This window comes from Croceibacterium segetis, assembly GCF_011320115.1.
GTDB lineage: Bacteria > Pseudomonadota > Alphaproteobacteria > Sphingomonadales > Sphingomonadaceae > Croceibacterium_B > Croceibacterium_B segetis.
Genome location: NZ_JAANOZ010000004.1, coordinates 52,613 through 162,486 on the forward strand (window position 1 = coordinate 52,613; position 109,874 = coordinate 162,486).

The following is a 109,874-nucleotide window of genomic DNA, read 5'->3' on the forward strand; positions in this document are numbered from 1 at the left end:
CCAACAACTCGGTCGTCACGCCCGATCCGACGGTGATCGCTGCCAAGGACGAAACCGGCTTGCGCTGGTCCTACGATCCCGACGGCTGCTGCGCGATCCGCAAGGTCGAGCCGCTGGCTCGCGCCAAGACCGGTCTCGACAGCTGGATCTCGGGCCGCAAGGCGTTTCAGTCGGTTACCCGGCAGAACCTGCCGCGCTTCGAGATCGAGGACGGCCGGCTGAAGATCAACCCGCTCGGTGACTGGAACAAGGACGACCTCGAAGCCTATTTCGCGGAATACGACCTGCCGCGTCACCCGCTCGAGGAGCAGGGCTTCCTCTCGGTCGGCTGCCAGCCGTGCACCAGCCCGGTGCTGCCCGGCGAAGACCCGCGCGCGGGCCGTTGGCGCGGGTGGGACAAGACCGAGTGCGGCATCCACCTGCCGGGCGTGCCCGACAGCGACGAAGGCGAGCTGCCTCCGGGGTACGAACCGGCGTTCTGAGGCGGAACCAAGCCCCGTCGCAGACGCTCTCGCTTGGTAGGCAGGGCCGCTCAATGAAACCGATGACCGAAAAGCACCTGGCGATCCTGCGCCGGCATATGGTCGAGATCGTCGAGATGCATTTCGACCTCGCGAGCGACGAGATCGGTACCGCGATGCTTGATCCCGCGCTGCGGCGGGCGCTCCTGGAGGTGCCGCGGCACCTTTTCGTGCCTTCTTCGCTCGCCGCACACGCTTACCAGGACGGGCCGCTGCCGATCGGCTTCGACAAGACGATCTCGCAGCCGTTCATTGCGACGCTGATGCTGCAGCTCGCGGGGATCGAGCCGGACACGCGCGTGCTCGAGGTCGGCACCGGGCTCGGTTACCAGGCGGCGCTGATGGCCGAAATGGGCGCCGAGGTATTCACCGTGGAGGTGGTCGAGGAGTTCGCCGAAGCCGCACAGGCGCGCTTCAGGGCGCTCGGCTACGAGGTGAAGGTCAAGGTCGGCGACGGCTCGCGCGGCTGGCCCGAGCACGAGCCGTACGACCGGATCATCGTCACCGCCGCCGCGCCGGAGCCGCCGGAGGAGCTGCTCGACGAACTGGCCAGGAACGGACGGATGGTGATCCCGCTCGGCGGCCAGGAAGTGCAGGTCCTCAGCGTGGTCGACAAGAATGCCAATGGCGGAACGAGCGCGCGCCCGGTCATGCCGGTGCGGTTCACCCAGCTCGAACTCGTTGCCTGAAGGTGGGGCGGCCGGGGCTCCGTCCGCCCCTGAGATGTCTTACTGGCCGCCGGGCGCCCCGCCGCCTTGCTGGAAGCGCTGCATCATCTGCGCGCGGAATGCATCGCGCTCGGCCTTGGTCAACTTGCCGTCATGGTCGGCGTCCTGCATTCCGAAGCGGCGCACCTGCCCTGCGACGTAATCGTCCTTGCTCATCGGGCCGGGCTCGCCGCCGCCGAAGCGTCGGCCACCATTCGGCTGTTCGTCGGTCGACAGCGAACCGTCGTGGTTGGCGTCGAGCTGCGCAAAACGGTCGGCAGCGTTCTTCTCGACGTCCGCCTGCGTGACGGTGGCATCGCCATAGGGGTCCGGCGGCGGGCCGCCCTGCGCGAGCGCCGGCACCGAAATGGCCGCGGCAAAGGCCGCCGCCGTGATCGTCAAGGTTTTCATGTCGGTCGTTCTCTCCGTTCGCGGCGGATCGCCGCTCATCCATGCCCCGAACGCCAAGAATAACACGCCTTACGCACTGCGGAGCCGGGTTCCGTGTCGCAATTTGTCGTAATGCGAGGAGCTAGAGCCAGCCCTGCTGGCGATACCACGCGGCCGTGGCTTTCAGGCCCTCCAGCGTCGCTACCTCCGGCTGCCACAGCTTCTGCGGCGGCCGCTTGCCGGGCCGGCACACCCAATCGGGATGGGCCATGTAGCCGACTCGGTCGGGCGTCAGCCTGGCCCTGCGGCCCCGGACAGCCTTGTCGAGCCGTGCCAGCCGCTCGAGCATCGGCTTCGAGAGGTGCGGCACCCACGGGCGGCGGCCGACGGCCCAACCGATCGCGCGAGCCAGCTCACGGTGGCTCCAGCCTTCGGGCTTGCCGTCGTCGGGTTCGAACGTGTGCTGCGTCGCCCGTTCGCCTGAAGGCGCGAGGGCGAGCAGCAACCGGGCGAGGTCGGCAACGTGTATGATCGACATGCGCCCCGGCGGCGGCATCGGCACCACGCCCCAGCGCGCGGCGCGGAAGATTTCGAACATCTCGCGGTCGCGCGGGCCGTAGATCGCCGGCGGGCGGACGATCGTCCAGTCGAGCCCGCTGGCCTTGACCAACTTCTCGGCATGCGCCTTCGAGGCGCCGTACTTCGACAGTTTCGGCTCGCGGGCGGCGAGCGAGGAGACGAACACGAAGCGCGGAACGCCCGAGGCCACGGTGGCTTCAATCAGCGCCAGGGTGCCTTCGACATTGCCAAGGTGGAAGCCCATCGGATCGTGCGTGTTGACCACTCCGGCGACATGGATCACCGCTTCGGCATTCTTCACCAGCGTCGCCAGCGCCCTGCGGTCGTGGAGGTCGCCTGCGACCCACTCGATGCCATCAGTCTTTTCCTGCGGACGGCGGGTGAGCGCGCGGACCTCCAATCCATTCGCGCTCGCCTGTTCGAGCAGAGCGCGACCCACGAAACCGGTCGCGCCGGTCACCGCCAGAGTCACAGTAACACCAGCTGATCGCGATGGATTACCGCCGCGCGCGGGGCGTAGCCGAGCAGAGCTTCGAGCTCGTCGCTGCGGCGGCCGAGGATGCTAGCCACCTCGGCGGCAGTGTATTCGACCAAGCCTTGGGCAATAGGCTTGCCCTCCCCATCCCGCACAGCGACGGGGTCGCCGCGCGCGAAATCCCCTTCGACGGCCGTGATTCCGGTCGCAAGAAGGCTGCCGCCGCGGCCGAGGGCCGCCGCACAGCCAGCGTCGACGGTCACCGAACCGCGCATCCGCTGACGTCCGCCAAGCCACGCCTTGCGCGCGGCATCGCGGCGCTTGGGCAGGAACAGCGTGCCGATGCCCTCGCCTGCCAGCGCGCGTGCCAGCGGTGCCTCGTGGGTGCCGTTGACGATCGCGAGCGCGATCCCCGCCCGCTCGGCGATCTCGGCGGCCTGCAGCTTCGAGGTCATCCCGCCCGAGCCGAGGCCCGAGCCCGAAGCTTTGCTGGCCATCGCGTGGATGCCGGCCGTGACGCCTTCGACGCGCGGCAGCAATTGCGCGCCGGTGACGGTCGGGTCGCGGTCGTAGAGGCCATCGACGTCGGACAGCAGCACCACGGCGTCGGCGGCCGCCGCCTGGGCCACGCGCGCGGCAAGGCGGTCGTTATCGCCGAAGCGAATTTCCTCGGTGGCGACCGAATCGTTCTCGTTGATCACCGGCACCGCACCGGCCTTGAGCAGCCGGGCGAGCGTCGCCGCGGCGTTGAGGTAGCGGCGGCGGTCCTCGAGGTCTTCGATGGTGACGAGCAGCTGGGCGGCGGCGATGCCGTGGGCCGCGAGCCGCTCCGCCCACAGCGAGGCGAGCGCGATCTGCCCGACCGCGGCCGCGGCTTGCGCATCGGCGAGGCTGCCGCGCCCGCCTTTCGCCAGCCCCAGCCGCGCGGCGCCGAGCGCGATCGCGCCGGAACTCACCACGATCACCTCTTGCCCGCGGCCGCGCGCTTCGGCCAGCTCGCGAACGAGGCTGTCGAGCCAGGTCCCGCGCACCGCCCCGTCGCGGCCGACGAGCAGCGACGAGCCCACCTTGACGACAAGGCGCGGCGCCAGCTTGGGCGAGGTCAGATCGGCAAGGCGGTCAATCGGCATGGCGGCGGGGCTTAGCGGACTGCCCGCGCTTTAGGAATACGGCCTTGAGGCAGGGCGAGTCAGACAGGCGACCAGGGCTCTTCGGGTTCGCCCTCGTCGACCGCGTCATAGGCCTGCCCGGACGTGGCCGTCTCGGGAAGGTAGGCGAGCACCGCGTCGAGGAGCGCTTCGACCCCGGCGCCGGTAGCGCCCGAGATCGGAAATACCTTGTCAGCTCCCGCTGCCTTCAGTTCGGCGGTGAACCCCGCGACGAGCTCCGCATCGGCAAGGTCAATCTTGTTGAGTGCGATCAGCGTCGGTTTTGAAGTCAGCACGTCTCCATAGGCCTCGAGCTCGGCCTCGATCACGCGCATCCCTGCGGCGGGATCGCTACCGGTAATATCGATCAGGTGGATCAACACCCGGCAGCGTTCGATATGGCCGAGGAAACGGTCGCCGATGCCGGCCCCCTCGGCGGCGCCTTCGATCAGGCCGGGGATGTCGGCGAGGACGAACTCGCGGCCCTTGTGACGCACCACGCCGAGCTTGGGAATCAGCGTGGTGAAGGCGTATTCGCCGACTTTGGCCTGCGCATTCGAAACCTGGTTGATGAAGGTGCTCTTGCCGGCGTTCGGTAGTCCCACCAGCCCGGCATCGGCAAGCAGCTTGAGCCGCAGCCAGACGGCCAGTTCCTGTGCCGGCATGCCCGGCTGGTGCTGGCGCGGCGCGCGATTGGTGGAAGTCTTGTAACTGGCGTTGCCGCGCCCGCCCATGCCGCCTTCGAGCAGCACGACGCGCTGGCCGACCTCGGTGAGATCGGCGAGCACCGTCTCGCGGTCTTCGTCGAGCACTTGCGTGCCAACCGGGACCTTGATCACCAGCGGCGGCGCGCCGGCGCCGGTGCGGTTCTTGCCCATCCCGTGGCCACCGCGCTTGGCCTTGAAGTGCTGCGTATAGCGAAAGTCGATCAGCGTATTGAGGCCCGCCACCGCTTCGAACACGATGTCCCCGCCGCGTCCGCCGTCGCCGCCGTCGGGGCCGCCGTACTCGATGTACTTCTCGCGCCGGAAACCCACCGCTCCCGGGCCACCCGCGCCCGAGCGGACGTAAATCTTGGCTTGGTCTAAGAAGTGCATGGTGGGGCTCAGATAGGAGTGCGCGGAAGGAAGCGCCAGTCAATCGCCGCGCGTTGCGCGGGCTGGCCCTTCGCTATCGCTCGGGAATTTCGACCGAAAACAGTTCCCCGGATTGTTTTCCGAGGTCGAAACTGGTGGAGCCGAGGGGGATCGAACCCCTGACCTCGTCATTGCGAACGACGCGCTCTCCCAGCTGAGCTACGGCCCCGTTCCAGTTTGTCTCGCGAGGGGTCCCCCGCGAAGAGCGCGCTCCCTAGCGAAAAGGGCTCGCGCTTGGAAGCGCTAAATGGGCGCCGCCGGTCGCCCTTCAATCCGCTAGCGCTTGGCGCCCGTCTGGTCGTTGGGCACCGGCTGCACGACCGGCGTCGAGCCGACCGCTGCGGGCACGTTGATCACCGGTATTTTCGCCCCGGTATCCGGATCGACGACCTCGCCGGCCAGAGCGGCCGCAGGGGTGCCGTTGAGCGCGGTGCCGATGCTCGGCTGCCTGTTCTGATGAACGGCGACGTAGCCCGGCTGCGAGGCGCCGTATTGCGCGCCCCACTTGGCGTCCCAGGCCGCGGATTCGACCCGGTAGCGATCATAGGCGTTGAAGAAGTCGAGATAGACCGCCTCGAACCGCGGCAGGGCGGCGGCGGCAAAGACCGAAAGGTCTTTCGGCTGTTCCTGCAGGTACTCGTTCGACACGGCCAGTGCGACGTTGCACATATTGGGGATCGCCGCCGGCGTGGCGAAGTAGTTGTAGACCTGCGTCATGTGCACTTCGCGCGCCTTGCGTCCGGCGGCGACCGAGCCTTCGGAAGTACGGTATTTCTTGTCGAGCGCGGTATTCACGGCGCTGAGCTTCTTGGCGTTCTTCTTGAGGAAGGCGCCGTAGCCGGTGAGGATCGCCTCGTGCTCGGCGGCCAGGCAATTGAGCGCCGCGACGTTCCACACCGAGCGCAGGTTCCAAATTGTCTCGTTGTCGTCGAGCCCGGTGTTGATCGTCTGGCGCACGCCGTCCGGTCCGAGCGGCGGAATCGTCATGACGTAGGTCGAGCCAGCCGGTGGGATCGGGCGGTAGGGAACGGCCTCGACCACCGGCGGGGGCGGCGGTGGGGGCGGAGGTGGCGGCGGAGGAGGAGGCGTAGCGCAGGCGGCCAGCAGGGCGAACCCCGCGGCGGCCAGCGCGTTGCTTACCGGAATTCGGCGAATGGTCAGCATGAAGTCGAATGCCCTCTCCTGAGCGTCCGCGAACGATGCCCCTGGCCACCTTTCGCGGACGTGAAGGCGCCAACTTAGACGGGCCTTCCGGCAAAGAAAACGCCCGGGGTGCGGTTGTGCACCCCGGGCGCGGCAAGTCGACTCGGCGCTGCGCTCAGCTGCGGTTGTTGCCCATGAAGCGCAGCAGGAACAGGAACATGTTGATGAAGTCCAGGTACAGCTGCAACGCTCCGAGGATGACCGCCTTGCCGGCCAGCTCGGTGCCGCGCAAATGACTATACTGCGCCTTCAATCGCTGCGTGTCGTAGGCCGTCAGCCCGGCGAAGATCAGCACGCCGAGAGCGCTGATCGCCCACATCAGGCCGGTCGACTGCACGAACATGTTGATCAAGCTCGCTATGATCAGCCCGACCACGCCCATGATCAGGAACGTGCCCATCGCGGACAGATCCTTGTTGGTGGTGTAGCCGTACAGGCTCAGGCCGGCGAACGCGCCGGCGGTGGCGAAAAACGTCGCTGCGATCGAAGTGCCGGTGTAGACAAGGAAGATCGTCGACAGCGACAGGCCCATTACCACGGCAAATGCCCAATAGAGCATTTGCAGCGTGGCCTTGCGGAAACGGTTGGCGCCGAAGCTCATCGCGAAGACGAAGCCGAGCGGTGCGAGCATGATGACCCACGCGAGCGGTCCGCCGGTAACGAACACTTGCGCAGCAGGCGAGTTGACACCGCCGCTCGAGAACAGCAGCGCGACGATGCCGGTCAGCAGCACGCCCGAGGTCATGTAGTTGTAGATCGACAGCATGTGCTTGCGTAGCCCCGCGTCGAAGACTTCGCGGGTGCGCGGGACGGATGCGCCGGAAAAGCCTTCGGGGGTACCGAAGCCCGGCCGGGTCCGCTGCGGATCATTCCAATTCGCCATTACAAACTCCATTCCGGCGCCGAGCAACGACAAGCCGGTACCGGCAATATCGCGACCGCGCGCCTAAACTTCAAGGAAAACCCTCCGCCAGGGTCAGCGCTGTCCCCGGGCTTCCGCGGCCAGCTCCGCCCCCCTATCGCGCGCCGCGCGCAGGGTTTCGGTGACGAGAGCGACGAGCGCGCCGTCGGCATCGAGGACATTGAGGCCCTCGCGGGTCATTCCGCCGGGGCTGGCGACGCGGTCGGCCAATTTTCCGGGGCTTTCAGTGGAGGCGGCAGCCAGCGCCGCCGCGCCTTCGACCATGGCCAGCGCCATGCGCTCCGCCTGCTCGCGTGGGAGACCGAGATCGGCCGCGGCGGAAGCGAGCGCGTCGATGAAGCGATAGACGAATCCCGGGCCCGAGCCGGTGAGCGCGGTGACCAGGTCGAACTCAGCCTCGCCGACCCATTCCGGCGTCCCGAGCGGGCGCATCAGCGCGAGCAGGACCTCACGTCCGCCCTCGTCGAGTCCGCGCTCGGCCAAGGCGATCGGCGCCTTGCCGAGCGCCACCGCGAGGTTGGGCATTACGCGGACGTGTGCAGCGGCCGCAGGAAAGCGTTCGGCGAGCGTCGCCAGTTCCACGCCGGCGAGCAGCGAAAGGATCGTCGTGCGCGGACCGGCCAGCCGGGCGACCTCGGGCGCCACAGCCCCGAGCATCTGCGGTTTCACGCCAAGCAGGATGGCGTCGAAATCCCCCGTTGGGGGCACCGCGTGGTGTCGCACGATGCCGTCCGGCAGCGCGCGGTCGCTCGGTTCGACGACCGTGAAGCGCGCGGGATCGAGCCCGCCCGCCAGCCAGCCTTCGAGCATCGCCCCGGCCATGTTGCCGCAGCCGACGAGAAGGATCGTGTGGAACGCCATGCCGACTGTCTGCCGGACGGTAGAGGCGCTGTCTATGCCTCGCCCGCGGCGTCGACGAGCGCAGCGTCGAGCGCCTCGCGCGGGCTCTTGTCGCCCCACAGAACGAACTGGAACGCCGGGTAGAAGCGGTCGCACTCCGAAACCGCCGCTTCGACCGCGATTTGCGCCATCGACAGGCTCAGCAACCCGTCCTCGCCGAGCATCAGCCCGTGGCGATAAAGCAGCACCCCGCCGCGCGACCAGATGTCGAAATGGCCGAGCCAGAGCTGTTCGTTGATCAGGCCGAGCAGCTCGAAGGCGTCGGCGCGCTTGGGATCGGGCACGCGGATTTCGGGCAGGCACAGCAATTGCAGCACCCGGTCTTCCGCTCGCCAGATGCAGCGCATCTGGTACTTGGTCCAGCTGCCCTGGATTTCGCCGCTGATCTCGTCGTCGCTGACGTACTCGCAGGGCCAGCCATGCGCTTCGAACAATTGCGCGAGCATTTCCACCGGCGCGGCGTCGTCGTCGTTGGTCATTGGCTCACGACCGGTATTCATGCGCGCCATCCCATCTGCTTCGGTCCCGCGCATCCCATGCTCCGGCGCGCCGCCCGCAATCAATTGATAACCATGCCGTCACCGGTGAAAACCCCGACTTGGCTGTTCACAAGGTGTGCAAAAGCGGCCCGCCCGCAGTGCAAAAGTGGCGGAAAACAGCCGCTCGCGCGTCACTTGAGAGGGGCCACTTCCTGGCCCTCGTCGCTAGTGAACTCGAACGCGCCGATCCCCTTCTTCTTGAGCGCGGAGACCGCCTTGTCGGCCTCCTCTTCGGTCTTGTACGGACCGGTGAGGAGGCGGCGAGTCTGCCCCCACTTGGCGGTGTAGGCCGCGCGCTTGGCCAGCAGGGCGCCCCCTTCGCGCTGCAGCCGCCGCCAGTCGAAAGCGAGCGCCTTGACGTCGCGCCCGGTCGCTACTTGCACCCAGAAGCGCTGGGGATTGGCCGGGGGCTTGGGCTTCGCCTTGGCCTTGGCTTCCTCGGCCCTGGCCGCCGCGCGAACCGGCTTGATCTTCGAAATGTCGATCGCCCCGACCGCCGGCTTCGCGGTCGCCGCATCGGGTTTCGCGAAGTCGGCGAAAGCCTGAGCGAGGCTGACGACTTCCTTCTGTTCCGGCACCCCGGCCGCCGCCGGCTGCGGAGAAGCCTGCTCGACCGGAGGCGCAAGCGGGGCCGACGAGGCCTGCGGATCGATGCTGGCGACCAGCACCGGTTTGCTCTCGGCAAGCTGGGTCGCAGAAGGTTGCACAGCGGCGGCGACCCGCTGCACCGGGGGGGATGGCTGCGACACCGGCGGCGGCGCCGGTTGCACGGGTGGAGCGAGTTGGGCCTGGGCCTGCGCGAGGGGCGCGTAGCTGACGCTGATGTCGCCCCCCTTCGCCTTGGGTCTAGTCTTGGACGCCCGCGCGGCCGGCTTGCGGTCCGCGCTCGCGCCGCGATCGCTCCGGCCCAGAGGCGCGCCGGTTGGGGTCAGCCGGGCATCGGGCGCGTTCGAGGCGACTTGGGGCGGCGTCGCCGAGCCGGAAAAGGCGGCGATCCGCGGATCGTCGCGGCCGATCTCGGAGGCCGGGGGAAATTGCCCGAGATTGGCGGCGGCCGCCTGCTGCGCGCGCGTCAGCCTGGGCATGTAGCGCAAGTAGGGCGCAAGTCGGCCGGAAATGGTCGCCGGCAGCATCGTCTGCGCGATCGAGACCGCCTCCTCGCCCTTGCCGAGGATTGCCAGCGCGAACGCGCGCGTGCGGTAAGCGGCGAGATCGCGCCGTTGCAGCAGCGGGAGCAGCGTCGCGTCGGAGGCGCGCTGGTCGCCCGCGATCGCCTGGCTTAGCGCGAGCCGGCGGGAGATCTCGGGATCGTTCCGCTGCGCCAGCGCCTGACGATAGAATTGCTGGGCGGCGAGGTTGTTGCCGACAAGGTCCATCGCCAGCCCGCGGTCCCCGGCAAAACGTCCCATTGGGGTGCCCGCCGCTTCGGCTTCGGCGAACAGACGAACGGCCGCGGCCGGGTCGTCCTGTCGCAGCGAAGTCGACGCCAGGCCTGCCTTGACCTCGCCGTTCTGCGGCTGGAGCGCGGCAGCCCGGCGGAAGAAGCCGAGCGCCGCTTGCGTATCGTCGAGCCCGAGCGATGCCCATCCGGCACGCAACAACGCCGGGACGTTGCCCGGAGTGTGCGACAGGTCCTTGAGTGCCGCGTTCAGCTCGCCCAGCGAAGCTGGCGGTGCCGGCTGCACGACAGGCTGGGAATAGCTGTTCTGCCCCAGCGCCGGCGCGCTTGCGGCAACGAGAGCGCAAGCGACGAGAACGGCACTCCGGCGCCGGAACATCGGGTCCGATAAACTGGCCATGCTCAACCCGCTAGTCACGCCCGCCTGAACCGCGTGCGAACGGGGCCCTACTGATTGTTCTGGCGCCCAAGGAAGCGCGGAATGCGCAGCGACGACGAGCCTTCGCTCTCCTCGTCTTCCTCATCGGGCGAGTCCGTGCCGGCGCGCGACAGGTTGGCCATTCGCTCGAACAGGGTGCTGCCGCCGGTCTTCGGCGGTGGCGGCGCATCGCCGTCCTGCTCATCCGATCCACCGCCCAGCAGACGACGACGACGGCCGCCCGCCGGTTGCGACTGGTCCGCTTCGGCGAGTCTGTCCGCATCGAGCAGGAGCTCGTCCTGCGGACCCTGCGGCTCCGGCTCCTCGGCGGCTTCGGTGGTCAGCTCGAGAGCGTCCTCGCTCTCAGGCTCGGCCGCGTAGCCGCCCTCCTCCCCCCATTCGTCATCGGCGCCGGCCGACACGCCTTCGACGTCGCGCGTAATCCGCGTTCCCGCCAGCGAGGCGAAGCCACCGCCGGCCGTCTCGTCCTCGGCCTCTTCTTCCTCTTCCTCGCCGTAGTCTTCCTCTTCGGCCGCTTCCTCGTCCTCTTCCTCGGCGTAGAGGCCGGCGTTCGGCTCGTAAGCGCCGGCTTCCGGCAACTGCGGGGTGTACGGCTCGGGCATTCGCAACGCGTCGCCCTCGTCCTCGGCCGTGGCTGCCGGCGCCTCGAGCTGCTCGCCGTAGCCGCCGCCGATCTCGTCCTCGCCCCAGCTGTCGTCGGCCATGGAAAGCTCGGCTGCCTGATCGGCCGCCGCCGCGTCCACGGCCAGCTCTTCCTCGGTCGGCAGCGGCAGGACAGGTTTCTTCGGCCCGCGGGCGCCCGACAGGTTGAGCGGTTGGTTGGCGCGCTCGAGCTGCTCGGCGCTCTGCTCGATTCCGGTGGCGACCACCGAGACCCGGATCTTGCCTTCGAGGTCGGGATTGAACGCCGAGCCCCAGATGATGTTGGCTTCGGGGTCGACCAGCTCGCGAATGTGGTTCGCGGCCTCGTCGATCTCGAGCAGCTTCATGTCCTCGCCGCCGATGATCGAGATGATCACGCCCTTGGCGCCCTGCATCGACACGCCGTCGAGCAGCGGGTTGGCGATCGCCCGTTCGGCGGCTTCGAGCGCGCGGTTCTCGCCCTGCCCCTCGCCTGTGCCCATCATCGCCTTGCCCATCTCTCCCATCACCGAGCGGACGTCGGCGAAGTCGAGATTGATCAGGCCGGGCATGACCATCAGGTCGGTGATCGAGCGCACTCCCTGCTGGAGGACCTCGTCGGCCATCTGGAACGCCTCCTTGAAGGTCGTGTCCGCCTTGGCGACCAGGAACAGGTTCTGGTTGGGGATGACGATCAGCGTGTCGACGTGCTTCTGCAGCTCGTCGATGCCGGCATCTGCCGAACGCATCCGCCGGGTGCCTTCGAACAGGAACGGCTTGGTCACCACTCCGACGGTCAGCACGCCCTTCCGGCGGGCCGCCTCGGCAATGACCGGGGCTGCGCCCGTACCGGTGCCGCCGCCCATGCCGGCGGCGATGAAGACCATGTTGACGCCTTCGAGGGCACGCTCGATTTCCTCGACCGTCTCTTCAGCTGCGGCGCGACCGACTTCGGGCCGCGAGCCGGCGCCGAGGCCCTGCGTGATATCCGGGCCAAGCTGGATGCGATGCTCGGCCACCGAGTTGTTGAGCGACTGGGCATCGGTGTTGGCGACGATGAAGTCGACGCCTTCGATCTCCGCCTCGATCATGTTGGCGATGGCGTTGCCGCCGGCACCGCCGACGCCGATCACGGTGATCCGCGGGCGCAGCTCTTCCACAGAGGGCGGGCCGATGTTGATGCTCATGTCGGTATTCTCCCGGGAAGGAGTGTGAAGAACTTGTCTTAACGCTTCTGCCACAAAGCGAATCGCCCGTGCAAAAGGTAAATGGCCTTATCCACAAGCGCCGACGCCGCGGTTCGGCCCCTAGAAATACTCTTTCATCGCGTGCCACAGCCGCTGGGCCATCGCAGTGGCTCCGTAGCGGCGGGTAATCTGGTGCCGGTGGCCGATCACGCGAATGTCGACGGGGTCCTCCGCCGCATAGAGCACGAGACCCGCGAGCGTGGCGAATCCGGGCACCGCGTGCGCCTCGGGCAGCCCCTTCAACTGCGGGGGACGGCCGATCCGCACCGGTTTGCCGAGCGCCGCCTGGGCGTAGTCGGCCAGGCCGGCCATTTCGGCGCCGCCGCCGGTAAACACGACCTGGCGGCTGCGCGCGCCGGCCTTGCTCGCAAAGCCCCCCGTGAACCCTTGGGCTTCAAGCGCGCGGCCAACGTCGCTGACCAGCCGGTCGAGTTCGCCGGTGATCACCGCGATCAGTTCGGAGCGCGGGATGCGATTCTGCTCGTCGGCGCCGCGCGCGGTGGGGCCGGCGCGGTCATCCCCGGGCGCGTTTACCGCGACGAGCTCGCGGTGATCGGCGGGGCTCGCGATCGCCGAGCCGTGGACGCACTTGAGGCGCTCGGCCTGGAAGCGGCGAATCCCGAAGGCGCTTGCGATCGCGTCGGTGATGTCGGCCGAGCCCATGGGAATCGCCGTGAGCCCCACGAGCATCCCCGCGGCGAACACCGCGACGTTGGTCACCTCGGCGCCGAACTCGACCAGCGCGACGCCCAAGTCGCGCTCTTCGGCAGTAAGACAAGCGTACCCCGCGGCCAGCGGCGACGCGACAATGCCCTCGACCTCGAGGTGCGCGTTCTCGACAGCCTCGCGCAAGTTGCGCATCGGCGCGCCGTCGGCGAGCATGGTGTGGACGTCGACCCCGAGCCGTTCGGCATGCAGCCCCTTGGGATTGGCGATACCCTCCGCCCCGTCGAGGAAATAGCACGCCGGCTGGGCATGCAAGACCATGCGCCCGTCGGGCTCGAGCGCATCGCGCGCCGCCGCGAGCAGCAGGTCGATGTCCTCTTCCTCGATCCGCCGCCCGCCGATCTCGATTTCTATCTGGCTGATCCGGCTGGCGAGCCCCGCGCCGGAAGCCCCGAGCCAGACGCTCTGCACCGTCAGCCCGGCGAGCTTCTCGGCCCGTTCGAGCGCGTCACGCACGGCGTAAGTCGCCGCGGCCATGTCGGTTACATAGCCGCGCTTGATCCCCTGAGCGGCGCGGTGGCCCGAACCGAGCACGGTCATCTCGCCGCTTTCGGAAATCCCGGCAATCATCGCCGAAATGCGGAAGCTGCCGATGTTCACGGCGGCGAAAACGCGCGCAATGTTCGCCATCAGGTCGTCCCCCCCTCGGCCACGGGCGGCTTGTTCTCGGCGGCACACTCGGGGCAGCGCATATAGATTCGCTCCGGCGTGCGCATGTCGAACGCCACCACCTTGCCGCCGATCAGCCGGTTGACCCCGTCGAGCCGGGCGAACTCGATCAATGCCTTGGCGCCCTCCTCGTCTCCCTGCGGCAGCGCCAGCACCTGACCGGTCTTGAAGGTCAGGTTCCAGCGCCGGTTGCCGATCCATTCCGCCGCGACGACTTGCGGACGAAGAGCGGGCGCGGCTTCGAGCAGCGCCGAAAGCGCCTCCACTTGCGATTGCGCGCCGGGGCCCGAAATCATCAGCATGCCCTTGGCCCTGGCCTCGGAAATGGGCTCAAGCTCGTGGCCAGTGGCGTCGATCAGCGCCAGCCGCCCTGGCTTGCGCAGCACCGCGTGCGGCGTTCGCTCGACGATGTCGACGACGATGCGGTCGGGCAGCTGGCGCGAGACGCGGGCGTCCTCGACCCAGCTCAGCGTCATGACCTTGGCGCGCAGCGCGGCGAGATCGACCTGGGTCATCGCCCGGCTGCGTTCACCCAGCACCTGGTCGTAGACCTTGAGCTCGTTGAGCCGCCTGGTCCCGCGCACATCGACGTTGGCGACCTTGAAGCCCGCGTTCGCGGCGCCATCGGCAACCTTCTGGTTGATCAGCAGCGTCAGGCCCGCGGCGCTGGCGACGAGCCAGGCGAGCGCCGCCGCGGCGAGGAGGATGGCGACCAGGAACGTCTTGTGCAGCTGCTCCTCGGTGAAGGGCAGCCGCCGCAGCAGCCCTCCGGCAGCCGACTGGGTCTTCTGCCGCGCCTGCCGTACCTGGCGCTTGGTGTCGTGGGCGCGGGCCTGGCGGCGGACCCCGGTGGCCTTGCGGCGGATCGTCTGCGCCATCAGCCGGCCTCCGCCGTTGCGGGCAGCTTGCCGAAGTGATGCAGGGCATCCTCGATGATGATCTCGACCAGTTCGCCGTACTCGATCCCGCAGTGCCGCGCCTGCTCGGGCACGAGGCTCAGCGGGGTCATCCCCGGCTGGGTGTTGGTCTCGAGCAGGAACAGGCCGTCTTCGCCGCGTTCGTCGTCCCAGCGGAAGTCCGAGCGGCTGCACCCGCGGCAGCCGAGCAGCCGGTGGGCCTGAAGCGCGTATTCGAGGCACAGGCGGGTGATTTCCGCAGGAATCTGCGCCGGGCAAACGTGCTCGGTCATCCCGTCGGTGTACTTGGCGTCGAAATCGTAGAACCCGCTCTTCGGCACCAGCTCGGTGACCATCAGCGCGCGGTCGCCCAGCACTGCGGCAGTGAGTTCGCGCCCGCGGATGTAGGGCTCGCACATCAGGCTTTCGAACTGCTGCCACGGGCCCTTGGCGTCGCGGCTGATCGGGTTGCCGTAGTTGCCCTCGGCGGTAACGATCGCCACTCCGACCGAGGAGCCCTCGTTGACCGGCTTGAGCACATAGGGCCGCGCCAGGGGGTCGCCGTCGTAGAGTTCCTCGCTGCGAACGATACGCCCGCCGGGCATCGGGATGCCGTGCGGCACCAGCGCGTGCTTGGTCAGCTCCTTGTCGATCGCGATGACCGAGGTGGCGAGGCCCGAGTGCGTGTAAGGCACGCCGATCAGGTCCATCATGCCCTGGACGGTGCCGTCTTCGCCGGGCACGCCGTGGAGCGCATTGAACACCACATCGGGTTTGCTCTCGTGCAGCCGCAGCGCGACCTCGCGATCCATGTCGATCCGCGTCACGCGATGGCCGCGTTCCTCGAGCGCCTTGGCGACGCCCTCGCCGCTCATCAGCGACACCGGCCGCTCGCTCGCCCAGCCGCCCATCAGGACCGCGACGTGGAGTTTGGGGAGGCGGCTCATGGGCGCCCCACCCGCTGGATTTCCCATTCGAGGCTCACGCCCTGGCTCTCGGCCACGCGGCGGCGGACTTCTTCGCCGAGGCCTTCGATGTCGGCGCTGCTCGCCTCGCCGGTGTTGATGAGGAAATTGGCATGCTTCTCGCTCACTTGCGCGCCGCCCACCGTCAGGCCGCGGCAGCCGGCGGCATCGACCAGGCGCCAGGCCTTGTCCCCGGGCGGGTTCTTGAAGGTCGAGCCGCCGGTCTTGGTCCTGAGCGGCTGCGATTCCTCGCGCGCTGCGGCGATGCGGTCCATTTCCGCGCCGATCGCCTTGGGATCGCCCGGCGTGCCGCGAAAACGCGCGGAAACGACGATGGCGCCGTCCGGCAGTGCCGAATGACGGTAGGAATAACGCAGCTCGCTCGCCGCCAGGCGCACGAGCTGGCCCTCGGGCATGACGACGTCGCAATCGACGAGGATGTCGGCCACCTCGCGCCCGTAAGCGCCGCCGTTCATCCGCACGAAGCCACCGACGGTGCCGGGAATGCCGCGCAGGAACTCGAGCCCGGCGATGCCGGCGTCGCGCGCCGTCGAGCTGACGAGAATGCCGCTTGCCCCGCCGCCGCAGCGCAGCTCGTGGCCGGGTAGCGCCTCGACCTGCGAAAAGGCCTTGCCGAGCCGCACGACGACGCCCGGCACCCCGCCATCCCGCACGATCAGGTTCGAGCCGAGGCCGAGCGCCATCACCGGCGTGCCCTCCTCGAGTCCGCCGAGGAAGGTCAGCAGGTCGTCGAGGTCTTCGGGCTCGAACAACCAGTCGGCCGCGCCGCCGCTCTTGAACCAGACCAGCTTGGCCAGCGGAGCGTTGCGGGTAAGCTTTCCGCGTACCTTGCCGCCGGCGAACCCGGCAGGCGCGACGGCGTCTTCCGACTGCGGAGCGCGGGTCCAGCCGCGCAGGTGCTCGTTCGGCTGGCGGCTCATGCGGCCAGATCCCGCTTGCCGGCGATCGCGGCGGCGAGTCCCGCGGCCCACTTGGTGATGTCGCCCGCGCCGAGGCAGACGACGAAGTCGCCCGGCTTGACCACTTGCGCCAGCTCCGCGGCCAGTTCCTCGGGCCCGGCGATCTCGCTCGCCGAACGGTGCCCGCTGGCGCGCATGCCTTCGACCAGGTGCGCGGAATCGACCCCTTCGATCGGCTGCTCGCCGGCGGGATAGACCGGCGCGGCGTAAACCACATCGGCGTCGTTGAAGGCGGTCTGGAACTCGCGCATCAGATCGCGCAACCGGGTGAAACGGTGCGGCTGGACGACCGCGATCACCTTGCCCCGCGAAGCTTCGCGCGCCGCGGCCAGCACCGCGCGGATTTCCACCGGGTGATGTGCGTAATCGTCGATGATCGTCGCCCCGGCCACTTCGCCGACGCGGGTGAAGCGCCGCCGCACGCCGCCGAACTGGGCGAAGCCGGTACGGATCGTGTCGTCGTCGCAGCCCATCTCCAGCGCCACGCCGATCGCGGCGAGCGCGTTCTGGACGTTGTGCCGCCCGGGCATCGGAATGAATACGTTGCTTATCCGCCGTTCCTTGCCGTCGCGGTCGCGCAGCACGGCGTCGAACAGGTTGCCGCCCTCATGGCTGCGGATGTTCTCGCCGCGCAAGTCGGCTTGGGCGGAAAGGCCGTACGTCAACACGCGCCGGTCGCGGACCTTGCCGATCACCGCCTGCACTTCGGGGTGGTCGATGCACAGCACCGCGAGGCCGTAGAACGGCACGTTCTCGATGAATTCGACGAACGCCTTCTTCACCGCGTCGAACGAACCGTAGTGGTCGAGATGCTCGGGATCGATGTTGGTCACCACCGCGATCGTGCCGTCGAGCCGCAGGAAGCTGCCGTCGCTCTCGTCGGCCTCCACCACCATCCATTCGCTGTCGCCCAAGCGCGCGTTCGAGCCGTAGCTTTCGATGATTCCGCCGTTGATCACCGTCGGGTCGATCCCGCCGGCGTCGAGCAAGGCGGCGACCATGCTGGTGGTGGTGGTCTTGCCGTGAGTGCCGGCGACCGCGACGGTCTTCTTGAGCCGCATGAGCTCGGCGAGCATCTCCGCGCGGCGGACCACCGGAATGCGCCGTTCCAGCGCGGCGGCGACTTCGGGGTTGTCGCGCTTGACCGCGGTCGAGGTCACCACCACGGCCGCATCGCCGAGATTGGCGGCGCTGTGGCCGATGAACACTTCGATCCCGCGTTTGCGCAGCCGTTCGACCGAAGCGCTCTCGCTCAGGTCCGACCCCTGTACGGTGTAGCCAAGGTTGCACATCACCTCGGCGATCCCGGACATGCCGATGCCGCCGATGCCGACGAAGTGAATCGTCCCGATGTCGGTGCCGACGCCCTGCATCAGCGCTCTCCGGCGGCGCGCTGGAGGTGCTGCGCCAGCGGCCCGAAAAGCGTGTCTTCGATATCGCGGTGCGCGGCCGTCGCACGGGCCGCGGATTTGCCCAGCGACTTGCGGTCGACACGGATCACGTCCTGGATCGCGGCGCCGCCGAAGCTCTCGACGAGGTCGGCAAGGTCGCGCGCCGCATTCGGGCGGCCGCAGTTCCACGCCGCGTGGGCTGCGGTGGCGAGCGTCTCGGGATGCTGCGCCATCGCCTGGATCTGCTTGGCCAGCTCCTTGGCGGTGAACTTGTACTGACGGATCGAGCGCGCGCCGCCGGCCTTGACCATCTCGCGCGCGTTGGCCGCCTGGTGATCGTCGGTGGCGATCGGCAGCGGCACGAGGATCGCCGGGCGGCCGACGTCGGTCAGCTCGGCGATGGTCGAAGCCCCGGCGCGGCCGATGAACAAGTGCGCATCGGCGAGGCGCGCCGACATGTCCTCGAAGTAGGTCCCGAGCTCGGCCGGAATGTTATGGCTGGCGTAGCGCGCGCGGACCGCATCGAGGTCCTCGGCGCGGCACTGCTGGGTCACCTGCAGGCGGCTGCGCAGCGCCGGCTGGAGCATTGCAAGGCCATCGGGAACGATCTCCGACAGCACGCGCGCGCCCTGGCTGCCGCCAGTGACCAGAACGCGCAGCAGGCCGTCCTGGGTGAACGCCGGAAACGGCTCGTCGCGCAGCGCCAGCACTTCCGGGCGCACCGGGTTGCCGACGAGGTGGACCTTCTCAAGGTATTTGGCCTTCAGCCGGTCGACATCCGGATAAGCGGTGGCGATGGCGTTGACCCGCCCCGCGAGCAGCCGATTGACCCGGCCGAGCACGGCGTTCTGTTCGTGCACGACCGAGGCGATGCCGGCCGATTTCGCCGCGAGCAAAGCCGGAAGGGCGGGATAGCCGCCAAACCCGACAACCGCGCTCGGCTCGAAGCTTTCGAACAGCCGCAGCGCCATGCGCCGGCCTTCCAGCACGGCGGCGATGCCCTTGGGCCAGCTGAGCGGGTTCTTGCCGAAGCGGCCGGCGGGCAGCACGTGCGCGGGCAGGAACTCGGGCTTCCCGGGGATTTCGGCGCCGCGCCGGTCGGTTATCAGCGCGACGTGATGCCCGCGCCGCTCGAGTTCGTGGGCGAGCGCGAAGGCGGGCGTCAGGTGGCCGCCAGTGCCGCCCGCGGCGAGTACGTAATGGCGCGTCACCGCAGCTTCTCCCGCCGCTCGAGCGCGCCGGCGAGGCCGAGGCCCTCGCGGCTGAGAAATGGATTGCGCCGGGTCAGCGCCAGCAACAGGCCCACGGTCAGGCACTGCGCGATGGTCGACGAGCCGCCGTAGCTGACCAGCGGCAGGGTCATTCCCTTCGAGGGGAACAGCTGCAGGTTGACGAGCACGTTGATGAACGCCTGCCCGCCGAACAGCGCGGCGAGGCCCGAGCAGGCGAGAACCGTGAACAGGTTCTCCTCCTCGACCAGGCGGATGATCACCTTGAGCACGATGGCCAGGTAAAGCAGCACGACCAGCGCGCAGACCAGCAGGCCGAATTCCTCGCCGATGACCGAGAAGATGTAGTCGGTGTGCGCCTCGGGCAGTTGCATCTTGCGCTGGCCGAGCCACAGGCCGGTGCCGGTCCACCCCCCGGCGAGAAGCGTACGGCTGGCAAGGTCGACCTGGTCGAACGCGGTGCCGCCGCCGAGGAAGCTGTCGATCCGGTGGCGAGCGTTCTCGTAGAAGAAATAGGCGAGCACCAGCGCGCCGACTCCCGCGCCACCGGCCATCATGATCTTCTTCATCGGCATGCCGGCGAGCATCGCCACGACGAGCCAGGCGCCGACGAACAGGATGGCGTCGCCGAGGTCGGGCTGGGCCATCAGCAGCACCGCGACGAGGGCCGTCAGCGCGCCGCTGATCGGGATCACCGGCAGGGTGGAATCGCGCAGCTTCCACGAGAGGATCCACGCCATCAGGATCGCGAAGGCGGGCTTGAGGAATTCGCTCGGCTGGAACCGCATGCCGATGCTGATCCAGCGCTTGGCGCCGTTGACCTCGCTGCCGACAATCGGGACCAGGACGAGGAACACCAGCATCGTCGCGCCGAGCACGATGCCGCCGCGGCGGGCGGTGTCGCGCGGGACCATCGAAATGCCGAGCATCGTGCACACGCCGACGAACTGCCAGCGCAAGTGCGCCCAGAGGAAGTAGAGATCGTCGAGCTTGCCGGCCGCGCCCGACAGCCGCCGGGCGCTCGCCGGTGAGGCGGCGGCGACGGCGATCGCGCCGAGCGCCATCAGCGCCAGCACCAGCGCCAGCAGCACATGATCGATCTCGCGCCACCAGACCCGCAGCTGCGCCTTGCGGGTCTGCTTGAAGCGCGGCGCGACCGGCGCGCGTTCGCCGGGGCGCGGGATATAGGGGCGCGCGGCGGTCATGCCGCAGGCTCGCGCTCGGCGACCTTGGCGCCGGTCAGGCTGGCGACAATGTCGCGAAAGCTGTCGCCGCGCGCCTCGTAATCCTTGAACTGGTCGAAGCTGGCGCACGCAGGCGACAGGAGGATCGTGTCTCCAGGCTTGGCGGCCGCCATCGCCCGCTGAACGGCTTCGCAGAGCATCTCGCAGCGCTCGACGTGCATCGCCGGTTCGAGGATGTCGGCGAAGTGCGGCCCCGCCTCGCCGATGGTGTAGGCGGCGGCGACATGGCCGAAGTGCGGCGCGCAATCGTCGAGATCGTCGCCTTTAGGCAGGCCGCCGACGATCCAGTGGACCCGCGGATAAGCCGCCAGCGCCGGAGCGGTCGAGGCCGGGTTGGTCGCCTTGCTGTCGTTGACGAAAGTGATCCCGCCGAAAGTGCCCAGCACTTCCATCCGGTGCGGCAGGCCGCGGAAGGTGGTCAGGCCGGCTTCGATCGCGTCGCCAGAGAGCCCCAGCTCGGCGGCAATGGCCGAAGCGATGGCGGCGTTCTGCAGGTTGTGCGGACCCTTGAGCCCGAGCCATCCCGCCTGCCGGTCGCGCAGCGCCGCCGGTTCGGCGCAAGTCGCGCGTCCGGCCGCGCGCAAAAGCGCCTGCTCGGCGTAGATCGCCTGGGTCGGTTCGTCGTCGCAACCGAACACGGCGAAATGCCTTTCGTCCTGCATCGCGAACAGGTGCGCCTTCGAGGCAGCGTAGGCGTCAAAGCTGGGATAGCGGTCGAGGTGGTCGGGCGTGACGTTGGTCAGCGCCGCCGCCTCGCAATCGAGGCTGTAGGTGAGGTCGAGCTGGTAACTTGAGAGCTCGAGAACGTAGATGCCGCCTTCCGGCAACGGGTCCTGGCCGAGGATCGGCAGGCCGATGTTCCCACCCATGGCGCTCGGGACGCCCGCCGTCTCCAACAGGTGGTGCACCAGCGCGGTGGTGGTCGACTTGCCGTTGGTGCCGGTAATGCCGACGACCTTGTGCCGCGGCAGGCTCGGCCGGGCGAGCGCGAACAGCTCGATGTCGCCGATCAGCGGCACGCCGGCCTCGCGAGCCCGGGCGGCGATCGGATGGGTGTTGAGCGGCACGCCGGGCGAGAGGACCACGCCGTCGAACCCGGCGAGGTCGATCTCGAGCGGATCGGCGATGGTTGCGATACCGGCCACTTCCTCGCGCGGGCCCGGGCGGCGATCCCAGGCGGTCACCTCCGCTCCGCTGGCGTGCAGCGCCTGGACCGTCGCCATCCCCGAGCGGGCGAGGCCGAGCACGGCGTAACGCTTCCCGGCGAAGGCGGGCGAGACGATCATCGGACCTTGAGCGTCGCGAGCCCGAGCAGCGCGAGCACGATCGAGACGATCCAGAAACGGATCACCACGGTCGATTCGGACCAGCCGAGCTGCTCGAAATGATGGTGGATAGGCGCCATGCGGAAGATCCGCCGCCCGGTTCGCTTGAACCAGAACACCTGGATCATCACGCTGGCGGTCTCCATGACGAACAGCCCGCCGACGATCAGCAGAACGATTTCATGGTGGCTGGCGACGGCGATCGCGCCGAGCGCGCCGCCGAGGGCGAGGCTGCCGGTATCGCCCATGAACACCGCCGCCGGGGGCGCGTTGAACCACAGGAAGGCGAGCCCCGCGCCCATGATCCCGGTGCACATGATCGCCAGTTCGCCTGCGCCGGGAACGTGCGGGATGCCGAGGTAATGCGAATAGTCGACGCGGCCGACGAGGTAGCAGATGATCGCGAACGTCCCGGCAGCGATCACCACCGGCATCGTCGCCAGCCCGTCGAGGCCGTCGGTCAGGTTCACCGCGTTGCCCGCGCCGACCATCACCGTTGCGGCGAAAAGGTAATAGAACGGCCCCAGCGGGATCACCCGGTCGGAGAAGAACGGCACGTAGAGATTGGTGCTGACCTGGCCGACGATGAGGTAGGCGGCGATCCCGGCGACGAGGAACTCGGCGAGCAGCCGCACGCGCCCGGAAACGCCCTTGTGGCTGCGCTTGGCGACTTTGTCGAAATCGTCGAGGAAGCCGATCAGCCCGAAGCCGCCGGTGACCGCGAGGCAGGCCCAGACGAACGGGCTCCTCAGGTCCATCCAGAGCAGCATCGAGATCAGCAGCGAGGTAAGGATCATCAGCCCGCCCATCGTCGGCGTGCCGACCTTGGCCTGGTGCGATTGCGGTCCGTCGCTGCGGATCGGCTGGCCCTTGCCCTGCCGCACGCGCAGCATCGAGATGAATTTCGGCCCGATCATCAGCCCGAGCGCGAGCGCCGTGAGCAACGTCGCCCCGGAGCGGAAGGTCTGGTAGCGGACGAGGTTGAACAGTCCCTCGAAGTCAAGCCATTGCGCCAGCAGGTACAGCATTCTCGAACGTCTAGCCTTCCCTGGCGGCGAAATGGGCAACCACCCGCGCCAGTCCGACGGAATTCGAACCTTTGACCAAGACGGCGTCGCCGCCGGCCAGGCCGAATTCCTCGAGCGCGGCGATGGCCTCACCCGGTCCTTCGCAATGGGCAAAGCGGAAGGGCTTGCCAAGCGGATTGTGCCCTCCTTTCCCCAGTTCGCGCGCGAGTGCGACCATCTCGGGACCCACCAGAATGGCGAAATCGACTTGCGCTTCGGCCAGCGGCTCGGCGAGCTGAGCGTGGAACGCGGGCGCGAAGTCGCCCAATTCCTTCATGCTGCCGAGCACGGCGATGCGGCGCGTAGCAGGGGTATGGCCGAGTTGCGCCAGTGTCGCCCGCATCGAGGCGGGGTTGGCGTTGTAACTCTCGTCGATCAGCAGCGCATGGCCGCCGGGGACGGCGATGCGGTGACGTGCGCCGCGGCCCTTGAGGCCGCCCATCTCGGCGAGCGCGAGCCCGGCGGCGCCCAAGTCGCCGCCCGCGGCGTAAACCGCGCCCATCACGGCTAGCGAGTTGGAAATCCAGTGCTCGCCCGGCTCGGCGACGGTGTAGCACAGCCGCCGGTCACCGAGCGCCGCCGTTACCAGCGAGCCGCCGTTGGCCGAAGGCACCGCGTCGAGCAGCCGCACGTCGGCTTCACGCGCCTTGCCGAAGGAGAGCACTTTCGCGCCGGCCTTCACCGCCGCATCGCGCAGACGCGCGAAATGGACGCTGTCGATCGGGATTACCGCGGTGCCCCCGGGCACCAGCCCGCCGAAAATCTCCGCCTTGGCGTCGGCGATCGCCTCCTCGCTGCCGAGGTTCTCGATGTGCGCCGGAGCGATGGTGGTGATGACGGCGACGTGCGGGCGGACCTGTTCGGTCAACGCCGCGATCTCGCCGGCGTGGTTCATGCCCATCTCGAACACGCCGTAGGCGCTCGCGCCCGGCATCCGAGCGAGGCTGAGCGGCACGCCGACATGGTTGTTGTAGCTCTTGACCGAGCGGTGTGCCGCGCCGTGGCTGGCGCGGTCGAGCGCGGTGAAGATCGCTTCCTTGACCCCGGTCTTGCCGACCGAGCCGGTGACCCCGATCACCGTGCCTCCGGCCCGCTCGCGGGCGAAAGCACCCAGGGCCTCGAGCGCCCTGGTGGTATCCTCGACCAGCACGTGCGGCCCATCGATCGGCCGTTCGACGAGCGCCGCGGCGGCGCCGTTGGCGAAAGCCTTGTCGAGAAACTCGTGCCCGTCGGAGCTCTCGCCCTTCAGCGCGACGAACAGGTCGCCGGGCCGCACTTCGCGCGAATCCGTCTCGACGCCGGCGACCTGGAACGGTCCGCTGGCGGTTCCGCCGGTCGCATCGGCAATTTCGGCGGCGGTCCACAAGGCCAATCGGTATCGGTCGGCGAGCTTGGTCGGCCACGCCAGGACCCGTTCGAGCGCATTCATTCCCTCAAGCTCCTTCCGCGGCGGCGCATTCGCGCGCGACCGTTACGTCGTCGAACGGCAGCACGCGCATGGCGTCTCCCGAACCGACGATCTGCCCCTGTTCGTGTCCCTTGCCGGCGATCAACACGATGTCGCTCGGCCCCGCTTCGGCAATGGCCGCAGCAATCGCCGCGCGCCGGTCGCCAATCTCGCGCGCTTTCTGCCCCGCCCCGGCGAGCACCGCGGCGCGGATGGCCGCCGGGTCTTCGCCGCGGGGATTATCGTCTGTGACGATCACCAAGTCCGCAAGTTCCGCCGCCACCGCGCCCATCGGCTCACGCTTGCCCTGGTCGCGGTCGCCGCCGGCGCCGAAAACGATGATCAACCGCCCCTCGAGATGCGGCCGCAGCGCCTCGATCGCCGCGCCGAGTGCGTCGGGCGTATGGGCGTAGTCGACATAGACCGGCGCGCCGGCGAGCGTGATCGTCGCGCGCTCGAGCCGCCCGCGCACCGGCTGCAGCCGTCCGAGCGCGTCGACGATGCGCGCCGGGTCGCCGCCGGTCGCCAGCACCAGCCCGGCCGCGGTCAAGGCGTTGGCGGCCTGGTAGGCGCCTATCAGCGGCAGCATCACGACCTCGTTGCGGCCGGCAATCTCTATCTCGAGTTCCTGTCCGAGCTGGCCCGGTTCGGCTCCGAGCAGGCGGATGTCGTCGCCATGCTCGCCGACGGTGACGAGGCGCAGGCCACGCTCGCGAACGCGCTTGAGAACCCGGCCCGACCATTCGTCATCGGCCCAGATCACCGCGGCCCCGCCATCCGAGACGACTTCGGAGAACAGCCGCATCTTGGCGGCAAAGTAGTCCTCCATGTCGGCGTGGTAGTCGAGGTGGTCGCGCGACAGGTTGGTGAACGCCCCGGCCGACACCGGCAGCCCTTCGTTGCGGTACTGGCTGAGCCCGTGACTGGAAGCCTCGTAGGCGACGTGGGTCACGCCCTCGCGCGCGAGACCGGCCACATTCGACAGGAAAGTGACGATGTCGGGCGTGGTCAGCCCGGTCGAGACGCTTTCGTCGGGCGTGGTCACGCCGAGCGTGCCGATCGACGCCGCGCGCTCGCCGCACATCCGCCAGATCTGCCTGGTCATCTCGACGGTCGAGGTCTTGCCGTTGGTGCCGGTGACCGCGACGATCGTGTCGGGCACCGGGCGGAAGAACTGCGCGGCGAGGCGGGCGAAGGCGCGCCGCGGGACCGGATCGGCGATATGTGCCGCGCGCTCGACTTTCGCTTCGGGCCGCGCGACCACCGCGATCGCTCCGGCGCTGACCGCCGCGGGGATGAACTCCTCGCCATTGACCACCGCACCCTGGAAGGCGCCGAATACCGTGCCGGGGGCGACTTTGCGGTGATCGATCGCGAAGCCGGTCACCTGGGCGTCCGACGCGGTTCCGGCATCGAGCCCCGCCGCGGCGGCGAGCGGGCCGAGCTTCATTCGTTGCCCCCGCCGTCACCGACGAGAGGCTTGAGGTCCGACAGGTCGATGTCGCGGTTGTCGTCCGGCAGCACACCGAGCATCGGGCCGATCCGCGGGATCAGCCGGCCGACGATCGGCACCGCGTTCCACGCGGCCGTGCGCTGGAACGAGCTGGCGGCGACCGCCTTGGGCTCGTCGAGCATGGCGACGACGACATAGCGCGGGTGATCCATCGGGAAGGCCGAGGCGAAAGTCGCGACCACCGAATGCTTGTTGTAACCGCCCGCGGCCGCCTTCTCGGCGCTGCCGGTCTTGCCGCCGACGCGGAAGCCCGGGGCGTTGGCCTTGCGGCCGGTGCCGTAGACGGTGATCATCCGCAGGAGCTGGTTCATCCGCGCGCTGGTGCTGGCCTTGAACACTCGCCGCCCGCGGGCTTCCTCGCCCGGCTTGACCTTGAGCAGCGTTGCCGGGCGCCAGATGCCGCCGTTGACCAGCGCGGCATAGGCGGCGGCGAGATGCAGCGGGGTGACCGCGACGCCGTGACCGAAGCCGACGGTCATCGTCCGCAGCCGGGGCCAGGGGGGCTTGTGCCAGATCGGAAAGCCGCGCGCCGGCAGTTCGATGTAGGGCCGCTCGCTCATGCCGAGGTCGGACAGCGCGCGCGACAGGCGGTCGCCGCCGAGCTGTGCGGCAATCTGCGCGCTGACGATGTTCGACGAATGGATCAGCGTCTCGGGAATGTTGAGCGAAGCACCGAGGTTCTCGTCGTCGTGGATGGTGAAGCCGTCGACGTGCAGCGGCGCGGCGGGATAGCGCGTGGCCAGGTTGGTGATCACGCCGGCGTCGATCGCCGCCGCGACCGTCAGCGGCTTGAAGGTCGAGCCGAGCTCGTAGACCTCGTTGGTCACCCGGTTGAACATCCGCTGCTGGCCTTCGGCGTCGATCTTGTTGGGATCGAACGAGGGCAGCGAAGCAAGCGCGAGAACTTCGCCGGTGTCGACGTCGAGCACGATACCGGCGGCGCCCACCGCTTCGACCGCGCGCATTCCGCTGGCCAGCTCGTCTTCGAGCGCGCCTTGCACGCGGACGTCGATCGACAGCGGCACCGGCCGGCCACGCTCGGTCGGGTCGAGCAGGCGCTTGTCGAGGAAGGACTCCATGCCCACGCGGCCGTGCCCGTCCGAAGCGACGTAGCCGAGCACGTGCGCGGCGAGGTTGCCCTGCGGATACTGGCGATCGCTCTCGCCGGGGGTCTCGAGGGCGAGCTCGCCGATGGCGTTCACCGCGTTGACCTCATTGGGCAGGACGCGACGGCGCAGGTAACCCGGCTTGCCGGCGGCTAGGAAGCGGGCGGTCGCGGCGAGGTCCATGTCGGGGAAGATCGCCTTGAGCCGCGCGGCGACGACGGCCGGCGGGTTGACCAGCGGCGGGCCGCCGTCCTCGAGCGCCTGCGGGTTGTACCACAGGGCATAGGCCGGGAACGCCCGCGCCAGCGGCACGCCGTTGCGGTCGGTGATCTCGCCGCGCGGCGGCAGCAGCGCCTGGGCCATCGAATGCTCGGTCGGAGCCGGCTGGACCACGCCGAGCCAGGCGATGCGAATCAGCGCGACGAAGGCGACCAGCGCGAAGCCGCCGGCGAGCAGTAGCATGCGCAGCTGCGCCGTGAGCAGCTCGCGGTGGCGGATGTCGACGAGGCGGATGCGCGAGCGGGCGAAACCGGCATCGAACGTCATCGCGTTCATTCGCCGACGTCTCCGATCGCCGCCGCCAGTGGAATGCGCAGCGCGCCGCCTTCGTGGCTGGCGACGAGCGCGACACGGCGCGGCTCGGGCTCGAGCAGCCGGTCGTCGATCGGCTTGCCGGTCAGCGGTGAAAGGAACTTGGGATAGGCCGGCGCGTCCTCGCCCGTGGCGAGGCTGGCGACGCGGATCGGCTCCGGCGCACCGGCGGCGCGCGGCGTGCCGAACTGCGCCAGCTGGCGCTCGTTCTCGACGAACTGCTTGGCGGTGGGCGCCGAATAGCCGAACTCGACGCGGTTCCAGCTGGCCAGCTGCTGCTGGCTCGCGCGGGTCTCGAACTCGGTCGCCAGCAGGGTCTTCTGGTTCTCCAGCGCGACGATCTTGCGCTCGGCGCTGACGACCTCGCTGCGCACCGCGTGGACCTTCAGGTGCAAGCCGAGATAGAGCACCGTGCACAGCGCCAACACGGCGATCCAACCCATCCGGCGCAGGCGGCTTTGCTGGGTCATGCGGCCTCCCTCGCCGGTGCGGCGGTGCGGACGGCGGAGCGAAGCGTGGCGGAACGCGCCCGCGGATTGCGCGAGATTTCCGTCTCCGTCGGGCGAATGGCGCGGGAAACCCGGGCGAAGACCGGAGGGGTGCCGGCCTTCGCCTCGGGCATATGGCGCGAGGCACCCGCCTGGGCTCCCGCAGCCTCGCGCAGGAAACGCTTCACGATACGATCTTCGAGCGAATGGAAGGTGACGACCGCCAGCCGTCCGCCCTCGCGCAGCAGCTCTTCGGCGGCGCTGAGGCCGGTCTCGAGCTCGTCGAGCTCGGCGTTGACGTGGATCCGCACCGCCTGGAACGCGCGCGTCGCCGGGTCCTTCGGCGCGCCGGGGCGATAACCGAGAGCTTTCCTGACCACGCGCGCAAGATCGCCGGTGGTCGCGAGCGGACGGGCGGCCACGATCGCACGGGCGACGCGGCGGCTCTGGCGCTCCTCACCGTAGCGGTAGATGACATCGGCGATGTCTTCCTCGCGCGCCGCGTTGAGGAACTCGGCCGCGCTTTCGCCCTCGCGGCTCATGCGCATGTCGAGGGGGCCTTCGGCCGAGAAGGCGAACCCGCGTCCGGCCTGGTCGAGCTGCATCGAGGACACGCCGATATCCATCGCCACTCCATCGACGCGCGCGATCCCGGCATGCGCGAGCGCGGCGACCATTTCGGAGAAGCGCCGCTGGTGGAGCACGAGCCGCGGCGGAGTTTCGCCGGTCTCGGGGAACTTCGCGCCGGCGGCGATAGCGTCGGGATCGCGATCGAATGCGTGCACGGTGGCGCCGCGATCGAGGAACGCCCGGGTGTAGCCGCCGGCGCCGAAGGTCGCATCGACCACAACGTCGCCGGGCCGCGGATCGAGCGCGGCGACGACTTCGTCGAGCAGGACGGGGACATGGGGAGCCGTCACTTGCGCTTCCCCCTGGCAGCATCGCCGGCGAGGTTGCGGCAGGCGGCCTGCGGGCCTTCCCAGCCCTCGCCCATCGCGTAGAGCTCGGCCGGGCTCCACAGCGTGAAGAACTCGCCGGCGCCGTGGAAGAAGACCTCGTCCCGCAAATTCCCCAGTTCGGCGAGGTGGTCCGGCAGCACGAAGCGGCCGCTGGCGTCGAACGGCACCTGTTCGAAGCCCCACAGCTGCATCGAGCGCAAGTCGCGGTCGAAATCGCGGCCGAGGCGCGTAGCACGCTCTTCCTCGCGATCGAGATAGTTCTCGAAACTGTCGGTGCGCGAGAGGCCGAAGCCGGTGAGGCATTTCCAGCGGTCGTGCTTGGCGAGGCACAGCACGCGCTCGTTGCCGCTCGAATCGGTGACCGCCTTGCGGAAGGCGGCGGGCAGCGCGAGGCGGTTCTTCTCAGCCTTTAGCGAGAAGCCCTGTCCGCTGTATCCGTTCAACCTCTCCGCCACTTCCCCCGGCACCCCACCCTCAAGAGTTCATTCCCCGATCGGCAAATCTTCCCCGCTCGCGGCCGCGCGCCAACGCGGCCCGATCGCCCCGACTCAGGGCGCGCTCCGGGCTAATTGTCCGATGGACTCGCTATCTATCGCGGGTCAGGCGGGGATGGAAGGGGAAATTAGGGGATTTAGTACGAATTTCGCCGACAGGCTGTGGATATACGACCGGTTGTTGAGGATCAGCCGGAGCGGAATGGCCCGGCTTTATCCGTATGAATGGCGCGGAGGGCTCGGTTGACGGCGCTCCCGCACTTTCCCCGAAATCGACCGCTATTGCTTGGGTGGCGGCGGAATTCGACTTGGATCGACGACCGTCGGCCGTTGCGCTTGCCGCTGCGGCGCGGCGACATCGGGCGCGACGCCGGCGTCGGCCAGCGGGTCGTTGACCGGTTGCGCATCGCTGGCCGCCTTCGTCGTTGCGGCTTCGGGCACCGCACCCGCGTCGGTCTGCCTGGCGCGGTCCATGATCACCGTCGCGAGGCCGACCAGGAGCGCCATCGCCGCCAGTCCCGAGAGCCCGATCTGCAGCCGCTGGATCGATTGCGCGCGGGTGCCCGCGAGCGAAGCGTAGATCACTTCCTGGTCTTTGGGTTCGCTGGCCATGACGGCGAGTGTAGCGCCGGCGGATTAACGCAGCCAGTCGAAAACCGGCAGGCCTTTCGCTTCGAGCCACTCGGCGTTGTACAGCGTCGAGAGGTAGCGGAAGCCGGTGTCGCACAGGATTGTCGCCACCCGGCTGCCCTTGCCGAGCTGCTTGCCCAGCGCCACCGCGCCCGCGACGTTGATCCCGCTCGACAGCCCGAGGCACAGGCCTTCGTCCCTGAGCAGACGGGCGACCCATTCGAGCCCTTCCTCGTCGGAGATGCGGAACTGGGTATCGACCGGCGCGCCTTCGAGGTTGGCGGTGATCCGTCCCTGGCCGATGCCCTCGGCGACGGAGTTGCCCTCGGCCTTGAGCTCGCCGTGGGCATAGTATTCGTAAAGCGCCGCGCCGTGCGGATCGGTCAGCGCGATGCACACGTCGTCGTTGAATTCCTTGAGGCCGAGGCCGACGCCGGCGAGCGTGCCGCCGGTGCCGACCGCGCAAGTGAAGCCGTCGACACGGCCCTCCATCTGCTCCCAGATCTCCGGCGCGGTGCTCTCGATGTGGGCGCGGCGGTTGGCGATGTTGTCGAACTGGTTGGCCCAGATCGCGTTGTCGGCCTCTTCGGCGAGGCGCCGGCTGGTGTGCACGAAATGCCCGGGGTTGGAGAACTTGGTCGGCGGCACCAGGACCAGCTCGGCGCCGAGCGCGCGCAGCGTGTCCATTTTCTCCTTCGACTGGTTGTCGGGCATGACGATGATCGTCTTGTAGCCGCGCGCGTTGGCCACCAGCGCCAGGCCGATGCCCGTGTTGCCGGCCGTGCCTTCGACCACCGTGCCGCCGGGCTTGAGCTCGCCGCGCGCCTCGGCATCGCGGACGATCCACAGCGCCGCGCGGTCCTTGACCGAGGCGCCGGGGTTCATGAACTCGCACTTGCCCCAGATCTCGCACCCCGCCGCCTCGCTCGGGCCCTTGAGCAGGACCAGCGGGGTGTTGCCGATGAGGGCGAGCGTGTCGGGAAGCGCCGTGGGTGCCGTCATGCCAGACCGGTTAATCGGCGCGACGCCGCGTCGCAATGCAATTGCGCTTGTTGCAGGCGAAATCAGTCTTCGGCGGCGATGCGCACCTTGAGCCCGTCGAGATCGGGCGTGAACGGAATCTGGCAGCCGAGGCGCGAGTATTCGTCGCGGTCGCCGCTCGAATCGAGCAGGTCGTCCTCGTCCTCGCTGATCGGGGGGAGCTTGCCGAAGAATTCCGGATCGACATGGACGTGGCAGGTCGCGCAGCTGCAGCAGCCGCCGCACAGCGCGAGCAGCTCGTCGAAGCCGTTGTCGCGGATCGCTTCCATCACGGTGAGGCCGTCGATCGTGTCGATCTGGGAGGTTTCGCCGGACCGGGTGGTGACGATCAGCTTGGGCATCGCGAGCAACTCTCCTATGGGCTCCGGGCGCGGCTGCTAGGCAATCGCGGAGAAGTTGGCAAGCGAGGCGGCATGGGCCTGACAGTTGAACAGTTGAACGGCGGACTGGAAGCCATCGCGGAGCGCGACCAGGCGATCGCCCGCGCGCTCAGGCTGGCCGGCTACCCCGAGCCGCGCATCCGCGACCGCGGCTATCGCACCTTGCTGCGCACGATCGTCGGCCAGCAGGTCAGCGTCGCCGCGGCCTCGAGCACGTGGCGCAAGCTCGAGGCCGCGCTGGGCGAGGACATGCCGCCCGAGACGCTGCTCGCCGCCGACTTCGACACGCTGCGCGCCTGCGGCCTGTCGCGCCAGAAACAGGGCTATGCTCGCTCGTTGTGCGAGCTGGTCGTCAGCGGCGAGCTCGATCTCGAGAACCTGCCCGAAGACGACGAGGAAGCGATCGCCCAGCTCGTCCTGATCAAGGGCATCGGCCGCTGGTCAGCGGAGATCTACCTGCTGTTCGCCGAAGGCCGGCCCGACATCTGGCCGGCCGGCGACCTGGCAGTGCAGGCCGGGATCGGCCGGATCCTGGGCCTGCCCGAGCGGCCGAGCGAGAAAGAGGTCCGCGCGCTCGCCGAGCCGTGGCGGCCCCACCGCGGCGCGATCGCGATCCTCACCTGGCATTGCTACAACAACGCGGCGCTCTAAATCCTGCTTGTGCCACGCGCGTGGCTAGGCGTATTGCTCGCATAACACAGCTACAGGAGTCGCCATGACCACCGCCGCCCAAGCCGTCGAGTCCGTTCCCCTGATCACCCGCGAAGCGCTGTTCGGCAACCCGGTCCGCAGCGGCGGCACGATCAGCCCCGACGGGAAGTGGCTCGGCTGGATGGCGCCGCACGAAGGGGTGATGAACGTGTTCGTCGCCCCGTTCGGCAAGCCGGGCGAGGCGCGGCGGATGACCAGCGCCGTCGAGCGGCCGATCCCGCAGTACTTCTGGTCGCAGGACTCGCGCTATGTCCTCTACGTGCAGGACAAGGGCGGCGACGAGAACTACCTGCTCTATGCCGTCGACGTCGCCAGCGGCGCGGAGCGCTGCCTCACCCCGTTCGAGAACACCCGAGTCAAGTTCGCCGGCTCGTCGACCAAGCTGCGCAACGAGGTGCTGGTGGCGCTCAACAATCGCGACGTCACCTACCACGACGTCCACCGGCTGAATCTCGACAGCGGCGAGCTCACGCTGGTGCTGCAGAACGACAAGTATGCCGGCTTCGCCACCGATGACGACTTGCGCGTGCGCTGGGCTCTCGCGCCCAACGACGCCGGCGGCATGGACCTGTTCGAGGTCGACGGCTCGACCGTCGCCGAAACGCCGAAGGTCAGCACGACGCTCGAGGATTCGATGACCACGGGCATCGTCGGCTACACCAACGACGGCCGGACGCTTTACTGGATCGACAGCCGCGGGCGTAACACCGCCGAGCTGATCGCCGAGAACACCGAGACCGGCGAGCGCACGCTGATCGCCTCGGACGAACGAGCCGACGTCAACGGCGCCATGCAGCATCCGCTGACCGGAAAGATCGAGGCCTATTCGTCCAATTACCTGAAGCGCGAATGGACCGCCCTGACGCCGGAAATGGGGCAGGCGCTCGCGTTCCTGCGCGAACGGCTCGACGGCGAGTTCGGCGTGCAGTCGCGCACCGATGCCGACGACAAGTGGCTCGTCTGGCACGATCCGGTGACCGGCCCGACCCGCGCGCTGCTCTACGATCGCACGGCGGGCACGCTGGAAGAGCTTTACGTCACCCGGCCCGAGCTCGAAGGCGCGCCGCTCCAGCCGATGCACCCGCTCGAAATCCCCGCGCGCGACGGATTGACGCTGGTGAGCTACCTGACCCTGCCGCCGAGGAGCGAGGGCGATCGCCCGCCGAGCCCCGCGCCGATGGTCCTGCTCGTTCACGGCGGCCCCTGGGCGCGCGACGGCTACGGCTTCAACCGCATGCACCAGCTGCTCGCCAACCGCGGCTATGCGGTGCTTTCGGTCAATTTCCGCGGCTCGACGGGGTTCGGCAAGGGCTTCGTCAACGCCAGCAACCTCGAATGGGGCGCGGCGATGCACGACGACCTGATCGACGCGGTCGACTGGTGCGTGGCGCAGCGCATCGCGCAGCAGGACAAGGTGGCGATCATGGGCGGCAGCTACGGCGGCTACGCCACGCTGGTCGGCCTGACCTTCACCCCCGAAGTATTCGCCTGCGGGGTCGACATCGTCGGCCCGTCGAACCTCGAGACCCTGCTCGCAACGATTCCCCCCTACTGGGCGCCGATGGTCAAGCAGTTCCATGAACGGATGGGCAATCCGAACACGCCCGAGGGCCTGCAGCTGCTCAAGGACCGCAGCCCGCTTCACAAGGCCGACAGGATCTGCCGCCCGCTGCTGATCGGCCAGGGCGCCAACGATCCCCGCGTCAAGCAGAGCGAGAGCGACCAGATCGTCGCAGCGATGGAGAAGCACGGCATCCCGGTGACTTACGTGGTGTTTCCCGACGAAGGTCACGGCTTCCACCGGCCCGAGAACAACATTGCGTTCACGGCGATCACCGAGCAATTCCTCGCCACGGTGCTCGGCGGACGGGCCGAGGCATTCGACGGCGAGGTCGAGAAATCGACCGCGCAGATCAAGACCGGCGGAGAACTGGTAGAATGACGCGCACGGTCGCCAGCCTCCATCCCGCCCATCGCGACGACATTGCCGACCTCGTCACGCGCCGCCCCGTCCCCGGGCCGGGAGTGCCACAGGTCGATCCGTTCCTGTTCCTCAACCACCACGGACCGCAGACCTACGCGCCGGGCAACCGCGGCCTGCCGTTCGGGCCGCACCCCCATCGCGGGTTCGAGACGGTGACCTTCATCCTCGAGGGCACCCTCGCCCACTACGACAGCGGCGGGCACGAGAGCGTGATCGAGGCCGGCGGCGTGCAGTGGATGACCGCGGGCTCCGGCCTGGTGCACGCCGAAGTCTCGCCGCCCGAGTTCAAGCGCGACGGCGGGCCGCTGGAGATCCTCCAGCTATGGGTCAACCTGCCCTCCCGATTGAAGATGACCAGCCCTCGCTATTCGGGTGTGCAGGCGGACCAGATTCCCGTCGTTCCGCTGCCTGGCGGTGCGGGCGGGCTGGCGCTGGTTTCCGGCCGCTTCGGCGATGCCGAGGGACCGATCCATCCGCTGACCGGAGTGTTCATGGCGGTGGTGCACCTCACCCCCGGGGGCGCGGCCGAGCTGCCGGCGCCGCGCGGGCGGTCGGTGTTCCTCTACGTGGCGCGCGGGAAGGTTTCGGTCGGCGGCACGGCGGTGGAGCGGTGGAACCTCGTGCGCTTGAACGACGACGGAGACGCCGTCGCCGTCACCGCGGGAGCGGACGGCGCCACGCTGCTGTTCGGCCATGCCGACCCGATCGGCGAGCGGGTGGTCGCGCACGGCCCGTTCGTGATGAACAGCGAGGCCGAAATCCACCAGGCCATCGCCGACTACCAGGCGGGCAAGTTTCAGGGTACCGGCAAGCTGGTCGACGTGGGGCAATAAGGGGGACAGCGGCGGTGGCGGTGCGCAAGACGATCTTCGTAACCGGCGGCGGCTCGGGCATCGGACGGGCGATCGCCATTCGTTTCGCGCACGCCGGCTGGTTCGTCGGCCTCGGCGACGTGAGCGAAGCCGGCATGGCCGAGACCGAGGCGCTGATGCCCGGCGGGTTCGCCTACAGCCACGTATTCGACGTCGCCGACCGGGCGGCGTGGGACGAGGCGTTGCGGATCGTCTCGGTCGCCGCGGGCGGGCGGATCGACGTCGTCGCCAACAACGCCGGCATCTCGCTCGGCGGTCCGCTGGAGGAATACGAGCAGGACGAGATCGACCGCATCCTCGACGTCAATCTCAAGGGCGTGATCTACGGCGCGCAGGCGGCCTACCCCTACCTCAAGGCGAGCGCGCCGGGCTCGTGCCTGGTCAACACCGCCAGCGCCGCAGCGCTCTACGGCATGGCCAACCAGAGCCTCTACGGCGCCTGCAAGGCCGGCGTGCGGTCGCTGACCGAATCGCTCGACGCCGAATGGGCGCCCGACGGCATCCGCGTGCGCTCGTTGATGCCGAGCTTCATCGACACGCCGCTGCTGCAGAACACCCCCAACCGCAAGCGCAACGCGATCATCCGCGAGGCGGTGGTCGAGGCGGGACTGGAGTTCACCCCGGTCGAGGAAGTCGCCGAAGCGGCGTGGCGAGCGGTGACCGGCGAGCAGCTCCACCACGTCGTCGGCAAGAGCGCGCGCAAGATGCGGCTGCTGGCGAAGTGGGCGCCCGGCGCGCTGCGCAAGCGCTCGCGCCTGCTGGCCGAGGCGCACGAGCGGACGAAGCGCTAGCTTTTGTTGGAGAACGAGGGGCTGAATTCGCTTTCCTACACGGATTTGTTCCGTTTATGTTCGCGCGATGCCGTCCTCTGCTCGCCTCCCTTTTTGCCCGTCGATCCTGTCTCGGAAGAATGGGCGTCGCGGCGGCGCCGGAAGTATTTTTCCGGCGCAATGTGTCACCCGCCACCCGGCGCCGAAAACCGCGAAAATGCGTCGTTTCCAGGGCGACACCAGGGTGACAGGGTCCGTAAAGTGTCACCCTCGAATCCGCACCTCGCTCGGCCATTCCGGCAGCCGGGCCGGCATGAACTCAGGCGAGTCCGTCGATAGCCGCGGCCATCTCCACGTCGCGCTGCGAGAGGCCGCCGGCGTCGTGGGTGGTGAGGGTGATCTCGACCCGGTTGTAGACGTTCGTCCACTCGGGATGGTGGTCGCGCTTCTCGGCGATCAGCGCCACGCGGGTCATGAAGGCGAAGGCCCCGCTAAAGTCGGCGAACTTGAACCGGCGGACGATCGCCAGCTTGTCGTCGCGCAAGGTCCATTCGGGAAGGCGCGCGAGCGCTTCGCCGCGCTGGGCTTCGGTCAGTTGCGGCACAGCCATTCCATTACTCCCGCTCATCCTGAGCTTGTCGAAGGATTGTCGCTCATTGTTCCTTGGCCTAACGCTCGCGCGGATGGAAGGGTGCCGCCTCGCCGTGAACGACCTCGCCTGCCGCCGCGGCGAGCGGGTGCTGTTCCGCGGCCTGTCGTTCGAGCTGAAGGCGGGCGAAGTGCTGCAGGTGGTTGGGCCGAACGGGACCGGCAAGTCGAGCCTGCTGCGGATCCTCGCCGGGCTACTCGGGCCGTTCGCGGGGACGGTCGAGCGGAGCGGCGCGATCGGGCTGATCGACGAACGCCCCGCCCTCGACGAGCACTTGCCGCTCGGCCGGGCGCTCGAATTCTGGGCGCGGATCGATGCGCCCTCGCCTCCAGCGCCGAACCTCGGCCTCGGCGACCTGCTCGACGTGCCGGTGCGCTACCTTTCGACCGGCCAGCGCAAGCGCGCCGCGCTCGCCCGCTTGCTCGGCCAGCAAGCGGCGGTCTGGCTGCTCGACGAGCCGCTCAACGGCCTCGACGCCGACATGGCGCGCGGATGCGAACAGCTTGTCGCCGGCCATTGCCAGGCCGGCGGCATCGCCCTCGTCGCGTCGCACCAGCCGTTCGCGCTGCCCGGCCTGAAGACGCTGGCCATTGCGGACTACGCGCCATGAGCGCGCTCGGCGTCCTCCTGCGGCGCGACCTCGCGCAGATGTTCGGCGGCGGGCGGCGCGGCGGAGCATTGCTGCCGGTGCTGTTCTTCGTGGCGACGGCGATGCTGTTCCCGTTCGCGGTCGGACCGGACCCGGTGCTGCTGGCGAAAGCCGGCGGCGGGATCGTGTGGGTCGCCGCGCTGCTCGCCGCGATCCTGCCGCTCGACCGCCTGCTCGCGCCCGACCTAGAGCAAGGCATGTTCGACCAGTTCGCCGTGCGCGGCATCGCCGAGGAAGCGGTGGTGGCGGTGCGCCTCGTCGCCCACTGGCTCAGCTTCGGCCCGCCGCTGATGCTCGCCGCCCTGCCCGCCGCCGCGCTGCTGGGCTTGCACGCCGACACGCTGCGCACGGTCGAGTGGGGGCTCCTTGCCGGCACCCCCGGCCTCGCCGCGATCGGCCTGATCATCGCCGCGCTGACCGTCAGCTTGCGCGCCGGAGCGGCGCTCGCCGGCCTGCTGCTGATCCCGCTCGCCGTGCCGCTGCTGATCTTCGGCGCCGGCGCGCTTTCGACCGGCGGCGCGAGCGGCCTAGCCCTCACCGCCGCGATCAGCCTGCTGCTGTGCGCGATCACCCCGTTCGCGGGAGGCGCGGCGATCAGGGCTGCGCGGGAGGGTTAGGAAGATGGTCGCCAGATTTGTGCAAACCGGCGAGTGGGTGTATCGTCGGAGACGACAACATTGGGAGACGGCGTGATGAAAGGCATGGCGTTCGCTCTCGGCCTGGCCGGAATGCTCTCCGCGATACCGGTGGCTGCGCATCATTCATTCGACAGCGCGTTCGACCGCAACAGGACGGTCAAGCTCAGCGGTCGCGTGACCGAGTTCCAGTTCATCAATCCTCATTCGTTCATTATGCTCGCCGTCACCGGTCCTAACGGCCAAACGCAGGAATGGCACGTGGAGACTACCTCGGCCGGTTCCCTCGCCGCCAATGGCTGGACCGCGCAGAGCATAAAGGCGGGCGAAGAGCTGAAAGTGGAGGGCTGGCCCGCCCGCAACGGGACGCACTACGCGCGACTCAGTTCGATGCGCCATGCCGACGGCAGCGCGGTCGCGCTGTGGATGCCGCCCGGCCCGACTCCACTCCCCGGAGGGTAAGGCCGCTCAATAGGGCGGCTTATCCAGCCCCTTCGGGCTCAGCGTGAAGATCTCGCAGCCGTCCTCGGTAATCCCGATCGAGTGCTCGAACTGCGCCGACAGGCTCTTGTCGCGGGTCACCGCGGTCCAGCCGTCGGATAGCAGCTTCACCCACGGCTTGCCGAGGTTGATCATCGGCTCGATGGTCATGAACATGCCTGGGCGTAGCTCGGGCCCGGTGCCGGACTGCGCGGCGTGGACCACCTCGGGCGCGTCGTGGAACAGGCGGCCGAGGCCGTGGCCGCAGAACTCGCGCACCACGCCGTAGCGGTGCGCCTCGGCATGGGCCTGGATCGCCGCGCCGATGTCGCCCAGCCGCGCGCCGGGCCGGGCCTGGGCGATGCCGAGCATCATGCACTCGTGCGTGACCTCGACCAGCCGACGCGCCTTCAGCGGCACGTCGCCGACGAGGTACATCCGGCTGGTGTCGCCGTGCCAGCCGTCGAGCAGCGGGGTGACGTCGATGTTGACGATGTCGCCGTCCTTGAGGACCTTGGGCGAAGGAATGCCGTGGCACACCACATGGTTGATCGAGATGCAGCAGGAGTGGGCGTAGCCGCGATAGCCGAGCGTCGCCGGCACCGCGCCGCCGTCCAGCGTCATCTCGCGGACCACCCGGTCGAGCTCTTCGGTGGAGACGCCGGGCTGCACCCGGTTGGCCATCTCGTCGAGGATTTCGGCCGCCAGCCGCCCGGCCTTGCGCATGCCCTCGAACCCTTCGGGCCCATGGAGCTTGATCGTCCCGTCGCGCAGGACGGTGTCGGCGGAAGTAACGTGCTGGTATTGCGTCATGGGGTCCATGTAGCGAGCCGGCGGCGAAATTGCGAGGGTTCAGCGGACCCGCGAGAACGCCGGCTCGTAAGTCGGCTTCACCGCGCCGAGGACCGCCTTGTCGACCCCGAAGGTCAGCTCGTAGGCGCCTTCGGCATAGGGACCGGCCACGTAGGGTCCGAACCACACGCCGACGCGGTTGAACGTGCGCCCGTTCGACGAGCCGACCAGCACCGTCGCCTCGTCGACGCCGACGCACTTGTCGAACTCGGGCAGTCCCATGCCCCTGGGCTGGCCCTTGCGCCGCTTGGCCCGCTCGGCGTCCAGCGCCGCGCACAGCTTCTTGCCCAGCGCATCCCCGAGCGCCTTGGGCGAGGTGAACATCTCGATCGCCGGGAAGCCGCGGCCGACTTTCTTGTCCCACACGATCGTCTCGCGTCCGTAGTTTCCATGCGCGCCGCCGGTGTAAGTCGAGAAGTCGCCGGTCAGGCTGAGCCAGCCCGGAAGGTTCGCCACGACATTCCATTTTTCGGAGAAGTAGTAGGTGTTGTAGGGGAAGCCGTTGCTCTCCGCCTCTTCCTTGCCCTTGTTGGCGCTGTCGATGAGCTCCTGCTTGCTCTTCTCGAGCTGGCCTTCGAGCCGCTGCGCCAGCGCGGGGATGTTCCCCGCCGCCGCGGGCCAGGAATAAGCGAAGCTGTAAAGGTCGTTGGTTTCCTTGACCTCGTTGGCGCCGGTCGGCGCGCCGGTTACGCTGGCGGTGGCGCTGGCCGTGGGCGTGGCGGAAGCGGTCGCGGTGGCGGTGGCGGTGGCGGTGGGTTGCGGCGCTGCGGGTGTATCGCTGCCCCCCTGGCAGGCCGCGAGAACGAGGCACAGCATGGGCGAAAACGAGCGCAGCGACATCAGTGACTCCGAACCAAAACTGTTGAGGCCCGGCGGCGCGAACCCTAGGGGGCGCTTATGAGCGACAGAACCGACCTTATCCAGCCGGATCGCGGGCAGGAAGCGATCCCGATCCACCTTGTCAACAAGGAGGGGTTCGAAACATGGGTCAAGAATCTCAGCACCGCGCAGCGGGCGGCGCTGGCGGCGCAGAAGTTCGACGGCGGCGGTTACCAGGTCGGCATCGTGCCCGATGGTGAGCGCTGGTTCGCCGTCGGCGGGGTCGCCGATCCCGCGGAGCTGTCGAGCTGGTGCATGGCCAAGCTGGCCGAATCGCTGCCGGCCGGAACCTATCGCCGCGCCGAGGGAGAGCCGGGCGCCGCACTTCACGGCTGGCAGACCGCGCAATACCGTTTCACCCGCTATCGCGAGGAGAAGGACCCGGTCGGCCCGCGCGTCCTGCTGACCAAGGAGGCCGGCAGGATCGCCGCCGCCGAGGCCGAGGCGCAGGCTGTGTTCCTGGTCCAGGACCTCGTCAACACGCCGGCCGAGGACATGGGCCCGGCCGCGCTCGAAGCCGCGGTCGAGGCGCTGGCCAAGCAGCACGGCGCGAAGGTCAAGGTCACCCGCGGCGATGCGCTGGAACAGGAATTCCCGATGGTTCACGCCGTCGGCCGCGCCGCCGCACGCAGCCACGCGCCGCGGATGATCGAGCTCGACTGGGGCGACGCCAAGGCGCCGAAGCTGGCAATCATCGGCAAGGGCGTGTGCTTCGATTCGGGCGGGCTCGACATCAAGCCTTCGGCCGGCATGCTGCTGATGAAGAAGGACATGGGCGGCGCGGCGCACGCGCTGGCGCTCGCCGGCCTGGTCATGGGCGCCGGGCTCAAGGTGCGGCTGCAGTTGCTGATCCCGGCGGTCGAGAACGCGATCGCCGGCAACGCCTTCCGCCCCGGCGACGTGCTCCGGAGCCGCAAGGGCCTGACCGTGGAGATCGGCAACACCGACGCCGAGGGCCGCCTGGTCCTCGCCGACGCGCTCGCGCTGGCGAGCGAAGGCAAGCCCGAGCTGATCGTCGATTTCGCCACTCTCACCGGCGCCGCGCGGGTCGCGCTCGGGCCCGACCTTCCCGCCCTGTTCACCCGCGACGACGGGACCGCCGAGGCGCTCATCGCAGCGGGCAAGGAAAGCGACGATCCGGTCTGGCGCCTCCCGCTCCACGAACCCTATGCCGATTGGTTGAAGTCCGACATCGCCGACACCAACAACGCCCACACGAACGCCTTCGCCGGCTCGAGCGTGGCCGCGCTGTTCCTCGACAAGTTCGTCGGAGAAGGCATCGACTGGGCACATTTCGACACGTTCGCTTGGCGCCCGAATCCCAAGCCCGGCCGCGCCAAGGGCGGCGCGGCGCTCGGCCTGCGCGCCTCGTGGTGGATGTTGCAGCGACGCTTCGGCTGACGACACTCCCCGCCCACCGCTTGCCCCATGTGCGGGGGCAGTCTAACGCCGCCGCGTAGCGAGACACCCTTTGGCAGATACGTCCGATATCACTTCCTGGCACAAGCGCGCGCAAGGGCCTTTCGCCCTCGCCGGCCCGGTCGCGCGCGCCGACGGCTCGATGCCGCTGAGGGGCGACCTTGCGCACATCGGCCTCGCCGGAAAGTACTTCGTGCCGCACTACGCCGTGCCGCAGCCGCGCACGGTCCTGCCCGGCGGCGCTCCCCTGCTGGCCAGCAGCGATGGCGGAGCGGAAGAACTGTGCACCCTGTTGGAAGGCGACAGTTTCGAGGTTCTCGACGTTATCGGGGTGTGGGCCTGGGGTTGCCTCTCGCTCGAAGGACCCGTCGGCTACGTGCTGCTCGACCGGCTGGAGCCGCTCGTCTGATGGCCCGGACGGTGTTCATCGACGGTGCTGCCGGGACCACCGGGCTGGAGATTCGCGAGCGGCTGCACGGGCGGTCCGAATTCGATCTGGTCGCGCTCGACGACGCCCGGCGCAAGGAACCGGCCGCGCGCGCCGAGGCGCTCAATGCGGCGGACTTCGCGATCCTCTGCCTGCCCGACGACGCCGCCCGCGAGGCGGTTACGTTGATCGAGCCCGGCAGCCGGGTGCGGGTGATCGACGCCTCCTCGGCGCATCGCGTGGCGCCGGGCTGGGTGTTCGGCTTTCCCGAGCTCGTCGGCCGCGACACCGTGGCGCAGGCGGCGCGGGTGTCGAACCCGGGCTGTTATTCGACCGGATTCATCGCCCTGCTTGCGCCGCTCGTCGCCGCCGGGCTTCTCCCTGCAGACTGGCCGTACACCTGCAACGCCGTCTCCGGCTATTCGGGCGGGGGCAAGACCCTGATCGAGCGCTTTGAGGGCGACCACGATATCGCCTGGCGCGGCTATGCGCTGGGGCTCGGCCACAAGCACGTGCCCGAAATGCAGCAGTGCTGCGGGCTGGCCATTCCTCCGATTTTCTCGCCCGCGGTTATCCCGGCCCACCGTGGGATGGTCACGGAAATCCCCCTCCCCCTCGCGGCCATGGCGCGCGCCGCCAGCGCGGAAACGCTGCGGTTTGCCCTGACCGAATTCTACGCCGGCAGCCGCATCATCACGATGGGCGAGGAGCCCCTGTTCGGCGAGATCCTGCTGCGCCGCTCGCGCGAACCGTCAGACCGGATGGAGCTGTTCGTGTTCGCCTCCGCTGACGGCAGCCAGGCGCGGCTCGTCGCGCTGCTCGACAATCTCGGCAAGGGCGCCAGCGGAGCGGCGGTGCAATCGCTCAACCTGATGGCGGGACTCGACGAAACGGCTGGCCTCAGGCTGTGATGCCCGCTTGCTGGGCACGCCTGCCCGCTTTCTAAGCAACCAATTCGCAGCGGCGCGCACGATAGTTGCGCCGACGCCCACGGCGGGCGCGGAATTGTGCGATTCCGCCCTTTCCCGAGGCCACGCGATTGTCTACCTCTCCCCCGTCACGCCTTGGCACGATTCTTGAAGCATGAGTGCCGGGAAAACACGGATCGTCCGGCCCGCAGCCCGAGGAGGGGATGCGGCGCCGGCTTTACTCGCAGGGGTCACGTGAAAAAGATCGAAGCCATCATCAAGCCGTTCAAGCTCGACGAGGTGAAGGAAGCGCTGCACGAAGTCGGCGTTTCGGGCATCACGGTGACCGAGGCGAAGGGCTTCGGCCGCCAGAAGGGCCACACCGAGCTCTATCGTGGCGCCGAGTACGTCGTCGACTTCCTGCCCAAGGTGAAGCTCGAGGTCGTCGTTCCCGACGGCCAGGCGGAACGGGTGGTCGAGGCCATCGCGAACGCCGCCCAGACCGGGCGCATCGGCGACGGCAAGATCTTCGTGTCGACGATCGACACCGCCCTGCGCATCCGCACCGGCGAGAAGGACGACGCGGCGATCTGAATTTCCCGGCCGCGGCGCCGTCGCGGTCCACAACCACACCAGGCTCTACGCTCAAGGAAGGAAGACCATGCCCACCGCAAAGGACATCGTGAAGCGGATCAAGGACGAGGAGATCGAATGGGTCGATCTTCGCTTCACCGATCCCAAAGGCAAATGGCAGCACCTCTCGATGGTCGCCTCGGCGCTCGATGAGGACCAGCTCGAGGAAGGCCTGATGTTCGACGGCTCGTCGATCGCCGGCTGGAAGGTGATCAACGAATCCGACATGATCCTCAAGCCCGACCTCACCGAAGTCTACATGGACCCCTTCAGCGCGACCCCGATGATGATCGTGTTCTGCGACATCGTCGAACCGTCGACCGGCGACTGGTACGCGCGTGACCCGCGCACGACCGCGAAGCGGGCCGAAAACTATCTCAAGACCACCGGCCTCGGCGACACCGTCTACGTCGGCCCGGAGGCCGAGTTCTTCATGTTCGACGACGTTCGCTTCGAGGACGGCTACGCCGGCTCGGGCTTCCAGATCGACGACATCGAGCTGCCGACCAACACCGGCGCAGAGATCGAAGGCGGCAACATGGCGCACCGTCCGCGCGCCAAGGGCGGCTACTTCCCGGTCGCCCCGGTAGACAGCGCGATGGACATCCGCGGCGAGATGGTCAGCACGATGCTCGAGATGGGCCTGCCGTGCGACAAGCACCACCACGAGGTGGCCGCCGCCCAGCACGAGCTGGGCCTCACCTTCGGTACGCTTACCCAGACCGCCGACCGCATGCAGATCTACAAGTACGTCGTGCACCAGGTCGCCCATGCCTACGGCAAGACGGCGACTTTCATGCCCAAGCCGATCAAGCAGGATAACGGCAGCGGCATGCACACTCACATGTCGATCTGGGACAAGGGCAAGCCGCTGTTCGCCGGCAACGGCTATGCCGGGCTGTCGGACATGTGCCTCTATTTCATTGGCGGCGTGATCAAGCACGCCAAGGCGCTCAATGCCTTCACCAATCCGACCACCAACAGCTACAAGCGGCTGGTGCCGGGCTTCGAAGCGCCGGTGCTGCTCGCCTATTCGGCGCGCAACCGTTCGGCCTCGTGCCGCATTCCCTACGGTGCCGGTGAGAAGGCCAAGCGCGTCGAGTTCCGCTTCCCCGATGCTCTCGCCAACCCGTACCTCGCCTATGCCGCGATGCTGATGGCCGGTCTCGACGGGGTGCAGAACAAGATCCATCCGGGCGAGGCAATGGACAAGAACCTCTACGATCTGCCCCCGGCCGAGCTGGCCGAGGTGCCGACCGTCTGCGGTTCGCTCCGCGAAGCGCTCGAATCGCTCCAGGCGGACCACGAGTTCCTGCTCAAGGGCGACGTGTTCACGATGGACCAGATCGAGAGCTACCTCGAATTGAAATGGGAAGACGTCAGCCGCTGGGAAACCACCCCCAGCCCGGTCGAATTCGACATGTACTACAGCGCCTGATCGCTGGTCCGCGCGCTAGTCCGCGCGCAAAGAGAAGGGCGTCCGGAGCGATCCGGGCGCCCTTTCTCTTTCAGCGCGTCGGTTGAATCAACCGCACGCCCCCGCCGCGCGCATCGCGACTCCCTTGAGCCCGCCGGGGCACTTGGGCTTGCCGCTTTGCTGCGAAGGCCGGCTGCGCTCCGTCTCATCGCCATCCTCATCCGAGGTGTCGAAGCCGCCCATGTCCGGCATTCCGAGGATCGTCATGGCGTTCGCGCGGAAACGCACCCGCGCGATCCACTCGGGCTTCCAGGCGAGCTTGGCGTTCGCCGGGCGCGGCGGAAAAGCGAAGTCGCTCTGCGGCCCGTAGGCGTAGAGGTTGAGCATCATGTTGTCGCCGCCCAGCTTGCGCACTTCCGCGGGGATCGAGCAGCTCGTCTGGCTCGGCGCCATCACCGTCCGGGCGGCGACCAGCTTGGCCACGGTAGCCGGTGAGAGCCAGTCCTGCAGCGAGCCGCCGAACTGCTGCGTGGCCGAGGACGTCCACCAGACCATCTCGGCCGCGCCGTTGCGGCCCATGTCCCTGGCGCCCATCGCCCAGGCGTAATAGCCGGTCGCTTCGGGCAGGCCGTTCCAAGTCAGGCCGAAGGCGCCGCTCGCAAGGGTAGAGGACTTCGGCTGCAGCGCCGGCATGAAGTCACGGTCGAGCTTGAAAGCGATCTCGGGCGAGTAGTTGCCGGCGATCCGATGGTCACCGCGCAGCGAAGCCGACGACGGGACTTGCTTCGCGTTGCGGCTGTTGGGCCATTCGCCGAAAGTCTTGCTGTTGGCCTGGTTCACCCGCCAATCGTCGGCCGCGCTGGCCGCGGCGGCGTACAGGCCCGGCGGCATCTGACCCTTGGCCATCTTGGCGAAATCGATCACCACCGGCTGGCCGGCCGTAGCGTGCTCGCCGCAACCCCAGAAGAGGTACAGCTTGCCGCTCGGCAACTGTCCCTGCTGCGGCCTTTCGGCGGGGCCGCTGGGGGCGCTCTGATTCACCGGAGTGATCAGCGGCACCGAAGGGCCGAGCCCGGCCCCTGCCGGCATGAAGTGATCGGCTGCTGGCGCTCCGGTCGCGGCCCGAGAGGATCCGAGTCGCAGCTGGAGCTCGTGCATCGCCCCGCCCGCTCCGCCACGCAACATCGCCAGCGGGTTGCCGCCCCCCGCGCCCATCGCGGCCATCCCGGACACGGTCCCCGCATCCATCGTGTAACGCGCGATCGGCCCGGCGGCCTGCTGGGTGGAGGCCGGCATGGCGGCGAGACCGGCAACCAGTGCGGTACCCAGGTACGCCGCTCGGCGAACAGAGTGCTTCATTTGGAATTCCCCTCCACAACGGCGACCCGTCGTGGCTAGCGTCTATACCACTCACTGGAACTCCGGTCATTTACCAACTGGGGCGGCGCGGCGGCGCCTGGCTTGGGCCAAATCCGGCAAGCGGGGCATCCCATTGGGGCCTTTCGGGGAACCCGCCCGCCGGTCCCCCGGTTCTAGGCTCCAAGGAGACTCCGCAATGAAGCACCTGCTGTTCGGCGCCGCCGTCATCGCGCTGGCTGTGGCTCCACTGGCCGCCCAAGGTAACGGACACGGCAAGGGCGGGCCGGGCGGTAGCGGCAAAGCATCCCACGGCCCGGCGATGCAGGGCCCGGCGATGAAAGCGCCGACGATGCACGGTCCGTCGATGAGGGCCAGCGGCCACGGGAATTTCGCGCGCTCGGCAGGCCCGATGGCGCCGACCATGAAGGCTGTAGGGCCTCCGCATGGGAATCGGAAGGTGAACGCACCCGGAAAAGCGCAAGGCCCAGCGAAACAGACCGACCGTGGCCGATCAGCCGCGGCGCATGCTGACAAGCCCGCCCAGTCGCCCGACAAGACCAAGCGGAACGGTGCGAACGAGAAAATGGCCAAGGCGGCCGGGCCCGGCGTCAAGGTGCTCGAGGATGGCCGCCGTTACTACTCGGACCGCAGTGCCCACGAGTCATTCGATGTCGCCGCCGTTCGCCTCCGCCCGATCGACGGCTGCCCGCCCGGCCTTGCCAAGAAGAACAACGGCTGCATGCCGCCGGGTCTGGCGAAGCAGCGCCTCTACCAACCCGGCTGGTGGGGCCTGACGGACCTCGCAGGCGGCCCCTACGCCTACGACGACGGCTACCTGCTGCGACTCAACGGTGACCGGGTGGCGAGCTACGTACCGCTGCTCGGCGGCGCCCTCTCGCCGGGCAACATCTGGCCAAGCATGTACGCACCGGTGACAGTCCCCGAATACTACGCCGATTATTACGATCTCGGCCCGCCGGGCGGCTACCGTTATGCCGACGATGTCCTCTACCGGGTCGATCCGTCGACTTCGGCGATCACTTCGATTGCCGCACTTTTGACCGGCGACAACTTCCAGATCGGCTCGCCGCTGCCGGCGGGATACGACGTCTACAACGTCCCCTATCCCTATCGCAGCCAGTACGTTGACGGGCCCGACGCCCGATACCGTTACGGCGACGGCTATATCTACCAAGTCGATCCAACGACGCAGCTGGTGACAGCGGCGATCGACCTGCTGGCCGGTTGAGGAGCGCAGTCATGACTATAGCACAGGCCCTTCGCCGCCCGCTGGCGATCGCGGTAGCCGCCGCGCTGCTGCCGCTCGCCGCCTGCTCGAACAATTCGGACAAGGCCGATAGCGAAAAGACGGCCACGCCCGAGCCCTCGGGCGACACCTTGGCCGAGGCGATGTCGAAGCAGGACAGCCTGTCGACGCTTACCGGCGCGTTGCGGGACACCGGGCTCAGCGAGGTTTTCGACAATGCCGGATCCTACACCATCTTCGCGCCGACCAATGATGCGTTCGCCAAGCTGGGCGATGCCGGAAAGGCGTTGCGGCAAGCGGATCAGCGGGCGGTGCTGACCGCGGTGCTGCGCGATCATATCGTGCCCGGCTACCTGACTCCCGACGACATCGGCACGGCGATCGATGCCGAAGGGGGCCGGGTCAAGGTTCAGACGATGGGCGATCACAAGCTGACCTTCACGCGCGACGGCGACGGATACCTGGTCGCCGCAGAGGACGGATCGACAGCCAACATCGCCGGCGACGCGACCGCGGCCAGTAACGGCGTCGCAATCCCGGTCGACGGCGTCCTCAAGAAACTCTGAGCTTCCTCAATAATCCTTGTGATACGCAGCCGCGATGCTCTCGCGGCCGAGCGACGAAACCGTTCCGAGGAGCGACAGCCAGCTGGTGATGCGAAACTCGAGGCTGGTGGCGTTGTAGCCACGTCCGTCGGTGATGATCTCGACATAGAAGCGGCGGTGGAACCGCTTGCCGAGCGCCAGCGCGGTGCCGTGGTTGAGCGCCGGGTCGGCCGGCACGATGCGCAAGCGATCGAGCCCGATCGCCTTGCGCAGCCGATTGATTGGATCGAGCCCGGCGCCGCCGCGCAAGCTCGACAGCGCCGCGCCAAGTTGCAGCGCGTCCGTCGCAGAAAGGTTGGCGATCGAGCCGCCGAACAGCAGCTGGGCAAGAATTTCCTCTTCCGGCATCGACGGGGTCGAGCTGAAGGTGATGTCGGGCCTCGAGGCCCTCCCGCCGACGTGCACCTGGACGGTCAGCGAGCCCGCGGTGGTTTCAGCCGTCAGGTCGATCTGCGGATCGGGCGGCGCGTTCTCGTTGAAATCGATGATCCCGCGAATGATGTCGAACCGCGAGCCGGCAAAGTCGTAGAAGCCCTGCCGCGGCACCACCCGGGCGACCCCGCCGATCCTCGGGTCCGAAGTCGTGCCGCGGAGCACGATGTTCGCGCTCCACTCGCTGTCGAGCCCCATGCCATCGACGGCGATCCCGCCCGGCGCTGTCGCGTCGATCAGATAGCGCCACGGCGCTCCGGGCGCGCGCGGCGGGGCGATATCCGCGGGAACGTTGATGTCCGTCGTCTTGATGATCGGCAGTTGCGAGGCGCCCGTGGCGGCGCCGAGGCGCCAATGCGCCTTGTTCACCCTCAAACGTCCGGCGATGGTGCCACCGAGGCCGTTCGAAACGATGCGGATCGGACCGGTGACGGTCGCGCCCATCGTCGACAGGTCGAGGATCTCGGCCTTGTTAGCGGCGATCTTCAAATCTAGCGCTGGGCTGCGGCCCGGCCCCATGCCGGCAAGATCGACGAACCCGCTGCCGACGACGGTGCCGCCATTCGGGGCGGTTCCGCTGAAGCTGGACAGCTGCAGCCGCGAGCCGGCGAAACTGCCGGCAGCCTTTACTTGCTTCAGGTCGGTTCCGGTGAGCGTGCTTTGCACCCTGAGGTCGTCGCCGGCGACGGAGCCGCGCACTTGCGGATCGGCGAGCGAGCCGCGCACGTCGGCAGCGACGCGGATCGTGCCGGTGACATCGAACGTTTCGAGCGCGGCGAGCCGCCACAGGGCGTCGGCGGGCCCAACATAACGCACCTGGGCCAGCAGGTTGCCGGCGCTAAGCCGATCGTAGAGTGCGCCGCCGGGCGGCAGGTTGGCGATGCGGCCCTGCAGCCGGCCGAGTATCTGGCCCTTGTCCTGCAACACGGCGCGCATTTGCAGAAGAGTCGGAGAGAGCTGCGCCACGAGCGCCAGATCGACCGGGCGCGAGGTCAACAACAGGCCCGAGCGCGTGAGCCCGGTCAACATCACCCTCGCACTGCCGGTCGGCACGCCGCCGGGGCTGCTGCGGAAGTCGACGATGCCCGAAATCGAGCCACCCACGCCGAGGTCCCCGCCGAGGACATCGACCAGCGACAGCGGCATCTTGGCCAGGCTCAGGCTAAGTTGCGTCCCGGCGGCGCCGCCGAATTGTCCTTCGGCGATGGCGATGCCGCCGCCGAACGTCAGCTGCGTCTTCTGCAGCTGCCAGCTGCCGTCGGATTGCTTGAGCAGCACCGCCCGGCGCGGCATGGTGATCGCCTGGCCGCCGTAATTGCCGCGCGCGGCAGCGGCGATCCGCTCTGGCGTCACGTCGCCGGTCACCTGCAACTGGAACTGGCTGCCGCGGCGCCCGGCGAGCGACCCGCTGAACGTGCCGCGGCCGTTGACCACGTTGGCGCGCGCGTCGAGCCGGCCGATGAACAGGCTGCCGTAGCTGACCCCTTGCGCCTGGACCGCGCCCTGAATCGAGCTGTTGCCACCGCCGACGAAGCCGCTGAAATCGACGGTTGCCTGCCGCACCGAGAATGGCGTGGCGCCGCCGAAGGTCGCGTCCCTGGCGACCAGGTTCACATCGAAACCTTGGGCGCCGCGCCGGGGAGCGAGGGCGATCGTGCCGTCGAGACCGCCGCCGCTGAGGCGCAGGTTCCCCGACGCGCCGCCGTCGCCGAGCGTCAGGTCGCCGGTCACCGCGGTCCGCCAGACGTCAAGGTGATCGATGCGGATGCGGGTCGGTCCACCCGCCGGGGAGGTCAGGAAGAGCAGCCCCTTGAACGGTCCGAGGGTGGAATCGCCCGAGGTGTCGATCTTGAAGCCGTCCCGCGTCGGCGCGAGGGCAATGTGCACGTCGCGTAGCCCGGCCGCGGGCAGCGGGTTGGCGAACACCAGGTCGGCGTGCGGCCCGTCCTGGGCGAGCGTGGCCTTGACCGTGAACGCGCCGTAATCGACGTGCCGTCCGCTGCCGACGAGGCTCGTCACCCCGTTCTCCACCCGCCCGTCGAGGCGCAGCGACAGCTTGTTGGCGCGGATCGTCGTCTTGCGGAAGATGATCGGCTGCGCGGCGCCGAACAGCACCCCGCCCTCGAAGCGAATGTTGCCGCCCGAAAGATTGGCCAGCGTGGCGTTGGTCACTTTCGGCATGCGACCGGAGAAGTTGGCCGCCAGTCGCCACGGCACGCCGTTGCCGATCCCGAAGCGCATCTTGGCCCCGAAATCGACGGTCCCGAGGTTCTGAACGACGAGACCGCGCGCCTCGATCGGGCCGGAAATGCCGTAGCCGCCGCGGTGGATGTCTCCGCGCAGGACCAGGTTGGCCGAGAGGCCGGCGAAGCGCAGCTGCAAGTCGTCGGAGCGCAAGTCGCCACCCGCCAGGTACACTGTGCCGGTCAGCCTGCCATTGACCAACTTCGGGTCGATGATGGCGTTGCCGCTGGCGATCCGCTCGACCGAGGCGTTGAGCGGCAGGGTCCAGCGTTTGCCGTCGTACGCCAGCCTCCCGCGTTCGCCGATCCCGGTGAACACCGTGCCGCCGAAATCGGCTTGCCCGACCTTGAGCTCAAACGGCGCGCTGAAGCCGCGCCAGGGGCCATCGAGCGTGGTGTTGATCACCACGTCGCGCATTGTCAGGCCCGGACCGAACAGTTGCTTGTCGACCAGGTCGATCTTGAGCCGGGCGTTCCTGAACGCGTTGTTGCCGAGGTCGATGCCGCCCATACCGTCGAGACTGATCCCCGCCCCGCGCAGCGCCGCCGAGCCACTGAGCACACTCTGCTTGAGGGTGCCGACCAGCGCGACCGCGGTGGATTCTCCCAGCGCCCGCGCCGACAGGCCGGTAAGGTAGTCGCGATGCCACACCAGGCCTGAAATGCGGTAGTGCCCGGCCCGGTTGTACAGCTTAAGCGCGGCCACCCGCTGGCCGTCCTCGCGGGCGACGAAGGCGCCGTTCCAGGTCCTCCAGGTGCCGTCGCCCAGGAGCCGGACGCGCGTGTCGTGCTTTGTCCCGGTGAGCGAGGCGAGCAGCCCGCCCTTGGGCGCGCGGTAGTCGAGATCGAGGTCGAACACGTTGCCGTCGGGTTCGGCATTGACCAGCGCCGTGAAGCGGTCGCCGCCGCCGAGTTGGCCCTTGGCGTCGAGCTTGACCAACCCGCGATGGACATGCGCGTGAGCCTGGAAATCGACGTGGCGCTCCTCGCCGAGCAGGCCCTTGGCGACCGTCAAGTTGTCGATCACGAAGCGGTCGACGCGGATGTCGAAATTGGGCAGCGTCGGGGCGTTGGGATCGCCGGGATTCAGATTGGGCTTGGCGTAGAGAGTGCCATCGTGGAGCACGAGGGCGCGCACGTCGAGCCCGGTGAAGGGGAACTTGTACGGTCGCCAGTTGAGCTCGACCGCGGGGACGGTGAGGAACAGCTTGCCGCGCGCGTCGCGGAACTTCACGTCGTAAAGCGTGGCGTTCCACAGCACCGAGCCTTCGATGCGGCCGACGCTGACCTTGAGGCCCGAGGCAGGCGCGACCTTGGCGATCCGGTTGACGATGAACTGCCGCCCAGAGCCGGTGTTGAGATAAAGCACCGCCACCGCAAACAGCGCCAGCAGCAGCACGACCAGTCGTCCGGCCCACACAGCGATCTTGCGCAGGGTGTCACGCCGCCGGTGGACGATTACGGTCTCCTCGCCCCCCTCGATGACCTCCTCTTCGGCCATCAGAAGGCTTGCCCCAGCGCGACGTAGACGCCGACCGGGCCGTCGCCCGGACCCGGATTGAGCGGCACGCCGACATCGACGCGAATCGGGCCGAAGCCGGTCAGGTAGCGCACACCGATCCCGGCCCCGAGCTTGATCTCGTTGAAGCTCGGGGTCGAGCTGCTGCCGACGGTGCCGGCATCGACGAACGGGACGATCCCGAGCGCGCCGCCGAGCCACGGCGTCTGGATGCGCGCCTCGGCCGAAAGCTCGACCAGCGAGCGCCCGCCGGTGGGATCGCCCTGGCTGTCATGCGGCCCGATCGACTGGTAGCCGTAACCGCGCACCGACCCGCCGCCGCCGGCGTAGAGCCTGCGCGAGGGCGCGATCGCGGAAAGCGGAGCTCCGGGAATGCTGGCGAGGCGCACGCGCGCCGCGAGGACGATCCTGTCGCTGACTGAGTAGTAGTAGCTCGCGTCGCCTTGCGCGCGCACGTAGAAGCTCTGGTCTTTGTTCGTGCGCGAAGTCTCGGGCGAGACATGCGCCGAGAGACGATAGCCCTTGGTCGGGTTGAGCAGATCGTCCGAGGTGTCGAACTGCCCGTAAAGCGGGATCGCGCCGATGAAATAGGTCTGCCGCGGTCCGAAATTGTTGACTCCGCTGCCGCTGGCTGTGGCCTGACGCTCGCCGGTTGCCGTCAGCTCGACGCCGAGCGACCAGCTGAACTTCTTCTGGTAGAGCAGCGTGCTCAGGCGCTCGAGGCTGCCGACGAGCGAGACGGTGCGCGCGTCATAAGCGTCGTAGTCGAGCGTGCTGGCAAAGGCGTCGACCGTCAGCACCTTGTCGCGGCCGTGGAAGTTGTTGCGCCGGAAGGTCACGCCGGCGAGCTGCTCGCGCGTGCCGGCGATCCCGCGCACTTTGAGCGCGCCCTCGGGCGGGAACAGGTTGCGGTGCTCCCAGCTGCCCTCGGCCTTGAAGCCTTCGCCGGTGCCGTAGCCGATTTGCCCGATGATCGTGCGGAGCTTGGCTTTGGTCATTTCGACCGCGATGTCGACCGTGCCCGGCTGGCCGTTGGACGGCGGCGTGACCTCGACCGGGGTGAGCTTGCTGGTGGCGACCAGCCCGGTTGCCTGAATCGCCTGCCGGAGGTCCAGCTCGAGGCTGCGCTGGTAGAGGTCGCCGGAGTCGAATCGAGCGATCTCAGCCAAATGCTTGCCCGAGAGGAAGTCCGGCAGGTTGCTTGTTACTTTACCGAAGCGGTACTTGCCGCCCGGCGTGACCAGCATGGTCAGGTCACCCTGGTCTCGCGCGTGATCGATCAGCAGTTCCGGATCCGCAATTGCGGCGAAGGGATAGCCCGATTCGCCCAGCGCGGTGTCGAGGTCGGCGCGCTCACTGTCGATCTTGTCCTGCAGCAGCGGATCGCCGCTCTGAATTTCGAAGGCGGAGCGCAGCATCGGGTAATCCGGGCCCGCCGCCGCGAGTCCACCGAGATCGATGGCACCGACGGCATATTGCTTGCCCGGAAGGATGTCGAAACGCACGGTCGGCCGCGCCGCCTTGGTCTGTTCGCGGTCGCCCACGCTGACGTTGCGCATCACCAGCGCGTCGTAATAGCCGTAGACCCGCAGCATCCGTTCTAGGAGGTCCTGGTCTTGCCGGGCCTGGGCGGCGAGACGCGCGGCGCTACCGTTGTCGTCATATTGCTCGATCGTGGAAAGCTGCTTGAAGCGGCGGACGAACGCCTCGCGTTCGGGGAACTGCGCGGCTTCGTTGGGGAACACCAGCAGCAGCTCGCTCGAGAGGCGCACTTCCTCGCCCTCGCGAAGCTGGGGCAGCGGCGCTTCGGGCTCGGCGAACTGGATGTCGGGTTCAGGGGTCAGCGGAGCGAGCTGCGGAAGCTCCAACTGCTCCGGCCAGGGCACCGTGATCAGCGGCAAGTCCGCGAGCGGCGTATCAGGCTGAACGTCGGGCTGCGGGACTGCCTCCGACGGCACGCCTTGTTTCGCCCAATCTTCGGGATTGTCGACCGCCGAATCCGGGATCAGCTGCTCGAGCTCGGGGAGCGTGTTGCGATCCTGCGCGGCGACCGGCTGGACCAGCACGGCCGAGACCGCCAGCGCGGCGACGAACCGCCGCAAGTGACGCATCAGTGGGACGTCAGCCGATCTTGTACTGGAACTGGCCGCCAGGAGTGCCGTCCTTGCTGCCGCCGTCAACGGCGGGAGCTTCGTCGCGGCGGGAGGCGGCAGCCGCGGCGACGAGTGCGGCCTGCTGCTCCTCGCTGAAGCGCCGCCATCCATCGGGACCGAGCCGTTCGAGCGGGCGATAGCGGACCTTGTACTGCATCCGCTGCGCCCCATCGACCCAGTAGCCGAGGTAGACGTATGGCAGGGCTGCAGCGGCCGCCCGCTGGATATGGTCGAGAATGATGTAGTTCCCAAGCCCCGTGCGCGCCTCATGTTCCGGGTCGTAGAAGCTGTAGATCATCGACAACCCATCCCCCTGTCGATCCGTCAGGCAGGCGCCCACCAGGCGTCCCGGCCTCCCGTCCTCCGAGGGCTCCCTATACTCGATGACAAAGCTGGAGACCGACGTATGTTCCACCATGTCGGCGTAATCGATCTCGTCCATCGCCGCCATGCCGCCCCCAGGGTGGCGGTGCGCGAGATAACGCTGCAGCAAATCGAACTGCTCGGTAGTAGCCCACGGGCGGCATTCGGTGGCCACCAGATCGCCGTTGCGCTTCTGGTTGCGCCGTTGGGCCGACGACGGGGTGAACTCGCCCGCCACGACCCGAACCGAGACGCACGCCCGACAATCGAGGCAGCTCGGGCGATAAGCGACGGTCTGGCTGCGGCGGAAGCCGATCCGGCCGAGCGCGTCGTTAAGCTCCTCGGCGTGCGGACCCTTGAGCTCCGTGAAAACCTTCCGCTCGATCCGGCCCGGCAGATAGGGACACGGCGCGGGGCTCGTCACGAAGAAGCGGGGAAACCGAATGGGGGCCGTCACGGCTCTGGCGGTCCTCTCCTGAAGCCAATCACATGCTCTACGAGCGAACCCCGCGTATGCTCCCGGGACTCACTTCGTTAAATACCATTAACCGTAATTTCCCCCGCTTGCAGGGTTAATTTGCGCAAGGATGGGACAAAATGAGCGAAACGCCCCGTTCTGGGGCGTCTCGGCCGCCGTTAGTTGAGCTCGACCTGGCTAACCGAGTAGCCCTTGGCCCTCAGCGCGGCGATCAGCTTCTCGAGCTGCTGCCGGTCGCGCGCTTCGCATTCGATGTCGGTGACGAGGCCCTTGGCGGGCAGATCGGTGAAAATCCGCTGGTGATAGATCTCGAGGATGTTGACGCTGTGCGCGTCGAACTCGTGCATCACCTTGTAGAGCGCGCCGGGGCGGTCCTGCAGGGTGATCCTCAGCCGCGCCAGCCGCCCTTCACGGGCAAGGTCGCGCAACAGGACGTTGGCGAGCAGGCGCGTGTCGATGTTGCCGCCGCACAGCACCAGGCCGACTTTCTTGCCGGCGAACCGTTCCTTGTGCGCCATCACTGCAGCCAGTCCCGCCGCGCCGGCACCCTCGACCACCGTCTTCTCGATCTGCAGCAGGAGGGCGACCGCGGTCTCGAGGTCGGCCTCGCTGACGAGCAGGATATCGTCGACCAGCCGTTCGATGATCCGCGAAGTGAACTCGCCCGGCTGCTTGACGGCGATGCCTTCGGCCAGTGTGTCGCCGCCGCACGGTAAGTGCGCGCCTTTGATGCGGTCGTACATCGACGGGTAGAGCTGCGCCTGGACGCCGATCACCTCGATCTTCGGATTGAGCGCCTTGGCCACCGTCGCCATGCCCGAGATCAGCCCGCCGCCGCCGATCGGCACGACCAGCGTCTCCAACTCGGGCGCGTCCTCGAGCATCTCGAGCGCGACGGTGCCCTGCCCAGCGGCGACCACCGGATCGTCGAACGGGTGGACAAAAGTCAGCCCGAGCTGCTTCTCCATGCTCCGAGCGGTGGCATAGGCCTCGTCGTAGGTCTCGCCCTCGAGCACGACCTTGCCGCCGACCTGCTCGGTCTGCATCACCTTCACCATCGGCGTGGTCTTGGGCATGACGATGGTCACCGGCACGCCGAGGCGGGTGCCGTGGTAGCTGAGTCCTTGCGAGTGGTTGCCCGCCGACGCGGCGATGACCCCGCGCTTCCGCTGCGTCTCGTCCATCAGCAGCAGGGCGTTGAGTGCGCCGCGCTCCTTGTAGGCAGCGGTGAACTGGTGATTCTCGAACTTGAGCCAGATATCGGCGCCGGTGATCCGCGACAGCGTCTTCGAATGGGCGGTCGGTGTGCGCACGACCGCCCCTTCGATGCGGCGCGCGGCGGCGCGCACGTCGTCGATCGTCAGCAATTGCTGCTCGGCGGTGAGGCTCTCGTCCATAGGCGCGCGGCGGTAACGCAAATTGCGGCGCGTGCAAATCGTCGAAGCGCACAACGATTGCTTTGCCCCGACCAAGGCGGCAGGAGGCGCCCATGAGCACCGCGCAGCGCATCGCCTTCCTCGGCCTCGGCGTGATGGGCGCCCCGATGGCCGGTCACCTCGCCCGAGCGGGGCACCGCGTCACTGCCTATAACCGCACCGTCTCGCGCGCCCAGGGCTGGCTCGACAGGCATCGTGGCGAAGGGCTCGATGTGGCCACCGCGGCGACGCCGGCGCAAGCGGCCGCCGGGCAGGACGTGGTGATCACGTGCGTCGGCAACGACGACGATCTCGCCGAAGTGGTCCTCGGCGAAGCAGGCGCGTTGGCGGCGATGCGAGAGGGGGCGCTGTTCATCGACCACACCACGGTCTCGCCGCAGATCGCGCGGCGCATTGCCGAAGAGGCCGCCAGCCGCGGAGTCGACGCGCTCGACGCGCCGGTCTCCGGCGGCCAGGCCGGGGCCGAGAACGGCAAGCTGGCAATCATGTGCGGAGGGTCGGCGCAGGCGATGGAGCGGGCGCGGCCGGTCATGCAAGCCTACGGCGCGCGCATGGTCCATATCGGCCAGGCCGGCGCGGGCCAGGCGACCAAGGCGGTCAACCAGATCTGCATCGCCGGGACCCTCGCCGGCCTCTCCGAAGGCGTCCGCTTCGCGCAGGCCGCCGGGCTCGACATGGCCCGGGTGTTGGAAGCGATTTCCGGCGGCGCGGCGCAGAGCTGGCAGATGGAGAACCGCTGGGCGACGATGGCCGCGGGCGAGTTCGACTTCGGCTTCGCCATCGACTGGATGAGGAAGGACCTCGCCATCGCGCTGGCGGAAGCGCGCCAGAACGGCTTCGAACTGCCGGTCACCGAGCTGGTCGACGGCTATTATGGGAAGGTGCAGGCGGAAGGCGGCGGCCGGCTGGACACCAGCGCGCTGATCCGGCACCTGGGCGAACGGTCGAGGGCATGATCCGCTGCGCGATCCTGGCGGGCGCGCTCCTGCTTCCTGCCCCTGCCTTCGCCGATACGCTGATCGACGACGTCAACGGCATCTCGGTCGATCGGGAGGGCCATGTCAGCCGCTTCGCCGCGTTGGTGATCGACGACCACGGACGGATTGCGCAAGTCCTCTCGCGCTACGACAAGGCGCCGCGAACCGACTACAAGATCGACGGCCAGGGCCGCACGTTGATGCCCGGCATGATCGATGCGCACCTGCACGTGATGGAACTCGGCCTCTCGCTGCTGACACTCGATCTCAGCGGCACGAAATCGCTCGCCGAAGCCCAGGCGAAGATTGCCGAATACGCCAAGTCGCATCCCGACGCTCCGTGGATCGTCGGCCGCGGCTGGAATCAGGAGACGTGGCAGCTCGGGCGCTTCCCGACGGCCGCCGAGATCGACGCCGTCGTGTCGGACCGCCCGGTGTGGCTCGGACGTGTCGACGGCCACGCGGCGTGGGGCAACTCGCTCGCGCTGGCCGCCGGCGGCGTGACCGCAAAGACGGCCGATCCGCTAGGCGGACGGATCGAGCGGGTCGCCGGCTCGCAGAAACCCGCGGGAGTGCTGATCGACAATGCGCGGACGTTGATCGATGCCAAGGTCCCCCCGCCGCGCCCGCAGGACCGCGACTTGGCGCTCCACAAGGCGCAGGAACTGCTCGAGCGCAACGGCGTGACGGCGGTCGGCGACATGGACGTGACGATCGAGAACTGGATGGCCTATCGCCGCGCGGGCGACAGCGGGCGGCTGCAGATCCGTCTGATGAGTTATGCCGCCAGCGTTGGCGACATGATCCTGATCGGCGGCACCGGACCGACGCCCTGGCTTTATGACGACCGCCTGCGGCTGGGCGGGCTGGGCGAGGTTTACTCCGACGGCGCGCTCGGCAGCCGTGGCGCGCTGCTCAAGGCGCCTTATGCCGACGACCCGAAGAACACCGGCAACGCGCGGCTCAGCGGCACCCAGCTCAGGAACATCATGAGCCGTGCGGCGATGGATCACTTCCAAGTCGCGATCCACGCGATCGGCGATGCCGCCAATGCCGAAGTGCTGGACGCGATCGACGAGCTGTCGACGGACTTCACGGGCGACCGCCGCTGGCGCGTCGAACATGCCCAGATCGTCGACCCGGTCGACCTGCCGCGCTTCGCGCAGCACGGCATCGTTGCCTCGATGCAACCGGTCCACCAGACTTCCGATCGCATAATGACCGAGGCGCGGCTCGGGCCCTATCGCCTCGCGGGGGCCTATGCTTGGCGCTCGATGCTGCAAAACGGCGTGCCGCTGGCATTCGGCTCGGATTCGCCGGTCGAGGCGCCCGAGCCGTTCGTCGGCATGGCGGTGGCGGTGAGCCGGCAGGACGCGAACGGCGAGCCCGCGGGAGGCTGGCAGCCGCAACAGACGATCACGCGCGAACAGGCGCTGGCCGCCTACACCGCCGGTGCGGCCTACGCGGGCTTTGCCGAAGGCCGCTTCGGCGAACTCAAGCCCGGAGAGCGGGCCGATTTCCTGCTCGTCGACCGCGACCCGCTGGCTGCAACCGCTGCAGATTTGCGGCAGACGCGGGTACTCGAAACGTGGATCGGGGGGCAAAAGGTTTATGCTGCCGACAAGTAGCCAAACACAGATTGGCGACGCGCTCGAGCGTCCGTGATTGAACCCCTTTTGCGCCGGCAGAGACAGATCAATCGGTCTGCCAAGGGCGCGAACCGCAATGGACCAATTTCCGCTGGATTTCAGCCAGACTTATTGTAGGGGGCAGGCAAGGGAATACAGTAACATAATGAGGGGTCTCCTATGAAATTGACTAAGATTCTTACGGCGGCGGCGATGGTTAGCCTCGTCACCGTGCCGATCGCGGCCCAGGCCGCCACTCCGGCCCGCGCGTCGTCCACGCAGAAAGGCGAAGACATCGCCGGCGTCAGCCCCATTCTGCTTATCCTGGCCGCCGCGGTGATCATTGGCGTCATCGTGATCGTTGCCGACGACAACAACAAGCCGGTCAGCCCGTAGGATTACGGCCAGCATTTGACTTACGGAGCGGGGCCTTTTGGCCCCGCTTTTCGTTTCAGGGCCCGTCGGTCGCTTCGGCGACGTCGATCGCCGCAGCTTCACCATCCGACGGCGCCTCTTGCGCCGCGAGCCGCGCGGCCCTGCCCTCGTTGAAGCGCATCAGCAGCAGCGTCCCTTCGAACAGGGCCAGCAGCGGGACTGCCAGCGCGAACTGCGAAACGACATCGGGCGGGGTGATCACCGCGGCGACGATGAATATCGCCACGACAACATAGCGCCGCGCGCCGACCAACTGAGTCCGCGTCACCAGCCCGGCGCGCTGCAGCAGCAGCAGCAGCACCGGCAGCAGGAACGCTGCGCCGAAAGCGAAGATGAAGCGCATCACCAGGTCGAGGTAATCGCCCATCGCCGGCAGCGCCTCCTGCTGCAGGCCCGAGGACGTGTGCTGAAAGCCGAGGAAGTATTTGAACGCCGTCGGCATCACCACGAAATAGGCGAGGCTCGCCCCCATCACGAAGAGCACTGGCGTGGCCAGCAGGAACGGCAGGAAGGCCTTCTTCTCGCGCGCATAGAGCCCAGGTGCGACGAACGCCCATAGCTGGTTGGCGATCACCGGAAAGCTGACGAAGAACGCCGCGAACAGGGCAACCTTGATGTCGACGAAAAAGGCTTCGTAGAGCTTGGTGTAGATCAGCTTGCCCTGCCCCGGCGGAAAGGCAGCGGCCAGCGGCCGGACGAGGATCGCGAAGATGTCGTTGGCGAAGTACAGGCAGACCACGAAGGCCGCACCGAGCGCCAGAAAGGCGCGGACCAGCCGCTTGCGCAGCTCGACCAGGTGATCGAGCAGCGGTGCCTGGGTTTCATCGATGTCGCGGATCTTGAAGGCCATGGCCGATTACTTCCGCTTGCCGAACGGGAGGAGCGGCTCCTCAGCAGCCGGCGGAGACGCGGCGGCGGCTTCCACGGGCGAGGCCGGTGGCGAAGGATAGGCGCCGGTCGGCTCCATCTCAGGCGGAGCATCGGCGGGATGTTCGCGCATGATCTTGTCGTTTTGCGCGGCCCACTTCTGCTCCATCTCTTCCATCTCGGCTTCGCGGATCATCGCCTCGATCCCCGAGCGGAAGTGGTTGGAGACCCGGCGCACGCGGGCGATCCAGCGCCCGGCAGTGCGCAGCGCCAGCGGCATGTCCTTCGGGCCGATCACGACCACGGCGACCACGATGATGACCAGCAGCTCCTGCCAGTCGATGCCGAACATGAAATGCCTGTACCTGTCTAACTGCGGGTCTGGTCGGATGCCGGCTCGGTGATCGCCTCACCCGCCGGCTTCGCTTCGTGGCTCAGGCCGTCGACGCGCGTCGTGTTGTCTTCATCGGCAAGGCCCCTGCGGAAGCTTTTCACGCCCTTGCCGAAGTCTCCCATCATCTCCGAGACCCGGCCGCGGCCGAACAGCACGAGGACGACGAGCGCGATGATCAGGATCTGGAAAGGTCCGACGTTCACGATGCTTACTCCGACTGCCGAACGCCGTACCTAGGCGCTTTCCCCCGGGTTTTCCAGCGCGGCCGCTTCGGACGGTTCTTCGCCATCGGCGAGCGCTTCGATCGCGGTGTCGACCGGGTCGAGCAGGCCGGCGGCCTTCAATTCCTCGATGCCGGGCAGGTCGCGGCGGCTCCCCAGGCCGAAATGGCTGAGAAATTCCGGCGTGGTGGCGTAAATCACCGGTCGCCCGGGCACTTCGCGGCGTCCGGCGACGCGGACCCAGCCCGCCTCCATGAGCACGTCGAGGGTTCCGGGGCTCGTCTGCACGCCGCGGATGGCCTCGATTTCGGCACGGCTGACGGGCTCGTGATAGGCGACGATCGCCAGCACCTCGGTCGCCGCGCGGCTGAGTTTGCGGACTTGCTCGCGTTCGCGCCGCAGCAGGTGCGCGAGATCGGGCGCGGTCTGGAACTGCCAGCGGCGCCCGCGCTCGACCAAGCGCACGCCGCGCTCGCGATAATGCTCCTTCAGCTCGCGCAACGCCTCGCGGACGTCGGCGCCGCCGAGGTGTGCCGAAAGCGTCTCCGCGGTCATCGGCTCCTCGGCCGCGAACAGCGCCGCTTCGACGCCGCGAACGAGATCGTCGGGCCGGCTCACGCGGCCTTGACCCGGCGCAAATGGAGGGGACCGAAGGCGTCTTCCTGGCGCAGTTCGGCCTTGCCGAGGCGCGCCAGCTCGAGCGCTGCGACGAAGCTCGATGCCAGCGCCGAGCGGCGCAGGCGCGGCTCTGCGTGTGCGGGCAGGAAATCCCGCAGTTCCATCCAGTCGAGCGTCACCCCGAGCATCGCCGAGACCCGGTCGAGCGCGGAATCGAGCGTCATCACCATCCGGTCGCGGACCATGTGCACCACCGGTTCGGTGCGCAGCTTGACCTGCCCGTAGGCGTGGACGAGCGCGTACCAGTCGCACTGCCAGGCGTTGACGCGGTCGACGCGCAGGCCTTCGGGAACGCCGCGCAGGAACACGTCGCGGCCGATCCGGTCGCGCGCGAGCAGCCGCGCCGCCGCCTCGCGCATCGCGCCGAGGCGCTGCAGGCGCAATTGCAGGCGCAGCGCCAGTTCCTCGGGACTCGGGTCTTCCTGCTCGTCCTTGGGCAGCAGCAGCGCCGACTTGAGGTAGGCGAGCCAGGCGGCCATCACCAGGTAGTCGGCGGCGATCTCGAGCCGGAGCGCCGCCGCCCGTTCGATGTAGAGAATGTACTGGTCGACGAGCGCGAGAATCGAGATCTGCCTGAGGTCGACCTTCTGCCGTCGGGCGAGATCGAGCAGCAGGTCGAGCGGGCCTTCCCACCCGTCGAGCTCGAGATAGAGCGCCGCGTCGTCGCTGGGCGCGGCGCCGGGAGCGTCCCATTCGGGATCCGCGGCGGCGCTCTCGGGCTCGAACAGCAGGCCGTCATCGGTCATGCGTCGTGCCTCGCCAGCTCGAGCAGCGCGTCGCGCCTGGCGATGAGCGCTGGGCGGTCGCCGGTCGGCTCCTTCGGTTCCGCCAGTGCGCGGTCGAGGCGTTCGCGCGTCGCCTCGCCCATCGCCGGCAGCAGGTCGGCGAGGCCGACCATGTCGTCCATCTTCGCCCAGCAGTTGAGCACCACGTCGCATCCCGCCGCCAGCGCCCTCGCACCGCGCTCGGGGACGCTACCGCTGAGCGCTTCCATGTCGATGTCATCGGTCAGCAGCAGACCGGCAAAGCCGATGCGCCGGCGGATGATTTCGCCAATGATGAACTCCGACTGGGTCGCCGGGTTTGCGTCATCCCAAGTGGTGTAGCGGACGTGTGCGGTCATCCCGATCGACGCGTGCGCGAGGGCGCGGAACGGCTCAATGTCCGTTTCCAGCTCGGCCTCGCTCGCCTCGACCGTCGGCAGTTCCTTGTGGCTGTCGGCGCGCGCGCGGCCGTGCCCGGGCATATGCTTGATGCAACCGGCGACTCCCGCACGCGCGAGCCCGTCGAGTACCGCGCGACCGAGAGCGGCGACCTGCATCGGCTCGGTCCCCAACGACCGGTCGCCGATGACGTCGTGCGAGCCCGGCTGGCGGACGTCGAGCACCGGCCAGTAATCGACCGTCACTCCCACCTCGGCGAGGTCGAGCCCGAGCGCCTCGGCGTTCGCGCGCGCCGCCTCGATCGCGCTCGCCGGAGCCAGATCCCACAGCTTCGCGAAAGGTTCGCCCGGCGGGTACTTGTCCCACTCCGGCGGCTTCATCCGCGCCACCCGGCCGCCTTCCTGGTCGATCGAAACGAGCAGGTGCTCGCGCCCGTGGATGGCGCGGAGCTCGTCGGTCAGCGCGCGCAATTGCGCCCGGTTCTCGACGTTGCGGCCGAACAGGATGTAGCCCGCAGGGTCGGCTTCGCGGAAGAAGGCGCGCTCGTCGTCGGTCAGGACCGGACCCGAAAGGCCGTAAATCGCGGGCGTCATTGCGCCTAGACTCGCAGGAAAGGCCGGCTTGGGCAAGTTTGGCGCCGAGCGGCGGTGTGGACAGTAACCACGCGCTAGATCGGGTAGCCCAGCTCCGCCAACGGCAGGTCGCGCAGCTCCGCGAGACGTCGGTTGCTCGGCGCGTAGTAGCGCTCGATCTCGGCCACGACGCTCTTTGGCAGGCGGAACGGGCCGCCCGGTACCGCCTTGAGGATGAAGCGCACGACATTGCGCATGGCGTGGCCGCCCGGCGGATCGAGCGTCCAGTCCTTGTTGGCGACAGACTGGCGGGTGAAGCGATTGGCGAAGCGCAGCGCGTTCATTCCGGGCTCGCTGTGGGAGACGTTGGCGCCGCGCTTCGAAGTGACGCCTTCGGGGAACTTGATTGCGAGGTCGGCCTCCAGCCGTTCGAACAGTACGTCCGGTTGCTTGAGCCCTTCGTAAGGGTAGACGAACAGGTTCTCGCGGCCGAAGGTCTGCTCGTAGAGCGTGATCAGGCGGTCGAACTCGAAGTGCTCCCATTCGAATGCCGGCGCCTTGAACGGTGCCCGCAGCGCGCCGTAAACGCGGTCATAAGTATGCAGGTACTTGTCGAGGCCATACGTGCCGCCGCCGGCGACATACTGGCTGTAGCTCGCCCGGATCGCGTCGGGCTGGTTGCGGATGAAGATCACGATCCGCGCCTCGGGCAGCACCGCGTGGATGCGGCGGACCATCTCCGGGCCGATCAGCCCGTGCAGGCCGCCGTTGTGGATGTAGCCCGAAAGGTTCTCCTCGCTGAGCACGACGGGCTTGCTCCGACCGTCGAGCCCAAGCACCCGCCGCGCCTCGCCTGGATCGAAGTGCATCCCCGGCGGATCGAGCAGTGCTTCCTGCGTTACCTTGCGCGGAATCCACGCGTGGCTCGCCAGCGAGGGCCACACGCTCTTCTGGAACCACGTGGTGGCGGTCTTGTGGTAGCCGACGTGGACGATCGGGCGGACTTGGGTCATGGCCGCCCTCTAGCGGGACTCGCCCGAAGCGAACAGCCCGCCGCCCGTGCTCAGTTCTTCACCTGGCAATCGCCGCCCTGGCCCTGCAGCGCGCTGCACAGCGCCTGCGCGCCCTTGAGATCGCCGGCCACGGCCTGCAGCCGGAAGATCGGACTGCCGTCGACCGTGCCCTCGACGATCCGGTGGCTGACGCCATCGAGCGCCGGGTAGCGGGTGCTCAGCGTCGACCAGCCTGCCTCGGCGCGCTCGCGCGACGAGTAAGCGCCGACTTGCACGCCGACGCTCCCTCCGGCCGGCGCCGCGCCGCTGCCCGCCTGCTCGCGGTCGATGCTCGGACGCGGTGCTTCGTCGGGCGCCGCCACCTTGCCTTCGGGGCCCTTTCCTTCGGCCACTGCAAAGCTCGTGTTGCCGGTGCCGACCGCTTCCGCACCGCCGGGGTTGCCGGGCCTGGTCTTGTAAGGCCCGGCAGGCGCCGCGATCGTGCTACCGTCGGCGACCACCGTGGAATCGGAGTGTTCGCGGAAGAACCACCACAGCGCCCCGATCACCAGCCCCAGCAGGACCAGCGCGCCGACCACGAAAACGACCACCCGGCCGGTGTCGACGCCGCGCTCCTCCGCATCGTCGTCGGCTTCAAGCCACGGCAGCCGCTCGTCCTCATGGGCGAAGGCCAATTCTTCGGGCTCGATCACGCCATCGTCGAGATCGAGCGGATCCCCCCCTGCTTGCATGCTAAAGCTCCTCGACGGCCGCCACTCCCAGAATGGCGAGGCCATTGCGGACAATTTGCCCGATTTGCTCGGCAAGGAAAAGCCTCGCGCCCGAAAGCGCCGGGTCCTGTGTCACGATGATGCGCTTTGCCGGATCGTCGTTGCCCATGTTCCAGAAGGCGTGGAACGCCGCGGCGAGGTCGTAGAGGAAGAACGCGATCCGATGCGCCTCCCGCGCCTGCGCCGCCGCCTCGACCGTGCGCGGGAATTGCGCAGCGAGCTTGACCAGCGCCAGCTCATCCGGGCCCAGCCGGTCGAGATGTTCGGCCGAGGGCGCGAGACCTTCGGGCCCTGCCTTGCGCAGCGTCGAGCGGATCCGCGCGTGGGCGTACTGGACGTAGAACACCGGGTTGTCCTTCGAGGCCTCGACCACCTTGGCGAAGTCGAAGTCCATCTGCGCTTCGGGCTTGCGGGTCAGCATGGTGAAGCGGACGACATCCTTGCCCACCTCCTCCACCATCTCGGCGATGGTGACGAAATTGCCCGACCGCTTGGACATCTTGACCGGCTCGCCCTCGCGCAGCAGCTGGACCATCTGCACGAGTTTGACGTCGAACGGGATCGGCCGGTTGCGCCCTTCGCTGAGCGCGGCGACCGCGGCCTTGATCCGCTTGACCGTGCCGGCGTGGTCGGCGCCCCAGATGTCGATCAGTTCGTCGGCGTTGTCGGCCTTCTGCATGTGGTAGGCGAGATCGGCGCCGAAATAGGTCCAGCTGCCGTCGCTCTTGCGGATCGGCCGGTCCTGGTCGTCACCGAACTTCGTCGAGCGGAACAGCGGAAGCTCGACCGGCTCCCAGTCTTCGAGAGTCTTGCCTTTCGGCGCTTCCAGCTGGCCGTCGTAGACGAGGTCATGCGCGCGCAGCCAGGCTTCCGCCTCGGCCGGCTTGCCGGCGCGCTGTAGCTCGGCTTCCGAGGCGAAGACATGGTGGCGGATGCCGAGCAGCGCGAGGTCGGCGCGGATCATGTCCATCATCGCCGCGACGGCGCGTTCGCGGAACAGCTCGAGCCATTCTTCCTCGGGCACATCGGCGTAACGCTCGCCAAATTCGGCCGCGAGCGCCTCGCCGATGGGGATCAGGTAGTCTCCGGGATACATCCCGCCCGGGATCTCGCCGATGTCGTGGCCGAGCGCCTCGCGATAGCGCAAGTGCACCGAACGGGCCAGCGTCTGGACCTGCGCGCCGGCGTCGTTGACGTAGTATTCGCGGATCACGGTGTGCCCGGCGAATTCGAGCAGGCTCGCCAGCGCGTCACCGACCACCGCGCCGCGGCAGTGGCCCATGTGCATCGGCCCGGTCGGATTGGCCGAGACGTACTCGACGTTGACCGTGCGCCCTGCCCCCATCGCCGAGCGGCCGTAATCGGCGCCGAGCGCGGCGATGGCCGCAAGTTCGTCGCGCCAGGTGCTGTCGAGCAGCCGCAAGTTGATGAACCCGGGCCCGGCGATTTCGGCGCTCTCTATCGCAGGGTCCTTGGTCAGACCGGCGACAATGGCTTCGGCGAGCGCGCGCGGGTTCGTGCCAGCCGGCTTGGCCAGCACCATCGCCGCGTTGGTCGCGAGGTCGCCGTGCGCGGGATCGCGCGGCGGCTCGACGCTGACGTTGGCGCGCGAAAGCCCGCCGGGCAGCGTTCCCGCCGCCTCGAGCGCATCGAACGCGGCATCGAGCTTGGCCGCGAAAGCGGTATAGAGCGTTTGCTTATCGGACATGGCGCGCGCCGTTACCCTGTTTGGGCCGCGCGGGGAAGGCGGGCGATCAGCGGGTGGCGTTGTAAGCCAGCTGGTCGTTGCTCAGCTGGAAGCCGATGAGCAGCTCGAAATTCGCCCGCGCCAGCGCGGCGCGAATGTCCGGCTCGCTCAGCGGGTCGATCGCCGCCTCGGCCTCGCCGGCCTTGCGCTTGCGGGTGATCCGCTCGCGAATGTCGGCCGGCAGCGTCGCCGACGCCTTGTCGATATAGGCGGAGCCCGCGCCGCTCGCCTGCGCCCGCGCCTGACCGTCGGCGAAAGTCAGTGTCACCATTCCGACGCGCTTGGCGGTCACCGCGTCACCGCCGCGCACGACGGCGCTGAAATAGGGCAGTTGCACGGTCCGCGCGCCGCGAGTGTCGCGCCGCTGGGCGAAGACGTCGAAGTTGGCGACGGCATAGACCTTCTCGCCCGAATCGTCGCACGTGTCGCGGACGTTGGTCATCGTCGCGGTGACGTCGATCGCATCCGCGGTGCGCGCCGTGGGCGGCGAGAACAGCGTGATGTCGCCGGTGTAGTCGGGGATGCCGACCGCCGGGCAGGTCGTGCGCAGCGCGGTGATGCCGACCCCTTCCTGGACCACGATGTCGCCTTGATGAGTGCAGCCGGCCAAAGCGGCAGTGGCAAGCCCGGCTATCGCGGCGTAACGAAAATTCATGCGTCGTCCTCGTCCAGAATGGCGCTGGCCCTAGCCCTTTCGCCGCGCAGGCACAACGGCTAGAGCGGCCTGCATGAACGCCCCCTTTCAAAACTCCGGCAAGCCGCCGCTGCAGGTGCTGATTGCCGCGCCGCGGGGCTTCTGTGCCGGGGTCGACCGGGCGATCGAGATCGTCGAGCGCGCGCTCGAGCGTTACGGCGCGCCGGTCTACGTGCGGCACGAGATCGTCCATAACCGCTACGTGGTGGACGAGCTCAAGGCCAAGGGCGCGGTGTTCGTCGAGGAGCTCGACCAGGTGCCCGACGGAGTGCCGGTGGTGTTCAGCGCGCATGGCGTGCCGAAATCCGTGCCGGCCGAGGCCGAGAACCGCGGGCTCGACTACCTCGATGCAACCTGCCCGCTTGTGAGCAAGGTCCACCGCCAGGCCGAGCGGCAGATCGAGGCTGGACGACACATCGTTTTTATCGGCCACAAGGGGCACCCCGAAGTGATCGGCACGTTCGGGCAGGTATCCGAGGGCGGGATGACCCTGGTCGAAACCCTGGCCGACGTCGCCGCGCTCGATTTTCCCGCCGACGCCAGGCTCGCCTTCCTGACCCAGACCACCCTCTCGGTCGACGACACCGCGGCGATCGTCGCGGCGCTCAGGGCACGCTTTCCACAGATCGTCGGGCCCAAGGCGGAGGACATCTGCTACGCCACCTCGAACCGCCAGGCGGCCGTCAAGCGCATCGCCCCTGAATGCGATCTGGTGCTGGTGATCGGCGCGCCGAACTCGTCAAACTCGCTGCGGTTGGTCGAAGTGGCCGAGCGCTGCGGCACCGAAGCCCGGCTGATCCAGCGCGGCAGCGACATCGATCCGGCGTGGCTCGACGGCGTCGGCACGATTGGCGTGACCGCCGGCGCCTCGGCGCCCGAAGCGCTGGTGCGCGAAGTCGTCGACCGGCTGGCCGAATGGCGCGCGGTCGAGGAGCACACGCTGGTGACCGCCGAGGAGAAGATGATCTTCAAGCTGCCGCGGCAGCTGGTCGACTGAACGGCCGCACGCGTGGCCGTCTACACCCACCTTACCGCCGACGATCTCGCCGGGCTGATCGCCGAATACGACGTCGGCGAGCTGGTCTCCGCCAAGGGCATCGCCGAAGGCGTCTCCAATTCGAACTGGCTGGTCGAGACCACCGCGGGGCGCTTCATCCTGACAATGTACGAGCACCGGGTCGACGCGGCCGACCTGCCGTTCTTTCTCGGATTGCTCGATCATCTATCCGCCAAGGGCAGCCCGGTCCCGCGCACGATCCACGACCGCGCCGGAGCCGCGTTCCGCACCATTGACGGCAAGGCCGTGGCGCTGATCGAGTTCCTGCCCGGCGTGTCGATCGATACCCCGCGCCCGGCGCAGGCGCGTGCAGTGGGGGAGGCGCTGGCGGGCATTCACCTCGCCGCCGCCGACTTTCCCGGCGAGCGGGAGAACGCGATGGGCCTGGCCGCATGGCGCAAGCTGCTCGGCGATTGCGGCAAGCGACTGGCCGAGATCGACGCCGGCCTGCCTGACCTAGTCGCTCGCGAGCTTGAATTCCTCGAAACCCGTTGGCCGGACGACCTGCCGCGCTCGGTGATCCACGCCGACCTATTCCCCGACAACGTGCTGATGCTCGGCAACCGGGTCAGCGGGCTGATCGATTTCTACTTCGCCTGCACCGACATCATGGCTTACGACCTGGCGGTAACCCACGCCGCCTGGTCCTTTGCCGCTGACGGCAGCTATCGCGCAGGCGTCGGCGACGCCCTGGTCGCGGGATACGACAGCCGCCGTCCGCTGCCAGATGTCGCCAGGGCCGCGCTGCCGGTGCTCGCGCGCGGCGCGTGCATGCGCTTTCTCGCCAGCCGCGCTTACGACTGGCTGCACACTCCCGCCGATGCGCTGGTGACGCGCAAGGACCCGCTGGTGTTCGCGCGGCGACTGTCGTTCTACGAAGCGGAAGGCGAAAAGGTCTTTCGCGGCCAAGCCGCCTGAGGCATTCGCGCGTCCATGAAAAGAGTGGAGATTTTCACCGACGGCGCGTGCAAGGGCAACCCGGGGCCGGGCGGCTGGGGCGCGCTGCTGCGGATGGGCCGGCACGAGAAGGAGCTCGCGGGCAGCGAGCCGGCGACGACCAACAACCGCATGGAAATGACCGCGGTGATCCGCGCTCTCGATGCGCTCGCCGAACCGTGCGAAGTGATTCTCCATTCAGACAGCCGCTATGTCATCGACGGGATCACCCAGTGGGTGCACGGCTGGCAGAAGAGAGGCTGGATCAACTCGAGCAGGAAGCCGGTCCTCAACGAAGACCTGTGGCGCGAACTGATCGCGGCGACCGCCCGGCACAAGATCACCTGGGAATGGGTCAAGGGCCACGACGGCCATGTCGAGAACGAGCGCGTCGACCGCATCGCCAGTGCCGCCGCGGAAGCGGCGGGATCGCGCTGACCCGACTTCAGCCGCGGCTGTAGAGGGCGACAAGCTCGGCGCTGCCGAGCACGTGCCCTTCGCTTTCGTCGAGCACGTCCTCCACCTTCGACGGCGAGCCCGGCAGCCGCGCCACGTCGAGGGCGATCAGACGGAAATGATAATGGTGTGGCTTGTCGCCGGTCGGCGGGCATGGCGGCCCATAAGCGGCCTTGCCGAAATCGTTCTTCGCCTGCCTGAGGGCTTTCGCGCCCTCCTGGCCGGCGCCGGCGTCGAGCTGGCGGGCGCTGGCCGGCAGGTCGTAAGCTCCCCAGTGGCGGAACGTGCCATGGGGCGCATCGGGGTCCTCGACGACGAGCGCGAAGCTTTGCGTGCCGGCAGGCGGCTCGCTCCACTGCAGCGGCGGCGAGCCGCCGGCACCGTCGCAGGTGAACTCGGTGGGAATCGTCTGGCCATCGGCGAACGAGGTGCTGGTGAGCTTCATGGATGAGGCTTCCTGGCGCGCGGCGGAGCCTTGCTGGGAGGTGTCCGCAGCGCTGCACCCGGCCAACAGGCCGACGCCGAGGGCCGTGATGGCAACCTGGCGCCAGGTCACGATTGGGCTGCTTCGGGCAACCTGATCAGATTGAGCCCGGTCGCGGCATCCTTGCGCCGGCACAAGTGCGCCGGCGATTCGGTGACGATCAGCGAAGCGACTTCAACCTGCTCCGAATCCGGGATGTCGCGGTGCTCCTTGGCGTCCCAGTCGAAGTAGCGCGGCACCGCCTTCTCGAAGGCGCCGATGCCGGTGACTTGCGCGCCGGCCATACGTTCGCGCTCGGCGAATTGGCGAATTCGCTCCATCGCCTCGTCACCCGTGTCGAGCACCAGCGCGAAGGTTCGTTGGCCGCCGTGCGAATGGATCTGCCGTGCTTGCATGGCGCCGCCTCCTCGACTGCACTTACGGTAGGGGTCGGCAATAGTTCCGGGCAGTCAGGCAAACCGCGCTGGGGAGTAGAGTGCGGGATCGAGCGCTTCGCTCATGTCGTCGAGCGGAAGGCCGAGCAGCACTTGGGCCCCCAGCCGGGCGGCTGCGGGAGCGGTCTGGATGCCGAAGCCGCCCTGCCCGGCAAACCAGAAGAAGCCCTGCACTCGGCTGTCGAAGCCGTAGACGGGCAGCCGGTCCGGGGCAAAGCTCCTCAGCCCCGCCCATCTGTGCTCGACTGCCTCGATCCGCCAGTCGACTACTCCCTCGAAGCGATCGATCGCCAGCGCCACATCGAGTTCCTCGGGCGCTGCGTCGCAGGCCGGGCAAGGCGTCTCGTCGTGCGGGCTCAGCCACAGCTTGCCGTGCTCGGGCTTGAAGTAGAACGCGCCCGAGATGTCGAGCACCAGCGGGAGGTCGCTAGGGGGCGCCGGAGCGGTGCGCAATTGCGCGACCGTCCGCCGCAGCGGCTGGACGCCCAACGCGCGCGCGCCGGCCAGTTCGGCGACCGGATCGGCCCATGCGCCGGCGGCGTTCACCAGCACGCGCGCCCGGGCCTCGCCCGCGCGTCCGAACGACAGGCGCCAGCCGGCGCCTTCGCATTCGACTGCCTCGAGGGACGTGCGGCAGCGCAATTCGACCCCGCCGGCGCGGGCTCGAGCAAGGTAGTGTCGGTGCAGCCCGGCGACGTCGATGTCGGCGCAGGCGGGCTCGCTCAACGCGTGCTGCCAGTCGGAACGGACGCCGGGGATCCGGCGTTCGAGCGCCGCCCGGCCGAGCCGTTCGATCGAGACGCCGCTGTCGGCAAAACGCCGGATGAAAGCGTCGATCGCCGGCTCGTCGTCGGCGCGTCCGATGTACAGCGCGCCCCTGGGCGACAGCATGCCGTGCTCGCGCAAGTATCGCCCCGAGGCGAGCGTCAGCGGAACGACGTCCGGGCCGCCGTAGCATTCTTCCCAGAATGCCGCCGAACGCCCGGTGGCGTGGTAACCCGGCCGTTCCTCCGCCTCGACTAGCAGAACCTTCGCGTGGGGCGAGAGTTCGGCGGCCAGGCTGGCGCCCGCCATGCCCGCGCCGATCACCGCGATGTCGTAGTCCTCGGCCTGTCGAAGGGCGTTCATCCGGCGAGTACCCGGGCAAGGAATTCGTCGATGGCAGCAAGGGCTCGCTCACGCACCGGATCGGCTTCGCGCAGCACTTCGTGATATGCCTCCGCGCCGAACACGACCTGCTCGCTGCGCGGCAGGCGCGCGGCGGCACGGGCGATGGCCGGAGCGCTCACCAGCGCGTCGCCGCTAACTGAGAGCAGCAGCACCGGCACGTCGACCGCTTCGAGCGCGCCTGGTCGGTAAAGCGCGGCCATCGATGCAAGCGCAGCCCCGACCCAACCCCAGCTACCGGGGCCCATCGCCAGCTCGGGTCGCTTCTGCCGCCACCACAGTTCGTCCGCGTAGCGCGTCGCATCGTGGGTCAACAGCTTCGCCCGGCCTTCGGGGACTTCCCCCGGCTTCTCGCTCCATTTCCACGCCGGGCGGCGTGGATCGCCGACACGGCACATCAGGCGGGCCGCCAAGTTCTGGACAGGCCCGGGCAACCATGCCGGGAGGAAGCCGAGCATCGGCGCGGACAGGATCAGCGCGTCGGGCCGCACCGCTCCCTCGGCGACGGCGCGTAGCGCGAGGTGACCGCCCATTGAGTGCCCGGCGAGGACGTGAGGGCCCGGCCGCTCGGCCGCCCATTCGCGCCAGAATGCCGCGAGGTCGGCCACCCAATGGGCGAAGTCGTCGACGTGTCCGGTTACCGCGTCTGCGCCCAGTCGGCCCGAGCCCGCCTGGCCGCGCCAGTCGAGCGCGGTGACACACCAGCCTTGCGCCTGCCAGTGCGCCAGCGTCTCGAGATACTTCTCGTAGGCGTCACCCCGGCCGGGAAGGAACAGCAGGCTGCCGCGCGGCTGGTTGCCGGCTTGCGACCAGTCGATCCGGCGGATCGCGTATCCGTCGGGGGCCGACCAGCGGCTCTCGCGGGCGTGGGGGGGAATGGCGCGTCGGTCGAAAGCCACGGTTTCCGCTTTTTTCCGATGGCTAATTCCAACCTCCTGCCCGTGGTTACTTTTTAGTAAGCCCTGACCGCTAGCACTGACCCTCGGGAATACCGGGGGCGACCTTACGTGTTGGACGATCCGTTCAAATATGGACTGCTGGCCGGCTTGGCAATCGCACTGCTGATTGCCGGGTTCACCGACTTGCGCACCCGCCAGATCGGCAACTGGCTGACCGGCGCGATCGCGTTGGCTGCGCCGCTGTTCTGGTGGGCCAGCGGGCTCACCTTGTGGCCCGGAGTCGCCATGCAAGTGGGCGTCGCGCTCGCCGCCTTCGCGGTGCTCGCCGGACTGTTCGCCATGCGGGCGATGGGTGGCGGCGACGTCAAGTTGCTGACCGCCCTGGCGCTGTGGATCGAGCCGGAGTGGTTCCTCCGCCTGGTCATGATGATGGCCCTTCTGGGCGGCGTGCTGACACTCGTCTTCGGCGCCTGGCACGTGACCCGTCGCCGGAAGGATCGCCTCGCGATCCCCTACGGCGTGGCGATCGCCAGCGCCGGGCTGTGGGTGCTTACGGTGCATTACTGGCCGCCGGTCGCGGTGGCCTCGAGCGTTTTGGGGTGAATAAGATTTTAACCACTTCGGCCTAAGTGCCGAAATCATATCGCCATTTCTATTTTGGGGGCTTTGACGCACCATGGACAGGAAGAAGCTGGTTCTGCTGCTGGGGGCGCTGGTCATTGCGATCGGCACCGCGCTGGCGGCCCGGAGCATGTTCGCTGGCGCGTCAGCGCCGCAGGCGCAGGCCGCCCCGGCCGTGCCGACAGGACCTAAAGTGCTCGTCGCCAAGCGCGCGTTGCCGCTCGGCACGATCATTACCGCCGACGCCGTCGGTTATCAGCTGTGGCCGAAGGAAATGGTGCAGGACGCCTACTTCGTCGACGGCGAGGCGGACATGAGCAAGCTGCTCGGCACCGTCGTGCGCTATCAAATCACCGCTGGCGAGCCGGTCACTCAGGGCGCGCTCGTCGCCCCTGGGGACCGCGGCTTCCTCGCTGCGGCGCTCGGCCCGGGCATGCGCGCCGTTACCGTGCCCGTGTCCGAGAAGACCGGCGTGGGCGGCTTCGTCTTTCCGGGTGATCACGTGGACATGATGCTGACGCAGTCGATCAGCGGAACCGAGGGCCAGCCCCTCAATGCCACCGAGACCATCCTGCGGAACCTGCGCGTTCTCGCGACCGACCAGCAAACCGAAACCACGACCGGCGACGACGGCAAGACCGTCGTCAAGGCCGTCCGTACGGTCACGCTCGAAGCGACGCCGAAGGTGGCCGAGAAGATCGCCGTCGCCCAGACGGTCGGCACGCTGAGCCTTTCGCTTCGTTCGCTGGCCGACAGTCAGTCCGACCTCGACCAAGCGATCGCCAAAGGGAACGTCAAGGTGCCGGACGGCCTCGCGAAGGACGCCGAGGACAAGCTGCTCAGCAAGGTTTCGACCGGCGGACAGGACGGCCCGGCCAGCTTCGTTACCGGCGGCGACGTGTCGCGCTTCCAGCGCCACACGGTGCCTCCGCAGAAGTCGCCGAGCGCGGCCGGTGGCGCTCCAGCCGCCGAGGCCCCGACCGGGCCGACGGTGCGAGTGTACCGCGGCCAGGCCGTTACCGTTCAGCCGGTGGCGGATGGCGTCAAGGGGATGGTCAGCAAGCAGTCGAAGGGCGCCGGCAGGGCGGCGAACACGCTCCCTGCCGCGACCGCCGCCAGCATGATTGCCGGGTGATCCAATGACCAAGTTCGTCACCACACCCGAAAGCCGCGCAGGGAGCGGCGATCCAATGAGGGGCAAGACAATGAATCGTCGCCTTATGAAGACCGTGCTGAGTGTTACCGGCGCGCTGTTGCCGCTGGCCGCCGTGCCGGCCAGCCCGGCGCTGGCCCAGGCGGTCACCGCTCCGCGGAGCGAGATCGTCCTCTCGATCGGCAAGGGCGAGCTCGTCACGGTGCCCGGCACGATGAGCGACGTGTTCGTCGCCAACGACCAGGTCGCCGATGTCCAGGTCAAGTCGCAGCGCCAGCTCTATGTGTTCGGCAAGTCCGGCGGCGAAACCACCGTCTATGCCAGCAACGCGGCCGGCGCCATCGTCTGGTCGGCGAACGTGCGGGTGGGTTCCAACATCAGCAGCATCGACCAGATGCTGACCCTGGCGATGCCCGAAGCGCACGTCAGCGTCTCGACGATGGGCACCAACACGGTTCTGCTCACCGGCACGGTTGCGGCGCCCGAAGACGCCGCCGAGGCCGAGCGCCTCGTCAGCGCCTACGTCGGCGACAAGACCAACGTCATTTCACGGCTGAGGACGGCAACGCCGCTGCAGGTCAACCTGCGCGTCCGTTTCGCCGAAGTCAGCCGTTCGCTGGTCCGTGCCCTGGGCGTCAACTTGACCAGCATGGACGCGACGAGCGGCTTTCAGTTCGGCGTCGGCCAGGGCCGCACCGGCTGGATACCGACTTTTCGCCCGAACAGCGTGAGCGGAATTGGCAACAAGGTCAGCACCACCTGCCCCGATCTCAACGATCCCGCCAAATTGGTCGAATGCGCCGGCACGTCTGTGACCCAGATCGCCAATGGCACCACTCTGGGCGCCTTCGGACGCTTCCTCGGCCTGGACATCGCCAGCGCACTGGACTTGGCCGAAACCGATGGCCTCGTGTCGACCCTGGCGCAGCCGAACCTGACCGCGCTTTCGGGCGAAACGGCCGAGTTCCTCGCCGGCGGCGAATTCCCGATCCCGCTGAGCCAGGGCCTCGGCACGACGACGATCGAATACAAGAAATACGGCGTCAGCCTGGCCTACACACCCACGGTCCTCGCCAACGGGCGGATCTCGATCCGCGTCCGGCCGGAAGTGTCCGAACTGTCGAGCCAGGGGGCGATCACGCTGAACGGCTTCCAGGTTCCGGCGCTGACGGTGCGCCGGGCCGAGACGACGGTCGAGCTCGGCTCCGGCCAGAGCTTCATGATCGCCGGCCTGCTCAGCAACAACGCGCAAAACACGATCAACAAGGCACCGGGCCTCGGCGATTTGCCGATCCTCGGCAGCCTGTTCAAGTCGACGACCTTCCAGAAGGGTCAGACCGAGCTGGTGATCGTGGTCACGCCGTACCTGGTGAATCCGGTCGACGACAGCGAGATCAAGCTGCCGACGGATGGTTTCCGCATCGCGAACGCCAGCCAGCAGTTCTTCCTGAACAGCGAGAATGACGGCATCTCCGGCGCGGCCCGGCCGATGCCCAGCGCGGCTGGCCAGCCTGCCCCGACCCCTTCGGTCGGTCTGAACGACAAGGGCCAGCCGCCGCTCGCAAGCGGCGACAAGGGCCATCGCGAGGCGGCCAAGGTCGCCCAGAACGCCGACCCGGTGACGCCCGGGTTCAGCCTGAAGTAAGAAAGGTGATGAAAATGCCTATCCGCAAGAACCGCGCGGCCGGTGCCGCCATCGCCCTCTCGCTCGGGCTTGTCCTGTCGGCGTGCAATACGACTGGTGCCGACTCGGCCATCAATCGCTCGCTCGACAGCGTCAAGCAGCCGGTCGTCGAGCAGCAGACTTATGCGCTCGACCTCGCGGCGACCTCGGGCGGCCTGCCGATCGCCGAACAGCGCCGCCTGGCCGACTGGTTCGATTCGATGAACCTGCGCTACGGCGATCGCATCGGCATCGACGACGCGATGGCGAGCGCCGGAGTGCGTGGCGACGTCGCCAAGATCGCCGGGCGTTACGGCCTGCTGGTCGGCGATGGCGCGCCCGTGACGCAAGGTTTCATCGAACCGGGCAACGTTCGCGTCGTGGTCACGCGCAGCCGAGCCTTCGTGCCCGGTTGCCCCGACTGGTCCGAGCATGTCGTTGAATACGGCAACAACTCCACCTCGCCCAACTACGGATGCGCGGTGAACGGCAACCTGGCGGCGATGGTCGCCGATCCCCAGCAGCTGCTGCACGGCGCCGCCGGCAGGAGCGATACGGTGATCATGAGTTCGACCAAGGCCATCCAATCCTATCGCGAAGCAAAACCGACCGGCGCCGATGGCCTGCCGGAAGTGTCGACCCAGTCATCAGGGGGGAAATAACCAATGAACGCGCCTTGGAAACCTGGCCTCGCGGGCAACCGCGACCCCTTCGCAGCCTTCATCTGCGACGAGACGGCACTCGACGTCTTGCGGCCGGTGGTCATCGAGCTTGGCTGGGCGCCTGAGAAGTGCGCCAAGGGCGGGCTGCGCAACGCCGTGCAGTCGCTGTCGATTGCCGCCAGCCCCGCGATTCTGATGGTCGACCTGTCGGAAAGCGGCGACCCGCTGAACGACATCAATGCCCTGGCCGAGGTTTGCGAGCCGGGGACGGTCGTGATCGCGATCGGCCAGGTCAACGACGTGCGCCTGTATCGCGACCTGCTCGCCAGCGGCATTCACGACTACCTCCTCAAGCCGCTAACGGCGGGCCAGGTCCGCGATTGCCTGAATCAGGCGCAGGCCGTGTTCGCCGCCCCGCGGCACAGCGAAGGCGAAGCCGCCAAGGCTCACGTCTCGGTCGCGGTGGTCGGCACTCGCGGCGGTGTCGGCGCGTCGACCCTGGCGACTTCCCTCGCCTGGCTGTTCAGCGACGGCAAACGACCGACCGCGCTTCTCGACCTCGACGTCCATTTCGGCACCGGCGCGCTTTCGCTCGATCTCGAACCGGGCCGCGGCCTGACCGATGCAATCGAGAACCCGAGCCGCATCGACGGCCTGTTCATCGAGCGGGCGATGATCCGCGCCAATGACAACCTGGCGATTCTTTCGGCCGAAGCGCCGATCAACTCGCCGCTGATGACCGACGGCAGCGCCTTCGTGCAGTTGCAGGAAGAGTTCCGCTCGGCATTCGAGACCACGGTGGTCGACCTTCCGCGCAACATGCTGATCAACTTCCCGCACCTGCTGGCGGACGTGAACGTGATGGCGCTGGTCACCGAGATGACGCTCGCCTCGGCGCGCGATACGATCCGCATCCTCTCGTGGCTCAAGGCCAACGCCCCCGGCGTCAACCCGCTGGTCATCGCCAACAAGGTGCAAACCGGCGTGGCGGAGATCAGCAAGGCCGACTTCGAAGCCTCGATTGAGCGCAAGATCAACTTCCTGATCCCTTACGACCAGAAGGCCGCGGTCAATGCGGCCAAGCTCGGCCAGACGTTCGCCGACGCCAATCGCTCCAGCAAGGCTGGCGGGGCGATGCGCGACATTTCCAAGGCGATCCTCGCCGCTGGCGAAGACAGCGCCGCGGAAGACGGAGAGACGGGCAATTCCTCGCTTCTGGGCAAGTTCGATTTCAAGTCGCTGCTCGGCAAGAAGAGCAAGGGCAAGGCGGTATCCGCGGGAGCGGAATAACTCGGCTCGAGTGGGCCGGATGGTTCGGTCAGGAAGGCACTAGCAAGCAATGAGCGTGATCCAGCTTGTTCTCGTGGCGGCGGGCCTGATGGCATTGATGGCTATCGGGGCGATGCTGCTCACCGGCGCCTCTCCGGCCAAGGAAGGGCAGCGCCGCCTGCAGGCGGTGCGCTATCGCCATTCCGAGAGCACGAACGCCAAGGTGGAATCGCAGCTGAAGAAGGCGATCGCCTCGCGTAAGCCGAAGATGCACAAGGTCGCCGGGTCGGGCTCCCGAGGGGAGGCGCTTTCGCTGCGGCTCGACCGCACCGGCAAGGGCTGGAGCGTGACGCAGTACATCTACGCCTCGCTCGGCCTCAGCTTGGTCGTGACCGTTGCCCTTTACATCAAGACCGGCGCGCCGTGGCTCTCGCTCGGCATCGGCGTTCTCATCGGTGCCGGCCTGCCCCACAAGGTCGTCGGTTTCTTCATCAAGAAGCGGCTGGCCAACTTCAATTCCAAATTCCCCGACGCGATCGAGCTGCTCGTCCGCGGCTTGCGCTCGGGCCTGCCGGTGACCGAGACCCTCGGCGTCGTCTCGCACGAGATTCCCGGCCCGGTCGGCATCGAATTCAGGGGCGTCGTCGAGCGGATCCGCATCGGCCGCACGATGGAAGAGGCGTTGCAGGAAACCGCCAACCGGCTCGGCACGCCCGAGTTCCAGTTCTTCGTTATTACGTTGGCGATCCAGCGCGAGACGGGCGGCAACCTGGCGGAGACGCTGTCCAACCTCGCCGACGTGCTGCGCAAGCGCGCGCAGATGAAGCTCAAGATCAAGGCGATGAGCTCGGAATCGAAAGCTTCGGCCTACATCGTCGGCGCCCTGCCGTTCATCGTCTTCGGAATGATCTGGTGGATCAACCCGACCTACATCGGCGGCTTCTTCTCCGAAGACCGGCTGATCATCGCCGGCCTCGGCGGCCTGACCTGGATGTCCATCGGTGCCTTCATCATGGCCAAGATGGTCAATTTCGAGATTTGAGCGAGGACTCCGCGCAGCCATGATCATCGCCCCGTCCACCGGACCCAAGCTCCTCGGCTTCGACGTCTTCTTCGTCGGCTCGATCCTCGCCGGGATCGCCGCCGCCGCGGTGGTGCTCGCGATCTACGCGGCGGTCACCGTGCGCGACCCGATGGCCAAGCGCGTGCGGGCGCTGAACGCTCGGCGCGAAGAATTGAAGTCGGGGATCATTACCCAGAAGTCGCGCAAGCGGCAGAGCCTCGTCCAGCGGTCGGACGCGACCGACAAGGTCAAGGACACGCTGCGGGGCATGAAGGTCCTGCAGGAAAGCCAGCTCAAGATCATTCAGCAGAAGCTGGCGCAGGCGGGTATCCGCAACAAGGAATACGCGGTCTTCGTCATCTTCGCGCGAATGGTGCTGCCGGTCGCGCTCGGCTTCCTCGGCGTGGTCGTCCTGTACTGGACCAACACTTTCCCCGAGTGGGGCAGCTTCAAACGGTTCATGGCTTTCGCCGCACTGGTCATCTCGGGCTACAAGGGGCCCGAGGTCTACCTCAAGAACAAGTCGAAGAAGCGCACGTCCGAGATCCGCAAGGGCCTGCCCGACGCGCTCGACCTGCTGGTGATCTGCGCCGAGGCCGGCCTCACCGTCGACGCGGCGTTCAACCGCGTCGCCAAGGAGCTCGGCCGCGCCTATCCGGAACTGGGCGAGGAGTTCGCGCTGACCGCGATCGAGCTGTCGTTCCTCACCGAGCGGCGGCAGGCGTTCGAGAACTTCGCCTATCGCGTCGACCTCGACGCGGTGAAAGGCGTGGTGACGACGATGATCCAGACCGAACGCTACGGCACCCCGCTCGCTTCGGCGCTGCGCGTGCTCTCGGCCGAGTTCCGCAACGAGCGCATGATGCGCGCCGAGGAAAAGGCCGCGCGCTTGCCGGCGATCATGACGATCCCGCTGATCCTGTTCATTCTGCCGGTGCTGTTCATCGTCATTCTCGGCCCGGCGGCCTGCTCGATCAGCGACGCGTTCTCGGGCGGGATCGGCGTCAAGCATTAAGGGGCGGCTGAGGCCGGGGGGACCCTTGAGAGAGCCCCCGCAGGTCGATCGGACCTGCGGGGGCTTTTTCGCAAATGCCCCCTAGCCGATGCCGAAGTTGGCGCTGTCGATGTCGTCAGCGTCGAGATCGTCGACTTCGGAGCGGACCCGTCCGAGCAGCGAGCGGAACGCCTCGACTTCCTCGTCGGTGAACCTGGCGAACAGGCGCCGCTCCATCTCCAGCGCCAGCGGCATGATCTGCTCGTGCATCGCCTTGCCCGCCGGCGTGAGCTCGAGCAGGTGCGAGCGTCCGTCCTGCGCGTTCGGCCGGCGCACCGCCAGTCCGCGATCCTCGAGCACCTTGCAGGCGCGGTTGACCGCGACCTTGTCCATGATCGTCATGCTGGTGAGCTCACGCTGGGTGTGCGGCCCCGAATCGCCGAGCACCGCCATCACCCGCCATTCGGGCACGCTCAGGCCCCAGCGGTTGCGGTACTCCTGGGCGATCCTCTGGCTGACGGCGTTCGAGGTGACGGACAGGCGATAGGGCAGGAATTCGGCGAGGCGGTTGCTTTGTTTCATGGCAAACTAGTTTGTTGCAACTTTCTGGAGGTTTGGGAAGGGCCAGCCGACCAAGCGTCGTTAACCCTCTGCGGATTCCTCGACGAGCAGCCGGCGCATCACGGCGTCGAGGCGGGCGGTCGCCTGGCGGGTCCAGGCGCTGCGCGGAGTGACCAGCGCGGCGTCGAGCGCGCGGTCGATCGGGCTCGCGGCGCGCTCTTCGGGCAGGGCCCGGGCCAGCTCGGCGAGCGTGCGCCGCGCGGTCTCGGCGTTGGCGCGCATCACGGCGAGGATCTCGGCCGCCTCGACCCCCGCCTCGGCATCGCGCCAGGCGTCGTAGTCGGTGACCATGGCGAGCAGAGCGTAAGGCAGCTCGGCCTCGCGGGCGAGCCGCGCCTCCGGCAGCGCGGTCATGCCGATCACGTCGGCGCCCCACGAACGGTAGAGATGGCTCTCGGCGCGGGTCGAGAACTGCGGGCCCTCGATGGCGACGTAAGTCCCGCCGCGATGGATCTTGGCGCCAGCCTTCCTGGCGGCGTCGGCGGCGAATTTGCTCAGCCGCGGGCACACCGGGTCGGCCAGGCCGACATGGGCGACCACGCCCTCGCCGAAGAAGCTCCGCTCGCGGCCGGTCGTGCGGTCGATGAACTGGTCGACCGCCACGAAGGTGCCCGGCGCCAGGTCCTCCCTGAGCGAACCGATCGCCGAGATCGCCAGCACGTCGGTGACCCCGCAGCGCTTGAGCGCGTCGATGTTGGCGCGGTAGTTGACCTGGCCCGGCGACAGGCGATGGCCTTCGCCGTGGCGGGCGATGAAGCTGAACTTCACATGCCCGATCCGCCCCATCTCGACCGGCGAGGACGGCGCCCCGAACGCGCTGCCGACGGCGATCTGCTGGACATCGCTCTCCAGCTCGCCGGGATCGTACAGCCCCGAGCCGCCGATAACGCCGATGTGCCAGCCGGCCATGCCCCCGCCCCGTCAGCCGGTCACTTCGGCGGCATGCGGATGGCGCCGTCGAGCCGCACGCTGGCGCCGTTGAAGTAACCGGTCTCGATCATCGTCAGCACCAGCCCGGCGTATTCCTCGGGCCTCCCGAGGCGCTTGGGGAACGGCACCGCCAGGGCGAGCGATTCCTGCGCCTTCTCGGGCAGGCCGGCGAGCAGCGGGGTGGCGAAGATACCCGGCTGGATGGCATTGATGCGGATGCCTTCCTGCATGAAGTCGCGCGCGATCGGCAGGGTCATGCCCATCACCGCCGCTTTCGAGGCGGCATAGGCGACCTGGCCGATCTGGCCGTCCTCGGCCGCCACGCTCGAGGTCACCACCATCGCTCCGCGCTCGCCGTCCTCGAGGCCGTCGAGGGTCATCATCCCGGCGGCCGCCTTGGCGACGCACTGGAAGGTGCCGAGCAGGTTGACCTTGATCGTCTTCATGAACTGATCGACCGGGTAGTGGCTGATCGCACCGGTCTCGCGGTCGCGCTTGACGGTCTTGCCGATCGTGCCGATCCCGGCGCAGCAGACCAGCACCCGCTCCTGCCCGTGCGCCGCGCGGGCCTGGGCGAATCCGGCATCGACCGAGGCTTCGTCCGACACGTCGACCTTGCAGAACGTTCCGCCGATGTCCCGGGCGACGCTCTCGCCGCGCTCCTCGTTGAGGTCGAAGATGGCGACCTTGGCGCCTTTCGCCGCCAGCGCCCGCGCGCTCGCTTCGCCGAGGCCCGAGGCTCCTCCGGTGACGACGGCGGCGATGGAACTGTCGATCTTCACGTCATTCTCCTTGCGGACGATATCTCGGGGCGCGCCTTAGACGCTCCCACTTCCTTCGTCATCCCTGCCGAACCGAGTCCGGCCCGGCGCTCGATTCGGGGTTGCGGGCCGGGTGACACTTTACGGACCCTGTCACCTTGGTGTCGCCCTGAAAACCACGCATTTCCGCCGGTTTCGACCGAGGCGACAGGGTGACACTTGTCCAACAGCGATTGCCGCCGGCTCGCGCCACTTGTTCCGCAGGATGAGCTCGGTCCATCCTCAGCTTGGAACATAAAAAGAACATGTAGGACAGCAGCTTTTCGCTCCCGCCTCCAACATTCGGCGCGTAAGCCCGCCGCATGAGCCAGGTGCGAATCCTCGTCGATGCCGACGCCTGCCCGGTGAAAGAGGAAGTCTACCGCGTAGCCCAGCGCCGCAAGGTGGCGGTCGCGGTGGTCAGCAACAGCCCGTTCCGCGTGCCGATCGATCCATTGATAGAGCGCGTGGTGGTCCACGGCGGGTTCGACGCTGCCGACGACTGGATCGCCGAGCGCGCCGATGCCCGCGCGGTGGTGGTTACCGGCGACATCCTCCTTGCCGACCGTTGCCTCAAGGCCGGCGCCACCGTGATCGCGCACACCGGCCGACCCTTCACGCCGGCCTCGATCGGCAGCGCCATCGCCACGCGGGCGATCATGGCCGACTTGCGGGCGGGTGGGGATGTGATCGGAGGACCGGCGCCGTTCGCCAAGGCAGACCGCTCGCGGTTCCTGCAGGCGCTCGACGAGGCGTTGGTGAGACTGGAGCGGCAGCGGTGAGGTCCGCCCACACACGCTCATGAAGCGCTTGCCCCAATGCGGTCGTACAAAGTCTAGCCGACGAGCCCGGCATTGAAGCGCTTCTTGCCGGCGGCGAGCATGACCGCCAGCGCCGCCGCAACCAGCGCAGCAGCGACAACACCGTTCTCGCCGGGCACTGCGAAACCGAATAATCGCGCCACGGACGGCACCAGGACTATCAGCGCGTAGAGTGGCGCGGTCAGGCCCAAGATGGCGGCCAGCGCCCAATTATGGCCGGAGGACCGGCGCCCAACCCAGCGCACTCCGAATGAACGATTGACGAGCACCAGGACGAACACGGCTGCAATCAGGCCGGCGAAGACCGTCGCTCTCATCGCCTCGGCCGCCATGGCCGAACGCTGCGCCCAAGCGGCCAGCCCGAGGAGCAGCGCCAGCGCCGCGGCGCCCTGGGACGCCGACCACACCGCCAGGGCTCGCGAAATCAGCGCAGTGTGCGGCGCGCGTGGCCTTCGCTGCATCACGTCCGGCTCCTCCGGCTCCGCTTCGAAGACCAGCGAACAGGTTGGATCGATGATCAATTCGAGCAAGGCGATATGCACCGGTCCGAGGATCAGCGGCCAGCCGAAGAGCAAGGGGGCGATCGCGAGCCCGGCAATCGGCAGGTGGACCGCGAAGATGAAGCCGGCCGCCTTGCGGATGTTGTCGTAAATCCGCCGTCCCAGTCGGACCGCGGTTACGATGCTCCCGAAATCGTCGTCAAGCAGGACGAGCGCGGAAGCCGCCCGGGCGACATCGGTCCCGCGTTGCCCCATCGCAATCCCGATGTGCGCGGCCTTGAGCGACGGGGCGTCGTTTACCCCGTCACCCGTCATCGCGACGATTTCCCCGGCCGACTTGAGCGCGCGGACGATGCGCAATTTCTGTTCGGGCAGGACGCGCGCGAACACCGCCACGCCCCTAATTTGCCGGGCAAGTTCGGTATCGTCGGCTTTGGCGATCTCCGCACCGGTCATCACGCTTCCCGCCGCGATCCCGGCCTGGGCGGCAATCGCGCTCGCGGTTGCCGGGTAGTCGCCGGTGATCATCACCACCCTGATGCCGGCTTCCTGCAGTTGCCGGACGGCTGCCGGCACCGATTCGCGGATAGGATCGGCCAGCCCTACCAGCCCGCGATAGACGAAGTCGAAGTGCCGCTGGGTCTCCGGCAAGTGCTCGGTGCTCCAGCCGGCTTCGGCGACGGCCAGGACGCGCAGGCCGCGTCGCGCCATCTCTCCCACGGCCGCATCCATCGCTTGTCGCGCGCCGGCATCAAGACGGCACAGCTCGGCGATCGCTTCCGGCGCGCCTTTTGCGGCAACCATTCGTTGCGGCTTCTCACCGCGCATCCAGACTTGCGACATCGCCAGCAATTCCGGCGCGAGCGCATAGGCCTGCTCCATCGACCAGCCGTGCTCGCGATGGCTGGCCAGCGACGTGGTCGCCTGGGCGCTGGCGAGGTCATGGAAGGCCTTTTCCATCGGATCGAAGGGGTCTTCCTCGCTGGCAAGCATGCCCAACCGGGCAAGATCGGCGAATTCCGGCGTGGACAGGGCTTCGCCCAGGCCCGGACGATGGATTTCGCCTCCGGCAAGCCGCAGCTCGGCGACGGCCATTCGGTTCTGCGTCAGGGTGCCGGTCTTGTCGGTGCACAGGACGGTGGCCGCGCCAAGCGTCTCGATGGCGCTTCCGCGGCGCGCCAGCACGCGCGACCGCGCCATGCGCAGCGCGCCGATCGTCATGAACAAAGCCAGCACCACCGGCAGTTCTTCGGGCAGCAGGGACATCGCCACCGCGATCCCGGAGAGGAGGCCGTCGAGCCACCCTCCCCTCAGGAAACCGTAGAGGAGCACGGAAAGCAGGCTCACCGCTAGTGCCGCCACGGCAAACCAACGAACCAGGCTCCTCGTCTGGAGGACGAGAGGCGGAGTCTCGGTCTCTAGCGACGCCAGCGATCGGCCGAGCGCACCGATCCGGCTGTGGGGACCGGTAGCGTGGACCCGCGCCAGCCCGGTTCCCCGCACCACGAGCGTTCCCGAGAACGCATAGGGGAGGTTGTCCCCGCCTGGCAGGGGCGGATCGCCCGGATCCTCTCGGCTCACCGCCGACTTCGCCACCGGGACCGATTCGCCCGTGAGGATGGCTTCGTCGGCCTGGAGCCCGTTCGCCTCGACGATCCACCCGTCGGCCGAGATGCGGCTGCCTTCGCTGATGACCAGCAAATCCCCCCGCACGACCTCGCGCGAGGCGATCGTTATTCGTCGCCCGTCGCGAATGACGGTCGCCTGGGGCATGCTGAGGTCGCGCAACGCCTCGATCGCCCCTTCGGTGCGGACTTCCTGGACGACCGCAATCCCGATCGTCAGCCCGACAAAACCCAGCAGGATCAGCGCTTCACCGGGATCGCCGAGCAGAAGGTAGATCGCTCCCGCGGCCAGCAGGAGCAAAAGCATGGGCTCTCGCAGGACGCCGCCGATGATCCCGAACGCCGAACGGCGCCGGCCGCCGGGCAGCTCGTTCGGCCCTTCCGCGGCCAGCCGGGCTTCGGCATCGGCTTGCGCGAGGCCGTCGCGGGGGGTCATTGGGGCTTCGTCGGTCATCGGTCCACCCGCCTCCTGATCGGTCCCTTGTTGCAGACGTCTCGCGTCACGCCGATATCGCGAGGGGCTCATTTCCGGAACCGGCAGTCGCCCCGCCGGTTATGCGCACTACACCGGACCGGGACAACCGGTGTGCCAGGACGACACTTCCCCAACCAAAGAGATGGCCGCGCCATCTCGCAACCCTATAAGGGGCAATGGACGAGGTCCCACCCATCCTTGTGGTCGAGGACGAGCCGCTCATCAGGCTTGTGCTCACCGAAGCGCTGAACGACGGCGGTTACACCGTTCTCGAGGCCGAGAACGGCCCTGCCGCGCTGGAGCTTATCGACGGGCTGGAGCAGCTTCGCGGCCTCGTGACCGACGTCAGGATGGGACCGGGATCCAACGGCTGGGAGGTCGCCCAGCACGCGCGCGAGAAGTTCGCCGGGCTCGCCGTGATCTACGTCACGGGTGACAGCATGGCGGAATGGACGGCCAACGGCGTTCCGCTGAGCATCGCGCTGCAGAAACCCTTTGCCAGCGCGGAGCTCGTCACGGCGCTGGCCAACTTGCTGGTGGCGCAACAAACCACTCCCCCGCCGGCCTAGCGCCACGCTCGCGGCAACCCGTGCGGCTAGCCCGGGCCGGTGTTCTCATCCTTTGCGGCCTGCCGGTACTTCATCCGCCCCAGCTCCGCCTCGACGCTGGCGCGGCCCTCTTCGCTCGCGGTAGCCAGGTCGAGAGGCCGCCCGCCGAGCCCTTCGTGCTCGCCGTTGAGGAACGCGATCGCCTGCTCGCGGCCGAGGACCAGGAAAGCCAGGCGCGAGATCTCGCCCTGCCGCGCGGCCTGTTCCGGCGAAATGGGTGCGACTTTCGAGCGGCGGCGCCAGGGATTGGTGCGACCGGGGGTTTCGGGTTTCTCTTCGCTCATGCCGGGTGCGCTCCTCGCGAGTAAGCGGGAGCACGAGGTCTCCCAGCCGCGGGCGCTTACGGGGCGAAGCTCACGATAGACCCTAGATGGGGTCGGGGAGCCGTTATGGTAAGGGCTCATCCCCGAGAGCGCGTCCGCTCACCCTTGAGCGCCGCCGCCCGCGAGCGCAGCAAGTCCCGCCGTGCGACGATGCCCGCAATCCGCCCGTCCGCATCCGTCACGCACACCCGGCCCGAGTTCTCGGCGATCATCAGGTTGGCGATCACGTCCGACGGGGTGTCGAGGGTGACCACCGGCAGCGAGACGTCGGACAGCGTCTCGCCCAAGCTGCCGTCGAGCGTGCCGGGCTCCTGCCGCCAGCGCAGCGCGTCGGCGCGCGAGACGAGCGCGACCGGGCGGCCGGCCTCGTCCACCACCGGATAGCTGCGGTGGACCGCCTCGCCCTCGAAGAACACCAGCGCCTCGCCCACCGGCAGGTCGGCCGGGAGCGTGACCGGGTCGGCGGTCATGACGTCGCGGGCGAGGCTCAGCGCGAGCGGGTCGACGCTGAATTCCTGGCTGATGTGGCGCCCGCGCCGGCTGATCTTCTCGGTCAGGATCGAGCGGCGCAGCAGCAGCACGGCCAGCCCGAAAGCGATGCCCGAGCTGGCGATGGCTTCGGGCAGCGCATCGAAGCGGCCGGTCAATTCGGCGACGAACAGCGCGGCGGTGAGCGGCGCGCGCATCGCAGCGCTCATCATTCCGGCCATGCCGATCATCGCCCACGGGCCGCTCCCGCCCGGCAGCCACAGCCCGGCGAGCGCGCCCGCCGCGCCACCGATGATCAGCAGCGGGGCGAGGATGCCGCCCGAGGTCCCCGAGCCGAGCGCGGCGAGCCAGACGACCGCCTTGACCGCCAGCAGCAGCACGATCGCCTGGGCAACCAGGGAGCCGGCCACCAGCGCCTGGATCGTGTCGTAGCCCGCGCCGAGCACGCGCGGCTCGACCAGCGCGCCGAGGCCGACGACGACCGAGCCGAGCGCCGGCCACCACATCCAGTGCAGCGGCAGGCGGTGAAAGAGGTCCTCGATCAAGTACAGTGCCTTGGAAATGACGCACGCCAGCAGCCCGGTCATGGCCCCGACGAGCGCCGCCAGCAGCAGGCTCGTGCCCGAGGCGGCGAGGTGCCACTCGGCCGGGAACAGCGGCCCGGAGCCGACCACCCACGGCCGCCAGGCGAAGGCGACGACCACGCTCGTCACCACCGGCACGAAGCTGCGCGGCTTCCATTCGAACAGCAGCACCTCGACCGCCAGCAGGATCGCCGCGAACGGGGTGCCGAAGATCGCCGTCATGCCCGCCGCCGCGCCGGCCACCAGCAGTGTCTTGCGCTCGGCGGCGGTAAGGTGGAAGCGCTGGGCGAACAGCGAGCCGATCGCCCCTCCGGTCATGATGATCGGGCCTTCGGCGCCGAACGGCCCGCCGCTGCCGATCGAGATTGCCGAGGATATCGGCTTCAACAGCGCGACCTTGAGCGTGAGCTTGCTCTCGCCGTAGAGGATCGCCTCGATCGCTTCGGGAATGCCGTGGCCGCGGATCTTGTCCGAGCCGAACCGCGCCATCGCGCCGATGACGAGGCTGCCGAGGACCGGGATGAGGATCGTCAGCGGCCCGGTCGCAGCGTCGGCCGGCGAGACCATGGCCCACGACAGCCTGTGGTACCACAGCAGGTTGGTCGTCAGCCCGATGAGGTGCAGCAGCGCCCACGCCGACAGCGCGCCGCCCGTGCCCGTCGCCAGCGCCATCGCGGCGAGCAGGAGCATGCGCACGTCGGCGTTGTGGTCGGCGAGCCGCGGGCGGTTGGGCGCGCCCGGAAGCGCGCCCCGCCCTGCGACCCGGGCGTTTAGGTTGGCGTTGCCTGTCATGCGCCGGGCAACTATGTCGTAGTACGATATAGCACAAGAGGGGCCGATGACCAAATTGAGCGACGGCGACTACCAGACGCTCGCCGGATTCCGCTACGCGCTGCGCCGGTTCGGCCGCTATTCGGAAGCCGCGGCGGAAGAAGCGGGGCTGACCCCGCGCCAGCACCAGGCATTGCTGGCGATCCGCGCCGGGCCCGGCGGCACGCTGCGTGTCGGCGAGCTCGCCGAGCGGCTGTTCCTGCGCCCGCACAGCGCTTCGGAACTGGTCCAGCGGATGGAGGAGCAGGGCCTGCTGCAGCGGGAAACCGGCCCTGCCGACAAGCGCCAGGTCGCTGTGCGCCTCCACGAGCGCGGCAAGCGCGTGCTCGAGGAACTCTCGCAAAGCCACCGCGCCGAACTCCGCCGCCTGCGCCCGATGCTGCAGGAACTGCTGGCAGAGCTCGGTTAACCAAGACTTCTTTTTTATAGTCCTGAATTTACTCAAACCACATGGTAAACAGAATTTTACCCTAATTGTAGGTATCGTAACCTATCGGTAACTTTCTTGTTGAGCGCCGGGAACCGGCTGTATTTATTTGAGTTGGCCACGCACTTGGGAAAGCGCCGCGCTACTTCCGCGCGCCTTACCCGCATACAAAGGACTGGCAGGGGGATTTCCATGTCGGCTGATCCGTTACCATCGGTCGAGTACGGCCTTACGAACCTCTCGTATGCAAAGCTCGACCGGCGCAGCACCCCGCGGTTCCGCACCGTATGCTTCGACGTGAAAGTCGTGCGCGGCGAAAACGCCGGGCTGTTTCGCGCGCGAAACATCTCCGACACGGGGATCAAGCTCGACACGCACTGGCAGCTCACCGCCGGCGAACGCGTCCTCGTCAAACTGTCGGAAAGCCTGGCAATCCACGGCGCGGTATTGTGGAGCGAAAGCGGGCGCTGCGGGATCGGGTTCGACCGGCCGATCGACTGTGCGTCGCTGCTGCGCGCGGGTGCCGAGCTGAAGCGCGACGACCGCCGCGGCGCGCTACGGCTGGAGACGATGACCCGGGCGACGAGCTACGGGGAAAACGGCATCCGCCCGGTCAGGATCACCGACGTCTCGCCGCGCGGCATGGGCCTGGCGCACGACGGCACGCTGGCGCCCGGCATGCAGCTCAAGCTGATCGCCGAGAACGGCGTCGCCCGCATCGGCGCGGTCCGCTGGGCCACCGCGGGCCGCGCCGGCGTTCGCCTGGTCGAGCCGCTGAGCAGCGAAGAGCTCGAGCGCGTGGGAGAGACCGTCTAGCGGCGAGCTGCTGTTCAATACATCGGTCGAACGCCGGCGCTGGTTTGTCGATGCCGCATTGCCACTTGCGGTTGCGGGTCGTCAGGTCGCCCAGTGGGGGGCCTTGGCATGCGGACAAGTCGTCGCGAATTCATCGAACTGGCGGCCACCCTCGGCGCGACCCTTGCGTGGACCGCGCCGGCGCAGGCTTCGCGCAGCCGGTGGCGCGAAAATCGCGAAGTGTTTCCCCAGGGAGTCGCTTCCGGCGATCCCGACCCCGCCAGCGTGATCCTGTGGACACGCCGACCGTTCGGCGGCGATGCAACCCAAGTCCTCGATCTCGAAGTGGCGGAAGACCCGCGCTTTCAGCGCGTCGTCAGCCGCGCGGCCGCGGCGGTTGCCGCGGAATCGGACTGGACCGCCCGCGTCCTCGTGGCCGGCCTCAAGCCCTCGCGCTTCTACTGGTACCGCTTCACCGACAAGGAGGGCAACGGCAGCCGCATCGGGCGCACGCGCACCGCGCCGGCGCCGGACGACCGGCGGCCGGTCAACTTCGCCTTCGTCAGCTGCCAGGACGTCAACGAAGGGACGCTCAATGCCTATCGGCGGATGATCTTCGAGGACGAGCGCGCGGCAGCCAGGGACCAGCTCGAGTTCGTCCTCCACCTCGGCGATTTCATTTACGAGGTGGTCGAGTACCCCGAGGAAGCAAAGACCCGCTACGACCGCACGATTTACGAGGTCGCGCGCATTCCGGACGGGCGCCAGGTCGGCAAATTCCACATCCCGCTGACCGTCGAGGGTTACCGGGCGGTCTACAAGGGCTACCTCGCGGACCCGGACCTGCAGGATGCCCGCGCGCGATGGCCGTTCGTGTGCATCTGGGACAACCACGAGTTCTCGTGGATGGGCCGGCAGAGCATCGTGAAGAACCCCGCGTGGGAGATTCCCGGGCAAACCGTCAAGGTCGCCGCCAACCAGGCGTGGTTCGAATACATCCCGGCGCGCGTCACCGCGCCCAGCGGCTCGCTCGACCGCTTCGGCCCGCCCAAGGTGGAAAACGTCAAGATCGAGACCTGGGACGACAACGGCCTTGGCCTCGAGCCCAACAACTTGATCGCGATCAACAGCCTCACGGCCTACCGCACATTCCGCTACGGCCCGCACCTCGACCTCATCATCACCGACGAACGCAGCTATCGCGGCCCCGACGCGTTCAGCGATCGCTCGCTCGGCCAGCTGGGCGGCGAGGAATTCATCAACATGTTTCCCGAGAGCCAGATGCGGGTGCTCGACGGCGGCCGGGTGTTCAACGGCGGCAACCCGCCGGCGGAAATCCGCTTCGGCGACAAGCACGTCCCCAACCCGCAAAGGAACTCCGCGCCGCAGACCATCCTCGGGGCCGAGCAAAAGGCCTGGTTCAAGGAGCAGCTCAGGAGCTCGAAGGCCACCTGGAAGATCTGGGCCAGCTCGCAAGGCGCGATCGACAATCGGGCCGATCCGCAGAACCTGCCACCGGGCCTGACCAAGGAGGCCTGGCCGAGCGACGCCGGCTACGCCTGCCTCGGCGGCGCCGATTTCGGCGCGACCTATACCGAGCGGGGCGAGATCTACGACCTCGTCCGCGAGGCGAACGTCACCGGCTTCGCGATCGTCGCCGGCGACCTGCACAGCTTCTGGGCCGGTTACGCGGCCAAGGATCTGCCGCCCGGCAAGTTCGAACCGGTCGGCCTGAGCTTCATCGGCGGCTCGCTGTCGAGCGCGGGGCCGATGGAGGGCATGGAGTACAACCTGCCGAAGGACGTAGCGCTGCGCCCGCTGTTCCTCGCCGACCGGCCCGACGGCGGCAAGCCCGCGTGGACCTTCAACATGCTGCTGCGGCACGGCGTGCGCTCGTGCCTCGAATACGCCAAGAGCTTCGACCTCGAGCGCGCCCTCGCCCTGTCCAACCCCGACAACGCCCCGCACCTCGAGTTCCTCGACCTCGGCGGCCACGGCTATGCCAAGGTGCGCCTGAGCGGGCAGGAGATGCGCACGGAGTTCGTCTGCATCCCCCGCCCCGTCACCCGGAGCGACCGCCCCGACGGCGGCTCGCTGCGCTACCGCGTCGCGCTCACCGCCGCCCTGTGGCAACCAGGCGAACGGCCGCGGCTGCGGCGGCAGGTGCTCGAAGGGGACGTCGGGCTGTCGGTGTGAAGTTTACACGAACCGGACAGGTTGACACGTTCCAGGGCGATATCGGCCGGTTTTGTCGCTTTTCCCGCCCGTTCTTGTCACCTTCCGAGTCCGAAAATGTCGCGTTCGGGCGGCAGGATTGTCGTCTTGCTCGACACACGACGCCGCGCCCGCCAGTTCTCGCGCCCGTCAGCTTGCGCCCGGTCCCACCCCCGCGCGAACAACGTGCCCTCACCGAGCCGCTCGCGCAGGCGATAGGCCAACTGCCGGCTCATCACCCCCGCCCGCTCCGCCTCGCCGACCCGCCGACCCGCCCGAGATCGGCGACCACGCCGAGGAAGACGTGGGCCTTGAGGTGGCCCAGTGATAGCGGGGACCGGGAAGCGAGGATTTATCGGGTGCGGGCGGGCTCATCGATGAGGGTAAGGCACAAGTGAGGTTTTTTTGGAAGGGGTTTTTGCGGCGGATTCAGTCCAAAGCGGACCCACCCCCCCTTCGTCATTATCCTCTGGTCAGCTTCGCTCCCCCTGAACGCGAGAACCCAGCGGGCTCTCGCGGTGCAGCGCGACTTCCAACCGACCGTCTATCTCCCTCGCGAACCGCAAAACGGCGCCATCTACACCGGCGCGACCTCGGACTTGATCCAACGCATCCACCAGGACCGCGAGGGCGTGTTCGAGGGCTTCACCAAGGACACAGCATCAAGCGTCTGGTGTGGTTCGAGAGGCACTCGACAATGGAGCACGCAATCGTGCGCGAGAAAGGGATAAAGAAAGGGATAAAAAAGTGGCTGCGACAGTGGAAGATGGAGCCGATCGAGTGCGACAACCTTGGCTGGTGCGACCTGGCCGAGGGTGCTTCTGGAGTCGACTGGGTCCCCGCTTTCGCGGGGATGACGAAGGGTGGTGGAGGAAGCTTCAATGTCCGCTTTCGACCCGTTGCGGTCATTCCTGTTATTGATTGCACGACGCGCGGGTGACGGCGGTCGCCTGCCACAGAATGGCTTTGATCTTCTCCCATCACTTGGTGACCTTAGCGCATTCGAAATTGTGTCTTGACGGTGGCTCCCGGGTCGAGCTTTAGCGGGTGTATTGGTATGAAAGACATCGAACCGTTGCCGGCCACCCTTGGTTTGGGCGCATTCAAGTTATTGCCAACGGCGAACTGGACAGTCCCGAGAGTCCTCTTCGCCACGCCTTTCAATTGCTCCGGTTGTCGCCGCGGGAATTCCGGCCTCTTGAATACGCGGCGCTCGACGAAAAGGGCTATGACGCCCTTCTGGAGGCCGGAAAACTCGAGGCTGCAGCGAGACGCTTGGTCGCAGCTCCCACCTTGGCTGTCACGACCGCCTCTTGCCCGCGGGGCGTGAAGGTCGCGATTGCATGCAGAGTGCTGAAAACTTCGGTTATCGCAGAAGGAGATTCCGTTGCCTCGGCAATACTCCAGGCATGGGCGAAATGATTACTGGCACTCAGATCTGAGTTCAGCACCGCCGACCTCGGGAAAGCTATTGGATCCTAGCCAAGAGACCGATCCTGACGGCGTCCGCCACCGTCCTAGCAGATAATTTCTCCATTAGGACGTCGCGAGCTGACTCTGTTTCGTCTAAAGGTAGCGATAACATCATCGCGATTGACTTGATCGAGCGCCCCTGAACAAGTGCGCTCAGAATTTGCCTCTCTGTTGCCGTAAGAGCCGCAATTAGACTTAGTGGGTCTCGCTGATGGCTATCGAGCGACATGGGAGCAAGGTCTACAATTCATTCGACATTCTTGTCCTGCAAGTGAAAGTCCCGGTCAACGCTGGAGGTAATAACGACCACCGGACTCACGCACAACCAGATTGCGCTACGAAGCAGTGGGCAATGAGGTCGATTGGCAGTTGGCCCACCAGGACCATGCGCATGTCCATTCACCTGCCTTAATGAGTGGTCCAGCGCGCTTCCCGAATTCCGCTTCCCACCCTTGTCGGACGGGCTGCACACGACCAATTTTTCGGGCACCCATGAGCTACTGGCGAGACCGTCCCAACTGGAAACGTGTGCGAAACAAGCCACCACGACGCCGCCGGAGATGTATCAACCCGCTATCCCGACGCCCTTCCAGCTAAGTCGGGTGTTGAGCCCTCGGCGGACGAAGCGGACCTTGACCGCCGGCGGCTCTTCCAGTCATCGCGGACAATCTTCTTTCGACCAACTGCGGACATTCAATGAGCGGGGTCAGATGACAGCATGGTTGATCTGTCTGCAATTTCAATGGCCGCTCCGCAGTGGATGCAAGCCTGGGTGGACCCGGACGTCGAGAGGCTCGATGGCTTTCTCGCGCCCGAATATGCGCTCGTCGGCGCTGCCTTTCCCGGGTGATACTCGGATCGCAATTCCTTGCTCAAAACCGCAATCTGCGTTTACACAGCCGAACGGGGCACCTTCACCGATCCGGGGGTGCGTGAGATCTCCTCTGGTCCGCCGGCTTGTAGCAATGTGCGTTGCTATGGAGTCACAATTCCGTAGCCTAGACACGATGGAAGCCTCGAAGCGCGCATTCGCCAAGACTGAGAGCATCTCGCGCACGAAAATTTAACAAAGATCGTGAACTCGCTTGTAGGCTTTCGGTCTTATGAGCCAGCCATGAGCACCGCATCTGATTACCGAAACCTCGCCGCCAAGTTCCGCCGAGAAGCCGAATGTGCGGTGTTACCGCAACTGCGCCAAGTCAATTCAGCGGCGGCTGAACGGTGGGAGTTCCTTGCCGATGAATTGGAGCGGACAGAAGGATCAGCGAAAGCGAACCGGATGGATTGGTTCCGCTAGAATCCAGAGGACCCGCGCACCTTTGCGGATATTCGCGACGGCTGCTTGACTCCCGACGCTTCAAAGGAGGGTGGCGAGGGTGGGGCGAAACTCCTAGAGAGCCACTTTCCAAACGCCTGCGTCCAAGCATAGCTTCGAGGCGTTCAGGCCAAATCTGCTCCGATGTCATTCGCAGCTCGGCTTGGTCCACCAGCAGTCGGCCGAGATCTCTTCGTGTTCCAACTGGGTCCAATTGGCGTCCGACACCGCGTACTAGTCAACCTGCACGAGAAAATAACGTTCGTCAGCCTCGACGACCTCGCCAGACGTAAGCGCAAACCGAGCAATCCGCTTCGCGATCTCAGGCCCGACATCAACCAGGCGCAGACCGACCTCTTCGTGAAGCTCGCGGCGCGCCGCCCCGCGATAATCCTCACCGGGTTCAAGACCTCCGCCCGGAGTGGCCCAGAACACCTGCCCTGCGAATGGTGCGACTTTGGGCTGGAACCGGAACAGAAGAACCTCGTCGCGACCGTTCACCACAAGGAGCCGTGAAGACGGGCGTTGCTGCATTACAGTTCGTCTACCCGCTGAGCAGCAGGCGCCGCAACCCGCAGTGTTGATATAAGATCGCCGAACACAATCTCGTCGGCACCCGGTCGTGAACGCCCGTTAACCCGAAGGCTGGTCGCGCCTCAGTGTTGCTCTCGATGTCCGGTTTCCACCCCAACCGGACGGTCAGCACACGACCCATTGCCGACATTCTGTCGGTGCACTGCGCGTGTATCCCCGCGACTCGGCCTATCGCCGCCCGAGACCCAGCTTGCGCACGGCGTGTGACCTGTTTAACTCGGTCCGACTTAACAAATGTGGGGCTGTGGTGTGAGCTCTATGGAGCGCGAGCCGCTTCCCGCTGCATCGCAAAAGGACGAGCTTGCGGATACCATTCGGATGCTCGCTCTGCGGATAGCGGAACCCGAAGCGAAGGCTGCTCGGGGCAGCGAAGCGCCGTCTCTCGGTCTAGTGAGGACAAGCTAGAGACTATCGCCTCATCCATTTACCGCTCGCGGCAGATCCGCTCAAGCTACTTGAAGGAGTCACTGTTATCGGATCCAGGATGGGGACATGTTGCTGGACTTGTTTATCAGCAAGATTCGCGGCCGAAGAGTTTCCACGACCAGCCTCTGTCTCGCCGCCAATACGCCTCCAGCGACGGGGCTCAGGTGGATCGACCAGCTACGCCAAGAAGCCTCCTCCAACGTGCCGCTGCGCATGATGATGCACGGGTGCAGCTTGTTGAGATTACTCCCAAAGGCTTCCAGCAAATGCGTCGCTTCAATGTTGATAGCGTAACCCGCTTCAACATGCCGATGCCAATTGATGGTCCGGACTAGGTCCCGATGCGGCTTACCGCAAATACTGTGCGTCTATTGGCATGATCGAATGGAATAATTGAAGCCGACCTTGACGACCGTTGACCCAAAGACTGAGCAACTGAGCGTTCCCGCAACCTCGAAATTTACTGCGGCGAAGACCGCCGCTGTTCGACTAAGCCTCCGTGCGGAAATCGATGGACCAGCCGAGATAGATCGGCTCCGAATTCCGCCCTTAGGGCCAATACGCGGGCCGCCCAAGCTTCTAGAACCGCATCTGCGACTGTTTCACCCATGCCGTGAATGTTGAGACCCAAGGCTGGGCATTTGATTGTCGCCGTGATCAGCCTGTCGCCTGCTGTCCCATCAACGCTCAAGGCGGTCCGCTGAGCAACCAGGTGCCTAGCCGCTGTATCAAAATCGCCGGAATCCAGCAGCGCCTCAAACAATTCGGCTCCTATCGAGAGACCCACGAAGGGCCGCAACGGTTCAGGCGTAAGCTGGAGCAGGTGAGATGCATGGCGAAGTGAGTTCTCGACGCAACCGAGTGCGCCGTCTGCAATCAGTTCAATCCGGGTGAACCATAAAATCGCATCGAGCGGCTCGACGTAAGCAGTCATTTTTCCCGCCCCCCAGCGGTCGACCCGGAATAGTCAAGCCTTGAGCAGCAGCTCGGCCTCGCATCACCATAACGGGATTAATCCAAAATGGACATATCTTTTAAGATCGGAGGGGGGCTTGTAGAGTCTCGATCTCCGCTTTCTTTTTTGACCGCTTTTACGTCGGTTAACAACCGCTAACCGCGTCCCCCTGAGGTACTGAAAGGCTGCGGTAAGGCGCGCCGACACGCCGTTTGGCATTTCGAAACAGCCAATCCTGATCAATTTTAAGCAGGCCGCGCCAAGGTTGGTGCCGCGATTAAGCATTCCGTACGTCACAGCCATTCGTGGAGGACTTGCCAAGCGTGGACAAGATCTGGAATGCCCGCACGCTGCACAGCCTTTCCGCCTCAGAGTTGGAAGCGCTACGAAACAATCTTCCAGCTGAAGCGCTTCGTGGGCCAGCGTCGGGTTGCACGCGCCGAGAATAAGGTAAGGCCGGAAATCGACTCCGATCTTATCCTTCAGTGTCTTCTGAATGTCGATTTCGCTGATCACACCGAAACCTTCGGTCTTGAGCGCTTCGCGCACGCGGCCAACCGCATCGGCGAAATCTCCGTGGATTACGGTCGAATAGTAATAGTCCATGGCGTCCTCCTCGTGGGCCAAATTCGCCCATGCATCCGACATTCAGATGACAGGGCGAATGCCGACGAATGCCAACGCCCCGTTTCGGACATTAGAGCTGGCCGGCAGCCGGTCAGCTTCCGCGCGGGCCCATTCCGAACCATGCCGCGACCGAGAAACCCATCTCTGCAGCACGCTGGCGCATCCGTTCGTGCGTCTGGTCGCGAAGCTGTTCGCGCTGCTAGGCGGTCTGTGCCGAACGCATCCGCTGGTGGAACTCGGTCCTTTCCTGCTCGGTCATCAGTTGCGTCATCATATAGCGGTCGCGCCCGGCGCCAGTGCCTGAGCCAAATGGAGCCTCGACGTCGAGCTCGCGTGCGCGCCGCTGGATCGTAGCCCGATGTCGCGCGCGGATGGCATCGCGTTCCTACACGTCTTCGCTGCCGCATTTCCTCACGGAATTGGGCACGCTCGGCACTCGTGAGCCGCGTCAGGCCACTGAGTTGATTAAGCGTGATCTTTTCAGTGTTGCGGCGACCCTGATCGCGCAACCGATCCGAAGTGCCGTAACCGCTACCATCCCGGAGTTTGTCTCGATCCCGATCCTGATCGGGAGTGATGTCGCGCAGCCGGTCCTGGTCCCTCAGGCGATCCTGATCGCCCGGCAGATCCTCGAGCGCTTTGTGGCTGCGCCGTCGCTCATCCACCGCCCCAGCTCTGAGCAAGTGCCGCCCCGCTTGTCGTAAGAAGAGCCATGGCCGCTGGACCCGTGCAAAAAGGGACTCCTTTTCATCAGACAATCTCCTGAATAGCTGCCGAGGTCACTTCCAGCGGCCTCCAAGGTTATCGCTAGTGCGCGCGGCGTGTGCGGTGCCTTCCGTAATCTCCCAAAGTCTCCATTCTTTCTGTTGCGCCCTACCATCCGCGGCCATGGGACATCCCGTGCTTAAGCCGCGAGGTTAACCGCCGAGCGGCTGAGTTCAGTCACTCAATCGTTTGGATAATTCGGGAGGAACGTCCGCTTTCCACCCAATGCGGACGTTCGCTCTGCGCCCCCCGGGAAGGTCAGCTGGCGCCGAGACCTCGGCTCAGTTCCATTTTTGGATCGCCTCAAGACCGACTGCGGCGGTTGCCGGGCTCCGGACAAGACCGGAGTTACGCCGACGGCCGGCGCGTCCATTCCTTTCCTCAGCTTGGGCGGACAGGCTTGCGGCGATGCGTTCCCGAGGAGATCAGTCATGAGCAGTGCTGGCGAGACGATCAAAGACATCGGGCCGGAGCCGCAGTCGTTCGACATCGAAACCGCGACAAAGGAAAACACGAATTACCGTTCGGTCGCGTGGAGCGGGCGCTATCTTCAAGTGACGCTCATGTCGATTCCGGCCGGTGGAGACATAGGCCTGGAAGCCCATCCGGAGACCGATCAGTTCCTGCGGCTCGACGCCGGCAGGGGGCGATTGCAGATGGGTGCCGCTAAGGACAAGCTGACTTTCGAAAAGGAAGTCTCAAACGGATGGTGCGTCCTCGTTCCGGCGGGGACCTGGCATAACATCACCAACATCGGGGAGACGCCGATGCAGGTCTATACGATCTATGCGCCCGCCCATCACTCGCCGGGCAAGGTGCAAGCGACGGCCGCGACAGCCGAAGCCGACAAGGACGACGAACCGGCGGCCTGGTCGGTGCAGCCGAAACGGGCGCCCGACAAGCACGGGTGACCCTGGGGGCGATTTGAACCGCCGAATGGATGGCCATACCCCTCCGCCGGTATGACCATCGCGGCAAGACCGTTTGGGGGGTCAGAGGAGCCAAGGTGTAGGAGGGCTCGCCGTTATGTCCGACGATACGAATACTCCCGCGGATCAGGAGGCCGCCGAAGCCGAGGTCGAGAAATTTCGGCGTCAGCTTGGACCGTTCGTGGTCGCAGCCGAAAAGACCCGCATGGCGATGATATTCACCAACGCATGCAAGGCCGAAAACCCGATCATTTTCGCCAACGACGCCTTCCTCAAGCTGACCGGGTTTACGCGCGAGGAAGTGCTCGGCGTGAGCTTCATGTCGCTGATGACGCGCGGCGTCGGATCGGAGGCGGTGGCGGAAATCGAAGCGGCGTTCGCCGGCCGCGCCGACCGCGAGCCGGAGATTTGTTATCGGCGCAGCGACGGCACCAGCTTCTGGGCCTCGCTTTTCGTCAGCCCGGTCTGCGACGAAGCGGGTGATGTCGTGCAGCACTTCATATCGTTCGTCGACGAGACCCGGCAGCGCGAAAAGCAGACGCGTTGCGAGATGCTGGTCGATGAACTCAATCACCGCGTGAAGAACACGCTATCGACGGTCCAGTCGATCACGCGCCAGGCATCGCGCGCGAGCGATGACCCGAAAGTCGTCCGGGAGTGGATCGAATCGCGCATCTTCGCGCTCTCCCGGTCGCACGATCTGCTGACGCATCAGAACTGGGAGGACGCCGGACTGCGAGAGCTGATCGACGCGGCGCTTGAGCCCTTCGGAGTGGCGAACGGCCGCGCCGAGCGCTTCACAGTCGACGGCGCCAAGATCAGCCTTACCCCCAAGGCGACGTTGGCGCTGGGCGTCGCCTTCCACGAGCTGGCGACCAACGCCGTGAAATACGGCGCCCTTTCGAACGACGTCGGAACCGTCGAGATCGCGTGGAACACCGAGATGCGGCCTGGTGGCGAGCGGCTGATCCTCACCTGGCGCGAAAAAGGCGGTCCCGTCGTCGCACCGCCGACGCGCAAGGGGTTCGGCTCGCAGGTCATCGAGAGCGGCCTGGCGCACGAACTCAAGGCCAAGGTGCGCCTCGACTATCTCCCTGAAGGATTGGTGTGTACTATCGACCTGCCCGTTCCGCGAAAGGCCTTGGATGCATAATGTCTTTTCGGAGCGACGCATGCTCGTCGTCGAGGACGAGATGATGGTCGTCATGAACATCGAGGGCGCGCTTGCCGATCTAGGCTGGTTGGGGGTGTCCTTCGCGGCGACGGTGGATGACGCACTGGCCCTGCTGGAGGCGGAACACTTCGATATCGCGATGCTGGATGTCAATCTGGACGGGCAGCCAAGCTATCGCGTGGCCGAAGCCCTCGCGCTGCGCGCCATCCCCTTTGTCTTTTCGACCGGCTACGGCGAACACGGCATCGAAGCGCGCTTCGGGGACCGGCCCGTGCTCAGAAAGCCTTATAGCGACCAGCTACTCGGCGAGGTCCTCGCCAGCCTCTTGCCTGCCGGCGGTGAGGTCATGCCCTGAGGCTATCACCGCAAGGGCTCTGCGCTTCTTGCTCATCAAGGCCCGCAAGCCGGCTGTCGGCTAGCGGCCAAGGCGTGCTGCTCGTCGCCTCGCGGCCAATGTCTGCTTTCCACCCATTGCAGGTACTAACGAAACTGCCCTAGCGCTCAGCCCACCGCGATCTTCAACTCGCCATCACCCTCGTCGATCTTGACCGTGCTACCGTCGGGAATCTCGCCCGCCAGCAGCTTCTCGGCCAGCGGATCCTGCAAGTACCGCTGGACTGCGCGCTTGAGGGGCCGCGCGCCGTAGACCGGGTCGTATCCGACGCGGCCGAGCCAGCGGCGGGCGCCGTCGGTCAGGTCGAGCTCGATCTTGCGGTCCTTGAGCAGCTTCTGCACGCGGGCGACCTGCAGGTCGACGATCGGGGCCATGTTCGCCTGGCTCAGGCGGTGGAACAGGATGATCTCGTCGAGGCGGTTGAGGAATTCCGGGCGGAAATGCGCGCGGACGACTTCCATCACTTGCGGCTCGACGCTTTCCACGCCCTGCCCTTCCTCGATCTGGGTGAGGAACTGGCTGCCGAGGTTGCTGGTGAGGATGATCAGCGTGTTCGAGAAGTCCACCACGCGGCCTTGGCCGTCCGTCAGCCGGCCGTCGTCGAGCACTTGCAGCAGCACGTTGAACACGTCCTGGTGGGCTTTCTCGACCTCGTCGAACAAGACGACCTGGTAGGGGCGCCGGCGAACGGCCTCGGTCAGCGCGCCGCCCTCTTCATAACCGACGTAGCCCGGAGGGGCGCCGATCAGGCGGGCGACGGCGTGCCTTTCCATGTATTCGGACATGTCGATGCGGACCATCGCGTTGTCGTCGTCGAACAGGAACCCGGCGAGCGCCTTGGTCAGCTCGGTCTTGCCGACGCCGGTCGGGCCGAGGAACAGGAAGCTTCCGAGAGGCCGGTTCGGGTCCTGCAGGCCCGCGCGGGCGCGGCGGACGGCCTTGGAGACCGCGGTTACCGCCTGCTCCTGGCCGATCACGCGCTGGCCGATCGCCTCTTCCATGTGGAGCAGCTTCTCGCGCTCGCCTTCCATCATCCGGTCGACCGGGATGCCGGTCCACTTGCTGACCACGCCGGCGATGTCGTCTTCGGTCACTTCCTCGCGCAGCAGGGCGTTCTCGCCCGCGCCGACGGCTTCGGCGAGCCGCTTCTCGAGCTCGGGGATGCGGCCGTATTGCAGCTCGCCGGCCTTGGCGAGATCGCCGGTGCGCTGGGCCTGCTCGAGCTCGATGCGCGCCTGGTCGAGCTCTTCCTTGACCTTACCCTCGGCGGCGATCTTGTCGCGCTCGTTCTGCCAGCGGGTGGTCAGCTCGGCCGAGCGCTCCTCGAGCCCGGACAGCTCCTCGCGCAAGGCGGCGAGGCGATCCTTGCTCGCCTGGTCCTTCTCCTTGCCGAGCGCCTGCTCCTCGATCTTGAGCTGGATGATCCGCCGGTCGAGGTTCTCGATCTCCTCGGGCTTGGACTCGACTTCCATGCGGATGCGGCTGGCCGCCTCGTCCATCAGGTCGATGGCCTTGTCGGGCAGGAAGCGGTCGGAGATGTAGCGGTTGGAGAGCTGCGCCGCGGCGACGATCGCGCCGTCGGTGATGCGCACGCCGTGGTGCAGCTCGTACTTCTCCTTGAGCCCGCGCAGGATGCTGATCGTGTCCTCGACGGTCGGCTCGGAGACGAACACCGGCTGGAAGCGGCGCTGCAGCGCGGCGTCCTTCTCGACGTACTTCTGGTACTCGTCGAGCGTGGTTGCGCCGATGCAGTGCAGCTCGCCGCGGGCGAGCGCGGGCTTGATCAGGTTGCTGGCGTCCATCGAGCCTTCGCTGGCGCCGGCTCCGATCAGCGTGTGCATCTCGTCGATGAACAGGATGATGTGACCTTCGGCGCCCTTGACCTCGTCGAGCACGGCCTTGAGCCGCTCCTCGAACTCGCCGCGGTACTTCGCCCCGGCGATCAGGCTGCCCATGTCGAGGCTCATCAGCGCGCGATCCTTGAGGCTGTCGGGTACGTCGCCATTGGCGATGCGCAGCGCCAGGCCTTCGGCGATGGCGGTCTTGCCGGTGCCGGGCTCGCCGATCAGCACGGGATTGTTCTTGGTCCGCCGGGCGAGGATCTGGATCGTGCGGCGGATTTCCTCGTCGCGGCCGATCACCGGGTCGAGCTTGCCGTCGCGGGCGGCCTGAGTGAGATCGCGGGCGTATTTCTTCATCGCGTCGTAGGCGTTCTCGGCGCTCGCCGAATGCGCCTCGCGCCCGCCGCGCAAGTCGTTGATCGCTGTGTTGAGGGCCTCGGGCGTGACGCCGGCGGCCTTGAGCGCCTGGCCGGCAGCGTTGGTCTTGCCCAGCGCCAGCGCGAGCAGCAGCCGCTCGACGGTGACGAAGCTGTCGCCGGCCTTGTCGGCGACCTGCTCCGCCTGGTCGAGCACGCGCACCGCGTCGTTGTCGAGGCCGGGAGGCGACTGCGCCCCCGAGCCTGATACGGCGGGGATCTTGGCCAGCGCCGCGTCGACATCGGCGACCGCTTTCGCCGGATTGCCCCCGGCGCGCTGGATCAGGCCCGAGGCCATGCCTTCCTTGTCCTCGAGCAGCGCCTTGAGCAGGTGCTCGGGCGTGATCCGCTGGTGATTCATGCGGATCGCGACGGTCTGCGCCGATTGCAGGAAACCTTTCGCACGGTCGGTGAACTTTTCGAGATCCATGATTTCCCTCGTTCTCTCTCGCGGACCAAATGGTGTGTTATCCCGGCAACACAAGTGCCCCGGCGGGCGTGGCGGCGGCGCGGTTGTAACTGCGCGGGCGCGGCCGAGAAAGCGCTAGGTAAAATTCCGGGTCCGTGCGATCCCGCTTGGGGGTCCGGGGGACAATAGCCGATGGAAATTCCGGTCGAGGAAGCGCCGACTCTCACCACCGACCATCCGCTCACGCCGAAACAGCGAAGACAGGCGATCCTCGCCGCCACCCTCGGCAACGGGCTCGAGTTCTACGATTTCATCACCTTCGCGTTCTTCGCGATCCAGATCGGCCACACCTTCTTCCCGTCGCAAAGCGCGTTCCTCAGCCTGATGGGCTCGCTGGCGACGTTCTTCGCCGGGTTCCTGACCCGCCCGCTCGGCGCCTTCGTGCTCGGCAGCTACGCCGACCGGGTCGGGCGCAAGCCGGCGATGATGATCAGCATGACGATGATGGGCGTCGGGATCATCCTGCTGGTGATCACGCCCGGCTATGCGACGATAGGCTACGCCGCGCCGGTGATCGCGGTCATTGCGCGGATGATCCAGGGCTTCGCGCTCGGCGGCGAGGTCGGCTCGGCGACGATCTACATGATGGAAGGCGCGCACCCCTCGCGGCGCGCCTGGGCGATGAGCTGGCAGGGGGCGAGCCAGAACATCGCCGCCAGCGTGGGCTCGTTGGTCGGGCTACTGCTGAGCGCGGTGATGACCGACGCCGAACTGTCGCTCTACGGCTGGCGCATCGCGCTGGCGCTCGGCGTGACGATCGTCCCGGTGGCGCTATGGGTGCGCAAGTCGCTGCCGGAGACGATCCACCATGCCGATACGGCTGTGATCCCCAACGACGGCTTCCGCACATACTTGCGCCCGATCGTATGCGGCCTGCTGATTATCGGCAGCGGCACGATCGCGACCTACATCTTCCAGTACATGGCCACGTACGGGCAGAATACGCTGCACCTTTCGACCACGCTTTCGCTGGGCGGCGAACTGGCCAACAACGCCATTGCCATCGTCGCGATACTGGTCGGCGCGGCGGTGAGCGACCGCAAGGGGCGCAAGCACGTGATGCTCCTGCCGCAGCTGCTGTTCTGCGCGCTGATCGTGCCGTGCTTCCTGTGGCTGACCACCGAGCGCGATGCAGTCAGCTTCATCGGCGCCAACCTGATCCTGTCGTACGTCCAGGGCTACATGTACGGCGCCGTCTACGCCGCAATCAGCGAGAGCATTCCCAAGGAAGTGCGCGCACGGACTTTCGCGCTGGTTTACGCGCTTCCGGTGGCGATACTCGGCGGTTCGACCCAGCTCGTCGTCACCTGGATTCTCGAGGTCACCGGCAGCCCGATGTCGATTGCCTGGTACCTCACGGCCATCTCGCTGATCGGCTTCGGAGCGATGTATGCGCTCAAGGAAAGCGCGCCGGTCAAACTGGGCCTGGCCAGCCCGGAGTGAGCAACGCTCGTCCAGCGCGGTAAGGCGTTGATCGAAAGAGTGACCCTTCGCGCGCGCGCGTGCTAGGCACACCGCATTCGATTCCTCATCGACGGGACTGTCCATGCGCCGCTTTTTCGCCACCACCGCCCTGCCCTTCGCCCTGCTTGCAACCGCCGCGACCGCGCAGCAGGCCGCGCCTGCTCCGAAGCTCGCGCCGCTGTCGCAGCTCGTCGGCGAGGTCGACATCCCCTACCAGACCTTCACCCTGCCCAACGGGCTCGAGACGATCGTCCACACCGACCGCAAGGCGCCGATCGTCGGGGTCACGGTGTACTACCGGGTGGGTTCGAAGAACGAGCCGCGCGGGCGCACCGGCTTCGCGCACCTGTTCGAGCACCTGATGTTCGGCGGCAGCGAGAACGTCGAGAACTTCGACATCCCGCTCGAGGCGGCGGGCTCGACCAGCACCAACGGCTCGACCTGGTACGATCGCACCAACTACATCGAAGTCGTGCCGACGGGCGCGCTCGACCTCGCGCTGTTCGAGGAAAGCGACCGCATGGGCTACTTGCTCGGCGCGGTGAACCAGGACAAGCTCGATAAGCAGCGCGGCGTGGTCCAGAACGAGAAGCGGCAGGGCGACAACCAGCCTTACGGCCTCGTCGAATACCACCTCAACGACAACCTGTTCCCAGTCGGTCACCCCTATCGCCACACCACGATCGGCTCGATGGCCGACCTCGACGCGGCTTCTCTGACGGACGTGCGCAAATGGTTTACCGACCATTACGGGCCGAACAACGTCGTCCTCGCAATAACCGGCGACATCGACCTCGCCACCGCCAAGCAGAAGGTCGCGCAGTGGTTCGGCGACATTCCGCGCGGGCCCGAGGTCAAGCCGGTTGCGGCGGCCCCCGTGACGCTCAAGGCGCCGGTGCGCGAGACGATCACCGACCAGGTGCCGGTGACGCGGATCATCCGTGCGTGGACCGGCCCGGCGCTGACCGCGACGGACGCCGTGCCGCTTCAGGCGGGTCTGTATGTCCTCGGCGGGCTCGCCAGTTCGCGGCTGGACAACGCGCTGGTACGCGGCGAAGAGCTGGCGGTCTCGGTCACTGCCGGGGTCGAGCAGCACGAGCAGATCGGCTTCATCCAGGCGCAGATGGACGTGAAGCCGGGCGTTGACGTGGCGATGGCCGAAAAGCGCTTCGACACGGTGATCGACGACCTCGTCAGGAACGGGCCGACGAAGGACGAGCTGCAGCGCGCTGCCACCGATATCGTCTCCTCGCAAATCGGCGCGCTCGAGCTGGTCGGCGGGTTTTCCGGCAAGGGCGCCACGCTGGCCGAGGGCGAGCTCTATGCCCACGACCCGGCGCACTACAAGAAGGAGCTGGCCGAACTGGCCGCGCTCACTCCCGCACAGGTCAAGGCGACGCTGCAGAAGTGGCTCACCCGCCCGGCCTACACGCTGACAATCAAGCCCGGCGAGCGGACCGAGGACGGCGCGCTGCTCGGCGGCTGGGGCGACGAAGGCAAAGTGCCCCCGCCGCCGAAGGATCCCCAGACTCCGGTCGCCGTGCCGCGCACCGCCCCTCCGCGCCCGGCGCCGCCGGTGGCCGAGGTCAAGGACCTGACCTTCCCGGCGATCGAGCACGCGAGGCTCTCGAACGGCATCGACGTCGAGCTCGCCCGCCGCACGGCGATCCCCAAGGTCAGCCTGGCGTTGACCTTCGACGCCGGCAACGCGGCCGACGACCCGGCGCACGCCGGCACCCAGTCGCTCATGCTCGACGCGCTCGAGGAAGGCACGACCACCCGCAGCGCCGAGCAGATCGCCGCGGAGCAGGAGCGGCTCGGCGCCAGCATCAGCGCAAGCAGCACGACCGATTCGAGCCAGATCTCGATGACCGCGCTGACCGCCAACCTCCTGCCGTCGCTTGAACTGATGGCCGACATCGCCCGTCACCCCGGGTTCGCGGAAAGCGACATCGCGCGGGTCAAGAACCAGCGGCTGGCGGAGATCTCGCAAGAACAGGCGAGCCCCGTGCGGCTGGCGCAACGCGCGATCCGCCCGCTGATCTACGGACCCGGGCATCCCTACGGTTCGGTCGGCGGCACCGGCAGGGCCGCGGTGATCGAGGCACTGACGCCGGCGGCCTTGCGCGCCGAGCACGACAAGTGGCTGCGGCCCGACCTCGCCCACATCGTCGTCGTCGGCGATGTAACGATGGCCGAATTGCTGCCCAAGCTCGAAACCGCGTTCGGCAGCTGGAAGGCGCCCGCCGGCGCCGCGCCGGTGAAGGCGATCGACGCACCCATTCCCGCCCCCCAACCACGGCTGGTGGTGATCGACCGCCCGAACTCGCCGCAATCGGTGCTCCTGCTCGGCCGCGCGCTGCCGCTCAAGGGCAGCGGCACGGGCCAGGAAGCGGTCGAGCTTGCCAACGAGGTGATCGGCAACGACTTCCTCTCGCGCCTCAACAGCGACTTGCGCGAGGATAAGGGCTGGACCTACGGCATCTCGAGTTCGCTGCTGCAGGTCCGCGGGCCGCGCGGATTCATCGTGCTGACCCCAGTGCAGACCGACCGCACGGCGGATTCGATCAAGCTGATCATCGAGGACATGAAGGCCTTCCCGAAGGCCAAGGGGGTCGATGCGGTCGAGCTTCAGCGGGTGACCGAGGGCAACATTCGCAACCTGCCCAACCGCTTCGAGACCAACGGCCAGGTGCTCGGCGCGCTGCTCGACAACCAGCGGCTCGGGCGCCCCGACGACTATCAGACGAGGCTGCCCGAGATCTACCGTTCGCTCGACGCCAAGGCGATCGACGCGGCGGCCACCCAGTACTTGCAGCCCGAGCAGATGGTCATCGTCGTCGTCGGCGACCGCAAGGAAATCGATGCCCAGCTCAAGACGCTGGGAATGCCGATCGAGTACATGGAGGCGAAGGACCTCTAGCAACGGCAAATGCGCTTGGCACCTGCCCGGCCGAGGAGTATGCTTTGGTCCGCAGCCCAGAGGCAATCGCCGTACCGTCGGCGGAGATCAGGGGGGTCCACATGCGCAAGATCGTCATCGGATCGGGTTTGGGATTGGTCGCCGCGGCGATCCCGGCACAGGCCGCAGTATTTCCCGTCGCCGTCGAGCCTGCGGGCGTCAGCGACGCCGGACGGGTCGCTTTTCTCCAGGCCGGCAATCCGCAAGGGGTGCTGATCGGCCTGAACAAGCCGGGCACGACCGAGATCAAGCAGCAGGGATCGGACGCGATCAAGGCGACCGATTCCCAGGTCAAGATGAACCCCTACGACAAGATGAACGCAGCGGCCCAGCTGAAGATCAAGGGCGAGAGCCAGATCAAGCTCAACGGTGACGGCCTCAAGACGGGGTCCCAGATCAAGTCGCCGGCGGAGTCGCAGATCAAGATCAAACAGGGCGTCCAGCTGAAGACGGGGATCGCCGGCGTGCAATGCGACGCGTTTGGCGATGGAAGCGTGAAACCGGGCCAATAAGCCTTGCGTTCAGCCGAAGGTGGAGGACAACATGCGAAAGATCGTCTTCAGCTCCGGCCTGGGTCTGGTCGCTGCGGCCATGCCCGCGCACGGCGCCGCGGTGTTTCCGGTCGCCGTCGAGCCTGCCGGCGTCAGCGAAGCCGGCCGGGTCGCCTTCCTCCAGGTCGGCAACACGCAAGGCATTCTGATCGGCCTGAACAAGCCGGGCGCCACGGAGCAGATCAAGCAGAACGCGCCCGCCCACAAAGCGGATTCGCCCTACGACAAGATGAAGGCCGAAGCCCAGCTCAAGATCCAGGGCCAGAACAAGATCGGCAATACCAACCAGCTCAAGACCGAGGACCAGCTCAAGATCAAGAACGAGAGCCAGCTGAAGATCAAGAACGACGCGCAGCTCAAGCTCGGCACCGGCAGTCAGCTCAAGGTCGGGGGCACCGACTCGATCGTGCGGCCGAACTGCCTGCAACCGGGCCAGTAGGGCCGGCGCCGTGGCGAATTCCCAGGAGTTGGATTGACGTCGACATCCAAGGGCGCCGCGCCTGACCGGCTGAGGACGATCGACGGCTACATCGCCGACACGCCTTACCCGAGCAATTTCCATTCGTCGTTCCAGCCGCCGTGGACCGACTGGAACCTCGAGCGCCGCGGCATCCGGCCACCCCGGTCGGCGGCTAAACCCTTCCGCTACGTCGATCTGGGCTGCGGCGATGCCTTCGGGTTGATCGCCACCGCCGTCGCCCATCCGCAGGGCCATTTCGTCGGCGTCGACGCGATGCCCGAGCACGTCGAACGAGGGCAGCGGCTGATCGATGCGGCCGGCATCGGCAACGTCACGCTCCACTGCGAGGAGTTCGCCGCGGCAGGCTCGCTAGCGCTCGGCGACGCCGATTATGTCGTCGCGCAGGGCGTGCTGGCGTGGATCAGCGCGACCGCCCGCGCCGCACTGCTCGACCTCGCGGCAAGCTGGCTGCGCCCCGGCGGCGCCTTTACG

General features: G+C 67.5%; 108 protein-coding genes and 1 tRNA gene (2 of these 109 running past the window's edge). 46 read left to right on the forward strand and 63 right to left on the reverse strand.

Translation table 11 applies throughout. The annotated features are described in order from the left end of the window. Both G7B69_RS05780 and G7B69_RS05785 read left to right on the forward strand, forming a co-directional pair. On the forward strand, nucleotides 1-482 hold the 3' portion of the coding sequence (locus G7B69_RS05780) for a phosphoadenylyl-sulfate reductase (protein ID WP_166177058.1). It extends 298 nt beyond the left edge of the window; the window shows 482 of its 780 coding nt (coding positions 299-780); its start codon lies off the left edge, out of view; the stop codon is at nucleotides 480-482. Nucleotides 483-544: 62 nt separating this feature from the next. Next, nucleotides 545-1,210 carry a protein-L-isoaspartate(D-aspartate) O-methyltransferase gene (locus tag G7B69_RS05785; protein ID WP_207785960.1) on the forward strand — a complete coding sequence of 222 codons (666 nt, stop codon included), beginning with the start codon at nucleotides 545-547 and terminating at the stop codon, nucleotides 1,208-1,210. 39 nt (nucleotides 1,211-1,249) lie between these two features. On the opposite strand, the gene G7B69_RS05790 is transcribed toward G7B69_RS05785, so the two are convergent. The 29 genes from G7B69_RS05790 to G7B69_RS05930 form a co-directional block, all read right to left on the reverse strand. Further along, nucleotides 1,250-1,678: an EF-hand domain-containing protein gene (locus G7B69_RS05790; RefSeq protein ID WP_166177062.1), complete on the reverse strand. Its 429-nt coding sequence runs from the start codon at nucleotides 1,676-1,678 to the stop codon at nucleotides 1,250-1,252. A gap of 82 nt (nucleotides 1,679-1,760) precedes the next feature. After that, entirely contained in the window at nucleotides 1,761-2,669 is a 909-nt protein-coding gene (locus G7B69_RS05795) for an NAD-dependent epimerase/dehydratase family protein (protein ID WP_166177064.1), read from the reverse strand. After that, nucleotides 2,666-3,802 (reverse strand): glutamate 5-kinase, encoded by a 1,137-nt coding sequence (gene proB / locus G7B69_RS05800; RefSeq protein WP_166177066.1) that lies wholly within the window; start codon nucleotides 3,800-3,802, stop codon nucleotides 2,666-2,668. Before proB ends, G7B69_RS05795 begins: the two co-directional genes overlap by 4 nt. A gap of 59 nt (nucleotides 3,803-3,861) precedes the next feature. Further along, nucleotides 3,862-4,917, reverse strand: a complete 1,056-nt coding sequence (gene obgE, locus G7B69_RS05805; RefSeq protein WP_166177068.1) for a GTPase ObgE — start codon at nucleotides 4,915-4,917, stop codon at nucleotides 3,862-3,864. A gap of 132 nt (nucleotides 4,918-5,049) precedes the next feature. Then, nucleotides 5,050-5,125, reverse strand: a tRNA-Ala gene (locus G7B69_RS05810). A 107-nt stretch (nucleotides 5,126-5,232) separates the two neighbouring features. Continuing rightward, the gene (locus G7B69_RS05815) at nucleotides 5,233-6,120 is read right to left on the reverse strand and encodes a hypothetical protein (RefSeq protein ID WP_166177070.1); all 888 of its coding nucleotides are present in this window, start codon (nucleotides 6,118-6,120) and stop codon (nucleotides 5,233-5,235) included. Between the two features lie 154 nt (nucleotides 6,121-6,274). Next, on the reverse strand, nucleotides 6,275-7,042 hold the full coding sequence (locus tag G7B69_RS05820; protein WP_166177072.1) for a Bax inhibitor-1/YccA family protein: 768 nt from the start codon (nucleotides 7,040-7,042) through the stop codon (nucleotides 6,275-6,277). 93 nt (nucleotides 7,043-7,135) lie between these two features. Next, nucleotides 7,136-7,942: a pyrroline-5-carboxylate reductase family protein gene (locus tag G7B69_RS05825; protein WP_166177074.1), complete on the reverse strand. Its 807-nt coding sequence runs from the start codon at nucleotides 7,940-7,942 to the stop codon at nucleotides 7,136-7,138. A 32-nt stretch (nucleotides 7,943-7,974) separates the two neighbouring features. Next, nucleotides 7,975-8,481, reverse strand: coding sequence for a type III secretion system chaperone family protein (locus G7B69_RS05830; protein ID WP_423717844.1), 507 nt, complete (start codon nucleotides 8,479-8,481; stop codon nucleotides 7,975-7,977). A 170-nt stretch (nucleotides 8,482-8,651) separates the two neighbouring features. Then, entirely contained in the window at nucleotides 8,652-10,319 is a 1,668-nt protein-coding gene (locus G7B69_RS05835) for an SPOR domain-containing protein (RefSeq protein WP_166177078.1), read from the reverse strand. Between the two features lie 47 nt (nucleotides 10,320-10,366). Continuing rightward, entirely contained in the window at nucleotides 10,367-12,166 is a 1,800-nt protein-coding gene (gene ftsZ / locus G7B69_RS05840; protein ID WP_166177080.1) for a cell division protein FtsZ, read from the reverse strand. A 120-nt stretch (nucleotides 12,167-12,286) separates the two neighbouring features. Beyond that, nucleotides 12,287-13,582: a cell division protein FtsA gene (gene ftsA / locus G7B69_RS05845; RefSeq protein ID WP_166177082.1), complete on the reverse strand. Its 1,296-nt coding sequence runs from the start codon at nucleotides 13,580-13,582 to the stop codon at nucleotides 12,287-12,289. Beyond that, nucleotides 13,582-14,499, reverse strand: a complete 918-nt coding sequence (locus tag G7B69_RS05850) for a cell division protein FtsQ/DivIB (RefSeq protein WP_166177084.1) — start codon at nucleotides 14,497-14,499, stop codon at nucleotides 13,582-13,584. The genes ftsA and G7B69_RS05850 overlap by 1 nt, the downstream gene beginning before the upstream one ends. Next, entirely contained in the window at nucleotides 14,499-15,464 is a 966-nt protein-coding gene (locus G7B69_RS05855) for a D-alanine--D-alanine ligase (protein ID WP_166177086.1), read from the reverse strand. The genes G7B69_RS05850 and G7B69_RS05855 overlap by 1 nt, the downstream gene beginning before the upstream one ends. After that, complete coding sequence (murB, locus tag G7B69_RS05860; RefSeq protein WP_166177088.1) at nucleotides 15,461-16,423, reverse strand: UDP-N-acetylmuramate dehydrogenase; 963 nt, start codon at nucleotides 16,421-16,423, stop codon at nucleotides 15,461-15,463. The genes G7B69_RS05855 and murB overlap by 4 nt, the downstream gene beginning before the upstream one ends. Continuing rightward, nucleotides 16,420-17,835: a UDP-N-acetylmuramate--L-alanine ligase gene (gene murC, locus G7B69_RS05865; RefSeq protein ID WP_166177090.1), complete on the reverse strand. Its 1,416-nt coding sequence runs from the start codon at nucleotides 17,833-17,835 to the stop codon at nucleotides 16,420-16,422. The genes murB and murC overlap by 4 nt, the downstream gene beginning before the upstream one ends. Next, the gene (murG, locus tag G7B69_RS05870; RefSeq protein ID WP_166177092.1) at nucleotides 17,835-19,064 is read right to left on the reverse strand and encodes an undecaprenyldiphospho-muramoylpentapeptide beta-N-acetylglucosaminyltransferase; all 1,230 of its coding nucleotides are present in this window, start codon (nucleotides 19,062-19,064) and stop codon (nucleotides 17,835-17,837) included. The genes murC and murG overlap by 1 nt, the downstream gene beginning before the upstream one ends. Further along, on the reverse strand, nucleotides 19,061-20,287 hold the full coding sequence (locus tag G7B69_RS05875) for an FtsW/RodA/SpoVE family cell cycle protein (RefSeq protein WP_166177094.1): 1,227 nt from the start codon (nucleotides 20,285-20,287) through the stop codon (nucleotides 19,061-19,063). The genes murG and G7B69_RS05875 overlap by 4 nt, the downstream gene beginning before the upstream one ends. Then, nucleotides 20,284-21,612 (reverse strand): UDP-N-acetylmuramoyl-L-alanine--D-glutamate ligase, encoded by a 1,329-nt coding sequence (gene murD, locus G7B69_RS05880; RefSeq protein ID WP_166177096.1) that lies wholly within the window; start codon nucleotides 21,610-21,612, stop codon nucleotides 20,284-20,286. Before murD ends, G7B69_RS05875 begins: the two co-directional genes overlap by 4 nt. Next, nucleotides 21,609-22,679: a phospho-N-acetylmuramoyl-pentapeptide-transferase gene (gene mraY / locus G7B69_RS05885; protein ID WP_166177098.1), complete on the reverse strand. Its 1,071-nt coding sequence runs from the start codon at nucleotides 22,677-22,679 to the stop codon at nucleotides 21,609-21,611. Before mraY ends, murD begins: the two co-directional genes overlap by 4 nt. 10 nt (nucleotides 22,680-22,689) lie before the next feature. After that, nucleotides 22,690-24,147: a UDP-N-acetylmuramoyl-tripeptide--D-alanyl-D-alanine ligase gene (locus G7B69_RS05890; protein WP_166177100.1), complete on the reverse strand. Its 1,458-nt coding sequence runs from the start codon at nucleotides 24,145-24,147 to the stop codon at nucleotides 22,690-22,692. 4 nt (nucleotides 24,148-24,151) lie between these two features. Continuing rightward, nucleotides 24,152-25,615 carry a UDP-N-acetylmuramoyl-L-alanyl-D-glutamate--2,6-diaminopimelate ligase gene (locus G7B69_RS05895; RefSeq protein ID WP_166177102.1) on the reverse strand — a complete coding sequence of 488 codons (1,464 nt, stop codon included), beginning with the start codon at nucleotides 25,613-25,615 and terminating at the stop codon, nucleotides 24,152-24,154. Next, on the reverse strand, nucleotides 25,612-27,339 hold the full coding sequence (locus tag G7B69_RS05900; protein WP_166177104.1) for a peptidoglycan D,D-transpeptidase FtsI family protein: 1,728 nt from the start codon (nucleotides 27,337-27,339) through the stop codon (nucleotides 25,612-25,614). The genes G7B69_RS05895 and G7B69_RS05900 overlap by 4 nt, the downstream gene beginning before the upstream one ends. Next, a complete protein-coding gene (locus G7B69_RS05905) occupies nucleotides 27,336-27,845 on the reverse strand; it encodes a hypothetical protein (RefSeq protein WP_166177106.1) in 510 nt (169 codons plus the stop codon). Before G7B69_RS05905 ends, G7B69_RS05900 begins: the two co-directional genes overlap by 4 nt. Next, nucleotides 27,842-28,783: a 16S rRNA (cytosine(1402)-N(4))-methyltransferase RsmH gene (gene rsmH, locus G7B69_RS05910; protein ID WP_166177108.1), complete on the reverse strand. Its 942-nt coding sequence runs from the start codon at nucleotides 28,781-28,783 to the stop codon at nucleotides 27,842-27,844. Before rsmH ends, G7B69_RS05905 begins: the two co-directional genes overlap by 4 nt. Further along, nucleotides 28,780-29,265, reverse strand: coding sequence for a division/cell wall cluster transcriptional repressor MraZ (locus G7B69_RS05915; RefSeq protein WP_243415044.1), 486 nt, complete (start codon nucleotides 29,263-29,265; stop codon nucleotides 28,780-28,782). Before G7B69_RS05915 ends, rsmH begins: the two co-directional genes overlap by 4 nt. A 330-nt stretch (nucleotides 29,266-29,595) precedes the next feature. Next, complete coding sequence (locus G7B69_RS05920; protein ID WP_166177112.1) at nucleotides 29,596-29,928, reverse strand: hypothetical protein; 333 nt, start codon at nucleotides 29,926-29,928, stop codon at nucleotides 29,596-29,598. Nucleotides 29,929-29,952: 24 nt separating this feature from the next. After that, nucleotides 29,953-30,948, reverse strand: a complete 996-nt coding sequence (locus G7B69_RS05925) for a cysteine synthase A (protein ID WP_166177114.1) — start codon at nucleotides 30,946-30,948, stop codon at nucleotides 29,953-29,955. Between the two features lie 62 nt (nucleotides 30,949-31,010). Beyond that, entirely contained in the window at nucleotides 31,011-31,328 is a 318-nt protein-coding gene (locus G7B69_RS05930) for a 2Fe-2S iron-sulfur cluster-binding protein (protein ID WP_166177148.1), read from the reverse strand. A 72-nt stretch (nucleotides 31,329-31,400) separates the two neighbouring features. On the opposite strand from G7B69_RS05930, the gene G7B69_RS05935 reads away from it, so the two are divergent. The 4 genes from G7B69_RS05935 (at nucleotide 31,401) to G7B69_RS05950 (ending at nucleotide 35,725) form a co-directional block, all read left to right on the forward strand. After that, nucleotides 31,401-32,018, forward strand: a complete 618-nt coding sequence (locus G7B69_RS05935; protein ID WP_166177151.1) for a DNA-3-methyladenine glycosylase family protein — start codon at nucleotides 31,401-31,403, stop codon at nucleotides 32,016-32,018. A 64-nt stretch (nucleotides 32,019-32,082) separates the two neighbouring features. Further along, nucleotides 32,083-34,020 (forward strand): S9 family peptidase, encoded by a 1,938-nt coding sequence (locus G7B69_RS05940; RefSeq protein WP_166177153.1) that lies wholly within the window; start codon nucleotides 32,083-32,085, stop codon nucleotides 34,018-34,020. Continuing rightward, nucleotides 34,017-34,895: a pirin family protein gene (locus tag G7B69_RS05945; RefSeq protein ID WP_166177155.1), complete on the forward strand. Its 879-nt coding sequence runs from the start codon at nucleotides 34,017-34,019 to the stop codon at nucleotides 34,893-34,895. The genes G7B69_RS05940 and G7B69_RS05945 overlap by 4 nt, the downstream gene beginning before the upstream one ends. Before the next feature lie 14 nt (nucleotides 34,896-34,909). After that, nucleotides 34,910-35,725, forward strand: coding sequence for an SDR family oxidoreductase (locus G7B69_RS05950; RefSeq protein WP_166177157.1), 816 nt, complete (start codon nucleotides 34,910-34,912; stop codon nucleotides 35,723-35,725). Between the two features lie 298 nt (nucleotides 35,726-36,023). Here G7B69_RS05950 and G7B69_RS05955 read toward each other — a convergent pair whose 3' ends face one another. Next, the gene (locus G7B69_RS05955; protein WP_166177159.1) at nucleotides 36,024-36,314 is read right to left on the reverse strand and encodes a 4a-hydroxytetrahydrobiopterin dehydratase; all 291 of its coding nucleotides are present in this window, start codon (nucleotides 36,312-36,314) and stop codon (nucleotides 36,024-36,026) included. A gap of 73 nt (nucleotides 36,315-36,387) precedes the next feature. Here G7B69_RS05955 and ccmA point away from each other — a divergent pair, with 73 nt between their 5' ends. The 3 genes from ccmA (at nucleotide 36,388) to G7B69_RS05970 (ending at nucleotide 38,099) form a co-directional block, all read left to right on the forward strand. Continuing rightward, nucleotides 36,388-36,963 (forward strand): heme ABC exporter ATP-binding protein CcmA, encoded by a 576-nt coding sequence (gene ccmA, locus G7B69_RS05960; protein ID WP_166177161.1) that lies wholly within the window; start codon nucleotides 36,388-36,390, stop codon nucleotides 36,961-36,963. Continuing rightward, nucleotides 36,960-37,619 (forward strand): heme exporter protein CcmB, encoded by a 660-nt coding sequence (locus G7B69_RS05965; RefSeq protein WP_166177163.1) that lies wholly within the window; start codon nucleotides 36,960-36,962, stop codon nucleotides 37,617-37,619. Before ccmA ends, G7B69_RS05965 begins: the two co-directional genes overlap by 4 nt. Nucleotides 37,620-37,694: 75 nt before the next feature. After that, the gene (locus G7B69_RS05970; RefSeq protein ID WP_166177165.1) at nucleotides 37,695-38,099 is read left to right on the forward strand and encodes a DUF6152 family protein; all 405 of its coding nucleotides are present in this window, start codon (nucleotides 37,695-37,697) and stop codon (nucleotides 38,097-38,099) included. Between the two features lie 6 nt (nucleotides 38,100-38,105). On the opposite strand, the gene map is transcribed toward G7B69_RS05970, so the two are convergent. Continuing rightward, on the reverse strand, nucleotides 38,106-38,930 hold the full coding sequence (map, locus tag G7B69_RS05975) for a type I methionyl aminopeptidase (protein WP_166177167.1): 825 nt from the start codon (nucleotides 38,928-38,930) through the stop codon (nucleotides 38,106-38,108). Nucleotides 38,931-38,969: 39 nt separating this feature from the next. Beyond that, the gene (locus G7B69_RS05980; protein ID WP_166177169.1) at nucleotides 38,970-39,809 is read right to left on the reverse strand and encodes a DUF4163 domain-containing protein; all 840 of its coding nucleotides are present in this window, start codon (nucleotides 39,807-39,809) and stop codon (nucleotides 38,970-38,972) included. A 57-nt stretch (nucleotides 39,810-39,866) separates the two neighbouring features. On the opposite strand from G7B69_RS05980, the gene G7B69_RS05985 reads away from it, so the two are divergent. The 5 genes from G7B69_RS05985 to glnA all read left to right on the forward strand — a co-directional run bounded on the left by G7B69_RS05985 (nucleotide 39,867) and on the right by glnA (nucleotide 44,673). After that, on the forward strand, nucleotides 39,867-41,249 hold the full coding sequence (locus tag G7B69_RS05985) for a leucyl aminopeptidase family protein (RefSeq protein ID WP_166177171.1): 1,383 nt from the start codon (nucleotides 39,867-39,869) through the stop codon (nucleotides 41,247-41,249). 70 nt (nucleotides 41,250-41,319) lie between these two features. Then, nucleotides 41,320-41,676: an SH3 domain-containing protein gene (locus tag G7B69_RS05990; RefSeq protein ID WP_243415045.1), complete on the forward strand. Its 357-nt coding sequence runs from the start codon at nucleotides 41,320-41,322 to the stop codon at nucleotides 41,674-41,676. Further along, nucleotides 41,676-42,605, forward strand: a complete 930-nt coding sequence (gene argC, locus G7B69_RS05995) for an N-acetyl-gamma-glutamyl-phosphate reductase (RefSeq protein WP_166177173.1) — start codon at nucleotides 41,676-41,678, stop codon at nucleotides 42,603-42,605. The genes G7B69_RS05990 and argC overlap by 1 nt, the downstream gene beginning before the upstream one ends. A 252-nt stretch (nucleotides 42,606-42,857) precedes the next feature. Next, on the forward strand, nucleotides 42,858-43,196 hold the full coding sequence (locus G7B69_RS06000; RefSeq protein ID WP_166177175.1) for a P-II family nitrogen regulator: 339 nt from the start codon (nucleotides 42,858-42,860) through the stop codon (nucleotides 43,194-43,196). Nucleotides 43,197-43,263: 67 nt separating this feature from the next. Further along, a complete protein-coding gene (glnA, locus tag G7B69_RS06005; protein ID WP_166177177.1) occupies nucleotides 43,264-44,673 on the forward strand; it encodes a type I glutamate--ammonia ligase in 1,410 nt (469 codons plus the stop codon). 87 nt (nucleotides 44,674-44,760) lie between these two features. Here the strand turns inward: glnA and G7B69_RS06010 are convergent, their stop codons facing one another. Continuing rightward, nucleotides 44,761-46,011 (reverse strand): hypothetical protein, encoded by a 1,251-nt coding sequence (locus tag G7B69_RS06010; RefSeq protein WP_166177179.1) that lies wholly within the window; start codon nucleotides 46,009-46,011, stop codon nucleotides 44,761-44,763. A 196-nt stretch (nucleotides 46,012-46,207) separates the two neighbouring features. Between G7B69_RS06010 and G7B69_RS06015 the strand changes: the two genes are divergently transcribed. Together G7B69_RS06015 and G7B69_RS06020 are read left to right on the forward strand one after the other, a co-directional pair. Continuing rightward, nucleotides 46,208-47,260: a hypothetical protein gene (locus G7B69_RS06015; protein WP_166177181.1), complete on the forward strand. Its 1,053-nt coding sequence runs from the start codon at nucleotides 46,208-46,210 to the stop codon at nucleotides 47,258-47,260. 11 nt (nucleotides 47,261-47,271) lie between these two features. After that, the gene (locus tag G7B69_RS06020) at nucleotides 47,272-47,844 is read left to right on the forward strand and encodes a fasciclin domain-containing protein (RefSeq protein ID WP_166177183.1); all 573 of its coding nucleotides are present in this window, start codon (nucleotides 47,272-47,274) and stop codon (nucleotides 47,842-47,844) included. 6 nt (nucleotides 47,845-47,850) lie between these two features. On the opposite strand, the gene G7B69_RS06025 is transcribed toward G7B69_RS06020, so the two are convergent. The 4 genes from G7B69_RS06025 to G7B69_RS06040 all read right to left on the reverse strand — a co-directional run bounded on the left by G7B69_RS06025 (nucleotide 47,851) and on the right by G7B69_RS06040 (nucleotide 56,468). After that, the gene (locus G7B69_RS06025) at nucleotides 47,851-52,059 is read right to left on the reverse strand and encodes a translocation/assembly module TamB domain-containing protein (protein WP_166177185.1); all 4,209 of its coding nucleotides are present in this window, start codon (nucleotides 52,057-52,059) and stop codon (nucleotides 47,851-47,853) included. Then, nucleotides 52,059-54,188: an autotransporter assembly complex protein TamA gene (locus tag G7B69_RS06030; RefSeq protein WP_166177187.1), complete on the reverse strand. Its 2,130-nt coding sequence runs from the start codon at nucleotides 54,186-54,188 to the stop codon at nucleotides 52,059-52,061. The genes G7B69_RS06025 and G7B69_RS06030 overlap by 1 nt, the downstream gene beginning before the upstream one ends. A 10-nt stretch (nucleotides 54,189-54,198) precedes the next feature. Next, nucleotides 54,199-55,050: an arginyltransferase gene (locus G7B69_RS06035; protein WP_166177189.1), complete on the reverse strand. Its 852-nt coding sequence runs from the start codon at nucleotides 55,048-55,050 to the stop codon at nucleotides 54,199-54,201. Nucleotides 55,051-55,229: 179 nt separating this feature from the next. Continuing rightward, nucleotides 55,230-56,468 (reverse strand): threonine ammonia-lyase, encoded by a 1,239-nt coding sequence (locus G7B69_RS06040; RefSeq protein WP_166177191.1) that lies wholly within the window; start codon nucleotides 56,466-56,468, stop codon nucleotides 55,230-55,232. Between the two features lie 92 nt (nucleotides 56,469-56,560). Between G7B69_RS06040 and G7B69_RS06045 the strand changes: the two genes are divergently transcribed. The 3 genes from G7B69_RS06045 (at nucleotide 56,561) to G7B69_RS06055 (ending at nucleotide 59,508) form a co-directional block, all read left to right on the forward strand. Beyond that, complete coding sequence (locus tag G7B69_RS06045; RefSeq protein ID WP_166177193.1) at nucleotides 56,561-57,463, forward strand: NAD(P)-dependent oxidoreductase; 903 nt, start codon at nucleotides 56,561-56,563, stop codon at nucleotides 57,461-57,463. Continuing rightward, complete coding sequence (locus G7B69_RS06050; protein WP_166177195.1) at nucleotides 57,460-59,112, forward strand: amidohydrolase; 1,653 nt, start codon at nucleotides 57,460-57,462, stop codon at nucleotides 59,110-59,112. The genes G7B69_RS06045 and G7B69_RS06050 overlap by 4 nt, the downstream gene beginning before the upstream one ends. Before the next feature lie 180 nt (nucleotides 59,113-59,292). Continuing rightward, entirely contained in the window at nucleotides 59,293-59,508 is a 216-nt protein-coding gene (locus G7B69_RS06055) for a hypothetical protein (RefSeq protein WP_166177197.1), read from the forward strand. A 55-nt stretch (nucleotides 59,509-59,563) separates the two neighbouring features. Here the strand turns inward: G7B69_RS06055 and tatC are convergent, their stop codons facing one another. From tatC to G7B69_RS06105, 10 genes are all read right to left on the reverse strand, one after another. Beyond that, entirely contained in the window at nucleotides 59,564-60,397 is an 834-nt protein-coding gene (gene tatC / locus G7B69_RS06060; RefSeq protein WP_166177199.1) for a twin-arginine translocase subunit TatC, read from the reverse strand. 6 nt (nucleotides 60,398-60,403) lie between these two features. Continuing rightward, nucleotides 60,404-60,766, reverse strand: coding sequence for a Sec-independent protein translocase protein TatB (gene tatB, locus G7B69_RS06065; RefSeq protein WP_166177201.1), 363 nt, complete (start codon nucleotides 60,764-60,766; stop codon nucleotides 60,404-60,406). 17 nt (nucleotides 60,767-60,783) lie between these two features. After that, a complete protein-coding gene (gene tatA, locus G7B69_RS06070; protein WP_423717850.1) occupies nucleotides 60,784-61,011 on the reverse strand; it encodes a twin-arginine translocase TatA/TatE family subunit in 228 nt (75 codons plus the stop codon). Between the two features lie 30 nt (nucleotides 61,012-61,041). Next, the gene (gene scpB, locus G7B69_RS06075) at nucleotides 61,042-61,647 is read right to left on the reverse strand and encodes an SMC-Scp complex subunit ScpB (protein WP_166177203.1); all 606 of its coding nucleotides are present in this window, start codon (nucleotides 61,645-61,647) and stop codon (nucleotides 61,042-61,044) included. Then, on the reverse strand, nucleotides 61,644-62,453 hold the full coding sequence (locus G7B69_RS06080; RefSeq protein WP_166177205.1) for a segregation and condensation protein A: 810 nt from the start codon (nucleotides 62,451-62,453) through the stop codon (nucleotides 61,644-61,646). Before G7B69_RS06080 ends, scpB begins: the two co-directional genes overlap by 4 nt. Then, nucleotides 62,450-63,463, reverse strand: coding sequence for a beta-N-acetylhexosaminidase (gene nagZ, locus G7B69_RS06085; protein ID WP_166177207.1), 1,014 nt, complete (start codon nucleotides 63,461-63,463; stop codon nucleotides 62,450-62,452). Before nagZ ends, G7B69_RS06080 begins: the two co-directional genes overlap by 4 nt. Nucleotides 63,464-63,537: 74 nt before the next feature. Beyond that, on the reverse strand, nucleotides 63,538-64,455 hold the full coding sequence (locus tag G7B69_RS06090) for a hypothetical protein (protein ID WP_166177209.1): 918 nt from the start codon (nucleotides 64,453-64,455) through the stop codon (nucleotides 63,538-63,540). 50 nt (nucleotides 64,456-64,505) lie between these two features. After that, nucleotides 64,506-65,186: an SPOR domain-containing protein gene (locus G7B69_RS06095; RefSeq protein WP_166177212.1), complete on the reverse strand. Its 681-nt coding sequence runs from the start codon at nucleotides 65,184-65,186 to the stop codon at nucleotides 64,506-64,508. 1 nt (nucleotide 65,187) lies between these two features. Further along, nucleotides 65,188-66,933, reverse strand: coding sequence for an arginine--tRNA ligase (gene argS, locus G7B69_RS06100; RefSeq protein ID WP_166177214.1), 1,746 nt, complete (start codon nucleotides 66,931-66,933; stop codon nucleotides 65,188-65,190). A gap of 46 nt (nucleotides 66,934-66,979) precedes the next feature. After that, a complete protein-coding gene (locus G7B69_RS06105; RefSeq protein ID WP_166177216.1) occupies nucleotides 66,980-67,627 on the reverse strand; it encodes a hypothetical protein in 648 nt (215 codons plus the stop codon). A gap of 73 nt (nucleotides 67,628-67,700) precedes the next feature. Between G7B69_RS06105 and ispH the strand changes: the two genes are divergently transcribed. The 3 genes from ispH to rnhA are packed head-to-tail and all read left to right on the forward strand — an operon-like array spanning nucleotide 67,701 to nucleotide 70,097. Next, complete coding sequence (gene ispH / locus G7B69_RS06110; protein WP_166177218.1) at nucleotides 67,701-68,663, forward strand: 4-hydroxy-3-methylbut-2-enyl diphosphate reductase; 963 nt, start codon at nucleotides 67,701-67,703, stop codon at nucleotides 68,661-68,663. A gap of 12 nt (nucleotides 68,664-68,675) precedes the next feature. After that, on the forward strand, nucleotides 68,676-69,641 hold the full coding sequence (thrB, locus tag G7B69_RS06115; RefSeq protein WP_166177220.1) for a homoserine kinase: 966 nt from the start codon (nucleotides 68,676-68,678) through the stop codon (nucleotides 69,639-69,641). A 15-nt stretch (nucleotides 69,642-69,656) separates the two neighbouring features. After that, nucleotides 69,657-70,097 (forward strand): ribonuclease HI, encoded by a 441-nt coding sequence (rnhA, locus tag G7B69_RS06120; protein ID WP_166177222.1) that lies wholly within the window; start codon nucleotides 69,657-69,659, stop codon nucleotides 70,095-70,097. A gap of 7 nt (nucleotides 70,098-70,104) precedes the next feature. Here the strand turns inward: rnhA and G7B69_RS06125 are convergent, their stop codons facing one another. The 4 genes from G7B69_RS06125 to G7B69_RS06140 form a co-directional block, all read right to left on the reverse strand. After that, nucleotides 70,105-70,560 (reverse strand): YbhB/YbcL family Raf kinase inhibitor-like protein, encoded by a 456-nt coding sequence (locus tag G7B69_RS06125; RefSeq protein ID WP_166177224.1) that lies wholly within the window; start codon nucleotides 70,558-70,560, stop codon nucleotides 70,105-70,107. A 107-nt stretch (nucleotides 70,561-70,667) separates the two neighbouring features. After that, complete coding sequence (locus G7B69_RS06130; RefSeq protein WP_166177226.1) at nucleotides 70,668-70,994, reverse strand: PCC domain-containing protein; 327 nt, start codon at nucleotides 70,992-70,994, stop codon at nucleotides 70,668-70,670. 54 nt (nucleotides 70,995-71,048) lie between these two features. Then, nucleotides 71,049-72,161: an NAD(P)/FAD-dependent oxidoreductase gene (locus G7B69_RS06135; RefSeq protein ID WP_166177228.1), complete on the reverse strand. Its 1,113-nt coding sequence runs from the start codon at nucleotides 72,159-72,161 to the stop codon at nucleotides 71,049-71,051. Next, nucleotides 72,158-73,099 (reverse strand): alpha/beta hydrolase, encoded by a 942-nt coding sequence (locus G7B69_RS06140; protein ID WP_243415046.1) that lies wholly within the window; start codon nucleotides 73,097-73,099, stop codon nucleotides 72,158-72,160. Before G7B69_RS06140 ends, G7B69_RS06135 begins: the two co-directional genes overlap by 4 nt. Before the next feature lie 108 nt (nucleotides 73,100-73,207). Here G7B69_RS06140 and G7B69_RS06145 point away from each other — a divergent pair, with 108 nt between their 5' ends. From G7B69_RS06145 to G7B69_RS06175, 7 genes are all read left to right on the forward strand, one after another. Beyond that, the gene (locus tag G7B69_RS06145; RefSeq protein WP_423717851.1) at nucleotides 73,208-73,702 is read left to right on the forward strand and encodes an A24 family peptidase; all 495 of its coding nucleotides are present in this window, start codon (nucleotides 73,208-73,210) and stop codon (nucleotides 73,700-73,702) included. A 73-nt stretch (nucleotides 73,703-73,775) separates the two neighbouring features. Further along, entirely contained in the window at nucleotides 73,776-74,855 is a 1,080-nt protein-coding gene (gene cpaB, locus G7B69_RS06150) for a Flp pilus assembly protein CpaB (protein WP_166177232.1), read from the forward strand. Between the two features lie 70 nt (nucleotides 74,856-74,925). Beyond that, entirely contained in the window at nucleotides 74,926-76,518 is a 1,593-nt protein-coding gene (locus G7B69_RS06155) for a type II and III secretion system protein family protein (RefSeq protein WP_243415047.1), read from the forward strand. A gap of 14 nt (nucleotides 76,519-76,532) precedes the next feature. Continuing rightward, complete coding sequence (locus tag G7B69_RS06160; RefSeq protein WP_166177236.1) at nucleotides 76,533-77,198, forward strand: CpaD family pilus assembly protein; 666 nt, start codon at nucleotides 76,533-76,535, stop codon at nucleotides 77,196-77,198. Nucleotides 77,199-77,201: 3 nt separating this feature from the next. After that, nucleotides 77,202-78,488 (forward strand): pilus assembly protein CpaE, encoded by a 1,287-nt coding sequence (locus G7B69_RS06165; RefSeq protein WP_166177238.1) that lies wholly within the window; start codon nucleotides 77,202-77,204, stop codon nucleotides 78,486-78,488. 49 nt (nucleotides 78,489-78,537) lie between these two features. Continuing rightward, nucleotides 78,538-79,509, forward strand: a complete 972-nt coding sequence (locus tag G7B69_RS06170; RefSeq protein ID WP_166177240.1) for a type II secretion system F family protein — start codon at nucleotides 78,538-78,540, stop codon at nucleotides 79,507-79,509. Nucleotides 79,510-79,528: 19 nt separating this feature from the next. Beyond that, complete coding sequence (locus tag G7B69_RS06175) at nucleotides 79,529-80,545, forward strand: type II secretion system F family protein (protein ID WP_207785961.1); 1,017 nt, start codon at nucleotides 79,529-79,531, stop codon at nucleotides 80,543-80,545. An 81-nt stretch (nucleotides 80,546-80,626) separates the two neighbouring features. Here G7B69_RS06175 and G7B69_RS06180 read toward each other — a convergent pair whose 3' ends face one another. From G7B69_RS06180 to G7B69_RS06190, 3 genes are read right to left on the reverse strand one after another with little or no spacing between them, the layout of a single operon-like run. Further along, on the reverse strand, nucleotides 80,627-81,106 hold the full coding sequence (locus tag G7B69_RS06180; protein WP_166177242.1) for a MarR family winged helix-turn-helix transcriptional regulator: 480 nt from the start codon (nucleotides 81,104-81,106) through the stop codon (nucleotides 80,627-80,629). Between the two features lie 60 nt (nucleotides 81,107-81,166). After that, nucleotides 81,167-82,054: an S-methyl-5'-thioadenosine phosphorylase gene (mtnP, locus tag G7B69_RS06185; protein ID WP_166177244.1), complete on the reverse strand. Its 888-nt coding sequence runs from the start codon at nucleotides 82,052-82,054 to the stop codon at nucleotides 81,167-81,169. 20 nt (nucleotides 82,055-82,074) lie between these two features. Continuing rightward, nucleotides 82,075-82,857 carry an SDR family NAD(P)-dependent oxidoreductase gene (locus tag G7B69_RS06190; protein ID WP_166177246.1) on the reverse strand — a complete coding sequence of 261 codons (783 nt, stop codon included), beginning with the start codon at nucleotides 82,855-82,857 and terminating at the stop codon, nucleotides 82,075-82,077. Between the two features lie 341 nt (nucleotides 82,858-83,198). On the opposite strand from G7B69_RS06190, the gene G7B69_RS06195 reads away from it, so the two are divergent. Continuing rightward, complete coding sequence (locus tag G7B69_RS06195) at nucleotides 83,199-83,657, forward strand: YaiI/YqxD family protein (RefSeq protein WP_166177248.1); 459 nt, start codon at nucleotides 83,199-83,201, stop codon at nucleotides 83,655-83,657. 53 nt (nucleotides 83,658-83,710) lie between these two features. On the opposite strand, the gene G7B69_RS06200 is transcribed toward G7B69_RS06195, so the two are convergent. After that, nucleotides 83,711-86,275 carry a cation-translocating P-type ATPase gene (locus G7B69_RS06200; protein ID WP_166177250.1) on the reverse strand — a complete coding sequence of 855 codons (2,565 nt, stop codon included), beginning with the start codon at nucleotides 86,273-86,275 and terminating at the stop codon, nucleotides 83,711-83,713. 197 nt (nucleotides 86,276-86,472) lie between these two features. Between G7B69_RS06200 and G7B69_RS06205 the strand changes: the two genes are divergently transcribed. Then, a complete protein-coding gene (locus tag G7B69_RS06205) occupies nucleotides 86,473-86,865 on the forward strand; it encodes a response regulator (RefSeq protein WP_166177252.1) in 393 nt (130 codons plus the stop codon). Nucleotides 86,866-86,891: 26 nt separating this feature from the next. Here the strand turns inward: G7B69_RS06205 and G7B69_RS06210 are convergent, their stop codons facing one another. After that, nucleotides 86,892-87,188: an antitoxin Xre/MbcA/ParS toxin-binding domain-containing protein gene (locus tag G7B69_RS06210; RefSeq protein WP_166177254.1), complete on the reverse strand. Its 297-nt coding sequence runs from the start codon at nucleotides 87,186-87,188 to the stop codon at nucleotides 86,892-86,894. Between the two features lie 116 nt (nucleotides 87,189-87,304). Continuing rightward, on the reverse strand, nucleotides 87,305-88,990 hold the full coding sequence (locus G7B69_RS06215; RefSeq protein WP_166177557.1) for a chloride channel protein: 1,686 nt from the start codon (nucleotides 88,988-88,990) through the stop codon (nucleotides 87,305-87,307). A gap of 148 nt (nucleotides 88,991-89,138) precedes the next feature. Between G7B69_RS06215 and G7B69_RS06220 the strand changes: the two genes are divergently transcribed. The 3 genes from G7B69_RS06220 (at nucleotide 89,139) to G7B69_RS06230 (ending at nucleotide 92,549) form a co-directional block, all read left to right on the forward strand. After that, nucleotides 89,139-89,540 carry a MarR family winged helix-turn-helix transcriptional regulator gene (locus G7B69_RS06220; RefSeq protein WP_166177256.1) on the forward strand — a complete coding sequence of 134 codons (402 nt, stop codon included), beginning with the start codon at nucleotides 89,139-89,141 and terminating at the stop codon, nucleotides 89,538-89,540. Between the two features lie 210 nt (nucleotides 89,541-89,750). Then, entirely contained in the window at nucleotides 89,751-90,374 is a 624-nt protein-coding gene (locus tag G7B69_RS06225; RefSeq protein ID WP_166177258.1) for a PilZ domain-containing protein, read from the forward strand. Nucleotides 90,375-90,482: 108 nt separating this feature from the next. Further along, entirely contained in the window at nucleotides 90,483-92,549 is a 2,067-nt protein-coding gene (locus tag G7B69_RS06230; RefSeq protein ID WP_166177260.1) for an alkaline phosphatase D family protein, read from the forward strand. Between the two features lie 77 nt (nucleotides 92,550-92,626). Here the strand turns inward: G7B69_RS06230 and G7B69_RS06235 are convergent, their stop codons facing one another. Then, nucleotides 92,627-92,803, reverse strand: a complete 177-nt coding sequence (locus G7B69_RS06235) for a hypothetical protein (RefSeq protein ID WP_166177262.1) — start codon at nucleotides 92,801-92,803, stop codon at nucleotides 92,627-92,629. Between the two features lie 461 nt (nucleotides 92,804-93,264). Here G7B69_RS06235 and G7B69_RS17000 point away from each other — a divergent pair, with 461 nt between their 5' ends. After that, on the forward strand, nucleotides 93,265-93,507 hold the full coding sequence (locus tag G7B69_RS17000) for a GIY-YIG nuclease family protein (protein ID WP_341479166.1): 243 nt from the start codon (nucleotides 93,265-93,267) through the stop codon (nucleotides 93,505-93,507). Between the two features lie 528 nt (nucleotides 93,508-94,035). Here the strand turns inward: G7B69_RS17000 and G7B69_RS17030 are convergent. Continuing rightward, nucleotides 94,036-94,269 (reverse strand): LuxR C-terminal-related transcriptional regulator, encoded by a 234-nt coding sequence (locus G7B69_RS17030; RefSeq protein ID WP_166177264.1) that lies wholly within the window; start codon nucleotides 94,267-94,269, stop codon nucleotides 94,036-94,038. Between the two features lie 885 nt (nucleotides 94,270-95,154). On the opposite strand from G7B69_RS17030, the gene G7B69_RS16680 reads away from it, so the two are divergent. Next, nucleotides 95,155-95,337 (forward strand): hypothetical protein, encoded by a 183-nt coding sequence (locus G7B69_RS16680; protein ID WP_207785963.1) that lies wholly within the window; start codon nucleotides 95,155-95,157, stop codon nucleotides 95,335-95,337. 252 nt (nucleotides 95,338-95,589) lie between these two features. Here the strand turns inward: G7B69_RS16680 and G7B69_RS16685 are convergent, their stop codons facing one another. The 3 genes from G7B69_RS16685 to G7B69_RS16765 form a co-directional block, all read right to left on the reverse strand. After that, on the reverse strand, nucleotides 95,590-95,889 hold the full coding sequence (locus G7B69_RS16685; protein WP_207785964.1) for an NUDIX domain-containing protein: 300 nt from the start codon (nucleotides 95,887-95,889) through the stop codon (nucleotides 95,590-95,592). Between the two features lie 946 nt (nucleotides 95,890-96,835). After that, nucleotides 96,836-97,309: a hypothetical protein gene (locus G7B69_RS06255; protein WP_166177266.1), complete on the reverse strand. Its 474-nt coding sequence runs from the start codon at nucleotides 97,307-97,309 to the stop codon at nucleotides 96,836-96,838. A gap of 63 nt (nucleotides 97,310-97,372) precedes the next feature. Then, nucleotides 97,373-97,936 carry a DUF302 domain-containing protein gene (locus tag G7B69_RS16765; protein ID WP_243415048.1) on the reverse strand — a complete coding sequence of 188 codons (564 nt, stop codon included), beginning with the start codon at nucleotides 97,934-97,936 and terminating at the stop codon, nucleotides 97,373-97,375. Between the two features lie 58 nt (nucleotides 97,937-97,994). Between G7B69_RS16765 and G7B69_RS06265 the strand changes: the two genes are divergently transcribed. From G7B69_RS06265 to G7B69_RS06285, 5 genes are all read left to right on the forward strand, one after another. Then, a complete protein-coding gene (locus tag G7B69_RS06265; RefSeq protein WP_166177268.1) occupies nucleotides 97,995-98,261 on the forward strand; it encodes a hypothetical protein in 267 nt (88 codons plus the stop codon). 67 nt (nucleotides 98,262-98,328) lie between these two features. Next, on the forward strand, nucleotides 98,329-98,661 hold the full coding sequence (locus tag G7B69_RS06270) for a hypothetical protein (RefSeq protein ID WP_166177271.1): 333 nt from the start codon (nucleotides 98,329-98,331) through the stop codon (nucleotides 98,659-98,661). 492 nt (nucleotides 98,662-99,153) lie between these two features. After that, the gene (locus tag G7B69_RS06275; protein ID WP_166177273.1) at nucleotides 99,154-99,633 is read left to right on the forward strand and encodes a cupin domain-containing protein; all 480 of its coding nucleotides are present in this window, start codon (nucleotides 99,154-99,156) and stop codon (nucleotides 99,631-99,633) included. A gap of 115 nt (nucleotides 99,634-99,748) precedes the next feature. Further along, a complete protein-coding gene (locus G7B69_RS06280; RefSeq protein ID WP_243415049.1) occupies nucleotides 99,749-100,804 on the forward strand; it encodes an HWE histidine kinase domain-containing protein in 1,056 nt (351 codons plus the stop codon). A gap of 19 nt (nucleotides 100,805-100,823) precedes the next feature. Further along, nucleotides 100,824-101,180 carry a response regulator gene (locus G7B69_RS06285; RefSeq protein ID WP_207785965.1) on the forward strand — a complete coding sequence of 119 codons (357 nt, stop codon included), beginning with the start codon at nucleotides 100,824-100,826 and terminating at the stop codon, nucleotides 101,178-101,180. A 146-nt stretch (nucleotides 101,181-101,326) separates the two neighbouring features. Here G7B69_RS06285 and clpB read toward each other — a convergent pair whose 3' ends face one another. Beyond that, nucleotides 101,327-103,906, reverse strand: a complete 2,580-nt coding sequence (gene clpB, locus G7B69_RS06290; RefSeq protein WP_166177277.1) for an ATP-dependent chaperone ClpB — start codon at nucleotides 103,904-103,906, stop codon at nucleotides 101,327-101,329. A gap of 171 nt (nucleotides 103,907-104,077) precedes the next feature. Between clpB and G7B69_RS06295 the strand changes: the two genes are divergently transcribed. From G7B69_RS06295 to G7B69_RS06315, 5 genes are all read left to right on the forward strand, one after another. Then, nucleotides 104,078-105,388 carry an MFS transporter gene (locus G7B69_RS06295; RefSeq protein WP_166177279.1) on the forward strand — a complete coding sequence of 437 codons (1,311 nt, stop codon included), beginning with the start codon at nucleotides 104,078-104,080 and terminating at the stop codon, nucleotides 105,386-105,388. 103 nt (nucleotides 105,389-105,491) lie between these two features. Then, a complete protein-coding gene (locus G7B69_RS06300; RefSeq protein WP_166177281.1) occupies nucleotides 105,492-108,332 on the forward strand; it encodes a M16 family metallopeptidase in 2,841 nt (946 codons plus the stop codon). Between the two features lie 101 nt (nucleotides 108,333-108,433). Further along, a complete protein-coding gene (locus tag G7B69_RS06305) occupies nucleotides 108,434-108,883 on the forward strand; it encodes a hypothetical protein (protein WP_166177283.1) in 450 nt (149 codons plus the stop codon). A gap of 31 nt (nucleotides 108,884-108,914) precedes the next feature. Continuing rightward, on the forward strand, nucleotides 108,915-109,361 hold the full coding sequence (locus G7B69_RS06310; RefSeq protein ID WP_166177285.1) for a hypothetical protein: 447 nt from the start codon (nucleotides 108,915-108,917) through the stop codon (nucleotides 109,359-109,361). Nucleotides 109,362-109,394: 33 nt separating this feature from the next. Then, nucleotides 109,395-109,874: the beginning of a class I SAM-dependent methyltransferase gene (locus G7B69_RS06315; RefSeq protein WP_166177287.1), read on the forward strand. 903 nt of this gene lie beyond the right edge of the window; 480 of the gene's 1,383 nt are visible here — the first part of the coding sequence; its start codon is at nucleotides 109,395-109,397; the stop codon falls past the right edge of the window.

What these genes read in the sequence shown, in the direction of transcription:
- G7B69_RS05785 (WP_207785960.1), top strand. Translation starts at nt 545, where the DNA reads ATGACCGAAAAGCACCTGGCGATCCTGCGCCGGCATATGGTCGAGATC.
- G7B69_RS05790 (WP_166177062.1), bottom strand. Translation starts at nt 1,678, where the DNA reads ATGAGCGGCGATCCGCCGCGAACGGAGAGAACGACCGACATGAAAACC.
- proB (WP_166177066.1), bottom strand. Translation starts at nt 3,802, where the DNA reads ATGCCGATTGACCGCCTTGCCGATCTGACCTCGCCCAAGCTGGCGCCG.
- obgE (WP_166177068.1), bottom strand. Translation starts at nt 4,917, where the DNA reads ATGCACTTCTTAGACCAAGCCAAGATTTACGTCCGCTCGGGCGCGGGT.
- G7B69_RS05815 (WP_166177070.1), bottom strand. Translation starts at nt 6,120, where the DNA reads ATGCTGACCATTCGCCGAATTCCGGTAAGCAACGCGCTGGCCGCCGCG.
- G7B69_RS05820 (WP_166177072.1), bottom strand. Translation starts at nt 7,042, where the DNA reads ATGGCGAATTGGAATGATCCGCAGCGGACCCGGCCGGGCTTCGGTACC.
- G7B69_RS05825 (WP_166177074.1), bottom strand. Translation starts at nt 7,942, where the DNA reads ATGGCGTTCCACACGATCCTTCTCGTCGGCTGCGGCAACATGGCCGGG.
- G7B69_RS05830 (WP_423717844.1), bottom strand. Translation starts at nt 8,481, where the DNA reads ATGAATACCGGTCGTGAGCCAATGACCAACGACGACGACGCCGCGCCG.
- G7B69_RS05835 (WP_166177078.1), bottom strand. Translation starts at nt 10,319, where the DNA reads ATGGCCAGTTTATCGGACCCGATGTTCCGGCGCCGGAGTGCCGTTCTC.
- ftsZ (WP_166177080.1), bottom strand. Translation starts at nt 12,166, where the DNA reads ATGAGCATCAACATCGGCCCGCCCTCTGTGGAAGAGCTGCGCCCGCGG.
- ftsA (WP_166177082.1), bottom strand. Translation starts at nt 13,582, where the DNA reads ATGGCGAACATTGCGCGCGTTTTCGCCGCCGTGAACATCGGCAGCTTC.
- G7B69_RS05850 (WP_166177084.1), bottom strand. Translation starts at nt 14,499, where the DNA reads ATGGCGCAGACGATCCGCCGCAAGGCCACCGGGGTCCGCCGCCAGGCC.
- G7B69_RS05855 (WP_166177086.1), bottom strand. Translation starts at nt 15,464, where the DNA reads ATGAGCCGCCTCCCCAAACTCCACGTCGCGGTCCTGATGGGCGGCTGG.
- murB (WP_166177088.1), bottom strand. Translation starts at nt 16,423, where the DNA reads ATGAGCCGCCAGCCGAACGAGCACCTGCGCGGCTGGACCCGCGCTCCG.
- murC (WP_166177090.1), bottom strand. Translation starts at nt 17,835, where the DNA reads ATGCAGGGCGTCGGCACCGACATCGGGACGATTCACTTCGTCGGCATC.
- G7B69_RS05875 (WP_166177094.1), bottom strand. Translation starts at nt 20,287, where the DNA reads ATGACCGCCGCGCGCCCCTATATCCCGCGCCCCGGCGAACGCGCGCCG.
- murD (WP_166177096.1), bottom strand. Translation starts at nt 21,612, where the DNA reads ATGATCGTCTCGCCCGCCTTCGCCGGGAAGCGTTACGCCGTGCTCGGC.
- mraY (WP_166177098.1), bottom strand. Translation starts at nt 22,679, where the DNA reads ATGCTGTACCTGCTGGCGCAATGGCTTGACTTCGAGGGACTGTTCAAC.
- G7B69_RS05890 (WP_166177100.1), bottom strand. Translation starts at nt 24,147, where the DNA reads ATGAATGCGCTCGAACGGGTCCTGGCGTGGCCGACCAAGCTCGCCGAC.
- G7B69_RS05895 (WP_166177102.1), bottom strand. Translation starts at nt 25,615, where the DNA reads ATGAAGCTCGGCCCGCTCGCCGCCGCGGCGGGGCTCGATGCCGGAACC.
- G7B69_RS05900 (WP_166177104.1), bottom strand. Translation starts at nt 27,339, where the DNA reads ATGAACGCGATGACGTTCGATGCCGGTTTCGCCCGCTCGCGCATCCGC.
- G7B69_RS05905 (WP_166177106.1), bottom strand. Translation starts at nt 27,845, where the DNA reads ATGACCCAGCAAAGCCGCCTGCGCCGGATGGGTTGGATCGCCGTGTTG.
- G7B69_RS05920 (WP_166177112.1), bottom strand. Translation starts at nt 29,928, where the DNA reads ATGGCCAGCGAACCCAAAGACCAGGAAGTGATCTACGCTTCGCTCGCG.
- G7B69_RS05925 (WP_166177114.1), bottom strand. Translation starts at nt 30,948, where the DNA reads ATGACGGCACCCACGGCGCTTCCCGACACGCTCGCCCTCATCGGCAAC.
- G7B69_RS05930 (WP_166177148.1), bottom strand. Translation starts at nt 31,328, where the DNA reads ATGCCCAAGCTGATCGTCACCACCCGGTCCGGCGAAACCTCCCAGATC.
- G7B69_RS05935 (WP_166177151.1), top strand. Translation starts at nt 31,401, where the DNA reads ATGGGCCTGACAGTTGAACAGTTGAACGGCGGACTGGAAGCCATCGCG.
- G7B69_RS05940 (WP_166177153.1), top strand. Translation starts at nt 32,083, where the DNA reads ATGACCACCGCCGCCCAAGCCGTCGAGTCCGTTCCCCTGATCACCCGC.
- G7B69_RS05945 (WP_166177155.1), top strand. Translation starts at nt 34,017, where the DNA reads ATGACGCGCACGGTCGCCAGCCTCCATCCCGCCCATCGCGACGACATT.
- G7B69_RS05955 (WP_166177159.1), bottom strand. Translation starts at nt 36,314, where the DNA reads ATGGCTGTGCCGCAACTGACCGAAGCCCAGCGCGGCGAAGCGCTCGCG.
- ccmA (WP_166177161.1), top strand. Translation starts at nt 36,388, where the DNA reads ATGGAAGGGTGCCGCCTCGCCGTGAACGACCTCGCCTGCCGCCGCGGC.
- G7B69_RS05965 (WP_166177163.1), top strand. Translation starts at nt 36,960, where the DNA reads ATGAGCGCGCTCGGCGTCCTCCTGCGGCGCGACCTCGCGCAGATGTTC.
- G7B69_RS05970 (WP_166177165.1), top strand. Translation starts at nt 37,695, where the DNA reads ATGAAAGGCATGGCGTTCGCTCTCGGCCTGGCCGGAATGCTCTCCGCG.
- map (WP_166177167.1), bottom strand. Translation starts at nt 38,930, where the DNA reads ATGACGCAATACCAGCACGTTACTTCCGCCGACACCGTCCTGCGCGAC.
- G7B69_RS05980 (WP_166177169.1), bottom strand. Translation starts at nt 39,809, where the DNA reads ATGTCGCTGCGCTCGTTTTCGCCCATGCTGTGCCTCGTTCTCGCGGCC.
- G7B69_RS05985 (WP_166177171.1), top strand. Translation starts at nt 39,867, where the DNA reads ATGAGCGACAGAACCGACCTTATCCAGCCGGATCGCGGGCAGGAAGCG.
- argC (WP_166177173.1), top strand. Translation starts at nt 41,676, where the DNA reads ATGGCCCGGACGGTGTTCATCGACGGTGCTGCCGGGACCACCGGGCTG.
- glnA (WP_166177177.1), top strand. Translation starts at nt 43,264, where the DNA reads ATGCCCACCGCAAAGGACATCGTGAAGCGGATCAAGGACGAGGAGATC.
- G7B69_RS06010 (WP_166177179.1), bottom strand. Translation starts at nt 46,011, where the DNA reads ATGAAGCACTCTGTTCGCCGAGCGGCGTACCTGGGTACCGCACTGGTT.
- G7B69_RS06015 (WP_166177181.1), top strand. Translation starts at nt 46,208, where the DNA reads ATGAAGCACCTGCTGTTCGGCGCCGCCGTCATCGCGCTGGCTGTGGCT.
- G7B69_RS06020 (WP_166177183.1), top strand. Translation starts at nt 47,272, where the DNA reads ATGACTATAGCACAGGCCCTTCGCCGCCCGCTGGCGATCGCGGTAGCC.
- G7B69_RS06025 (WP_166177185.1), bottom strand. Translation starts at nt 52,059, where the DNA reads ATGGCCGAAGAGGAGGTCATCGAGGGGGGCGAGGAGACCGTAATCGTC.
- G7B69_RS06030 (WP_166177187.1), bottom strand. Translation starts at nt 54,188, where the DNA reads ATGCGTCACTTGCGGCGGTTCGTCGCCGCGCTGGCGGTCTCGGCCGTG.
- G7B69_RS06040 (WP_166177191.1), bottom strand. Translation starts at nt 56,468, where the DNA reads ATGGACGAGAGCCTCACCGCCGAGCAGCAATTGCTGACGATCGACGAC.
- G7B69_RS06045 (WP_166177193.1), top strand. Translation starts at nt 56,561, where the DNA reads ATGAGCACCGCGCAGCGCATCGCCTTCCTCGGCCTCGGCGTGATGGGC.
- G7B69_RS06050 (WP_166177195.1), top strand. Translation starts at nt 57,460, where the DNA reads ATGATCCGCTGCGCGATCCTGGCGGGCGCGCTCCTGCTTCCTGCCCCT.
- G7B69_RS06055 (WP_166177197.1), top strand. Translation starts at nt 59,293, where the DNA reads ATGAAATTGACTAAGATTCTTACGGCGGCGGCGATGGTTAGCCTCGTC.
- tatC (WP_166177199.1), bottom strand. Translation starts at nt 60,397, where the DNA reads ATGGCCTTCAAGATCCGCGACATCGATGAAACCCAGGCACCGCTGCTC.
- tatB (WP_166177201.1), bottom strand. Translation starts at nt 60,766, where the DNA reads ATGTTCGGCATCGACTGGCAGGAGCTGCTGGTCATCATCGTGGTCGCC.
- G7B69_RS06080 (WP_166177205.1), bottom strand. Translation starts at nt 62,453, where the DNA reads ATGACCGATGACGGCCTGCTGTTCGAGCCCGAGAGCGCCGCCGCGGAT.
- nagZ (WP_166177207.1), bottom strand. Translation starts at nt 63,463, where the DNA reads ATGACGCCCGCGATTTACGGCCTTTCGGGTCCGGTCCTGACCGACGAC.
- G7B69_RS06090 (WP_166177209.1), bottom strand. Translation starts at nt 64,455, where the DNA reads ATGACCCAAGTCCGCCCGATCGTCCACGTCGGCTACCACAAGACCGCC.
- G7B69_RS06095 (WP_166177212.1), bottom strand. Translation starts at nt 65,186, where the DNA reads ATGCAAGCAGGGGGGGATCCGCTCGATCTCGACGATGGCGTGATCGAG.
- argS (WP_166177214.1), bottom strand. Translation starts at nt 66,933, where the DNA reads ATGTCCGATAAGCAAACGCTCTATACCGCTTTCGCGGCCAAGCTCGAT.
- G7B69_RS06105 (WP_166177216.1), bottom strand. Translation starts at nt 67,627, where the DNA reads ATGAATTTTCGTTACGCCGCGATAGCCGGGCTTGCCACTGCCGCTTTG.
- ispH (WP_166177218.1), top strand. Translation starts at nt 67,701, where the DNA reads ATGAACGCCCCCTTTCAAAACTCCGGCAAGCCGCCGCTGCAGGTGCTG.
- rnhA (WP_166177222.1), top strand. Translation starts at nt 69,657, where the DNA reads ATGAAAAGAGTGGAGATTTTCACCGACGGCGCGTGCAAGGGCAACCCG.
- G7B69_RS06125 (WP_166177224.1), bottom strand. Translation starts at nt 70,560, where the DNA reads ATGAAGCTCACCAGCACCTCGTTCGCCGATGGCCAGACGATTCCCACC.
- G7B69_RS06130 (WP_166177226.1), bottom strand. Translation starts at nt 70,994, where the DNA reads ATGCAAGCACGGCAGATCCATTCGCACGGCGGCCAACGAACCTTCGCG.
- G7B69_RS06135 (WP_166177228.1), bottom strand. Translation starts at nt 72,161, where the DNA reads ATGAACGCCCTTCGACAGGCCGAGGACTACGACATCGCGGTGATCGGC.
- cpaB (WP_166177232.1), top strand. Translation starts at nt 73,776, where the DNA reads ATGGACAGGAAGAAGCTGGTTCTGCTGCTGGGGGCGCTGGTCATTGCG.
- G7B69_RS06155 (WP_243415047.1), top strand. Translation starts at nt 74,926, where the DNA reads ATGAATCGTCGCCTTATGAAGACCGTGCTGAGTGTTACCGGCGCGCTG.
- G7B69_RS06160 (WP_166177236.1), top strand. Translation starts at nt 76,533, where the DNA reads ATGCCTATCCGCAAGAACCGCGCGGCCGGTGCCGCCATCGCCCTCTCG.
- G7B69_RS06165 (WP_166177238.1), top strand. Translation starts at nt 77,202, where the DNA reads ATGAACGCGCCTTGGAAACCTGGCCTCGCGGGCAACCGCGACCCCTTC.
- G7B69_RS06170 (WP_166177240.1), top strand. Translation starts at nt 78,538, where the DNA reads ATGAGCGTGATCCAGCTTGTTCTCGTGGCGGCGGGCCTGATGGCATTG.
- G7B69_RS06175 (WP_207785961.1), top strand. Translation starts at nt 79,529, where the DNA reads ATGATCATCGCCCCGTCCACCGGACCCAAGCTCCTCGGCTTCGACGTC.
- G7B69_RS06180 (WP_166177242.1), bottom strand. Translation starts at nt 81,106, where the DNA reads ATGAAACAAAGCAACCGCCTCGCCGAATTCCTGCCCTATCGCCTGTCC.
- mtnP (WP_166177244.1), bottom strand. Translation starts at nt 82,054, where the DNA reads ATGGCCGGCTGGCACATCGGCGTTATCGGCGGCTCGGGGCTGTACGAT.
- G7B69_RS06195 (WP_166177248.1), top strand. Translation starts at nt 83,199, where the DNA reads ATGAGCCAGGTGCGAATCCTCGTCGATGCCGACGCCTGCCCGGTGAAA.
- G7B69_RS06200 (WP_166177250.1), bottom strand. Translation starts at nt 86,275, where the DNA reads ATGACCGACGAAGCCCCAATGACCCCCCGCGACGGCCTCGCGCAAGCC.
- G7B69_RS06205 (WP_166177252.1), top strand. Translation starts at nt 86,473, where the DNA reads ATGGACGAGGTCCCACCCATCCTTGTGGTCGAGGACGAGCCGCTCATC.
- G7B69_RS06210 (WP_166177254.1), bottom strand. Translation starts at nt 87,188, where the DNA reads ATGAGCGAAGAGAAACCCGAAACCCCCGGTCGCACCAATCCCTGGCGC.
- G7B69_RS06215 (WP_166177557.1), bottom strand. Translation starts at nt 88,990, where the DNA reads ATGCTCCTGCTCGCCGCGATGGCGCTGGCGACGGGCACGGGCGGCGCG.
- G7B69_RS06220 (WP_166177256.1), top strand. Translation starts at nt 89,139, where the DNA reads ATGACCAAATTGAGCGACGGCGACTACCAGACGCTCGCCGGATTCCGC.
- G7B69_RS06225 (WP_166177258.1), top strand. Translation starts at nt 89,751, where the DNA reads ATGTCGGCTGATCCGTTACCATCGGTCGAGTACGGCCTTACGAACCTC.
- G7B69_RS06230 (WP_166177260.1), top strand. Translation starts at nt 90,483, where the DNA reads ATGCGGACAAGTCGTCGCGAATTCATCGAACTGGCGGCCACCCTCGGC.
- G7B69_RS06235 (WP_166177262.1), bottom strand. Translation starts at nt 92,803, where the DNA reads ATGAGCCGGCAGTTGGCCTATCGCCTGCGCGAGCGGCTCGGTGAGGGC.
- G7B69_RS17000 (WP_341479166.1), top strand. Translation starts at nt 93,265, where the DNA reads ATGGAGCACGCAATCGTGCGCGAGAAAGGGATAAAGAAAGGGATAAAA.
- G7B69_RS17030 (WP_166177264.1), bottom strand. Translation starts at nt 94,269, where the DNA reads ATGTCGCTCGATAGCCATCAGCGAGACCCACTAAGTCTAATTGCGGCT.
- G7B69_RS16680 (WP_207785963.1), top strand. Translation starts at nt 95,155, where the DNA reads ATGAGCACCGCATCTGATTACCGAAACCTCGCCGCCAAGTTCCGCCGA.
- G7B69_RS16685 (WP_207785964.1), bottom strand. Translation starts at nt 95,889, where the DNA reads ATGCAGCAACGCCCGTCTTCACGGCTCCTTGTGGTGAACGGTCGCGAC.
- G7B69_RS06255 (WP_166177266.1), bottom strand. Translation starts at nt 97,309, where the DNA reads ATGACTGCTTACGTCGAGCCGCTCGATGCGATTTTATGGTTCACCCGG.
- G7B69_RS16765 (WP_243415048.1), bottom strand. Translation starts at nt 97,936, where the DNA reads ATGGACTATTACTATTCGACCGTAATCCACGGAGATTTCGCCGATGCG.
- G7B69_RS06265 (WP_166177268.1), top strand. Translation starts at nt 97,995, where the DNA reads ATGCCGACGAATGCCAACGCCCCGTTTCGGACATTAGAGCTGGCCGGC.
- G7B69_RS06270 (WP_166177271.1), top strand. Translation starts at nt 98,329, where the DNA reads ATGGCATCGCGTTCCTACACGTCTTCGCTGCCGCATTTCCTCACGGAA.
- G7B69_RS06275 (WP_166177273.1), top strand. Translation starts at nt 99,154, where the DNA reads ATGAGCAGTGCTGGCGAGACGATCAAAGACATCGGGCCGGAGCCGCAG.
- G7B69_RS06280 (WP_243415049.1), top strand. Translation starts at nt 99,749, where the DNA reads ATGTCCGACGATACGAATACTCCCGCGGATCAGGAGGCCGCCGAAGCC.
- G7B69_RS06285 (WP_207785965.1), top strand. Translation starts at nt 100,824, where the DNA reads ATGCTCGTCGTCGAGGACGAGATGATGGTCGTCATGAACATCGAGGGC.
- clpB (WP_166177277.1), bottom strand. Translation starts at nt 103,906, where the DNA reads ATGGATCTCGAAAAGTTCACCGACCGTGCGAAAGGTTTCCTGCAATCG.
- G7B69_RS06295 (WP_166177279.1), top strand. Translation starts at nt 104,078, where the DNA reads ATGGAAATTCCGGTCGAGGAAGCGCCGACTCTCACCACCGACCATCCG.
- G7B69_RS06300 (WP_166177281.1), top strand. Translation starts at nt 105,492, where the DNA reads ATGCGCCGCTTTTTCGCCACCACCGCCCTGCCCTTCGCCCTGCTTGCA.
- G7B69_RS06305 (WP_166177283.1), top strand. Translation starts at nt 108,434, where the DNA reads ATGCGCAAGATCGTCATCGGATCGGGTTTGGGATTGGTCGCCGCGGCG.
- G7B69_RS06310 (WP_166177285.1), top strand. Translation starts at nt 108,915, where the DNA reads ATGCGAAAGATCGTCTTCAGCTCCGGCCTGGGTCTGGTCGCTGCGGCC.